The organism is Alteromonas sp. CH_MED4-4, from assembly GCF_037029575.1.
In the GTDB taxonomy this organism is placed as follows: Bacteria; Pseudomonadota; Gammaproteobacteria; order Enterobacterales; family Alteromonadaceae; genus Alteromonas; species Alteromonas macleodii.
Window position 1 is genome coordinate 115,343 of record NZ_JAYMEU010000004.1, and the last position, 87,118, is coordinate 202,460.

The 87,118-nt window shown below is 44.7% G+C and carries 66 protein-coding genes and 3 tRNA genes (1 of these 69 only partly in view); 24 read left to right on the top strand and 45 right to left on the bottom strand.

Features of this window, described 5'->3' with window-relative positions; all coding sequences use genetic code 11:
* On the bottom strand, positions 1-13 hold the beginning of the coding sequence (locus tag WA381_RS04605) for a DUF3307 domain-containing protein (protein WP_156086354.1). The gene continues 794 nt to the left of window position 1, outside the view; the window shows 13 of its 807 coding nt (coding positions 1-13); its start codon is at positions 11-13; the stop codon falls past the left edge of the window.
* A gap of 50 nt (positions 14-63) precedes the next feature.
* A complete protein-coding gene (locus WA381_RS04610) occupies positions 64-810 on the bottom strand; it encodes a hypothetical protein (RefSeq protein ID WP_156086353.1) in 747 nt (248 codons plus the stop codon).
* A gap of 278 nt (positions 811-1,088) precedes the next feature.
* Here WA381_RS04610 and WA381_RS04615 point away from each other — a divergent pair, with 278 nt between their 5' ends.
* The 3 genes from WA381_RS04615 to WA381_RS04625 all read left to right on the top strand — a co-directional run bounded on the left by WA381_RS04615 (position 1,089) and on the right by WA381_RS04625 (position 3,817).
* Entirely contained in the window at positions 1,089-1,607 is a 519-nt protein-coding gene (locus WA381_RS04615; protein WP_014949290.1) for a TetR/AcrR family transcriptional regulator, read from the top strand.
* A gap of 64 nt (positions 1,608-1,671) precedes the next feature.
* Positions 1,672-2,727 (top strand): alcohol dehydrogenase family protein, encoded by a 1,056-nt coding sequence (locus tag WA381_RS04620; RefSeq protein WP_039232619.1) that lies wholly within the window; start codon positions 1,672-1,674, stop codon positions 2,725-2,727.
* Positions 2,728-3,058: 331 nt separating this feature from the next.
* Positions 3,059-3,817, top strand: a complete 759-nt coding sequence (locus WA381_RS04625) for a DNA/RNA non-specific endonuclease (RefSeq protein WP_014949288.1) — start codon at positions 3,059-3,061, stop codon at positions 3,815-3,817.
* A 26-nt stretch (positions 3,818-3,843) separates the two neighbouring features.
* On the opposite strand, the gene WA381_RS04630 is transcribed toward WA381_RS04625, so the two are convergent.
* The 8 genes from WA381_RS04630 to WA381_RS04665 form a co-directional block, all read right to left on the bottom strand.
* Positions 3,844-4,713, bottom strand: a complete 870-nt coding sequence (locus tag WA381_RS04630) for a sterol desaturase family protein (RefSeq protein WP_156086352.1) — start codon at positions 4,711-4,713, stop codon at positions 3,844-3,846.
* Between the two features lie 72 nt (positions 4,714-4,785).
* The gene (locus WA381_RS04635; RefSeq protein ID WP_156086351.1) at positions 4,786-5,451 is read right to left on the bottom strand and encodes a CDP-alcohol phosphatidyltransferase family protein; all 666 of its coding nucleotides are present in this window, start codon (positions 5,449-5,451) and stop codon (positions 4,786-4,788) included.
* A 76-nt stretch (positions 5,452-5,527) separates the two neighbouring features.
* Positions 5,528-6,157, bottom strand: coding sequence for an ATP-binding cassette domain-containing protein (locus tag WA381_RS04640; protein WP_014949285.1), 630 nt, complete (start codon positions 6,155-6,157; stop codon positions 5,528-5,530).
* A gap of 54 nt (positions 6,158-6,211) precedes the next feature.
* Positions 6,212-8,011: an ABC transporter permease gene (locus WA381_RS04645; protein WP_156086350.1), complete on the bottom strand. Its 1,800-nt coding sequence runs from the start codon at positions 8,009-8,011 to the stop codon at positions 6,212-6,214.
* Complete coding sequence (locus tag WA381_RS04650) at positions 8,011-9,354, bottom strand: ABC transporter substrate-binding protein (RefSeq protein ID WP_156086349.1); 1,344 nt, start codon at positions 9,352-9,354, stop codon at positions 8,011-8,013. Before WA381_RS04650 ends, WA381_RS04645 begins: the two co-directional genes overlap by 1 nt.
* Complete coding sequence (locus WA381_RS04655) at positions 9,341-10,330, bottom strand: DUF547 domain-containing protein (protein WP_061485756.1); 990 nt, start codon at positions 10,328-10,330, stop codon at positions 9,341-9,343. Before WA381_RS04655 ends, WA381_RS04650 begins: the two co-directional genes overlap by 14 nt.
* A 5-nt stretch (positions 10,331-10,335) precedes the next feature.
* Positions 10,336-12,489, bottom strand: coding sequence for an FAD-dependent oxidoreductase (locus tag WA381_RS04660; RefSeq protein ID WP_156086348.1), 2,154 nt, complete (start codon positions 12,487-12,489; stop codon positions 10,336-10,338).
* Positions 12,490-12,504: 15 nt separating this feature from the next.
* The gene (locus WA381_RS04665) at positions 12,505-14,844 is read right to left on the bottom strand and encodes a TonB-dependent receptor (protein WP_156086347.1); all 2,340 of its coding nucleotides are present in this window, start codon (positions 14,842-14,844) and stop codon (positions 12,505-12,507) included.
* Positions 14,845-15,011: 167 nt separating this feature from the next.
* On the opposite strand from WA381_RS04665, the gene WA381_RS04670 reads away from it, so the two are divergent.
* Positions 15,012-15,422 (top strand): hypothetical protein, encoded by a 411-nt coding sequence (locus WA381_RS04670; RefSeq protein WP_014976366.1) that lies wholly within the window; start codon positions 15,012-15,014, stop codon positions 15,420-15,422.
* A gap of 125 nt (positions 15,423-15,547) precedes the next feature.
* On the opposite strand, the gene WA381_RS04675 is transcribed toward WA381_RS04670, so the two are convergent.
* Positions 15,548-16,012, bottom strand: coding sequence for an EVE domain-containing protein (locus tag WA381_RS04675; RefSeq protein WP_101566579.1), 465 nt, complete (start codon positions 16,010-16,012; stop codon positions 15,548-15,550).
* Between the two features lie 254 nt (positions 16,013-16,266).
* Between WA381_RS04675 and WA381_RS04680 the strand changes: the two genes are divergently transcribed.
* Positions 16,267-18,609, top strand: coding sequence for a YgiQ family radical SAM protein (locus tag WA381_RS04680; protein ID WP_156086346.1), 2,343 nt, complete (start codon positions 16,267-16,269; stop codon positions 18,607-18,609).
* A gap of 106 nt (positions 18,610-18,715) precedes the next feature.
* Here the strand turns inward: WA381_RS04680 and WA381_RS04685 are convergent, their stop codons facing one another.
* From WA381_RS04685 to WA381_RS04695, 3 genes are all read right to left on the bottom strand, one after another.
* Complete coding sequence (locus WA381_RS04685; RefSeq protein WP_069944181.1) at positions 18,716-19,135, bottom strand: hypothetical protein; 420 nt, start codon at positions 19,133-19,135, stop codon at positions 18,716-18,718.
* Complete coding sequence (locus WA381_RS04690; RefSeq protein WP_156086345.1) at positions 19,135-20,799, bottom strand: S41 family peptidase; 1,665 nt, start codon at positions 20,797-20,799, stop codon at positions 19,135-19,137. Before WA381_RS04690 ends, WA381_RS04685 begins: the two co-directional genes overlap by 1 nt.
* Before the next feature lie 253 nt (positions 20,800-21,052).
* Positions 21,053-22,123 (bottom strand): strictosidine synthase family protein, encoded by a 1,071-nt coding sequence (locus WA381_RS04695; protein WP_156086344.1) that lies wholly within the window; start codon positions 22,121-22,123, stop codon positions 21,053-21,055.
* A 204-nt stretch (positions 22,124-22,327) separates the two neighbouring features.
* Between WA381_RS04695 and WA381_RS04700 the strand changes: the two genes are divergently transcribed.
* Positions 22,328-22,906 (top strand): demethoxyubiquinone hydroxylase family protein, encoded by a 579-nt coding sequence (locus WA381_RS04700; RefSeq protein ID WP_156086343.1) that lies wholly within the window; start codon positions 22,328-22,330, stop codon positions 22,904-22,906.
* 312 nt (positions 22,907-23,218) lie between these two features.
* On the opposite strand, the gene WA381_RS04705 is transcribed toward WA381_RS04700, so the two are convergent.
* The 5 genes from WA381_RS04705 to ahpC form a co-directional block, all read right to left on the bottom strand.
* Complete coding sequence (locus WA381_RS04705; protein WP_156086342.1) at positions 23,219-24,703, bottom strand: PepSY-associated TM helix domain-containing protein; 1,485 nt, start codon at positions 24,701-24,703, stop codon at positions 23,219-23,221.
* A gap of 10 nt (positions 24,704-24,713) precedes the next feature.
* Entirely contained in the window at positions 24,714-25,250 is a 537-nt protein-coding gene (locus tag WA381_RS04710; RefSeq protein WP_156086341.1) for a hypothetical protein, read from the bottom strand.
* 9 nt (positions 25,251-25,259) lie between these two features.
* Entirely contained in the window at positions 25,260-27,422 is a 2,163-nt protein-coding gene (locus WA381_RS04715; protein WP_156086340.1) for a TonB-dependent siderophore receptor, read from the bottom strand.
* Between the two features lie 267 nt (positions 27,423-27,689).
* Positions 27,690-29,279, bottom strand: coding sequence for an alkyl hydroperoxide reductase subunit F (gene ahpF, locus WA381_RS04720; RefSeq protein ID WP_014976359.1), 1,590 nt, complete (start codon positions 29,277-29,279; stop codon positions 27,690-27,692).
* Positions 29,280-29,460: 181 nt separating this feature from the next.
* Positions 29,461-30,018 (bottom strand): alkyl hydroperoxide reductase subunit C, encoded by a 558-nt coding sequence (gene ahpC, locus WA381_RS04725; protein ID WP_425291745.1) that lies wholly within the window; start codon positions 30,016-30,018, stop codon positions 29,461-29,463.
* A 299-nt stretch (positions 30,019-30,317) separates the two neighbouring features.
* On the opposite strand from ahpC, the gene WA381_RS04730 reads away from it, so the two are divergent.
* Together WA381_RS04730 and WA381_RS04735 are read left to right on the top strand one after the other, a co-directional pair.
* Complete coding sequence (locus tag WA381_RS04730; protein WP_156086339.1) at positions 30,318-31,640, top strand: DUF2252 family protein; 1,323 nt, start codon at positions 30,318-30,320, stop codon at positions 31,638-31,640.
* Between the two features lie 329 nt (positions 31,641-31,969).
* Positions 31,970-34,555, top strand: a complete 2,586-nt coding sequence (locus WA381_RS04735; protein WP_156086338.1) for an ExeM/NucH family extracellular endonuclease — start codon at positions 31,970-31,972, stop codon at positions 34,553-34,555.
* A gap of 119 nt (positions 34,556-34,674) precedes the next feature.
* Here WA381_RS04735 and WA381_RS04740 read toward each other — a convergent pair whose 3' ends face one another.
* Both WA381_RS04740 and WA381_RS04745 read right to left on the bottom strand, forming a co-directional pair.
* Complete coding sequence (locus WA381_RS04740; protein WP_039229600.1) at positions 34,675-36,360, bottom strand: response regulator; 1,686 nt, start codon at positions 36,358-36,360, stop codon at positions 34,675-34,677.
* A gap of 208 nt (positions 36,361-36,568) precedes the next feature.
* Complete coding sequence (locus WA381_RS04745) at positions 36,569-37,240, bottom strand: 2OG-Fe(II) oxygenase (protein WP_156086337.1); 672 nt, start codon at positions 37,238-37,240, stop codon at positions 36,569-36,571.
* 426 nt (positions 37,241-37,666) lie between these two features.
* On the opposite strand from WA381_RS04745, the gene WA381_RS04750 reads away from it, so the two are divergent.
* The 4 genes from WA381_RS04750 to WA381_RS04765 all read left to right on the top strand — a co-directional run bounded on the left by WA381_RS04750 (position 37,667) and on the right by WA381_RS04765 (position 43,536).
* The gene (locus WA381_RS04750) at positions 37,667-39,223 is read left to right on the top strand and encodes a bifunctional GNAT family N-acetyltransferase/carbon-nitrogen hydrolase family protein (protein ID WP_014949262.1); all 1,557 of its coding nucleotides are present in this window, start codon (positions 37,667-37,669) and stop codon (positions 39,221-39,223) included.
* Positions 39,224-39,414: 191 nt separating this feature from the next.
* Positions 39,415-40,227 carry a hypothetical protein gene (locus WA381_RS04755; RefSeq protein ID WP_156086336.1) on the top strand — a complete coding sequence of 271 codons (813 nt, stop codon included), beginning with the start codon at positions 39,415-39,417 and terminating at the stop codon, positions 40,225-40,227.
* Positions 40,228-40,369: 142 nt separating this feature from the next.
* Positions 40,370-41,128, top strand: coding sequence for a 23S rRNA pseudouridine(2604) synthase RluF (rluF, locus tag WA381_RS04760; protein WP_014949260.1), 759 nt, complete (start codon positions 40,370-40,372; stop codon positions 41,126-41,128).
* A gap of 50 nt (positions 41,129-41,178) precedes the next feature.
* Positions 41,179-43,536: a diguanylate cyclase domain-containing protein gene (locus WA381_RS04765; protein ID WP_231506462.1), complete on the top strand. Its 2,358-nt coding sequence runs from the start codon at positions 41,179-41,181 to the stop codon at positions 43,534-43,536.
* A gap of 122 nt (positions 43,537-43,658) precedes the next feature.
* Here WA381_RS04765 and rpsO read toward each other — a convergent pair whose 3' ends face one another.
* From rpsO to WA381_RS04830, 13 genes are all read right to left on the bottom strand, one after another.
* Positions 43,659-43,928: a 30S ribosomal protein S15 gene (gene rpsO / locus WA381_RS04770; RefSeq protein WP_012518257.1), complete on the bottom strand. Its 270-nt coding sequence runs from the start codon at positions 43,926-43,928 to the stop codon at positions 43,659-43,661.
* A 120-nt stretch (positions 43,929-44,048) separates the two neighbouring features.
* Entirely contained in the window at positions 44,049-45,023 is a 975-nt protein-coding gene (gene truB, locus WA381_RS04775) for a tRNA pseudouridine(55) synthase TruB (protein ID WP_156086335.1), read from the bottom strand.
* Positions 45,024-45,425, bottom strand: a complete 402-nt coding sequence (gene rbfA, locus WA381_RS04780; RefSeq protein WP_014949257.1) for a 30S ribosome-binding factor RbfA — start codon at positions 45,423-45,425, stop codon at positions 45,024-45,026.
* A gap of 114 nt (positions 45,426-45,539) precedes the next feature.
* Positions 45,540-48,146, bottom strand: coding sequence for a translation initiation factor IF-2 (gene infB / locus WA381_RS04785; protein ID WP_014949256.1), 2,607 nt, complete (start codon positions 48,144-48,146; stop codon positions 45,540-45,542).
* A gap of 24 nt (positions 48,147-48,170) precedes the next feature.
* Positions 48,171-49,667, bottom strand: coding sequence for a transcription termination factor NusA (gene nusA / locus WA381_RS04790; protein ID WP_014949255.1), 1,497 nt, complete (start codon positions 49,665-49,667; stop codon positions 48,171-48,173).
* A gap of 45 nt (positions 49,668-49,712) precedes the next feature.
* Entirely contained in the window at positions 49,713-50,171 is a 459-nt protein-coding gene (rimP, locus tag WA381_RS04795; protein WP_014949254.1) for a ribosome maturation factor RimP, read from the bottom strand.
* A 377-nt stretch (positions 50,172-50,548) separates the two neighbouring features.
* Positions 50,549-51,550: a response regulator gene (locus WA381_RS04800; protein ID WP_156086334.1), complete on the bottom strand. Its 1,002-nt coding sequence runs from the start codon at positions 51,548-51,550 to the stop codon at positions 50,549-50,551.
* Positions 51,551-51,564: 14 nt separating this feature from the next.
* A complete protein-coding gene (locus WA381_RS04805) occupies positions 51,565-54,900 on the bottom strand; it encodes an MHYT domain-containing protein (protein ID WP_156086333.1) in 3,336 nt (1,111 codons plus the stop codon).
* A gap of 171 nt (positions 54,901-55,071) precedes the next feature.
* Positions 55,072-55,148 (bottom strand) — tRNA-Met (locus tag WA381_RS04810).
* Positions 55,149-55,200: 52 nt separating this feature from the next.
* Positions 55,201-55,277 (bottom strand) — tRNA-Met (locus WA381_RS04815).
* 53 nt (positions 55,278-55,330) lie between these two features.
* Positions 55,331-55,407 (bottom strand) — tRNA-Met (locus tag WA381_RS04820).
* 201 nt (positions 55,408-55,608) lie between these two features.
* Positions 55,609-55,911: a 4a-hydroxytetrahydrobiopterin dehydratase gene (locus WA381_RS04825; protein ID WP_156086332.1), complete on the bottom strand. Its 303-nt coding sequence runs from the start codon at positions 55,909-55,911 to the stop codon at positions 55,609-55,611.
* Between the two features lie 190 nt (positions 55,912-56,101).
* Complete coding sequence (locus WA381_RS04830) at positions 56,102-58,807, bottom strand: TonB-dependent receptor plug domain-containing protein (protein ID WP_156086331.1); 2,706 nt, start codon at positions 58,805-58,807, stop codon at positions 56,102-56,104.
* A 421-nt stretch (positions 58,808-59,228) separates the two neighbouring features.
* Here WA381_RS04830 and WA381_RS04835 point away from each other — a divergent pair, with 421 nt between their 5' ends.
* Together WA381_RS04835 and WA381_RS04840 are read left to right on the top strand one after the other, a co-directional pair.
* Positions 59,229-60,215 (top strand): mechanosensitive ion channel family protein, encoded by a 987-nt coding sequence (locus WA381_RS04835; protein WP_014976346.1) that lies wholly within the window; start codon positions 59,229-59,231, stop codon positions 60,213-60,215.
* Between the two features lie 17 nt (positions 60,216-60,232).
* Entirely contained in the window at positions 60,233-60,397 is a 165-nt protein-coding gene (locus WA381_RS04840) for an entericidin A/B family lipoprotein (RefSeq protein WP_014949248.1), read from the top strand.
* Between the two features lie 274 nt (positions 60,398-60,671).
* On the opposite strand, the gene WA381_RS04845 is transcribed toward WA381_RS04840, so the two are convergent.
* Positions 60,672-61,121: a MaoC family dehydratase gene (locus tag WA381_RS04845; RefSeq protein ID WP_156086330.1), complete on the bottom strand. Its 450-nt coding sequence runs from the start codon at positions 61,119-61,121 to the stop codon at positions 60,672-60,674.
* A 231-nt stretch (positions 61,122-61,352) separates the two neighbouring features.
* On the opposite strand from WA381_RS04845, the gene WA381_RS04850 reads away from it, so the two are divergent.
* The gene (locus WA381_RS04850; RefSeq protein WP_014949246.1) at positions 61,353-62,255 is read left to right on the top strand and encodes a LysR family transcriptional regulator; all 903 of its coding nucleotides are present in this window, start codon (positions 61,353-61,355) and stop codon (positions 62,253-62,255) included.
* A 60-nt stretch (positions 62,256-62,315) separates the two neighbouring features.
* Here WA381_RS04850 and WA381_RS04855 read toward each other — a convergent pair whose 3' ends face one another.
* A complete protein-coding gene (locus WA381_RS04855) occupies positions 62,316-64,184 on the bottom strand; it encodes a CocE/NonD family hydrolase (protein WP_156086329.1) in 1,869 nt (622 codons plus the stop codon).
* Positions 64,185-64,200: 16 nt separating this feature from the next.
* On the bottom strand, positions 64,201-67,245 hold the full coding sequence (gene ydiJ / locus WA381_RS04860) for a D-2-hydroxyglutarate dehydrogenase YdiJ (protein ID WP_156086328.1): 3,045 nt from the start codon (positions 67,243-67,245) through the stop codon (positions 64,201-64,203).
* Positions 67,246-67,449: 204 nt separating this feature from the next.
* On the opposite strand from ydiJ, the gene WA381_RS04865 reads away from it, so the two are divergent.
* Positions 67,450-68,469, top strand: coding sequence for a CobW family GTP-binding protein (locus WA381_RS04865; protein ID WP_156086327.1), 1,020 nt, complete (start codon positions 67,450-67,452; stop codon positions 68,467-68,469).
* 129 nt (positions 68,470-68,598) lie between these two features.
* On the opposite strand, the gene WA381_RS04870 is transcribed toward WA381_RS04865, so the two are convergent.
* Complete coding sequence (locus WA381_RS04870; protein WP_156086326.1) at positions 68,599-69,912, bottom strand: dihydroorotase; 1,314 nt, start codon at positions 69,910-69,912, stop codon at positions 68,599-68,601.
* 39 nt (positions 69,913-69,951) lie between these two features.
* On the bottom strand, positions 69,952-70,404 hold the full coding sequence (locus WA381_RS04875) for a Fur family transcriptional regulator (protein ID WP_075176444.1): 453 nt from the start codon (positions 70,402-70,404) through the stop codon (positions 69,952-69,954).
* A 341-nt stretch (positions 70,405-70,745) separates the two neighbouring features.
* Between WA381_RS04875 and WA381_RS04880 the strand changes: the two genes are divergently transcribed.
* Positions 70,746-71,138, top strand: coding sequence for a DUF3718 domain-containing protein (locus WA381_RS04880; RefSeq protein WP_014949240.1), 393 nt, complete (start codon positions 70,746-70,748; stop codon positions 71,136-71,138).
* Between the two features lie 170 nt (positions 71,139-71,308).
* Here WA381_RS04880 and WA381_RS04885 read toward each other — a convergent pair whose 3' ends face one another.
* Entirely contained in the window at positions 71,309-72,826 is a 1,518-nt protein-coding gene (locus WA381_RS04885) for a mannitol dehydrogenase family protein (protein ID WP_156086325.1), read from the bottom strand.
* Between the two features lie 10 nt (positions 72,827-72,836).
* Positions 72,837-74,552: a purine-cytosine permease family protein gene (locus WA381_RS04890; protein ID WP_014976338.1), complete on the bottom strand. Its 1,716-nt coding sequence runs from the start codon at positions 74,550-74,552 to the stop codon at positions 72,837-72,839.
* Positions 74,553-74,992: 440 nt separating this feature from the next.
* Between WA381_RS04890 and WA381_RS04895 the strand changes: the two genes are divergently transcribed.
* From WA381_RS04895 to WA381_RS04910, 4 genes are all read left to right on the top strand, one after another.
* Complete coding sequence (locus tag WA381_RS04895; protein WP_156086324.1) at positions 74,993-75,673, top strand: HAD family hydrolase; 681 nt, start codon at positions 74,993-74,995, stop codon at positions 75,671-75,673.
* Positions 75,670-76,626: a sugar-binding transcriptional regulator gene (locus tag WA381_RS04900; protein ID WP_014949236.1), complete on the top strand. Its 957-nt coding sequence runs from the start codon at positions 75,670-75,672 to the stop codon at positions 76,624-76,626. The genes WA381_RS04895 and WA381_RS04900 overlap by 4 nt, the downstream gene beginning before the upstream one ends.
* 332 nt (positions 76,627-76,958) lie before the next feature.
* Entirely contained in the window at positions 76,959-77,357 is a 399-nt protein-coding gene (locus WA381_RS04905) for a DUF3718 domain-containing protein (protein WP_014949235.1), read from the top strand.
* Positions 77,358-77,655: 298 nt separating this feature from the next.
* On the top strand, positions 77,656-78,054 hold the full coding sequence (locus WA381_RS04910; RefSeq protein ID WP_014949234.1) for a DUF3718 domain-containing protein: 399 nt from the start codon (positions 77,656-77,658) through the stop codon (positions 78,052-78,054).
* Positions 78,055-78,148: 94 nt separating this feature from the next.
* Here the strand turns inward: WA381_RS04910 and WA381_RS04915 are convergent, their stop codons facing one another.
* The 4 genes from WA381_RS04915 to WA381_RS04930 all read right to left on the bottom strand — a co-directional run bounded on the left by WA381_RS04915 (position 78,149) and on the right by WA381_RS04930 (position 84,462).
* Positions 78,149-79,033: an alpha/beta fold hydrolase gene (locus tag WA381_RS04915; protein ID WP_156086323.1), complete on the bottom strand. Its 885-nt coding sequence runs from the start codon at positions 79,031-79,033 to the stop codon at positions 78,149-78,151.
* 154 nt (positions 79,034-79,187) lie between these two features.
* Positions 79,188-80,987 carry an acyl-CoA dehydrogenase C-terminal domain-containing protein gene (locus WA381_RS04920; protein ID WP_156086322.1) on the bottom strand — a complete coding sequence of 600 codons (1,800 nt, stop codon included), beginning with the start codon at positions 80,985-80,987 and terminating at the stop codon, positions 79,188-79,190.
* 9 nt (positions 80,988-80,996) lie between these two features.
* Positions 80,997-82,178, bottom strand: coding sequence for an acetyl-CoA C-acyltransferase (locus WA381_RS04925; RefSeq protein ID WP_014949231.1), 1,182 nt, complete (start codon positions 82,176-82,178; stop codon positions 80,997-80,999).
* A 160-nt stretch (positions 82,179-82,338) separates the two neighbouring features.
* A complete protein-coding gene (locus tag WA381_RS04930) occupies positions 82,339-84,462 on the bottom strand; it encodes a 3-hydroxyacyl-CoA dehydrogenase NAD-binding domain-containing protein (protein WP_156086321.1) in 2,124 nt (707 codons plus the stop codon).
* A 245-nt stretch (positions 84,463-84,707) separates the two neighbouring features.
* Between WA381_RS04930 and WA381_RS04935 the strand changes: the two genes are divergently transcribed.
* The 3 genes from WA381_RS04935 (at position 84,708) to WA381_RS04945 (ending at position 86,925) form a co-directional block, all read left to right on the top strand.
* Entirely contained in the window at positions 84,708-85,622 is a 915-nt protein-coding gene (locus WA381_RS04935) for a haloalkane dehalogenase (protein WP_156086320.1), read from the top strand.
* A 44-nt stretch (positions 85,623-85,666) separates the two neighbouring features.
* Positions 85,667-86,431, top strand: coding sequence for an SDR family NAD(P)-dependent oxidoreductase (locus WA381_RS04940; RefSeq protein WP_156086319.1), 765 nt, complete (start codon positions 85,667-85,669; stop codon positions 86,429-86,431).
* A 218-nt stretch (positions 86,432-86,649) separates the two neighbouring features.
* The gene (locus WA381_RS04945) at positions 86,650-86,925 is read left to right on the top strand and encodes a hypothetical protein (RefSeq protein WP_014949227.1); all 276 of its coding nucleotides are present in this window, start codon (positions 86,650-86,652) and stop codon (positions 86,923-86,925) included.
* Positions 86,926-87,118: the final 193 nt, after the last annotated feature.

Consider the following 87,118-nt stretch of genomic DNA (forward strand, 5'->3'; position numbering starts at 1 on the left):
GTTCAGCAAGCATTTGGTTCTCCTGTCACAAGCATTATGTTTTTTGCATAACCCGTCATCACGTTAGTCTTCCTTGGTCAATTGTTCCGTTTTTAATGAGGTTCCACCTTGAACCCATAACGTGAGCGCTCTCTCCATATAGTCGAGATATTCTGCTATCAGTTTATAGTTACTGGCATTGAGAATTCGACTTACATTACTGCGATTTTTATCTAGTATGGCCGCTACACTTTCATGGCTCTTATCCGTGGCTTCAAGATACGCGAGTAAGGTTTGCGACTGGGTTTGTGTCAGTCCATTGATATGCGCGTCGGCAAAACGTGTTAAGAGCTGCGTTTTGTCGTCGAGTGTTTGTTCACCGCTACAAAAAGTAAGATGGTGCGGCTTTATGTTATCTAACCCTCGTCCTGACAACACAAATGCGTCTCCAGTGCCAGTTTTTACTTCTGAAGGGCGAAATTGCGCTTCTCCCACAGCAACACTCATTCGCACGTCCACGCCTGAAGCGTGCGCCTTAAGTGCTAGCCGCAACCCAACTGCGGCTGCAATGCTATGCTGTGGTTGTGCAACAACTAGCTGGAATGCGTCTCCTCGATAAATATCAAAGTCTCCACCGTAGTACTCGGCGTAGTATGTTAAACGCTCTCTCAGCGTAGCAATTATCTCTCTGAATTCAGCATCAGAATAAGACTGAGAGTTGGAGACGTCACCGGTAATCACACCAGCGCGCTTTTTTGTATTGCTTGTTAAAGCACTCTTTCTTGTCATTTCACTATGCGCCGCGTTGTCTTTTCTACTTTCAATAGACACTTTTTTCCCGTTCAGGGGTCCACTATGACACGCTACCATCTCAAATTCAAAAACAATCACACAGCAAAATGTGATTATTATTAATCACAAAGTCACATGTGACTAAATTGCGTAACGGAAAGCTAAATATAACAAAGAACGTATAGCGGCTGTTGATTAAGTAGAATACTTATTCTACCCTAGAGTAGAATATTCATTCTACTTAACATCTGTTTAATTGGTTAACAAGCGATGTGCCAAGCAGACGAAAATAACAAATGTTTTCGAGGAGACCCGGTATGACCGCGCCCAAACAATCTGAGTTAGCTTCGAAACTAGAGCAAGCTTTTGCCCTTTACGGATTCGCAGAGCCTAATGTGGCTAAACTCAAGGACTACACTGGCACCACACTAAAAACCTTGTACAAATACTTCCCTTCAAAAGAAGACATGATTATTGGCGCGCTCGACTATCGTCACAGCCGCTACATCGCGTTTCTGGAAGAAAACTGTCCCTCGACGCGTAACGAAGCAATTAACCACATATTTGAACGCTTGTCGGTGTGGCTAACGACATTCGCTCCCAGAGGTTGCATGTCATTGCAGGCTTTGGCGAGTTACCCCAATAATCTTCAAATTGAAACCGCTGTGAACAACCACAAACACGCGGTGCTAACGTGGCTGAATGAAAAGCTCGAAGACCCAGCCCTTTCAAACAGCGTGTTCCTGCTACATGAGGGCATGTCATCAGCATGGCCAACGATTGGTGATAAAGCGTTAACCGCAGCGAAAGGCGCACTAACAGTGCTACTTGATTAGCCCTTCTTAGCACTTGCATCAACCATTACCTTTCTCGTCTAAAGCAAAAATTCTGGAGGACAATATGAAATCATTGCCAAATGAAATGTACGGCGTGCAGTTAACCAAACATGGCGATCTCGACGCGCTTACATTTAACGAAAACATACCTTTGCCTACACTCAGCGACAACGATGTACTTATTGAAGTACGCGCTGCGGGGGTAAACAACACCGACTTAAATACGCGAAAAGGTTGGTATTCCAAAGGCGACAACAATGCAGAAGATGCTGGATGGGCCGGCAATGCGTTAAACCTACCTCTAATTCAAGGCGCCGACGTATGTGGCTATATTACCGCTGTGGGTAATAACGTGAGCAAAGAACGTATTGGTGAACGCGTCATCATTGAGCCTTGTTTGGTAGAAGTTGACAGTAAACCGCTAAGTACCCCTTGGTATTTCGGCTCGGAATGCAATGGAGGTTTCGCACAGTTTACTAAAGTCGCATCGCGCCACGCCCATGCAGTAAATTCAACGATGACAGATGTGGAACTAGCCTCGTTCCCCTGCTCTTACTCTACAGCCGAAAACATGCTGCACAGAGCAAACGTAAAAACAGGTGAGCGAGTATTTATAACCGGTGCCTCGGGCGGCGTAGGCTCAGCTGCCGTACAACTCGCTAAAGCACGTGGCGCCTATGTTGTTGCAGTAACCAGCGAACAAAAGCAATCAGCCATACAAGCATTAGGCGCCGACAAGACCGTTTTGCGTGATGAAGATTGGCAACACATGGCAGAAAGCGAGCCGTTCGACGTTGTTATCGACCTTGTTGCTGGCCCACGATGGCCTGAGCTACTTGAGATCCTAAAACCGTTTGGTCGCTACGCGACGTCGGGCGCAATTGCTGGTCACGACGTCTCTTTGGATGTACGGACTCTGTATTTGAAAGATTTAACTCTATTAGGCTGCACTATTTTAGGACATGATGTATTTGCCAACTTAGTAAAACACATCGAAGCAGGCAATATTAAACCACTTGTATCGAGCACATTCCCACTAAGTGAAATACACCAAGCGCAGCAAGAATTTGAGCAGAAAAAACACATTGGTAAGATGGTATTGACGTTACAGCCCAAATAACGTCGATATGCCCGAGAGAACGTAAACCAAAGCTCTTTAACGACGGGCGCTCCTATGAGCTTCGCCGAGTAAATGCTTGGCGAAGCTCTTAATACTAATTCTTACACAACTGAGCATAATTTTCTGCCAGCATATCTTGCGCGATAACGTGCTTCGTCGGCTCGTTCAACAAGCCAGGGCATTATAAGAAAAGCCACTGCTAATCGCGTTTTCAAACATAGGTATTTGTTTTTGTACTCTTTGTAACATTAGGTACTATTTCCTGACATTTTAGACCTGTACTTTGGTACAGCCTGTAAAACGCAGGCGTCTAAAAACAAAAGGAAATATAATGAAAAAGCTCATCGCGTTCACACTAACAATTTGCGCATTTAATGCGTTTGCTGATAACTGTGTTTACAACTGCCCCACTGGTCAATCTGGACAAACCATTACCCGTTCCATTTACACCCTAAACAATAATGCACAAACAAAGTTCGCCAACTGGGTGGCCTATCATGTAACCCCAAGCACTATTGACGGCCCATCAAGAAGTCGTAATTGGAAAGCTGACCCTTCAATTAACTCTGCGAATACTTTAGAGCCGAACGATTACAGCGGAGCATGGGCTACAATTGGCACTGACCGCGGCCATCAAGTTCCTCTTGCTTCGTTCAGCAACACAGCCGATTGGCAAATGTTAAATTATTTATCAAACATTACACCTCAAGATTCAGACCTAAACCAAGGTCCTTGGGTGGATCTAGAAAATGCGGTGCGTGATGTAGTGAGAACTGGGCAAGACGTTTATGTGGTTTCTGGGCCGTTATATGAGTGGTATTTCGCTACTCTGCCAGAGGCAGATGAGTCGCACAGCATTCCTAGTGGATATTTTAAAGTCGTCATTACCGATGTTAACGGCTGGGTGGAAGCCTCTGCTTTCATCCTAGAGCAAAACGCAGCTCGCAGTGATAACTTTTGCGCAACTGAGGTAACGGTTAATGAAGTTGAATCCAGAACAGGTCTAAACATTATGCCGTCACTACCAAGCTATAAAGAAAATGCTGTTGAAGGGGGATTAGGAGGCTTAACCGCTGCGCTCGGCTGTTAATAACGCATCTAAAAAGGCAGGGATGCCTACCTCTTTTTAAATGGCTGCTGTAAAAGCGCAATGATACTTGCGTTCTTCTTAGTGGCTGGCACGTCTTTTTGACCAATGGGCAATGTTTCGTCGCTAAACGCAGCGCGAGGCGTAAAACTATTAAACAGCCTATCCCACCACGATACGCTAAACCCGTAGTTCGAATTAGATTCATTTTTAGCCTGGCTATGGTGAATGCGATGTAAGCGCTGTGTGATTAGCACAAGCCCAATTCTATCATCCCACTTTTGTGGCAACCTAATATTGGCATGATTAAAAAGGGCAAAGCCATTTAGCGCCACTTCAAAGATAACAATAGCAATAGCAGGCACGCCCAGCATCACCACCGCCGCGGCTTTAATACCTAAACTCATAGCAATTTCAACTGGATGAAAGCGAAGACCTGTAGTGGTGTCGACATGACTATCGGCATGATGCATTTTATGAAAGCGCCACAACATAGGTACGGTATGAAAAAGTCGGTGCTGCCAATAGATAAGCATATCAAGTAGTAAAACACTTAACGTTACGATGGCTATATGAACAAGATACGTTGATGAATTATTGAGAGGCTCACCACTGTTTAGCAGTTGATTGGAGCTTGAAGCGTCAGCCGGCACGGCATCCAGTAAAACGTTGAACACACCTATGCCTTTCTGCTGCGCCCATAAAGACACACCAACGAGTGTGGCCGGAAGCAAAATACGCGATACCAGCGCCCCCATTACCACCATGGACAAGTTACCCAACCAGCGTGTTTTCCTACTAAGCACGGCTTCACGCGCTGGCAACAGTGCTTCAAGTACTGCCATAAGCACAAAAACGCCAAGAAATACGCTTAAGCGAATAACCGCGGTATTATCCAAAGCAAATTACCTTTATCACGTTAATTACTTTCAAAATTCAGATTACTTTTACTGCTACGAGAACTTTCACCATCATTCATAATCTGAAGAAGGCACTGTACGTTCTGACTTAGCAGCGTCGCGCTCTACCCTATGAAGCGTAGAAAAGCCCCCTACTATGCGAGTAATGACTGTTACGGCACAGGCTGCAGCGAACACATAGGCAAGCGTTGCAAAATACTGCGGCCAAATACAGAACGCCAAAAACACCAAAATGGTTTCAGTGCCTTCGGTTAACCCCTGCATATAATAAAAGCTTTTGTTAGCAAACTGGGGCCTATCTATTTGAAACTTCTCTGCTGCAATGGCAAAGGCTAAAAAACTGCTGCCAGTGCCAATAAAGGTAGCTAACAGCACCATTGCTGGTATACCCCACTCTTGAGGGTTAGCAATGCCAAACGCCAAAGGAATAGAAGCGTAGAATAGAAAATCTAAGCAAATATCTAAAAAACCACCCGCACTACTGCTACTTTGCTGATAGCGCGCCAATTCACCGTCAATTCCATCAAAAACACGATTCAATATGATGCAGGCTAGCGCCATATTCCACCAGTTAAGAATAATAAAGGGAAGCGCAAGAACACCGATGACAAACCCGGCAAGCGTAACCTGATTTGGGGTAACGCCCTTGCTGTCTAGCGCTTTTATCAACGGTTTTAAAAGTGGCTTTATAAAAGGGGTAACTTTGGCATCTAACATGACATGTCTCTTTACTCGCTCTGCAGTATTTTTTTACTATTTCAGTACTACCTTCGGCAGTACCTATGTAATACCGCTATAAAATTTCTATGACGTTACCGCCTGCGGCTAGCGCATCATCTTTATCGTGTGTCACTAATACTGCGGGAATATTACGTGCTTTTAGCTGCGAAAACGTCCAGCTGCGAATTTGACTTCGAAGGGCTACGTCTAGTTTGCTGAACGGCTCGTCAAGCAATACCACATCAGGCTCAGAAGCTAACGTTCTGATAAGGCTTACTCTGGCCTGCTGACCACCAGAGAGCGTATTCACAGTCCGGTCAGCGATGCCGTCAAGTTCGACGGCCACTAATAACGCGTTTATGGCGTCGTGTTTCAATTGCTTGTTTTTATATGCCTTATCAGGCATAGCGAACGCAATGTTTTCGCCCACGGTCATGTGTTCAAATAAAAGCGCATCTTGAAACATAATACCCACTTTGCGAAGGTGCGCATCGATTTCGTTTATCACCACGTGGTTAATTTTAATTTGTCCAGTAACGCTAAAGGGGGCCTGAAGCTGTCCGGCGATGGCTTGAAGTAAAGTAGACTTACCTGCGCCGCTAGGTCCCATAACGGTCAGCACTTCTCCCTTTGCTACCTCAGCACTTAACTGAAGCAGCGGCTTGTCATCGCGATAAATAACGATGTTTTCTAAACTAAGCACTATAAATTACGCCCTTGTAGTTTTTGTTCTTGTTTTTATGTTAGCCATGCGCTTTTACTGCACCGGGTCTGCAGAACGATTGCTGTGAGTATCTGATACCAGCATTTGCCTACTTCGTCTTCTCATTGCAATTGCAGGCATGCACCAAGCGATCATAAAGCCAATTAACGGCATTACCGCTTGAATAATGACATACACCGCAGTAAGTCGCGTACTGCTCCCCGATACCGACGCTACAGCCTCGGTAGTAACAGTAGGGAGCGTCCCGCCAGACGCCAGCAAGGTAGGTAAATACTGGCTAAAACTAATCGCCAGCCCCAACGCCCATGCCACCATAATGGCGCTGAACAACGAAGGCAGCTTAACATGATAAAACACCTGCCACGGCGTTTTGCCCAAGCTCTGCGCCACCATGGCGTATCGGTTGTCGAACTTCCTATACGCCACCGCCATCGATAAAAACACGTAAGGCACAACATAAACCATGTGCGCTACATAGGTGTGAAACCATACGGCGTTTTGAAAAACAAGCTGCTGGAACCAGACCAGACCGTATAGGAAAGCTACGCCAGGTACCAATAGTGGCAAAAATAGAGAGACAGAAAATGCATTCGAAGCAACAGCACGCGCTGGCTTTAACTGTTCGCTTTCCAGGGTAAATAAAACAAGTACCAATGAAGTTGTACTCACCAGCGCGCCAAGCAATAAGGTATTAATAAGCGGTGTTGTCAGCGCACTTGTTGCCGTACTCCAGTGCAACAGTGTTAGCCCCTCTGGCAATAACAGCGGGAAATGCCATTGCTTAGCAAAGGAGTACACAACAACCGTGTATACCACTGTGCAAATCAAGATAATGTAAAACGCCATGATGACAAAACCACACGCGCGTAACACTGCATCGGCAAAATATCGATTACCACCTGAAAGGCTGCGCTTACCGGTGTATGCCACTAATCGCTCTATTCCCAAAAACAATACTACCGCCACCGCTAATACTGCCACCTGAACCACAGCAGCGCTACTTGCAAGCAGTCGCATGGACAAATCAATATGATTAAACCAGTGCATAATGGCGACAGCCAAAGTGCTCGGGTTATTTGGGCCTAGAATAAGTGGAATTTCTACATTTGAAGTGGCGAAAACTAGTACTGCTAAAAGCGGTAACTTTATCTGGGAAAAAATTGTCGGCAGCACCAGTTTAAAAAAGCTCGCAGTAGGCGAATAACCTAACGCTGTCCCCACCTTTACATACCCAGTGAGTTTCTTTTTCACCAGCGGCTGAGACATAACGCTTAGCGTCATTAACAAAATAAACGGCAGCTCTTTCAGGCTAAGCGCGATAAGTATACTTAGTCCTAGACTGTCATAAAGTAGCGTTCCATCATTCGCAGCGGGCAATGCCATTTCGCTGACTTCATTAACAAAGGGGGTTGTGAAAGCATGACTAAAATACGCATTCAAGCGCGTGGTGACTGCTGCAAAGATACCAGAAGGGCTAACTACAAATACGAGGGAAATGGCTGCAGCCGCGTGGGGAAACACCAGAAACGGGCTTAACACACCCTGGATTTTGCCTAGCAGGGAAGATTGGTAAAACGTGGCGAGAATACAAAACGCTGCTATTACGGCTAAAAGGGTTGAGCCTATGCCCGTAAAAAGCGACAACCACATCATTTGCCAAATGTCTGGAAGACCGAATAGCGTAGCAAACACTTGCGTTGAAAAGGTGTTTGCGCCGATAGCTGGGAAATAACCTAACGCAGGAAATATTACCCCTACCAGCCCTGCCAATACGGGAATACAAAGTAAAAGTAGCAAGCACCAGCGTGCAACAAGTGTAATGTGAGTAAACATTAGTAGCGAGCCCCGTAACGTTCATACCAGGCTTCGCGCAATTTATCAGTCCAGCTTGCATGGGGTTCGGCTAACAGCACCGCTGACTGAGATTTGTCGAGGGCAGATTTGTGCACAGCCTCGTCTTTAAACAGCATAGCTTGTGCTTGTGTCAGCGATGCCATATCAAGAACCGTATCGTCACCCCACACTTCCAGCTTTTGCTTCTCGGCCTGTGCTTCTGGCGAAAGCAAAAAATTTACTACTGTCTTTGCTGCTGTTTTGTTTTTCGAATTGTAGGTCAGCCCCACAAAATGGACATTAGCAAGGCTACCGTCTTGCATGGCATAGGTGCGAACATCATCGGGTAAATCAAAACGATTTACCGCTGATGGAATTTCAGCGGCGGTAAATGAAAACGCGAGTGTTAGCTCACCTGTGCCAACCAAGCGTTGAAGTTGTGAGGCTTGGCGAAGCATATACTTCCCTTGCTGCCACATAGTGGGATGCAATTGGTCCAAATAAGCCCAAAGCGCGGGCAATACAGCCTGAAGAGACGATTCAGTAACGGGTTGGTAAAACAAAGACTGCTTATCGCCGTTAAGAGCAATTGCTGCGTATTTTATAAAGCTAATGCCTAAATAATCGCTCGGCACTGGATAAGTGAAGCGTCCTGGCGCTTTTTGAGAGAACCGAAGCAGTTCATTAATGGTTTGCCCAGGCGCAGTGCCTAACGCTTTCATGTGCGCGTTACGATAATAAAACACCATCGACGCCTTACCCCACGGCGCTTCCATACCAAGCGTGGGTTCGCCAAAATCGGTTACCATGGCAGAGTTCTTTTCCGGGCGGGTTAGCGCGAAATGATCAAGTTCTTTAACCCAGTCTTTAGCGAGCAAGTTATGCTTTTTCATTGCCGCAAAGTTTTCGCCATTTATCCATATTAAATCTACGCTGCCGTTATCGTGATTACCGGCCGCTTTTTCTGCTAATACGCGTGACACGGCGTCACTGGTATCAGCAAGCTTAACGTGCTGCAGTTCAATGTTAAAACGCTGGCTAACTTGCGCCGCTACCCATTGCAAATAACCATTCACTTGAGCGCTTCCCCCCCATGCATGAAAACGTACCAGAGGTTTGCTTTGTGTGTCATCTTTAGGCGATTGATGCTGGCTCTGTATTTCATTGCCAGAAACATCAACACTGGGAATATCAAACGGTAGCGCAAATGAATGAGAAGCCGTGATTAGCTGAGAACTGAAAACAGCTGACGCCAGTGCCAGCCCCTTAATGAGGCGACTAAACTTGCCAAAGCGGCGTAAACAAGCCGCTTTCGTGCTAACTAAAGCGCTATTGCGTGGCATTGAGTGCCCAGTCGTAATCTAAGAATTCTAACTCTGCGTTATCTTGCTCAAGCACTGAAATCTGCTGACTCGATAGGTTTAATGCATCCTTGTATAACAGCAAAAATTGGCTGAGATTTTCCGTGTTTACGTTTTTAATGCCTTGCCAACTTTCACTTTTCCGATTGGTGTTTTTTTCAAAATCTTCGCTGTACCAGTCGAATATTTTTGAAAGCTTCAAGGTGTTACCGTCCATTCTGTTGCGAGACGTATCGGCTAAAAAACGCTTGGTTTGTGCGTCAAGCTGGCTATCTAGCCTTGCGCCAACATACGCTTCTTCTCGCAGCGCAGGACAACCAATACTGGCACAGTTTACGGCGAAATGAATTCGAGGTTCGTTATATCCTTCCGTGGTTTTATTTTGTCCGCGAATAAGTTCGTGCTCTATTTCATCCAGCGTACGGGTTTTACCAAGTAGCGGCGCAATTTCCTTTTTCCATGGCGACGAGAAAAAGCTGCCTAAATCGCGAATAGACTCAATCTTAGGGTATTCGTTAAGAATAAGGTCAACGGTGTAGGCATTGTAAGCATTTATGAGAAATGCCAGTTGGTCAGCCTTGCTCCAGCCGTCAAAGGTACTTTTTTCTACCTTAGCTAAGCTATTTAAATACTGAGTTAAACGTTCCCTATCTTGTTTAAACCCATAGTAATCAACTTGCGTGCTGGCACCATTGTCAATGGTTTTCACATGCTCGCTTAGTAACGCACTAAACGGTTCGTGTAGCCTGTTCAATTGCTTTGGCACCGCTTCATCAGAGAGCGCAGAAAAGCTTACGCTTGCAGTAAGCAGCATGACGCTGCTTACTGCCAATCGACCAAATTTTCTAATAGTGATTCGTCTGGACATCGCGATTACTCTTGTCATTACTTGTTCTCTCGCCATCACCAATGCGTTTTTCACCGCTAAGCCTTTTGTCACCGCTAATGCTTTTTTCACATTAACTACCCTCTGCGCCACGTGTGGAATTTCTCTACATAGCTGAGCAATTTTTCAGGCGCGTTTGCGCGCTTCCAATTCCCTGCTGCATACTTTGCGCCTTCGGCCCATGTTGGGTAAGCGTGGATAGTGCCAAGGATCTTGTTTAACCCTAGATCGTGCTTCATCGCAATAACAAACTCAGCCAGTAAGTCTCCTGCGTGTTCCGAGACGATAGTAACGCCCAGTATCTTGTCTTTACCCGGTGGCGTGAGTACTTTAATAAACCCTTTTCTGGCACTTTCCGCAACAGCACGATCTAACTCTGCAAACTCGTATCGCGTTACTTCAACGTCAATGTCTTGCTCGGCAGCGTCACGCTCGTTAATGCCCACGCGCGCTACTTCCGGATCGATGAAGGTTGTCCATGGGATAACGCGATAATCAACTTTGAATTTTTTAAACGTGCCGAAAAGTGCGTTGACTGCAGCGTACCATGCCTGGTGGGCGGCCACGTGGGTAAATTGATAAGGCCCTACTACATCGCCAGCGGCAAAGATATTAGGCATCAGGGTTTGCAAGTATTCGTCTGTTTCAATTGTTCTATCAAATTGAATACCTAAGTCTTCCAGACCAAAACCATGTAAACGGGCTTTTCGTCCCACAGCCACAATGACTTCGTCGTAGGCGATAGTAGATTCAACACCCTCTTTCGCTACAACAAGTACTTTTTCACCGTCTTGTTGTTCAAAGCGAAGCGCATCATGGGACGTCAATACGTTTACGCCGCTCTCTCTAAGCACAGACTCAGCATACCCCGCCACATCCGCATCTTCTCGGCCCATTAAACGCGGGGCACGCTCAACTTGCGTTACGTCACTGCCAAGGCGTGAAAAGGCTTGGGCGAGCTCACAACCAATAGGTCCGCCACCTAATACGATTAAACGTTTTGGCGCGTCTTCAAGTTCAGCAAACTTGGTCCACAAGGTATCAGAGGTGACATAGCCGCTTTGCTCAATGCCTGGTAATTCGGGAATAAATGGTGCTGCACCTGTAGCAACCACAATATTTTTTGTGGTTAATGTTTGGGTACCGCCATCGTTCTTTTTAATTTCGACTGTCCATGGGTCGATGATCTTCGCATAGCCTTTTACAACATCAACGCCCAAGCTAGTGTAACGCTCTACACTGTCATTAGGCGCGATTGCCGCAATCACTTCGTGCACACGTGCCATCACCCTTTTAAACGACATAGCGGGTGTTACCGGCTCTAAACCATAGTTATCAGCATGACGCATTTGATTGGCCACTTTTGCCGTTTTTATAATGGCTTTGCTCGGTACGCAGCCGTAGTTAAGACAGTCGCCGCCCATTTCGCCAGCTTCTACCAGCGTGACTTTTGCTTTCACCGCAGCAGCAATATAGCTGGTAACCAAACCACCTGCACCCGCTCCAATAACCACTAAGTTGCGATCAAACTTCTTTGGCTTGCTGTAGCCTTTGTACACGCGACGGCGATTGACCACTGCTACGATAGCTTTAGCTATCCAAGGGAATATGCCTAAAAGTACAAATGAAAAGATAAGCCCAGGTGAGACAATGCCAGACAAACTGTCTATTTGGGCAAGTTGAGTACCCGCATTTACATATACCGCGGTGCCCGCAAGCATGCCCACTTGGCTTACCCAGTAGAATGTCCAGGTTTTAAGCGACGTTAGCCCCATCAACAGGTTGATAAGGAAAAACGGGAATACTGGCACTAGGCGCAGGGTAAATAAGTAAAATGCACCTTGCTTTTCCACGCCCTCATCAATCTTTTTAAGCTTTTCTTTAAACTTGTTTCGCACGGTGTCGCGCAAAATAAAGCGAGAAACTAAGAACGCCAACGTCGCCCCTACGCTAGAGGCAAACGATACAATAACTAAGCCTTGAACCAGGCCAAACAAAGCCCCTGCTGCCAGGGTCAAAATAGCTGCTCCCGGCAAAGAAAGTGCAGTTACGGCAACATAAATGGCAAAGAACACACCTATACTTAATACCGGGTTTTGAGCAATCTGCGATTGAAACGTATCGAGTGAATCCTTCATACCTTGAAGGGTTAGATAGCTATTTAAATCAAAATAAAAAAAGCTAAATATGGCGGCAACAATAACCCCTAAAAGCGCTATTTTCTTAAACATAAATATCCTTAGCGCTTAAAACGCGTATTGCATGGTAACTTGAGCGTGACGAGGTACGTTTGGCAAGACAAGTGTCGCACCGAAATACCCACCTTCAAACAGCGGCTGCCAGTTTTCTTCATCGGTCACATTAATGATATCTAAACGCAATCGAAGGTCATCTGTTACTTGATAGTCTGCATTTACATCAACCGTATATTGGTCGCGAATATGCACCGTTTGCAGAAAGTCTAGTGGGAATGACTTGGTATAGAGCGCACTTGCCCCCACTTGCAGGTCATCCGTAATTTGCCAGCCAGCGTTAATAGAAGCAATTTGTGGCGGGATCCCCTGAACGCGACTGTCTGATGCAGGGAACGCGGCAAAAGAAGGTGATCCTACTCCTGTACCTTCAATAATATCAGGACGACTATTATCAAACGCATCAATAACCTGCGCCGTACCTTGAAACGCCGCTGAATCATCAAAACGCGCGTCTAAATAGCTATACGCGGCATTGATCCAAACATCGTCTGCTTGATAGAACATTTGTAGTTCGAAACCTTGCGTTTTCACACCACTGTTACTGCCATCACGGTTACGTAGGCTTCGGGTTTGGTCAAACACAGCGGCCTCTGCATACCAGCTGCTGTTTGGCGCATATTTTACACCCACTTCGTACAGCGTATTTTCAGTAGCAAAGTTAAGCGGGTTAATCTCGTTATTACCGCCTAACACCGTACCACCCGCCATGCTGTTCGATGTTGCGTCGTTTTCTGAAAACGCCGCGTAAACATTTACATCACCCGTTAATTTGTACACTGCACTTAACTGGTAGCTGGTTAATGTATCACTGTACGAATCTGAAGCTGCTTCAACACCAATCGGCGCTAGTGGGTCACGCGCGTCTACGTCATAGTAATCAACACGTAAGCCAGCAATCGTTGAAAATTTGTCGGTCCAAATAGAGCGCTGCTGAAGCGCCAGGCCTGTTTGCCATGCGGTAGAGTCGGTGGTGTCTGACAAGTTAAAATCGCCGTTACCATCACCGTCTACGTCGTATTGCGCCCCCGGTGAAACATATACGCCAGGACGCAACTCAACTAATCGGGCTTTTTGGGCATCGGTAAGCGGAATAACGCGGTTTGAGATAGGCCCGGTTAAATCAATCGGATTATCGGCCTCAGTGGTAAACTGGCTATAGCCCAACACGTCGTTGTAGCGTAGCGCTAACCCTACAGTCGTAATTTGGCTGTCGTTCCACTTATAATCTAGCTCAGTACGGTTTTCGAACGTGTCAGCCCCGTCAATGATCTCAACAAAGCTATTTTGCGCTATTTCTTCACGTTCAAGATATTGATAATAAGTAATGTTGCGAAGCGCCACGTTATCAGTCATTTTGTATTCGACACTGCTTCGAATAACCGTAGTTTCAGCACCGTTAATGTCGTCAGGATTTGTGAATACGCGGTTGCGAGGAATAACCACTTCTCCGGTAGGAGAAATGATAGCACCTGCCCCCGGTACTGTACTGCCATTCGGCTGAGTGCCTTGCCCAGTAATATAAATACCGTTATCGATAAGGTCTTGCGTTGGGCGGTTGATACCTGCGTTGTCTGGATAGTCTGTGTCATAATACTCCGCGCTGATATCCCACGTCAGTACATCGCTTGGCGTATAGCGATAGGCTACAAACAGGTTCGTGCTATCGCGCTCGGCAAAATCGTAGAAACTGCCATGGTCTAAGTACTCTGCACTAAAGCGAATACCACTTTTACCTTCTTCTATAGCTGTGCCGTAATCCACTTGCGCTGAATACTGATCCCAGCGCCCGGCGCGAAGGGTGACTTTCCCCTTGCTTTCTGTGGTCGGCGCAACCTTTGTTTGAAGGTTTACAAAGCCACCGTTGCGCTGCGTGCTACCAAACAACACTGGCGACGGCCCTTTCACCACGTCAATTTGCTCAACGCTATTGAACGACAAAGGCAAACCAAAGCCATTGTTGCCTGCTTGACGTCTTATACCATCTTGAAAAAGCTCACCTAATTGGCCGCGTATACTGGGCAGGCTTGGCGTGCCAAAGCCGCTAGAGGCGTACGCGTTGGGCGCCGCTTTTACGATGTCGTGTAAATCGTTAATGTTAAGTGCCTCTATCGCTTGTGCCGACAGTGACGTCACCGCTCTAGGTGTCTCAGCTGCACTTAAACCGCTACCGAAAATGCCTTTAAGTGTGTTATCACCAGGATTTAGCGTATCTAAACTCTGCTGGTTTCCGGTTACCTCAACCACTTCAATATCTGCCGCTTGTTGGGCATAGAGCGATTGACTGATGGCAAGTGCGAGTGTGCTAACGGCTAGGCCGATTACTTTTTTCATTAACAGATCCGTATTTTTAATTCTTGTTCGACAAGACCGATACGCGTCACAAAAAATTTCAGTACATTTAATTTTCAAAAAAATATTAAAAAACACAAAATTAATTGAAATTTTTATTTTGAACGGTCGTTCTAGTATGCTTGCACTATTATACTTTTGGAGCATGTATGCAAAACAACACCGATATTCAAAACCGACTACAATGGTCGCTACTCTCTCTTCGCGTAACAATATTTATCGTTATGTTCGTATGGACACTCGATAAGTTTGTTAACCCAGCCCACGGCATGGCCATTTTTGAAAAGTTCTATGGTATCGGCGGCGTGCCTGAAATGGCCGTTTACGTTATGGGCGCACTGCAGCTTGCGCTGGTTTTGGCTTTCTTAGCGGGACTTGCGAAAAAATACACCTACGGTCTTATTTTTATCCTTCACGGTGGGTCTACCCTGTCTTCATTCCCGCAGTATCTAGATGCCTTTAATCACCTGCTGTTTTTTGCTGCATGGCCAATGTGGGGCGCGTGCTTTGCACTTTTCCTATTGCGCGATGCCGATACTAAATTTGCCTTTGGCAAGTAGCAGCTATTCGTTAGCTAAACACGCTAGATACACAGCACGCTAGAAAGTTAGCGCATAGCGATATCCCTTATATATATCTTTATCAAGCTAACAAGATATGACGGCTACGCTTTTTAGCATTTAACTTACTGTTTGGCAGCAGCATACAGTTGCTGCCATTCAGCCTCTTCTACAGGCATGATTGACAGTCTTCCACCTTTTTTGACCAATGGCAGTTCATTAATACCGTCCATCGTTTTAATCACTGAAAGCGGCAGAACGCTTGAAAATTTCTCTACAAATTTCACGTCAACGCGATACCAGCGGGGGTTATCCTGACTTGATTTAGGATCGTAGTATTTTGATTCAGGGTTAAACTGCGTGGTGTCTGGGTAGCCGTCTCTTACCACTTCAGCAACACCTGCAATGCCCACCAGCTTGCAACTTGAATGATAGATAAATACTTTGTCACCCCTTTTAACGCCGTCTCGTAAAAAGTTACGCGCTTGGTAATTTCTTACGCCGTCCCACGGTTCCGTTTGTTCTGGGCGGTTTGCCAAGTCATCGATTGAAAATGCATCAGGTTCTGTTTTAAATAGCCAATACGCCATAGTCGTCGTTAATTCTCTTCGTTGTAAATAGACAAGCCTGTCATTCGCTAAATGCGGGCATTTGAAGCGCTTATAAAAACCTGCGCTCATGGCTAGCTTTGCAGCTTGTTGCTTTAAGTGAGTATACAAAGCTCTTTAATTTAATGACAGTGCTATACCTTAGCTTGGCCAACACTGCTATAATTACGCACTTATTCTGAGCTAAAGCCTTATTTAAGCTCAGCAACTCTCTGATTTATCTAGATGTGATTACTATGCAAGCCACCATTAAGGCCGATCGCGGTCTGTTTTCTTACCCTAAATATTGGCCACACTGCCTGGGTACTGCGCCGTTTCTCCCCATGTCGAAGGAAGAAATGGATGCCCTTGGCTGGGACAGCTGTGACGTTATTTTGGTAACGGGCGATGCGTATGTAGATCACCCTAGTTTTGGTATGGCGGTGATTGGCCGAGTACTTGAAGCGCATGGTTTTCGCGTGGGTATTATTTCTCAGCCAGACTGGACCAGCAAAGACGATTTCATGAAGTTGGGTAAACCCAACCTGTATTTCGGCGTAACAGCCGGCAATATGGACTCTATGATCAACCGTTACACGTCTGACAAAAAGCTTCGTCACGATGACGCTTACACGCCAGGCAATGTAGGTGGCAAGCGCCCTGATCGTGCGGTTACCGTGTATTCACAGCGCTGCCGTGAAGCGTTTAAAGGTGTGCCTGTTATTGTTGGTGGCATAGAAGCCAGCTTACGTCGCATTGCGCACTACGACTATTGGAGTGAAAAAGTACGCCGCTCTGTACTGTTCGATTCCAAAGCGGACATGCTCTTTTTCGGTAACGCCGAACGTCCTCTTGTTGAAGTCACTCATCGCTTAGCGGCAGGTGAAGATATTGCCGATTTGCGAGACATTCGCGGTACTGCGATTATCGTTAAAGAAGCCTTACCAGAGTGGCAAGGTGTTGACTCGACCTCTCTAGACAGGCCGGGCAAGATAGACGCCATTCCAAGCCCCTACCAGATGGAGCCCGAGTGCGATTCGCAGGATAAAGACGCCAAAAGCAGTGAAGCGCCAGAAGCCGCCCCCATTGTGATTCAGCCTGCGCAAAAAGAGAAAGAAAAGCGTAAGCCTTGGGAAAACGTGTACGTTAAGCTACCTGCGTACGAGACGGTGAAAGACAACAAGGTGTTATACGCACATACGTCGCGTATTTTGCACCAAGAAACCAATCCTGGTTGTGCGCGTGCGCTAATGCAGCGCCACGGCGACAGACACATTTGGATTAACCCACCGGCCATGCCGCTTGAAACCGAAGAGATGGACGCGGTATTTGATTTACCCTATCAGCGTGTGCCTCACCCTGTCTATGGCGATGCTAAAATCCCCGCATACGATATGATCCGCTTCAGTATTAATATTATGCGCGGATGCTACGGCGGCTGTACCTTCTGCTCTATTACTGAACACGAAGGGCGTATTATTCAAAGCCGTTCTGAAGACTCTATTATTCGAGAAATTGAGCAAATACGCGATACGGTACCGGGCTTCACTGGTGTTATTTCAGACTTAGGCGGCCCGACGGCGAACATGTATCGCCTGCGTTGTAAGAGCCCGAAAGCGGAAGCCACCTGTCGTCGCCCTTCTTGTGTGTACCCAAGCATATGTGCACATATGGACACCGACCATAAGCCAACAATCGACTTATACCGCCGTGCTCGCGAATTGCCTGGAATTAAAAAGATTTTAATTGCTTCAGGCGTACGTTACGACCTAGCGGTAGAAGATCCAGAATACGTAAAAGAGTTAGCCCTTCATCACGTAGGCGGCTATCTGAAAATAGCGCCAGAGCACACCGAAGACGGCCCGCTGTCAAAAATGATGAAGCCTGGCATGGGAAGCTATTACCGCTTTAAAGAGCTATTCGATAAATACTCACAAGAAGCGGGTAAAAAGCAGTACCTTATTCCGTATTTTATTGCTTCACACCCGGGTACCTCCGACGAAGACATGCTAAGCCTTGCGATCTGGCTAAAAGAAAACAAATTTAAGCTCGATCAGGTACAAAACTTCTACCCGTCGCCTATGGCAACGGCTACCACCATGTACCATACCGAGGTAAATTCCCTTCGCAAAGTCACTAAAGACAGTGAAGAGGTGCCTTCTGCAAAAGGTGAAATTCACCGTCGATTACACAAGGCGATGCTGCGTTATCACGACCCGAAAAACTTTGCGCAAATTCGTGAAGCACTTAAACGTATGGGGCGCGAAGATTTGATAGGCCGTGGTCCTCAGCACCTTGTTCCGCCAGAAACAGCAGATGAAAAACGCCAAAAAGCGCAAAAAGGCCGTCGTGGTGAACGCGCACTGACCAAACATACTGGGCTTCCTCCTACCTTTCAGGGCAAGAGCAGCAAAGGCGGTAACGGCGTAAATAAGAGCCGACGTAATTCCAACGCTAACAAACAAGGTCATGGAAACACAGCACAGCAGCGCAACGACACCGGCGGGAATAAGAATAGAGGCAACGCTTCGAAAGGAAATAATAGTAGTGGCAACAGCCGCGGCCGTACGCAAAAGCAGCCAAGTATGCACAAACGATAGCAGCACAAACGATAGAAACAAAAACGCCCGGAGCTTGTAAACTCTGGGCGTTTTTTTAAGGCCTATTGTCAACGATGACATTGCGCTTTCGTCGATTTGCCTCGACTTATGCCTCGTCCACTATATAACAGGTCACATTTTCAAGCTTGGTAAGTTCCCCACTTTGGTCGTTACGCAACACGCACTGTTCACCATCACTTAGCAACGTAAAACCATAAACAGGGTTGTCGTGCCTTCCGTCAATAGGTAATCCCCTACTATCAACCTTTGCTTTACGCTCAATCGTAATGCTAGCGGTTTGACTGAATGCATCCTCGGCTATCGTTATGTTTAGACCACCAAACCAGTTGCTGATCTTACTTTCAATAGCTTGCTTTTGACTCACACTGATGGATTTGGTTACTGCCTCGTGTAACTCAGCCTCCTGCGTTGTCGCGCATCCGCTCGCCGAGAGCAAAAGTATGGCGAGAGGTGCAGCTAGCAATCTTCCTTTTAGCAATTTTCCTTTTTTATTAGGAAGCGACATTACTTGCGCTCCTGAATAACAGGCTGATTTATTTTGTTGTGTAAAATAAAGTTCTCTTTGCGTTGTTCAGGCTTGTCGATAGGAATGAGCTTTTCGCCCCCTAACGCACTTTGGTTACTGCGCAGTGCTTTGACATCCGCCACGCCGTTTGACGTGACAACTTCGGGACATGAGCCTGTAGCAGCATATTCCAATGCAGCTGACAGCATCCCTTCATTTGGATCACCCAAGCTTGCGGTAAAGTCATCTTCAACTTCACACCCCGGCAACTCAAAATCGAAATTAGGCGTGGTGGTAGGCATGAAACCATCAGCATAATCACCAAACCCTTTGTTATTCACCCCTTGGAACTGGATAGTAAAGTAGGTCTCACCGCAATTGTCTGTTGGGTAGAACCCATAAGGCTTACCACAAGTAGTAGAGCCAATTTGCACTACTTCTACATCAATACCACGAAGTGCATTCATTACCGCTTCACTTGCTGAACATGTTGCACCCGTGGCTAAAACGTAAACCTTCGTCAGCGAAAGGCTAGGCAGAAGCGTGTCGGTAAGTTGCCCTGCGTTATAGTCAATAACATTGCGGTAAAACGGTGTTGGACGAATAGTCTCTCCGGTGACAGGGTTGGTGTTTGGGTTTTTATCGTTAAAACGCAATGTTTCAAAGGTTGCGTTATTGGTTTGGTTCGGACCCGCTATCATATAGGAAAGCTGTGAAGCTAGCGCCAAACGTCCTCCGCCGTTGTAGCGAAGATCAATAACGAGCTCGGTCACATTTTCTTCAACAAACATATCGAACGCATCAATTAATCCTTCTTGCGCGGTAACGATAAAGGTATTGAATTGGAAGTAGCCCGTTTTGCCGTTTTCGGTATCGAGTACCTTTGCGTTTTGAACCGGCGTTACGCTGATATCGCCGGAGGTGATGTCTACTGAGAGAGTTGAACCATCAACCTGCACAAACTCAAAGCTTGTAACCGTACCTGCGTCTTCCGGAAACAGCGCAGCATTAATCGCGTTGACGCCCTGCTGCGTGTTGTCATAGACAAAGTCGACGCCGTTTATACGCGAAAGGGTCGCACCGCGAGGCACGCCAGCAGTAGCTGCAGGTGAACCCGGCTTAGTGAATCGCACTGTTAGTTCTCTCGGCACGGTTGTTGAACCAAATTCCCAATCAAAACCATAGCCCGATGAAATCCCCGATTGAGACAGTTCGTTATATTCGGCAGTGTCCTGTGAAAAGTGGAAGTTATCTTTTGGCGTACCGCTTGGCGTTAGTTCATTGGTTTTAAGCTGATCAAAATATCCCAACACTGAGAAATTTGCAGGGTCATTGTCATCTACTTCGTCGTACCACAAGTAAGTGTCATTAGTCCAAGTACGTAGCCACAGCTTTTCATCCATAGCGGTACCTTGTGTATCTGGGTAAGCCCTATTAGTAAAAGGATCAATACCACTTCTAGGAGTTTCACATTTCGCTAGATATTGAGATTGCGGTTCATACACCCCCGCTTCCCACTCTGGCTCTGTTGTTACAGGTGTCGTTGGCGTAGTAGGCGTTGTCACCACAGGAGGGGTATTAGACGAGCCTGAGCCGCCTCCACATCCAGCTAGAAGAGAAATCGTGACTGCAAGTGCAACAGAAGAATACGTATACGCTTTCATGATTTAGAAAATATCCTTTTAAAACGGCTAGCCCAAAACTATTAAACTTGTGCTAAAAACAACTTTTATTAGCATAGCCGATAGTGACATATCCTTCTAAGCGTAACTACATAACAAAAGTTTAAAATGTTTCGAAATGTAAGAAAACGTGTTGCAGAGTTGATGAGTAAGTTTCATTCGTGACGCGTATCGCTCTATCGCGGTAGAAAAGAAAACTACTTATTCTGCCGTAACAATATGCTTATTATCGTCTCTAGTTTAACTGCAACACACCTACTGCTCGTGCAGTTAAGCTACTCACATATACACCTTCATCGGTCTGTATTGCGCCTGTAACAAAGGGAAATGCACCGCTAGGGTCTTGGTAACTTTGTAAAACCTCTCCGCTTTCACTTATTTTAACAAGATGCCCGTATGCTTGACCTTGCGGGCGCATGAACTGTGGCAGACGCTGTACAATTTTACGAATGAAAGGCTTGTTAGATAGAGCGTCAACGGGAGCGGAGCGAGGCGAAGCAAGACCCAGAAAGTACGCGCCGCTAGTTGCCTGGCTGATGTTGTCTGGGAATCCCGGCAAATTATCAATCACGACCTCCACTTGGCCCTGTTTTGGCCCTACTAGCCAATAGCGCAACACGCGATATTTACCGGTTTCGTTGACCAACACTGAATTTTGATCATGGCTTATTGCGACACCATTCGCAAAAACCAAACCATCCATCAGTACATTACTCGTTCTACGTACTGGGTCGTACTCTATAAGCCTGCCATTGCCTCTATGTTCCAAAATTTCTAGCAGGCTCGCTTGCAGCGTTCCCCCATACTCTTTGGCAGAGAACTTGGTAGTTGCGTCAGTGAAGTAAATATTGCCGTTGTCGGCAATATCCACATCGTCCGCATATACAACGTTAGTGTTTTCTACTTGGTTAACCAATACCGTTAGCTCACCTTCAGGGTCTGCAATTAGCAATCCGCGATGAGCATCGGCGATTAATAAGTTGCCGTTGGTATCAAACTCGATACCGAGCGGACGTCCACCAGTGTTAATCCACGGAGTAAATGTTGCCTCACCTTTTTTCCTGAGTAATACCGCACCAGAATGAGTGGCGGTTGCAATAGTTCCCGCAGCGTTTATCGCAAAATCCTCCGGCCCTTTATCTTCGCCTAATTCAATAAACGAAAGGCCCGCCAAACGGTTGTTTTCAATAAACTCCCCCGAAAATCCGCTACTGCTCGGTGCTTGCCAGCTTATTGGCGCAATGGGGACTGGCCACAATAGTAAATACCCTAAGACAAGAATGACAACGCCACCGAATACCTTCATTTATGCTCTCCTGCAAGCAACGCATGTTGTGTATCTATCAAGCATAGCAAGCAACCCTCCGATACTCTGCTTTCGTTTATAAATAGAACACTATCATCCAGAGCTTTCTAAATAGCGCATGTTCAAATAAGCATTACAAATTCGTTAGGTAGCATCCATTCCCCCTTCAGATCGTTTGTTTATAAAATGCTACAGAGGTACGTCATGCCATTTTATGCAAAAACACTCGGAGATAATCACGCTAAGCAAGTAGACAAAGAACTACGTGCGAGCCACGCGGGAGAGACGGGAGCCGTTTGGATATACCGTGGTGCTCTATTCGCCGAATGTGTTTTAAAACTGGTTAATCTTTCTGGCACAAAAAGCGAGGCACAACCCTTCATACATGAGCACCTTAAAACGGAAAGACGACACCTCGCCGTCTTTGAAAACGAAATGCCGCTTTTTAGGGGAAGTTTTATTTTACCTATATGGATAGCTTCTGGGTTTATCACAGGTTTTATTCCAAGACTTTGCGGTATTAATTGCTTTTACTACACCATTTACCGAGTAGAGCAGTTCGTAGATTCGCATTACGAAGAACAATGCAAGCGCATTTCTGCGTTAGCCATCCCCCCTTCAAACGTTATAAATCGGTTTAGACAATGCCAAGCAGATGAACAACATCACAGAGATGAAGCGCTGCTCCTAATGACGAAAAGGCCGTCGTTATTAATGAAATTATGGGGCGCAGCCGTTGAAAAAGGCTCTTCTATTGCCGTTGCAATCGCAAAAGTGATTTAAGTTTTCGAGCTTATGCGCAGTGACCTGTGATAAAAAATAGGCATCAGAGAATTTATTAATTGAAAAAAAGAGACGCTTTTAGAGTGGGAAAAAAGGACAGAGTTCGGCTACCAAAACCCTGTGACAACTGCGGTATCAATGCCGACACACAGTTTCGTATTCGATGTGGTGATGAAGACACATGGCGTATAGTATGCAAAGCTTGTCAAGAACGAGCAAAGGCCAGCAATGGCTATATGTATGGCGGTACGTGGAAAAGAAAGAAGCGTAACTAAGGGGCTTCCTGTGAGCCCCTAATAGTTACGATAAGATTTACGCATTCACTCTTTTTTCTTGCGCTGATTGAGGCGCGCTGTTACTCGCGTCGGTTTCAATCTGTGTTTCTGCATTTTTAGCTCGCTTAATCAGCGTATTAGCACGATAAACACTCCACACCACGTACACAACCATAGGTATATTAAGCTGAAGTGACGCAACCGATAGCGTCGCGCTTTGGTGCACAGCCGCATAGGCTATGAGTAACACCATTACGCTTAGGCCTGATATAAGCAACCATATCGGCTTCGTGAGTGATTTAACTCCCACTGTAATACCGGTATTAAGTAGCATAAGGCACCAAAAAACGGCGATGAGCGAGCCTGTAAAAAACATATCTGCTACAGCAGTTAATGCGAGTGCACTCACACTACCCCACACCGTGCTGTACCAAAGCCTGCTTGCTAACGGCGGATGCGCCTTCTTAGACAGCCAAATCTCCATACCCGACACGCAAAGCATGGTCAGCATTACACCAAGAACAAAGTACAGCCATTTGCTGGTAAGGCCGGCGAAGTCACCGAAGTGCAAACGGTACATCGCCCATACCAACTGCTTACCCCATTCACCGAATTCATAGCCGGCCACACCGATAAAGTTACCCGCCGTATCGAATCGATAGCCTTCTGCGTAGATCATTCTATTGGGTGCCTTGGCATATATTTCGATGAACTGCTCTGGTTCACCGACTTCGTGTACCGTTAAAAATATTGGCGACTTTTCTGGCGCTAGCGTTTCCATTTGTGCAAACGCCCTACCAATAGCCGGTTTACCTTCCTGTGGCGCTAATACAGGGTCTGGCGTAAAGATTTTCTGGATAACCGCGTCGCGATCGCCTTCGTAGTTTAGTGAGGCAACAACCACCAAAATGATCCCTGCCATACCAAAATATGCGCCTGTTATACCTATAACTAAATGAAAAGGCGCTGCCCATAGTCCAAAACGGTTGTGCAAATCAATTTGTGCTTGCTGACCGTTGCCCCCCCGTCGAAGTTTAAAAGCATCTTTTGCTATTCGTTTGTGAGCAATAATTCCAGTGACGACAAGGGTACAGATGATAGCGCCCAAAGCGCTGACCAAAATCATTCCCCAACTTTGTGGCAAATTGAGATACAAGTGCAAGTTCACAAGCATTTCGGTAAAAGACACGCTTTCTTGCTCTAATAAGTTACCTTCACTGTCGGCAAAGTAAGCAGCATGATCGTTTTCTACCACCAACCGAGGGATATCTGATGTAGGGAAAACCACATAAAGATGGTGAGACTCTTGCGTATTCTGAGCCAAAAAGGTGTCCATCGCCTTTTCAACAACATCAGGAGAAACATTCTCCATTTCTTCAATATGCGGCTGTTCCCACCTTTCAAACTCTAAGTGAAAAACCGCAACGGTCCCAGATAAGCACACCAAAAAGAGAAGTACACTTAGAAAAACGCCTACCCAAGTATGTGCATTTAATGCATTTTGTTTTGTTATTTTATCCATCGATATTCACCTACATGGGGAAGAAAATAAGTATTGGTAGGCAAAGCGCAGCCAAAACTGCGTAAGCAACAACAACTTTAATTTTGTGGGCGGTAGCAAGGTAGTGATAAACAATAAGACCCCAAAAAATTGGCAACAGCACGATACCTGTAGCCAACTTCCCTGCTATTGAGAATGGAAGTAGCGCACATAGTCCTAGCGTCAATAACACGCTCACAACCAATAAAACAACCAGCACCACGATGTAGTTTGCGATGTTCCCTAGAACTGTACGTCGCGAGAAATCAAAGCTCCTCGGCTGAGGTACATTTTTTGGCTGAGGCAAATGCGTTTGGTTAAACGCAATAAAAGGCCACACTAAAATGGAAGGGATACACAGCGCATACAGCACGCCAAACTCCCACCCCTGAGCATAAGACCAGCACACTGCTGCAACTAGCCATACGACAAGACCCAAATAAAGATACGTTGACGCTTGAGAGCGCCAACTTTTATAAATAACACCTAAGGCTGCAAGTGTTAAACCACCCGCTGCAACTGAAAGCATGATAAATCCTTAAAACGAATAGGTTAGCGACGCGTTCACTGTTCTGCGTACACCAGGGAAACAGTCACCTCTGAATAAGCAAGACGTGAGATATTTTTTATCGGTCACATTTCTTACATTCAGCTGCAAATCCAAATTATCTGAAATCACATACGACACCATCAGGTCACCAAGGGTGTAGCTAGGTGTGTCGTATCTAATAACCCCGTTTTCAGAAACCGACTCTCCTACGTAGCGAATACCTGCTCCTACGGTCAGCGCTTCAAGCTCTAGTGGAGAGTAATTTATCCATAGGGATGCATTGCTATCTGGCTGTGCTGACAACGAGAAACCGTTAGGATCTTCAGCGTCCATGACAGAAGCCGCAAATTGCGCTGTAATTTGGCCAAAGTCTACGCGCCCTTCTAGCTCAAACCCTTCTATGGTCGTTACGCCTTGCTGTTGTGCCGCTTCGTCTGGTAATCCGTTGGGATTAGGAAGATTTGAAACTTCAATATCGTAATACGCCAGCGTGATAAAACCAGGAATTGACGATAATTCATACTTAATCCCTGCCTCGTATTGACGGCCTTCTTCTGGCTTAAGCTGGTTGTTATTGTTATCTAATCCCACCACCGTCTCGAATGACTCAGCGTAACTAAGGTAGGGGGAAATACCGTTGTCAAAGCGATACAAAATTCCAGCTGAGTAAGATGTTTGCGTGTCATCCTGCTCCGTTACGCCAGTATCATTGTCAACGCGGTCGTGACGTAGACCTAGCGTTACCCGCCAGTTTTCAAAGGAAATTTGGTCTGATAGATATAACCCCGTGTCCGTAACCGTCTGCTCAGGCGCGTCGTTATAAATTGCATCGAAAATGGCTTGTTCTGGTGCGCCGGTGTACTCGGGATTTGCCAAGTCCAGAATGTACCTAAAGTCACCCTGTAATACCCCGCCACCTGCGTAGTATGCAGAGTTGGCGTCAGTTTTTACATTTTGATATTGGACACCCGCTAGTAACTCGTGTTCGAAAGAACCTGTTACAAAGCCCTTGTTTACGCGAACATCAAAGGCGTGTTGGCTGAAGGTATTGTCTGCCTGATAAAACGTTCTTGGAACAAATGTGTCGGTAGGTGCAACCGGAGCGCCAACATAAGCATTTAGATATCTCGTACCGCCAGTAAACGTAGCCCATGCTTGGTGGTAGTCTGCCTCACCATCTCGCCATAAGGCAGTAAATGAAAGTGACGTTGTATCGTTAATCAAGTGCTCGCCAAGTAAGGTAACTTGGTTCGACTTAGTATCGAATTTATTAAACCCTGGCTCGCCTGCGTAAACATCCTGATCGGGTAAGTAAGTGCCGTCAGCCAAAGGCAGTAACGTACCTTCTACAGGAATAAATTGCGCAGCTGTATCGCTATCGGTATCTTGAAATAATCCAATCAGAGTTAGCGTTGTATTGTCAGAAGGCATAAAGGACAGTGACGGCATTAATACTTGGGTGTCGTCGCTAACGTAATCAACCTGAGAGTCAGCATTGCGATAAATACCAACAAGACGCCCCATCCACTTATCATTCTCAGATAGACTGCCGTTTACGTCTAATCCAACTTGCGCGCGGTCAAAGCTTCCGTAAGACAAGACGACTTCACTTCCTTTACCCAACGTAGGTGTTTTGGACACATAATTCATTATGCCGCCAGGAGAACCCTGACCATAAAGTACTGAGGCTGGCCCCTTAAGCAGCTCAACCTGTTCCATTGTGTAGATTTCAGCTCGCGTAGAATTATAGCTGCCAAACAACTCTTGAATTGAGTCGCGATAGCGCGGAATACTTAATCCTCTGGAAGAAATTGAATCGACTCTGGTGGCGTATCCGTAAGACTCCCCCGTCACACCCGCCATATAAGTGGCGGACTGAGAAAGGTTTAATACACCCTTTTGCTTTAAATCTAATGCGGTTTCAATGGAAATTGTACGGGCGAGCTCAACAATCGGTGTATTTGTTTTTGTTGCGCCAAACGGAGAGCGCATGCCCACTACTTCAATTTTTTCAACGGCATTCTTTTCTGCTTTTTCCGTTGCTGCCGCTTGATGCTCTATAGCTATGCCACCGCCACTTTCATCTTCCTGGGCCTGTGCGTGCGACATTAATATAGCCGTTACCGCCAAGCTGAGTAATTTTTTATTCATGTTGAGTGTTTTCTGTTATTTATTTTTAAAACCCATCAATTCGCCTATTACAAGAATGAAGTGAAATGAAGGCTGCATTAGTACTTTCGTCTAATTTAGCAAAAATTTACACAAATGATAACCAGTATCATTCACATTAACATCAATAAGTAACAGAAAACGCGCTAACCGAGGTTGTTAAATAACATAAAGATACGCGTATACAAAAAAGCCGAACTAACAGCGTTAGCTCGGCTTTAACTCTCATGAGAAGTGAAAGGCTAATGACTATGCCGCTTCACTTTCCTGTTCAGACTCAACCACTTCATGGCTTAACAAGTATTCAAATGCAGCAAGCGATGCTTTCGCGCCTTCACCCATCGAAATAACAATTTGCTTATACGGTACTGTTGTTACGTCACCGGCTGCAAATATACCCGGCTCAGATGTATGACACTTAGTATCAACAATAATTTCGCCATACTGTGTCATGTCTACCGTGCCCTTCATAAACTGACTGTTTGGTACTAGTCCAATTTGAACAAATACACCTGCAAGTTCACGGGTGTGCACTTCGTTAGTTGAGCGATCTTGGTATTCAATTGCGTTCACTTTGCCATTTTCAGCAGTAATTTGGCGCGTTGCCGCGTTCTTGATAATGGTAATATTATCGCGTTTTTGAGCTTGATCGATAAGTACCTTATCCGCTTTTAGTTCTGGCATAAATTCAAATACCGTCACCGATTTTACAATGCCAGCAAGGTCAAGTGCCGCTTCAATACCTGAGTTACCACCGCCAATGACCGCTACGTCTTTACCTTTGAAGAAAGGGCCGTCGCAGTGTGGGCAGTACGCAACACCATTACCGATGTTCTCTTTTTCGCCCGGAACACCAAGTTCTCTCCAGCGTGCGCCTGTCGCAACAATAACCGTGCGAGTGCGGATCTGTTCGCCAGAAGAAAGCGTAATGGTTTTAATATTGCCTTTCTCAATGCTATCAACGCGTACGTGCTCTTTGAGCGTAATGTCGTAATCGCGTACGTGCTCCATCAAGTTACCAACAAGCTCAGGGCCCGTTGTTTTAGGTACTGAGATAAGATTCTCGATACCCATGGTATCTTTAACTTGGCCGCCAAAAGTTTCAGCAACGATGGCAACTTTAAGGCCTTTACGGGCACTGTAAATCGCCGATGCAACACCTGCTGGGCCACCACCGATAACCGTTACGTCTTGAAGTGGTAACGCATCGCCTTTGTTTGCTTCTTTAAGGCTAGGGTCGCGTTCAATTAACTTGTTGATAAGTACAGAGGCATCAACTTTACCATTCGCGAATAGCTCGCCATTAAGGTATACGCTAGGAACACCTTGGATGTCGCGCTCTTGAATTAAATTTTGATACAACCCGCCGTCGATCATTTCGGTCTTGATATTAGGATTAATCAAAGCAAATTGATTAAGTGCCTGTACGACTTCAGGGCAGTTGTGACAGCTTAAGCTAATGAAAACTTCAAAATTAAGAGGTTCATTCACCGCTTTCACCATCGACTTAACGCTATCGTCTAGCTTAAGTTCAGTGCCCGCTGCGTGCAGCATGGCAAGTACAAGCGAGTTAAACTCGTGACCGCCAGGGATACCAGAAAAACGAATTCCCGTATCTTCGCCGTCAGCTTCCAGTAAAAAGCTGATTGCACTGCGCAACTCACCATTTGTGTCACGCTCTTCTACGTTTAATTTTTCGCTTACTGAAGCAATGTCGGACAGAAACGTTACAAGCTCTTCACGCTTGCTATGTTCACCGGTCTGTACGACAAAGGTTACGTTTTTCTGCATTGACTCTGCATATGATTTCAATGCTTGTAAAATTTCTTTAGTTAACACGGTTATTCTGCCTTATTTTCGACACGCCGATCCCCGCCAACCTTTTGAAGGGTCAACAACATAAGCGGAAATTGGAAATTAATATCAGGGAGTGGAGACCCACTCCCTACAAATTATTTGCTTAATACTGTGCAATGCACGAAGCGCTGAGCTTTCATATATTAAGCGCTAAGCGTGCTGCTTAGATTTTGCCTACTAGGTCAAGTGAAGGTGCTAGAGTTGCTTCGCCTTCTTTCCACTTAGCTGGGCAAACTTCACCTGGGTTGTTTGCAACGTACTGAGCGGCTTTAACTTTGCGTACTAGGTCATCTGCGTCACGGCCGATACCTTCAGAAGTGATTTCCATCGCTTGGATGATGCCTTCTGGGTCAACAACAAATGTAGCGCGGTCAGCAAGACCCATAGTTTCACGCATACAATCGAAGTTACGAGTGATTTCGCCTGTTGGGTCGCCAATCATTGCAAATTTGATCTTGTTGATCGTGTCAGAAGAATCGTGCCATGCTTTGTGAGTGAAGTGAGTGTCAGTAGATACTGAAAATACTTCTACGCCACGTGACTGAAGTTCTTCGTACTTGTCAGCGATGTCGCCAAGCTCAGTTGGACAAACAAATGTGAAGTCAGCTGGGTAAAATACGAAAACTGCCCATTTACCTTTGATGTCTTCGCTGCTTACGTCTACGAATTCGCCGTCTTTAAATGCAGTTGCTTTGAAAGGTTTGATAGCAGTATTAATCAATGCCATGTTTAATTCTCCATTTGGTTTAAATTATTTTCGCACGTTAAACACATACGAATACAAACTTTACGTTTATTGTGTCGACATGGTTTTGCAGTTTTGTGAAGATAATCACGTAACGCAAAATTCATGTCTCTCGAAACTGGTGATAAGAATAGCGCGCACAATCACAAAAAACTAATTGGTAAAAATGAATCGCTTAATCAGGTTATTGAATTGAACGATGAAAATTGAGCCAAAATAGATTGATTGTTTTGCAATACGGTTTCACCGGCTAAACTCTGCTGAATGAGAAAACTATGACCCATTCCCGACTACAGCGCATCTCCCACGAAATAATGCTAATCGATGGACACGCGCCATCTCGCACTTTGGCAAAGCATGCAAAAATGGAGGTCAGCCCCTTTGTTTTCTACAGAGGCAGTGCGCAGCTGTTTTACGCTGATATAAAAGCTGGCCTTATCAATTTTCCTAAAGAATGCGAGACAGTTCCCCTCACCAGCGTGATGGGAGACTGTCATACTTCCAATTTTGGCTTTCTCACAGAAGAAGGGTCTCACGGAGATACAGTGATCTTCTCACCCAACGACTTTGATGATGCGTGTGTCGGCAGAGCACATTGGGATGTGCTTCGTTATCTCACTTCATTGCACCTTGCCCAGATACATTGCCTAGGCACCGTTGATGGAAAGTATGCGTGCGATAACATCGACATCACTAAACCTGTTGTCAGCCACCAGCAGGTTATTAATGCGCAATACGCATTTATTGAGCGTTATGTAGAAACCTGTAGCCAAGTAGTAGAAAACGCCATGGTGATTAACGAAGCCGTAGACTACTGCCCAGATGCCGTGCCAAGCAAGCTGACCAAACTATATAAAAAAGCCAAAGCCCGCAGCGCAGGAGGAGAAGACTTCACGGTTAAAAGTGCGCTGGCTAAAGCCGTTCATTTTGATGGCAAGACCTTGGGGTTTAAGGCCAACAGTGAGAAATTTTCTACCCTAAGCCCACAAGAATACGCCACGCTACTAGAAGCTTTTGCTCCCTACATGGACGATGCGGTAGTCGATATAGTGAAACGCCTGGACGCGGGTACCGGGTCGGTAAATATGGCGCGCTACTACTTTTTAGTAGGACCAGCAAAACCACATAATTCAGCAAGCTTTGCGCATTGTCATATTGTCGAGGTTAAGCAACAACGTGTTGCGGCGCCTATTTATTACTTTCCAGATTTTAACCCGGTTAATCGCCTAAATGCTGCACACCTTACAGCTCGATGCCAACGAAGAATGCAAAGAAAACCCGACTTAGTGCTTGATGAAGTTAAGTTTGAAAATGCGCATTACCTGATTCGCTCCCGACATCACGCTAAAGTGGGAATCGACCCACAAGATATTGCAATGGGAAATAAAGCGATAAATGGTGGCTTTGAGTATTTTGCCGAATTGTGCGGGTATAGCCTTGCGCTAGCTCACTGCCGAGGCGATAGAAGAAGTACACGATTCGCGTCGTCAGCATCAACATCTTTTTCTCAAGTAAAAAGCCTGCTCGTAAAAATAGCAAATCTTTATACAGAACAAGTAGTTGATGATCATGCGCTGTTCACTCGTGCGCTGAAATAAAGATATCAATAAAAAGCGTATTTTTTACCAGGCGAACTGTTGTCATAGTCGTGTCGTTAGCATTACTTAACACCTATATTAGCTTTTGGTTAAGAGTTAAAGGTATGAGTAAACTTACCTGTAGATGATAAGAACTTGATATTTAAGCAATATTTTAAAAACAGCTTGAATAAGGTTAAGTCATTCCTATCCTTTACAAATGCCCTTAGTGTAGTTCAAGCAATAAGAAAATTGCGCTTCACATATCACTCTGTTTTTTCTATTTCGGCAAAAGCAGAAACAGTAATTATGTGAATTAAAAATAATGAAAACTACAAAGGGAAAATGACGTGAAAACATCATTAACTTTACTATCTGCAGGAATCATTTCTGCACTTTCTTCAACCGCCATCCAAGCTAACGATTTAGTCATTAGCGGTGTTATTGATGGACCGTTAAGCGGTGGTGTTCCAAAAGCAGTTGAACTTTTCGTAGTCAATGACATAGCAGATTTGTCTACCTATGCCCTTGGAACTGCAAACAACGGCGGCGGTACTGATGGCGAAGAGTTTACGTTTCCAGCTGGTGCGTCTGCAAGCGCTGGTACTTATATCTACGTAGCATCAGAAATTGATGGATTTACTGCGTTTTTCGGTTCTGCACCAGACTACGATACTTCATCAATGGGTATTAATGGTGACGACGCTATTGAGCTTTTTAAAGATGGCAGCGTTATTGACACGTTTGGCGATATCAACACCGACGGTAGTGGCACCGCGTGGGAGTACCTAGACGGTTGGGCATACCGGACGTCAGGTCAAACAGCAAATGGCGGCAGTTTCGAAGCATCTAACTGGACTTACAGTGGTGTTGACGCGCTTGATGGCTCGACCACTAACACTGACGCTGCAACGCCGTTTCCAGCGGGTACATTTACCACTGAAGGTGGCGGTGACGTTGTAGAAGTTCCAGAAGAGCCTGCTGTTGAGCTAGGTATTTGCGGTGCAGACGCGACACTTATTAGTGCTATACAGGGCAGTGAAAGCAGCTCTGCTGAAGTTGGCAATAACGTTATAATTGAAGCTATTGTAACTGGCACACGTGCTGGCGGCTTCTTTGTCCAAGAAGAAGCGTCTGATTACGACGCTGACGACGCCACGTCTGAAGGCTTATTTGTAGAAGGTTCTGTTGACGTTGAAACAGGTAACCTGGTTCGCCTTTACGGTGAAGTAGAAGAAAACTACGGTATGACCACACTTGCTATGGATAGTGATGTGGCTGCACTTGATTGTGGTACAGCGGATGCTGTAGCAGCGGTAGAACTTTCTATGCCGTACGAACTTGACCTTGAAACCGTTGAAGGTATGGTTGTTAGCGTGACTGATGCAACAGTGACAAGTACAAACAACCTGTGGCGTTTTGGTGAAATCGTTGTTAGCGACACAGTTAAACGCCAACCAAGCGACGTAGCTGCGCCTCTGTCAGAAGCTTATACTGCGGCAGAAGAAGCGAGCGAGACAAGCCTTCTTACAATCGAAGATAACAGCAGCTCGCAGTACCCAGATGCTCTTAATTACTTCCCTACTTTCAGCTACGTTAATGCCATTCGCATTGGTGATTCGGTTTCTGCTGCTGGCCCACTAAACTACAGTTTTGGCACTTACAGAATTAATCCAAGCGACGTTATCGGAGTAACGTCTTCTCGCGAAGCAAACCCAGTGGTTACAGAAGGCAACCTATCTATTGCTACGTTCAACGTGCTTAACTACTTTAATGGTGAAGTAGATGCAAATGGCGACGTAACTTTCGATTATGACGAAAACCGCGGCGCAGACGATGAAGTGGCGTTTGAATTGCAACAGGGTCGTATCGTTGAAGCTATCGTTAACCTTAACGCAGACGTTGTCGGTTTGATGGAAATCGAAAACGATGGTTTTGGTGAAAATAGCGCTATCCAATCTCTAGTTAATGCTATTAACGCCGAACTTGGTGAAACCGAGCAATACTCATTCATCGCAACCAGTGATGGCAGTGAAATTGGTACGGATGCGATTACTGTAGGCTTGTTATACAAAGCTACAGTAGTGACGCCAGAAAATGATGCCATGGTAGTTGCTATGCCAGAGCAACAAATTGATGAAGATAGCCTGGCACGCATGCGCCCAAGCCTTCTTCAATCGTTTGTACACACTGAAAGCAGCAAATCGTTCCTTGTTGCCGTGAATCACTTTAAATCAAAAGGTTCACAGTGTGCAGAAGATGTGGCAGAAGCGCCTTCTGAAATCACCTCGATTCAGGGTAGCTGTAACGCACTTCGAGTATCGGCAGCTATCACATTAGGCAACGCATTAAGTGATGAGAGCCTGCCTGAGCGCAAGGTAATCTTAGGCGACTTAAACGCTTATAGCGCTGAAGATCCAGTAGCTGTACTTACCGATTACACACCTGAGTCTCGTGGATACACTATTACGACTGCGGTCAATACAGGTATGGATGAAGGCTCGTCAGTGGACGTAGAGTCTAGCTTCGGCTATCACAACTTGGCTGAAGAGTTTGATGCAGAAGGCTTCTCATATTGGTTCTACGGAACTGAACAGGTAGGTAGTTTAGATCACGTACTAGCAAGTGATGCCATGCTTGCAGACGCCATTGACGGTGCTCACTGGAACATCAACTCAGTTGAAGCTTACCAGTTGCAGTACGATCAAGCGCTTCGTTATTACCCAGATGAAGACGGTTACGCCTTTACTGATGTTGGTCCATTTAGAAGCTCAGATCACGACCCATTCATCGCAACCTTTGACCTACAAGCAGACGTAGTTGAAGAGGAAGAAGAAGAAAGCAATGATAGCTCAGGTGGAGCAATGGGAGGAATTCTTGCCCTGCTAGCTGCAGCGGTTGGCTTTCGTCGTCGTTCGACTACTGCTAAGAAATAAAAAGTGAAAGAATGAAGTCCACGCTTAACGGGTGTGCTTCATTCACATAAAAAAAGCTGCCTCAATGGAGGCAGCTTTTTTGTTGGTACTCTTTTCAATAACAGTCTGTGCAGTAACCGTTATGCTTTAACGGCTACCACACCGACTAAGTCAGCAGCGTTACTGTCATCCACCTCAATGCCGATTCGGCTTATATACTGATCGCGCTTTTCAGCCTGGGTTGGCGACAAGTCACTACTTAAAAGAAGCTTCGCCGCTTTATGGGCCGCTTCCATCTGCTCGTCTGTTAAATTATCCCCTAAGTGGATTTGAGTAATAACTTTTAACAAGCTCAGTGCAACTTGTTTGTCTTTCGGCGACAGTGTTAGTGCCTGGCGTAAATTGTTGAAAGCTGGCGACAACCGATTCTCTTTGTAGTTAACCGCAGCCATTTGCTTAAGCTCTTTTGTGGTAAATTGAATTTCAGTACGTTCAATCGACTCTTGATTCAGGTATTCATTTACCACTTGAGAAGTAAACGTGTCCCCTTCAATTTGCTTTCTAAGCTTATCTAAAATACTCACACAGTGTTCACGCATTCCTAACTCGTGAAATGCTTTCATTTTATCGAGGCTATCTTCCATCGAGAGTCCGTCGGTAGATGCCGAACGATCCTTCATCAACTTTTCAGCCCCTTTTTTGTCGTCTCGCAAGCACAAGACACGCGCTTTTACGACGTCAATCTGCTCGCCAAGCTGAGACTGCATGCCCTTTTGTTGTTTCAATTCTTCCAGTTCAGATTCTGCGCGTTTCATATAGCGTTCGCCTTCTGTACTGCCAAGACTTGTGGCTAAATCAATGGTTGAACGAATAACATTGAGCGTTAGCTGAGGTGAGTCATGGATAGAATTTTTAGCAAATTTTGCCATATTTTGAACGGCTGAAAGTTGCCCTGCCTTATCGTGGTTCAATCGAGCAAGATCCCATAACCGTTTGTTACGCTCAATATTGCGAGGTGCTAGCCTACTCGCCTCTTTCATTTGTTCGTAGGCAATATCGAACTGCTCTTTCTCAATAAAATACTGAGCAAGCAAGTCAAAGGTTAAGAATCGCGTGTCGTGGCGCTGCAATAAGTCATCAACCAGTAGCTGGGCTTCTTCTAATTCATCTTGTCGAAGCAACGACCGGGTTAAACCAATGTGAACCCACGCATGATCCATGCTCTGCAATAAGCTTCTAAAGTAGTCTTCCGCAGTTTGATAATCGCGAAGCTGCAATAAGCAATCACCAATTAAGCGTTTAATTCTGGTGTGATACTCCGATAGCGAAGGATCTTTTAACTGGCGCTCTGCATAGTACATAGCGGTGGAATAGTCCCCCACCTGCATACAATGAAGCATTTTATGTAGCTTTAACCTTATTTGGATAAGGTATTCCAAACGCAGCTCAATTTTGTTGCGCTGAAGAGGTTTGACCCAAAAGTCATCCGGTTGCAATTCAACAATACAATTAACCAATTCAGGCGATGTCTCTGCACTGAGAAAAATGACCGTGGTGGTGTCGTTGATGTGATTGAGGTGTTTTAATTCTTCAAAAAGGTGAAAGCCATCCTTGTCGTGACTGACGTTAAACGCCAGTAAAACAAAGTCGTATTGTCTTGCAGCACACAACCTTTTCGCGTGAAAGGCATTAAAAGCACTGCTTACGTTTTTTATTCCAATTTCATGCAAAGCTGATGACACTACATCATGTACAAGCCCCTGGTTATCGATAACCAGCACATGTAATTCTTCTCTTGGGGTTGGGGCAGGTATTTTTTCCAGCATTTACCAATCACTTCTAACGTCTTTTCCCTAAGCGTCGTAATAGAATACTTGCTATTGCGACGGCACAATGTTGCGCGAGCTGTGCGCGAGAGGAGCTGGCCCATAATTCAAACCAGTTTTGTAATAATAGCGCGCATACAGCCTAAACTTATTATACATAAGTCTTAGTTTTTAGATACACGCGCGTTTCACAACGTGATTAGTGCTTTTATCGAGGCGGATCAATCGCGTCGTTAACGCTTCCGTTAACCCTAAACCAACCTGCAACCGAGTGACGGCTGCGGGCAGCAGGTAATACTTCATGAGGGAATTGTTCGCTCAAAAAAACAACGAAAGTACCTTTCGTTGGCAGCACCCTTGTTCCAATTAGATCACTATCATCAGCGTAGAGCACGAGTTCTCCCCCATCTTCTGAAGTCCAGTCGTCATTCAAATAGGCGACTAAAGACAACACGCGATTGCCCTGACCTTTAAACGCATCTACATGGCGTTTGTAAAATTTACCCGGCTCATAGCAGGCAAAATGACTTTCAAAAGAAAAAAGCCCCATAAAAAGCGAACGATTTACATACTGCTGCAAGGCTTCACACCATGAAAGCCACAAAGCGCCTTCACTAGATGAACCTGTAATCCAGCAAATCTCGTCCCCTCTAACTTTTTCAGCCTTTTGATAACTCTCTGCGCGACCAATACCTGCCGCTTGATATTCAGCTTCAGAGATTGAACGCTGGCAGGCCAAAAGTGCTTGTGTAATGAAATCAGGTAAACCATGCTCTTGAATAGAAAAGCCTTTCGTGACTAAGTCATCGACGATATTTTCAAATATGGCTTCATCGAAAACGTGAAGAGGCTGATACGACGCAAGTTGTTCTCTATTCATCAGAGCAATTCTACCTTTGAGCGGTTAACTAATCGTGTAGTTAGGAGCGGGTTGTGTACGTTAAAAAACTAGCGAACTTATACGCGGGGTTGAATCCTATAGCAATTGCATCACCACGCATTTTCCGCGCTATTTTTTTATCGATAAAAGAAAAATTATTTGTCGTTAAGAAGTCGCACGCTTCTTGCTTATTTAATATCAATTTTAAAGTGAGCAAATGACGGTAAAGGTAAACTAAATCAATAAGTAAACCGAAGTGTATATTTTAAGAGGGTTGATTGAGAGACTTTTCTTCTGCCCTTGTTTCCGTTGCCATTACGTCTGCACATACGGATTGTAATTAACAGTTGAAAAACGCATGGCAAGGCGGTTTAGTAAAGATATACGCAATGTACGTATTAAAATTTTTAGCAAAAAGAGTAACCCATGAGTCAAGATCAAACACAAATAGAAGAAACGGAACATCATCTAGACTTAAGAAATTTGAGACTGGACGACTACAACGATGTTAAAGCGTTAATGGATGAGGTATACGCCAACGTTGGAGGCGCATGGCCTTACTCTAACTATAAAGCCCAAGTTACTACATTTCCCGATGGGCAAATATGTATTGAAGATAAAGGCAAAGTGGTCGCTTTCGCCATTTCAGTGATTGTAGATTATGACCAGTTTGGGGATAAACACAGCTACGATGAAATTACGGGTGATGCTTATTTGACCACACACGATCCTAACGGTGATGTGCTTTATGGTGTTGAGGTAATTGTTTCACCCGAGTATCGAGGTCTACGCCTTGGTCGTCGTCTCTACGAAGCGCGTAAAGAGCTCTGTCGTAACTTGAATCTAAAATCCATTATGGCGGGCGGTCGAATCCCGAACTATAAAAACCATGCGCATGAGCTGTCGCCTTATGAATACATTGAGCAAGTAAAGCTCAAAGACATCTACGACCCCATTTTAACTTTTCAACTTTCAAATGGATTTGAAGTCAAGCAAGTCATGTCGGCTTACCTTCCAGAGGATGAAGCCTCACAGGGTTATGCGACGCTACTTCAGTGGCACAATATTTATTATGAACCGGGCACGCCTTCCCTCATCGCCAGCAGAAAGACCAGCGCGCGAATCGGATGTATTCAATGGCAAATGCGTTACTTCAATAATGTAGAAGAGCTTTTACAACAAGTAGAGTACTTCGTCGATGCCTTGTCTGACTATTCTTGCGACGTTGCCCTGTTCCCTGAGTTTTTCAACGCGCCATTAATGGGCCTGAGCCCGTCAGATTCATCAATTGATGCAATTTGGCATTTAGCGACCTATACCGATGAGATTTTAACTGCCGTGTCTCATTTGGCCGTATCGTACAATATTACGATTATCGCAGGTTCTATGCCTGTGGTAGAAGAGGAAGAGCTCTATAACGTCAGCTACATTTGCAAACGCGACGGCACGATTGAAAGCCAGTATAAGCTTCATCCAACACCTCACGAAAAAGAAGATTGGATAATGAAAGGCGGAAACAGCCTTAAGACATTTGATACCGACTTCGGCAAAATCGGCGTTTTGATCTGCTATGACGTGGAGTTTCCAGAGCTTGCGCGTATTCTTGCCGATCAGGAAATGCAAATTTTGTTTGTCCCCTTCTGGACAGATACCAAAAACGGTTATTTGCGCGTGCGACGCTGTGCGCAGGCCCGCGCTATTGAAAACGAATGCTACGTGGCAATTGCAGGTAGCGTAGGTAACTTACCCAAAGTGGACAACGTAGATATTCAATATGGGCAAACCGCGGTTTTCTCGCCAAGTGATTTCGCGTTCCCACATGACGCAATTGTCTCTGAGACCACGCCAAACACAGAAATGACGCTCATCGTTGATTTAGATTTGGATAAACTCACTAAGCTTCAAAATGAAGGCTCTGTGCGGAATTATCTTGATAGAAGACGAGATTTGTATCGCGTTGAATGGATCGGCGATAAGCAGTAGCGCTACGCTTTAAGGAAATTCTCGGATTTTATGGCTTATGTATAATTGACATTGAGCATAAGCCGTAGAATTTCCTTTAATTTAGCGATAACATGCTTTAGCGCGCAAATATAAATGTGCTGTCTTCTTATTGAGTTAAAGCATCTAAATGCGATGAAGTTAGTACTACATAACGAGATTATAAATTTACTATGGCAAATAATTCGAAAAACGATGAGTTTCCAACCATTAGATTGGATGAAGAAGACCGTCGTGATTACCAAACAAAACGTCAGGCGGCGCCAACAAAAGCAACGCCTCCACCTTCATCTGCCCCATCAGCAAACCGCCAACCCTCTGGTGGTGGAAACGGTAATGGAATCTGGGTTGTATTCGTTGCCGTCATCGCCTTAGCCGCCTGTGTTGGTTGCTATTACCTGTACACCATGCTTGAGCAACAAAAAGTGGTTGCTGAGCAAGCGGAGCAGCGCATATTACAGTTAGAAAACAAGTTATCTGCTACAGGTGAAGAAATTGGTGAATCTACTGTTGCCCTGCAAGTTAAAGTTACTGAGCTAACCAACAAGACAAACGAGCTTTGGGAACAAATGGATAAGTTGTGGGCGTCAGCTTGGCGTCGTAATCAACAAGAGATTGCTGATCTTGGCGACCGCGTAGGTAACGTTCAAAACGCCTTGAATAAGAACATCAACTCAGTTTCAGAAAATGTAAAATCGCAAGCAGCGGCCATTGGCTCGGTTAAGAATCAACTTGCTTCGTTAGCTGATGAACTGCTCGCTGTTAATGTTCAACTTGAGCAAGCAGCAAGCGATAAACAAAGCGCTCAGCAAAGCGTACGCAATTTAACCGACAAATTGTCTGTGTTAGAGCAACGCAATACGACCTTATCTGGCCGCATTACCAGTTTGGAAAACGAAATTCGCGATATAGCAACCAAAGTAGTATCTAGCGGTGGTTCAACGGGTGGAAGTGGTTCGGCTCCTTCAGCTGCAGGTAACCAGTAAACCAGATTAAATCTGTTGTAATAGTATACAACCGAGAATAAAAACCACGGTTTAACGCATAAAAAAGAAAGGGGCGAATCGCCCCTTTCTTTTTGCCGTGATAATATTGCCCTCTTTTGAAATATATAGGACCTAATGCGCAATGAGTGAGCAAGCGCCCAAACGTTTAAATAAATATATTAGCGACACTGGCCTGTGTTCTCGCCGTGAAGCGGATAAACTCATTGAGCAAAATCGCGTTACCGTTAATAACCAACCACCTGAACTGGGTACGAAAGTGGGGCCTGGTGACACTGTAAAGGTAGACGGTAAAGTTGTAGGTGCCGTTGCCTCAGACAAGTCAGATCGCGTATATATTGTCTATAACAAACCCATTGGTATCACCTGTACAACTGAGCGTCATGTCAAAGGCAACATTATTGACGCTATCGGTCACAAGGAACGTATTTTCCCCGTAGGAAGGTTAGACAAACCATCGGAAGGCTTAATCATTTTAACCAGCGATGGGGACATCGTGAACAAGATCCTGCGCGCTGAAAATGCTCATGACAAAGAATACGAAGTTACGGTTAACCAACCAATCAGTGAGCGCTTCGTCAACCGTATGTCTCGCGGAGTACCAATTTTAGGGACGGTGACGAAGCCTTGTGTGGTTAAACCCACGGGCAAAAATACATTTACCATTATTCTAACTCAGGGTCTTAATCGACAAATCCGCAGAATGTGTGAGTTTTTAGGGTACGAGGTCACCAAACTAAAACGAACCCGAATCATGCACCTTGAACTCGGCTCACTAAAACCTGGCCAGTGGCGTAACCTAACAAGCCGTGAACTAACTATTATGCAAAATGCAGTTCGCTCTTCTACAAAAACAGCGAGCAAAGTTGAGTTGCGTAAATAAATGAAACTACTACATTTAGTAGTAGTTTATTGATAAGACAATTTAAGACTTTGAAAAACGGACATTATCATTTTTTTTCGGTAAAGGATTTTCCCCCTAGTGCTGAAATATTGGCTAACTACGATGTGTTTTTCGTGGTGGCTTCTGTTGTTATTGCAATATCTGCTTCCCTTATCTCTTTCGTTCTTTCTGCGAAGATGTCGCAAACAGAGTTACAAAATGAGCGAACATTTTGGTCGCTGGCATCAGCGTGCTTTCTTGGTTTTGGCATTTGGGCGATGCATTTTGTTGGGATGCTTGCCTATCAGCTCCCTCTTGAGGTTTCGTACGACCCTTTCATAACCCTACTCTCTGTGTTACCCGCTATTCTTGCGAGTATTGTTGTGATGAGTAAACTGCCGCATAAAGCTAACTCGCTTTTGCTTCGAAGTTTATATATGGGGCTTGGCATTGGCAGCATGCACTACATCGGCATGATGGCAATGCAGATGAATGCCATCATGGCGTACGATGGCTGGTACTTCTCTTTGTCTATTGTGGTTGCCGTCGGTCTGGCAGGTATTGCTTTAAAAACCCATGAATATGTCACCACTTCGCAACTGCGAATACTTAAACAAATTGTTCCAGCTATTATAATGGGCAGTGCTATATCCGGTATGCATTACACCGGTATGCTGTCTATGCACGTATATGCACTGCCCTCCACGCAAATACTACAAGAGCCGGAAACCAAAAACCTCGCTTATTTGGTCATGCTAATGGTGATGCTTTTCGCGTTTACCATTCTTATTTTTATTGAGCTGCGAGCTCGTACGTTATTGCTGGAACGCTACAACGCGGTGTTAAATACAGTACAAGAAGGCGTATTGACCTTCGACAGTGTCGGAATGGTTGAATTTGCCAACCCTGTCGCGTTAAGCATGTTTGGTCTCGACAGTTTTTCTCCTCAGACCATTCACATACGCGAGCTTGTGAGCCCTTCTGAGCATGCCCATGAGCCACTCCTGATAGGATTAAAAAAAGCGGCAAAGAATAGCGCAGCGCACAACGTGCCTTTAACTTTGGACGGTATTCGGAAAAGCGGAAAGGTTTTTCCTTTAACACTTCGCATTAATTCGCTGCCAGGAAACCATATTTCATATGTGTGTACGGTAAAAGATTTGTCTGACGTCAAGAACCAAGAAGTTTTTGCACAAACGGTGTTTGACGCACTGCCCAATATGTTGATTGTAAAGCGTGCCGACAGCCTTTCGATTACCCATGTAAATGATGCGGGAAGTAAAATATTGGGCACCGACAAAGCGTCACTCGTGGGGCTATCTGACTTTGATATATTCGACGAGGCGGAGGCCAAGAAATTTATATCTGACGATAAGCAATTACTTTCAAGTTCTGAAAAGCAAATCGTGAACGAATTCAAACTCAATATAGGTGGTGTGACGCGCTTTTTTGAGACCAAAAAGATTGTCATTGATGACAACTACGGCACCCCTCAATACATATTGGCACTGTCTGAAGACGTAACAAAATGGCGGGAAGCTCAACAGACGCTTAAAACGTTAAACCGCCGCATGTCTATGGCCGCTGACGCAGCACACATAGGTGTATGGGAGTGGGACATCGCTACTAACGAGCTCATTTGGGATGAGTGGATGCATAAAATCTACAATGTCTCCAAAGCTGGTTTTAGTGGTCAATTTAGTGACTGGGAATACACAGTTCACGATGACGATATTGCCAATGTGAAGCAAAAGATAGAGCAATCAATAAAAGATAGCTCAGGATTTCACGCAATTTTCAGAGTGAAAGCCGCTGGCGACAAATACCGTCATGTTAGCGGTTATGGTCGCATTGAAGGCAACAAGATGTTTGGAATTAATGTTGATATCACCGAGCAAGTCGAAGCAGAACAGAAAATTAGAAAACTGGCAAATAGCGATACGCTAACAGGTTTAGCGAATAGGCTTGCCCTATCTACCTATATGCGAAATGAGCTTCCTCGATTAGAGAGAAACAATAAGGTGTGTACGCTACTTTATCTGGATCTCAATCGATTTAAGCCCATTAATGACGAATACGGCCATACAATCGGTGACGAAGTTCTTGTTGAGCTTGCACAAAGGCTTCAATCCATGTGTCGCGTGTACGATATTGCATCACGGGTTGGTGGTGATGAGTTTATCGTAGTAATCACCGAGCTAAGCACTGAATACAATGTAGAGACACTTAAAGCCCGACTTGCTAAAAAGCTTACACAGCCTATTACTACCACACAAGGCGCGTTCAGCGTTGGCGTCAGCATAGGTCACGCGAGCTATCCAGAAGAAGGCAAGACGCTAGAAGAGTTAATTTACATTGCAGATGAGCGGATGTTTGAAGATAAAAAGCAAAACATACCGTCGAACTAACGCGTAGTACAAACACAAGGTTAATTGGCTGGCTTCATACATGTACTAGGGCGTATTGCACTTTGCTGTACATTTTTGCAAAAAAAAAAGCGCCCATTGGGCGCTTTTCTTGAAACCTAGTCTTATCGACGTAGACCTAGACGCTTGATAAGGTCAAGGTAACGCTCTGCGTTCTTGCCTTTAAGGTAGTCTAGAAGCTTACGACGTTGGCTAACCATACGTAGAAGACCACGACGTGAGTGGTGATCTTTCTTGTGATCAGCAAAGTGACCTTGAAGCTTGTTGATGTTGTGAGTAAGCAAAGCAACTTGAACTTCTGGTGAACCAGTGTCGCCTTCTTTAACGCCGTACTCAGCAATGATTTTTGCGGTTTCTGCTTTAGTTAGTGACATATCATTCTCCTAATATTAATGCTTCGCCGATCACTAATTCAGCAAAGCGGAATGAGCGCCGTATTATAATGACGTTTACAGACTTAGCAAGCCATAAACCGTCTTTATTTACCGGCGCAGCTACGATGGATAAACAACTCGACGTTTTGGGTTAACAAACACTTCTTGTTTAGGGATACCTTGGTCTTTCGGGTCAAGAACCCCTTCCCCTACGCCTAAGAAAATACCACTGGTATCGTCGCCATGGTAAACGCGGTAAGACACGCCTTCACCCAGCGCTTCGCTACAAGTCCCTTTTACAGATTGGCCGTTATCAAAACGGTTTCTTTCAGCGTCGTTAATGGTCACAAAGGGCAAACGACTTACAGCGGAATCCATAGGAATCAATAAGTCATCCAGCGCTTTAAAGTCACCTTCTTCCAGTGATTCCTGAATTTCAATTAACTTATCCAGCGAGACCATTTTATCCGTAGGATAGTCTGCTACTTCCGTACGGTGTAAGCGAGTCACGTAGGCGCCACAGCCAAGGTTCTGACCTAAATCATCTACGATAGAGCGAATATAAGTGCCCTTGCTGCATTTAATGCGCATTTCTACAAACGGCAGTTCAATACGCAGTACATCTAATTCATACACTTCAATATCACGAGGTTCACGCTCAATCTCTATACCTTGACGTGCATAGTGATAAAGTGGCTTACCTTGATGTTTAAGCGCTGAAAACATGGACGGGATTTGTTTACTCTTACCTAGAAACGCCAAGCACGCATCACGTACTTGTTCTTCGCTTACATCAACAGGCTTTTCTTCAACCACTTCGCCATCGGCGTCAGACGTGGTGGTGCGAACACCCAGTTGAGCAGTTACCTCGTAGGTCTTTTCTGCATCCAGAAGAAACTGAGAAAACTTCGTAGCTTCACCCAAGCACAGCGGCAACATGCCACTGGCAAGTGGATCAAGTGCGCCTGTATGCCCGGCCTTCGCAGCTTTGTACAGCCAGCGCACTTTTTGAAGCAATTGGTTAGATGACCCACCAAGCGGTTTATCAAGCAATACTATGCCGTTAATCTCACGGCCTTTACGACGTCTTGCCATTTACTCCTGCTCTTGTGGATCGTCTTTATCGCGCTTTGACTCATCTTTTGCGATGGTCTGAGACACAAGATTAGAGATACGCATACCTTCAACAATCGATTTATCTTCAAAGAAGTGAAGATCAGGCACTGAGCGCATGCGAATACGTTTAGCTAGAATACTGCGAATAAACTTTTTGTATTCTGCCAGTTGTTTAATTTGCGCTTTACCTTCTTCTTCGGTGCTGTTGTAGATAGTCACAAAGATTTTTGCATGCGCTAGGTCACGCGACACATCTACGTCAGAAACCGTGATCAAGGGCATGTCGCCAACGCGGTGCTTGTATTCATTTTGCAGAATGCTCGCCACTTCTTTATGGACTTGCTGAGCGACTCTGTCGGTACGTGAAAATTCACGGGCCATTATACTCTCCTTTCCTTATTTAACGCTGGGCATGCGTGAAGCCTGTTTACTGTATACAGACAAAAACGGGAGCACTCGGCCCCCGTTTTTCACATGCCGAATTAACTAAGGCAATTAAATTTCGCGCTTAACCTCAACGATTTCGAAGACCTCGATTTGGTCGCCTACTTTCACGTCGTTGTAGTTCTTAACGCCGATACCACATTCCATACCGTTACGTACTTCTTGTACGTCATCTTTAAAGCGACGCAGTGACTCTAGTTCACCTTCGTAAATTACTACGTTGTCGCGAAGTACACGGATTGGGTTGCTACGCTTAACGTTACCTTCAGTAACCATACAGCCCGCAATTGCGCCCAGTTTCGGTGACTTAAATACGTCACGTACTTCTGCAAGACCAATGATTTCCTGCTTGAATTCTGGTGCAAGCATACCACTCATGGCCGCTTTCACTTCGTCAATTAGGTTATAGATAACGCTGTAGTAACGTAAATCAATTTCTTCAGCTTCTAGTACGCGACGCGCTGTTGCATCGGCACGAACGTTAAAGCCTAGTACGATAGCGCCTGATGCAGCCGCAAGGGTTGCGTCAGTCTCAGTGATACCACCTACACCACTACCTACAATGTTCACTTTTACTTCAGAAGTAGAAAGCTTAACAAGTGATTCAGAAATTGCTTCTACAGAACCCTGTACGTCAGCTTTAAGTACGATGTTAAGTTCGCTAACGTCACCTGATTCCATGTTCGCAAACATGTTTTCAAGTTTCGCTTTCTGCTGACGAGCAAGTTTAAGTTCACGTTTCTTCTGATGACGTTTCGCTGCTACTTCACGCGCTTTACGCTCGTCTTTAACAACGGCTGCGTCTTCACCCGCTACCGGAACACCAGACAGACCAAGTACTTCCACAGGCGTAGAAGGACCAGCAATCTTAATTTCATTACCGTTTTCGTCACGCATTGCACGAACACGGCCGTATTCTTCACCACAAAGTAGAATGTCACCAGCGCGTAATTGGCCTTCTTGAACCAATACAGATGCTACTGGACCACGGCCTTTATCAAGGCGAGATTCAATAACAATACCGCGACCTGGGCCTTCAGCTACTGCTTTAAGGTCTAGAACTTCAGCTTGTAGAACGATAGCTTCAAGCAGTTCGTCTACGCCCATACCTGTTTTCGCAGAAACGTTACAGAACTGGTGCTCACCGCCCCACTCTTCTGAGATAACTTCTAGTTGAGATAGCTCAGTTTTAACGCGATCAGGGTCAGCTGTTTCTTTATCCATTTTGTTCACTGCAACGATAAGAGGTACGCCAGCAGCGCGAGCGTGCTGTACCGCTTCTTTCGTTTGAGGCATTACGCCGTCATCTGCCGCAACTACAAGAATAACGATATCCGTCGCCGTAGCACCACGAGCACGCATTGCGGTAAATGCGGCGTGTCCAGGTGTATCTAGGAACGTGATTTCGCCATTTTCTGTTTCTACTTTATATGCACCAATGTGCTGGGTAATACCACCGGCTTCACCGTCTGCAACTTTCGCGCGACGAATGTAGTCAAGCAATGACGTTTTACCGTGGTCAACGTGACCCATGATAGTTACAACAGGTGCACGTGTGGTTTTTTCACCGCCAGTGCCATCTGCCAACAACTCATCTTCAAGTGCGTTGTCGTTAACAAGCTCGTACTTATGACCCATTTCTTCAATTACTAGTACCGCTGTATCTTGGTCTAGTACTTGGTTAATGGTTGCCATTTCGCCCATCTTCATCATCGTTTTGATAACTTCGTTAGACTTAATTGCAAGTTTACTTGCAAGTTCGCCAACTGTGATGGTTGCGCCAAGCTTAACTACACGCTCTACAGGTGCAGCTGGCTTGTTAAAGCCTTGCTTAAGATGCTCACCCGCATTTTTCTTCGACTTACGACGACGGCGCGATGAACGCTCAACCTGCATGTCTTCTTCGTCTTCAGCTTCTTGAGCATAACGGTTAGAGTGCAAGTGAACTTCTTCAGCTTCTTCTTTCTTACGACGCTCTTCTTCTTCCTTCCAGCGACGCTCGTTCTCTTCAGCAAGTTTGCGCGCTTCATCAGCCGCTTTCTTCGCGTCTTCTTCAAGCTTCTTCTGCGCTTCTTCTTCTTGCGCTTTGCGCAGACGTTCTTCTTCCTGACGAGCCGCTTCAGCTTCCGCTTTTTCAGCTTCAGTTAGCTCAGGTTCGTCGGCCTTACGTGCTTCAGCTTCTTTTTTCGCTTGTTCTGCGCGACGAGCACGCTCTTCTTCAGCAGCTTTCTTAGCTTCTTCAGCTTTACGTGCTTTCTCTTCAGCGGCTTTTTTCGCTTCAGCTGCTGCTTTTTCTTCCGCTTCGCGCTTCAGACGTGCTTCTTCTTCAAGACGCTTCGCCTCTTCTTCCGCTTGACGCTGCTGTTCTTCAACATCGCTACGCTTAACGTAAGTGCGCTTTTTACGTACTTCTACTTTCACTTCTTTAGACTTACCAACACTTAGCGTGCTGGTTGTCTTACGCTTAAGTGTCATACGTGTCGGTTCAGCTGCGCTGCCGTGTTGCTTACTTAAATGATCCAATAGTTTTTGTTTCTCGTCTTCGTTTACCTGATCGCCGGCATTCTTAGTGATACCCGCGTCTTTAAACTGGCCAACCAATCGGTCAACGGTCGTACCAATGTCGCTGGCGAGCTTTTCAATAGATACATCTGCCATTACGTAATTTTCCCCCTGTTGACCTTACTCTTCTTCACTGAACCATACGATATTACGAGCCGCCATGATTAACGCACCGGCTTTCTCTTCGTCTAGTTCATCGATATCACTGATATCATCGGTACCTTGTTCTGCTAATTCTTCCAGGTCAGTAACACCGCGGCTGGCCAACACATAGGCCACGTGTTTACTCATACCTTCAAGATTTAATAAGGCTTCTGTAGGCTCTGCACCTTCAAGCGATTCTTCGTTCGCCAGTGCACGCGTGGTTAGGAAAGCGCGCGCTCTGTTGCGCAACTCTTCAACCATTTCTTCATCTAACCCTTCAACCGCTAGAAGCTCACTTGCAGGCACGTATGCCACTTCTTCTAACGTTGTAAAGCCTTCATCTACCAAGACAGACGCGAATTCTTCGTCAATGTCCAAACCAGCAGTAAATAGATCAAGTACCTTCGCGTTTTCTTCTTCGTGCTTCTTGTTGAGATCTTCAACCGTCATCACGTTAAGTTCCCAGCCTGTAAGCTGGCTAGCTAGGCGAACGTTTTGACCACTACGGCCAATTGCCTGTGCTAGGTTGTCTGCTTCAACCGCTACGTCCATGCTGTTGCTGTCTTCATCAACAACGATTGACGCCACTTCGGCGGGAGCCATAGCATTGATAACGAATTGCGCTGGGTTTTCGTCCCATAACACGATATCAACACGTTCACCGCCAAGTTCCCCTGATACGGCTTGTACACGTGAACCACGCATACCAACACACGCACCAACCGGGTCTAAGCGTTTGTCATTAGTTTTAACCGCAATCTTTGCACGAGAACCTGGGTCACGCGCTGCAGATTTAATTTCTAGTGTCTCTTCCGCAATTTCTGGTACTTCCAGACGGAAAAGCTCAACTAGCATGTCTGGGTGCGTACGGCTAATAAATAGCTGTGCGCCACGTGCTTCTGGACGAATAACGTAAAGAAGGCCACGTACACGGTCGCCCGGACGGAAAGTTTCACGAGGAAGCATGTCATCGCGGTAGATAACACCTTCAGCGTTGTTACCTAAGTCGATGATGATGTTGTCGCGGTTTACTTTCTTAACCGTACCTGTAACCAGCTCACCTACTTTGTCTTCATACTCAGCAATCATCTGCTGACGCTCAGCTTCACGTACTTTTTGTACAATCACTTGCTTTGCGGTCTGCGTAGTTATGCGGTCGAATTTAATAGATTCAATCTGTTCTTCCACATAATCGCCGAGTTGTATCTCTGGTTCGTCGATTTGTGCAGCAGAAATCGTAATTTCAGCAAATGGGTTTTCCTGTTCTTGATCATCAGGGATAACCAACCAGCGACGGAATGTATCAAAGTCACCAGACGTTCTGTCGATGCTTACACGAACTTCAATTTCGCCTTCGTTTTTCTTTTTTGTTGCACTAGCGATCGCAAACTCTAGCGCTTCAAAAATTTTCTCTCTAGGCACTTGTTTTTCATTTGAAACGGCTTCCGCCACTAACAAAATTTCTTTATTCATTTTCGCCTCTCTTTTGCTTTCGTCGATGAAAGCAGAGCTGTTCCGTTAATCGAACGTGGGAACAACGTTACCTTTTTCGATATTCGCCACAGCTAACTGGAACTGCTGGCCATCCACTTCAATACTTACGATGCCATTTTCGCACGCGAGTACTTTGCCTTTAAAATTACGTCTGTCATCCATTGGCATAGACAAACGAATTTGAACCACTTCACCCACAGACTCGATATAGTGCTTCTCTTTGAAAAGCGGTCTGTCCATACCCGGTGATGACACTTCCAAGTTGTATTCAGTGCTAATTGGATCTTCAACGTCCAAAATTGCGCTAACCTGATGACTTACATCTGCACAATCATCAACGGTAATACCGTTTTCATGATCAATAAAAACGCGAAGAATAGAATGCTTCCCCGCTCGTACAAACTCGATCCCAACCAACTCAAAACCCAGTGCTTCAACACCTGGCTCTAGCATTTCGGTTAGTTTCTCTTCAAGTTTTGCCAATGCAAACCTCCAAAAACGAAAAAAGGGCCTAAAGCCCACCTGTCATCACCCGGCTCAGCGAGGCTGACTCCAGGTTTTAATACAACAAAAAGCCCCGGACTAGCGGGGCTTTTATTAAAATTCTGAACCCATACCTGCCAACAAGGGCAGTTGCAAACCTATGGGTAAAACCACCGTTAGGTGATAGCTTGCTAATGATAAGTGCGTTACTTTCCTGTACTGAGGGAGCCCGCTCTCATCACTTAATGAGCACATTATACGTATAGCCGTCGCATTAAGCAACAGCCAATAGGCGCAGACACTGGAGGGTGTCGATTTTTTCTGTGTAAAATTCGGCCTGCATGAAAGTATTTTAATTGCGGTTTAGTCCAGCAGACTTAGTCTTCGTCTTTAAATGTCGCTTTAATATCAAGAATTTTAGGCATAATTTCTATCATCAAATCGACAAGTCTGGGTTCGAAATGCTTTCCCTTTTGGCTTTGAAGAAAATCGACCGTTTTTTCAATGCTCCAGGCGTCTTTATAAGGACGTTTGCTGGTTAAGGCATCAAACACGTCTGCAATGGCGCAAATTCGCCCCTCAATGGGAATATCTTCACCCGCAAGCCCTTTAGGATAGCCTGACCCGTCCCATTTTTCATGGTGGGTAAGCGAAACAGACTTTGCAACTTTCAACAACAAAGAATCGCCGCAATCACCAATGATTTCCGCACCAATCTCAGGGTGTTTTTTCATGGTGGCAAACTCTTCGTCTGTCAGCTTCCCTGGTTTCAACATTATACTATCAGCAATACCAATTTTGCCGATGTCGTGCATCGGTGCAGCATGAAGCAGAATTTCAGCCTGTTTATCTGTAAGTCCATAGGCAAGCGCAAGCTCTTTCGAATAATGGCTCATGCGCATGACATGCATGCCCGTCTCATTGTCTTTATATTCCGCCGCTCTACCTAAACGCTGTACAACTTGTAAACGGCTATCAAGTAGCTCGTCAGCTTGCACCAAACTGAGGTGGGTTTTAACCCGCGCTTTTACGATGGCCGGAGATATAGGCTTAGTAATGTAGTCCACAGCGCCCGCTTCGAAGCCTTCCGTTTCTTCGTGTTCATCATTTAAGGCGGTGACGAATATAACGGGAATGTGCCTTGTATCTGCTTGCTGTTTAAGCTGGCGGCATACTTCAAAACCCGTCAGTCCTGGCATCATAACGTCAAGCAATATCAAATTTGGCTGTCTAGTCTCAGTGAGCTTTAACGCTTCTTCGCCATTTCTCGCAAAAATAAGCTGATAATCATTAGCGAGAAGTTGCTTTAAAACCCTTAGGTTTACTGGCTCATCGTCAACGAGTAATAAAGTAGGTTTTGTGATTTCAATGTTTAACATGCCGCGTCTCTTGGCTACTTTAATTCTTGTATCAATGTAGAGATGCGCTCATGCGCCAACTCGAACTCGAAATCATCGATATCTAAGAGAATTTGAGTTATCTGTTCTTTGTGACTAGAACACCCAACCTCGCGTAAAAATGACAATTCATCTTCATCTACCATGTTTTGCTCTACACTATCGAGCATAGCCTCCAAATGACTCAGGAGCAATGCATTATCGATACTTTCATTAATGGCATTTTCGGCATACAGTGGTGATTTGCCAAGCATCAACTCGATTTTATCTAAGGCATCACGAAGACGGTTAACGTCTTCAATATTCACCTCTGACTTTAGAGCCTGAGCTTCAATCTCCCTGGTCGTATGATAGAAGGTGGTTAAGCAAAGATTACCCGATGTACCCTTTAAACCATGTGATAGTGCAGCAACCGCTTTATAGTCTTCGCGAATTGCAGCCCCCATTAAGTCGTCGACTTTATCCCTGCAGGTAGTAGAAAATTTATCCACCTCTTGTAGGACGGCCTCTTCACTCCCCCATAAATCGACGGCCTTCTTCAAATCCAACACGTTTTTATCAACTTTAAGCGCAGATGCTGGGGCATTTACTTCTAATGTGTCTGGTACCGAGTCGACCTGAAGCGTATCTATGTTAAGCACGCGAGCAATCTCGTCCATCAATTGAGGGAAATCGACGGGCTTGTTGGCGAACCCTTCCATTCCCGCCTGCTGCGCGGCATGTTTGTCCTGTACTAACACGCTAGCAGTCAGCGCAATAATGGGCGTAGGTGGTAAGCTATTTTCTTTTTCAAACTCTCGACGCTTTTTGGCTGCTTCTAGGCCATCTAACTTAGGCATCTGTAAATCCATCAGCACCACGTCAAACGACTTAGCGCGCATTTTATCTAATGCAATCTGTCCATCTGTTGCCGTTTCTACACTGTGGCCAGCGCGTTTTAGCAGCAACGAAAGCAACTCAAGGTTTTGCTGCACATCGTCAACAATCAGTACGGTTAACGAGGTTTCAATGCGTACTGCTTTAGAGGAGAGCTCACTAGATACGTAATCATCAATTTCTACAACTTCTAGAGGAAGCCTGAAAGTAAAGGTCGTTCCTTTACCTTTTTCACTAGTTGCACAAATATTTCCGCCCATCAGTTCAACTAACTGCTTGGAAATAGTTGTTCCCAGCCCCGTGCCGCCGTACTTTCGACTCATCGATGCATCTGCTTGAGAGAACGGGTCGAATACTCTTTCTACTTGCTCTTGCGTCATACCAATGCCGGTATCTGTCACGTCAAAATACACAAACTTTTCATCACTTTTGACATTGATAGTCACTTCACCCTCGTGAGTGAATTTAACGGCGTTGCCTATCAGATTGTTAAGTACCTGTCGCATTCGCTCCGGTACACCTCTATATCCGTTAGCTACCGAATCATCGACATTAAGTACAAGTCCAACTTTTTTGCGTTTGGCTTCTAACCAAAATGTTGAAATAACCAAATCCAACTCTTCGCGAATAAGGAAATCGCGATAATCTAAATCAAGCTTACCTTTATCTAACTTCGCGCTATCAAGTATGTCGTTAAGAAGATGCAGCAATGAACGTGCGGAACGGTTTATCGTGGTTAAGTGAGATTTTTGCTCTTCGCGTAAGGCTTCTCCTAACATGAGGTCGCTAAAACCTATTATTGCATTCATAGGCGTACGGATTTCATGACTCATATTAGCAAGAAATGCGGTACGCGCAGCGGCAGCTTGCTCTGCTTTTTCCTTTGCCGCTTTTAATTCATTTTCCATCACTTTCCGATGTGTTATGTCAGATATGAAGCCGTCTACATAGAGCACCATGCCATCATCGTCCTTAACCTGCACTCCATGCTCGATAACCCACTTCACCTCGCCAGATTTCGCGACAATTCTATATTCATATGAGAATTCGCCCAACTCAGGACTAATAGACGAAAGGCGTTCAACATCATCAGGATGGTAAAGATCGGTGAAAGAGCGCTTCGGGTTGGGCAAGGTAAAATCTTCAGGCGGGTATCCGGTTACTTCTATTACAGCATCACTAATAAATACCATGGGCCACCCTGGCATATTTAAACAGCGATAAGCCATACCAGGAATGTTAGAGATAAGGCTTCTAAACTTAGCTTCGCTCTCACGCAGTGCATCTTCCATTTCCTTGCGTTTGCGTAAATCAGAAGCGAAAGAGACAAAAACGGGTTTCCCATCAATTTTTGTGTAGCCGACACCTAGGCGCACTGGTATACGCTCACCATCTTTGCGAAGCACTTCTACTTCTCTTCCTGTGCCAATAATTTGCACAGTTGGCACTACTCGCTGACTGAAGAAGTCATCACCGAATAAATGGCGTTTTTCAGGAGTTATTATCTCAGATGCGTGCATACCGATTATTTCTTGCTGGGTATAGCCATAGATACGCTCAACAGAGGGGTTAGCGGTTTTGATAATGCCTTTATCATCTACCGTCAGAATGGCGTCGACGGCGGTATCGGTAATAGCACTTTGAATTCGCTCACTTTCAATGGCGCGTACCATTACATCGCGATATTTAAACAGAAGGCTAATGCCCAATACCATGGTAATTAATATTAACGTAACGATAGCAATCGAAATTGCTAGAAAAACAGCAATATCTGAAGACTGACCCGATGTTTCCATTCCTGGTGGCAATACGAATCTTGCTGCCGCCATCCCCGTATAGTGCATACCAGAAATAGCCAGTCCCATGACGATACTTGCAAGTAATACATGTTTTCCTAACAGCTTTTTACTTTTCGTAGCAGCTGTAATGCCGAATTTAATCCACAGCGACAGCATGGCTAAACACACAGCTACCACAATAGAAAGGGCAAACATACCAAGGTCGTAACGAAGAAGCGGTGCCATTTCCATAGCGGCCATACCACTGTAGTGCATAGTGCCAATACCAGCACCTACCAGTACACCACCTAATATTATTTCAGCGAGGCTAATACGGGACTTAGTTAAAAGGTGAAGCGCCACCCAAGCAGCGGCAATCCCGGGAACGGCAGAGAGCCCGGTAAGCAGAGGATCATAGTCAACGGGCAGACATAAATCAAAAGCGGTCATCCCCAAGAAATGCATAGACCAAATACCACCGCCTAAAGCAACGCTGCCGGTGCCTAATAAGGTATTTCGTCGAAGTTTGTCTTCGGTGATCGCGGCTTGCCCTGCCACATTAAACGCCATAAATGAGGCAAATACGGCCACCATAAGCGATAGAATAACCAAAGGAAAATGATAAGCACCTTCTATTAAGGTGGCGTGTTCTTCAAAAGTAAAAAAACGGGATATCATAACGCGGCCATACTACCTATTAGTTTAATTTTCAATGGTGGCGTGAGGTTAACTTAGCACACTCATTTACACAGTGTAGTAATTAATTCAAAATTATCGTGTGAATCAAGGAACGCTATTATGTTTTGCCGTATAAAAAGAAAAAACCCAGCAAAAGCTGGGTTTTAAATGTGGTTGCGGGAGCAGGATTTGAACCTACGACCTTCGGGTTATGAGCCCGACGAGCTACCAGACTGCTCCATCCCGCGACTGTACGGTAAAGCTTGCGATTGCAATGCTTTGTAATTCTGGTTTTCAAATTGGTTGCGGGAGCAGGATTTGAACCTACGACCTTCGGGTTATGAGCCCGACGAGCTACCAGACTGCTCCATCCCGCGCTTGTTCGGTAAAGCTTGCCTTTGCAATGCTTTTGAATTCTGGTTGTTTTCTGTGGTTGCGGGAGCAGGATTTGAACCTACGACCTTCGGGTTATGAGCCCGACGAGCTACCAGACTGCTCCATCCCGCGCCAGAAAATTATTGTTGTAAGCGCTTCATTTAATGCCTCGCTTCAACGTGGTGCGTATTATACATAGGGACTTTCGCAACACAAGTACCAGCATGCGAAATATTTCATTTTTCTGACTGTTAGCGGTTTAATTGACCAACATGAACAAAGTTAATACGAATTAACCGATTTTTAGCTCCTATTTACACACGTTGATTCAAGCTATTTAAATTTTTCCATTTTTTCAGCCAACGAGAAATCTAATTCTGTTAGCCCACCAGCGTCGTGCGTAGTCAATGTTACTTCTACTTTATTATAAACATTGAACCACTCCGGATGATGCTTTAGCTTTTCCGCCCAAATCGCAATTTGAGACATCCATCCAAAAGCTCGGATAAAACTCTTAAACATAAACGTCTTTTTGATTGAGTTTCCACTTTGCTCCCATGGTGTGTCATCGGAAACCAGTTCATTGAGCGCTTTCAATTTTTCGTTAATTTCATTATCAGACAGCTTCGTCGCCATTCTTCTCTCCTTCAATCAATTATTATTGCGTAAAAACCTTACCTACTACGGGATACTTTAATCGATTGGTTTAACATTAGAAGAGAGTGGAGACAAAATCACAAAGAGGAGTGGAGGCTAAGGTTTACAAAAAAGCCCCCCTTTAACTTCTATAGTCAAAGGGTGGCTATACTTCTACCTTATAAACAGATTAGAACTCGATAGCTAAGCGCGCATAGATTTGACGACCTCGTGGATCGTGAACCTTAGAGTCAAACCCGCTGTTAGTGAATAGCTGTGGAGGCTCTTCGTCGAACATGTTAATTGCGCCTAACGTCAACACATAACTTTGTTCTGTATCATATAAGCCACCTAAGTCGATGTTGTATTGAGCATCTACCGTCAAGTGACTATCCACTTCGTAATAGCCACCTGAACAACCACCCACGTTTGCAGTTCCGTCCGCGCAATTTTGATCATCGTCATACGATGAGATGTAGCGAAGGAAGATATTGGCTGCATGAATATCGTTTTGCCAAGCCAGCCCCAAGTTCGCACGAAATTCAGGTGAAGACACACCAATGTTATTGAAGTTACGGCGTCCTGCACCATCAATGTTCCCTGCCTGTGGGTCCATCAAGTCATACTTAGTGATGTAGGTCGCATTCAACGTAGGTGTAAAGTTACCGAAGTCTGTCTCTATTTTATAACTGGTTACAAAATCAATACCCGATGTTTCCATAGAACTCGCGTTAACATACGTGTTATTTACTTGAAGAACAGGCCCAGTCAGCGGGTCTCCAGCACGGATGACGCGGTCTGGGTTAGTCGGATCATCATTTAGTACCGCCTGCGCGTTCTCTTGAATGATCAAGTCTTCAAACTCGAAATTCCAATAATCAACTTCAACAGAAAAGTCTCTGAAAGGCTCGTATGAGAAGCCAATATTATAGGCTGTCGACTCTTCAGGTTTTAGCTCTTCATTACCCGATGTTCTAACAGCCACAAATGCCGTAGCACCTTGAACGGGGTCAATAAGCTGTTGCAACGACGTTGCACCACCTTGTGCTAAGAACACTGTTGGCGCTCTAAACGACGTAGATATCGAGCCCCGAAGTGAAAACTCATCAGTCGCACGCCACGAAATCGCTAACTTTGGATCCACCGTACTTCCAATGGTACCGCCGTAATCTTCATAACGAACCGCTAGCTGAACATCTAATTCGTCATTTATTGGTAATGCAAGTTCACCGAACGCTGCCCATACATCCTGGCTACCATCAATATCAGGGTTGCCGATAACGAATGTGAAACTGTCTTGGTTAGCAAGGTCATCGTAATCTTGGCTAAGCTGGTTTTCACGATATTGAATACCCAATGCTAACGCAGCAAAGCCACCGCCCATTTCGAACACATCAAACGATGTAAACGCTTCGAAAACTTCAAGGTCAGCTTTAGAGTCAATCACTTCGGTTCCCGTAAAGGAGCTAACCACGTAATCAGAGTTAGGTGCCGTTGTGTAAGACGTTGCAAATGGGTTGAAGAATTCGCAATCCCCTACCCCTGGCGTTCCAGCGATAGGGTCACAATTAGAGCCACCTAGACCGTATAGCGCAAGCTGAAACTCGGTATTTAGTACGTCAGGAACCCTAAATACAAAATCGTTAACCGCACGTGTATAGCTTACTTCCCAGAACCCAGTGTCTGTCACACCTTGTAAACTGGTGCTAAAGCGAAAGGTGTCTGATTCGGTATTAGCTGGGTCACCAGGGAAGCCGTTACCTTCAGCGCGGCCGAAGAAAGCGACAGGCTGACCAAATGGATTCTGCGGATGATAATCAGGAACAATTGGAGAGGTTAAAATTGGGAAGCTCGGTGCTCCACCACGTTCAGCACGGTTTCTCGCTAAACTGAATTCAGCCGACCATGTAATATCGTTATCGAACTCGTAGTCTGCACGTACATAAGCATTTGTTCGGCTCTCATCGGCAACATATGAATAGAATTTACCGAAATCAAAGCCACAAAAACCAATTTCTAAACCTGGCACTGTACCACTTGGCGCAAGTAAATTGGGTGCACCACCAAACTCCTCACATCCGTACGGGTCGATAATGGGCAGTGCCCCTGCACCTGGAATATTTAAGAAGAAAGAGCCTGGGTTACCCAGAGCACTTGTATCGTCTTGGGGACGACTTAGTCGTCTATCGCTGAGAAAAAGCGGCGAACGGTTGGTATAGCTTATCGCCGCTAGTACGCTTCCGTTATCACCGGTTGCGCCCCATAAACCTTGTAAAATGTATTCTTTGTTGTCGCCATGCGCACCATCTTGATAGTCAAGGCTTACCATTGCTCCGTCATAATTGCGTTTGGTGATAAAGTTAACGACACCTGCAACGGCATCAGAACCATACAGAGCCGACGCACCATCTTTAACCACTTCCATACGATCAATGGCAATCATTGGCACAAGTGAACTGGTATCGACGAAGTTCAGGCCTTCGTTCGTTGGTTGCGCTGTAACGACCTGACGCTTGTTGTTAAGTAAAACCAGAGTAGACGCTACGCCTAAACCACGAAGGTTAATATTCGACGTACCCGCTGTTGCGTTTTGCGTAAAAGCATCTGGGTTGTTTTCAGCACCCGTGTTAATAGTGAGTGTTTGTGTAATATCCGCAATATTTTTTGCGCCAATCGCGTCGATAGCCACGCTATCTACCACCGCTAGTGGAGAAGGAGATTCGAAGTTTTCGCTACGGCGAACAAAACTACCGGTAACCAAAATGAGTTCTACGTCTTTCTTAGCTTCTTGCTCACTTTCAACGTCTGCTTCTTGGGCTGATGCGATATAAGGAGAGCAAAATAAAGCAGTACCGACCATTGCCGCCACTGCTGTCTTACGCGTTTTAAATTTCATAGTGTGATTCCAAATCTGGGCTTATCACTACCGGCATTACTACCCACACTTTCCGCTAGCGACAGGCTGTTCGATTTCGTGTTGTTATTGTCTGAGGCCATGAACAAATATTGACCTACGCAATTGATACTATGCTTGAATTTCACCTTTGTAAATTTATTGTGAATAATATGTTTACATTAATTTTACACATGGTCTGACCAGATATCCTTTAGGATAAATTGAAGCCTTTCCACCGAATTTAGCCATATCCCAATTGAGAATATGTTTCCCAATATGGGAAATTTATTCATTACACTTGATTGATCGCGCACCTCAAAAATCAGGCATACCCTCTAACTTTCAATACGTTACAAGATTATTTTGAAAGGAATGATTCTTGAAACATCAGGAACACTTTATATGAAGGTGCACGAGGTCTATGGAGTTTCCAAAAATAGATGAGGTTTATAAATTACTCAGCGAAAAGCTAGAGTCTTGGGTAGAGGGCGGCATTACGCTTCTTCCTAACATTGTTGTCGCATTTTTTATTGCAATAGCCTTTGGCATTATCGCCAAAGTGATCGGCAACGTTGCTGGCAAGATTATGCGCAGAACGTTTGAGTCTCGACAAATTGCAAGCCTCCTCACCTCCATAATCAAATCTATCGTTTTAATAGCGGGAATTTTCATTGCGCTAGACTTTGTTGGCCTCAAAGGTACTGTCACCTCTTTACTTGCAGGCGCAGGTATCGTCGGGTTGGCCATTGGTTTTGCGTTTCAGGACATGACGGAAAACTTCATTGCCGGTGTGGCCATGGGAATTCGAAAACCCTTTGAAATTGGTGACGTCATTGAGGCAGAAGGTGTATTTGGTAACGTAAAGGAAATAAACCTTAGAAACACTTTAGTTGAAACCTTTTATGGTCAACTTGAAGTTATACCCAACAAGATTCTTTTCCGAAATATATTGACCAATTATTCATATCTTGGTTATCGAAGAATAGAGATCCCTGTCGGCATTTCTTATGCTGATGATATAGAAGAAGCCGCTAAAGTTATTACGGATGCTATGAATGAAAAAGATTATGTCATCAAAAAAGAAGAAACCGCGGTATACGCAGAGTCTTTTGGCGATTCAAGTATCAACCTATTACTGTGGTTTTGGATTCGATATCCAGGAGAGCCTGGATTTATGGTCGTACGCCACGACGCGATCAGTACAGTAAAAACGGTATTAGAAGAAAACGATATTCTTATTCCTTTCCCTATCAGAACATTGGATTTCAATGCTAAAGGGGGAGATAAGCTTAATAGCATGCTTAAAAAGCAGGATGAGAGAAGTTCAAGTAAAGGTAATACAAATTCATCAACTGAGCAGTCTGATGTGAAAGCGGGTGATAACCCTGAGCAACCCGCAGAAGAATGAAACTAACGGAGATGCAAATGGAAATGTTAAATTCAAAAACACTTAAACACGCTTTTTTAGTACTTATACTCGCAGCCAGTTTTGGGAGTTTAGGCGGTTGTGCAACGGTTGAAGGGGCCGGTAAAGATATTCAAAGTGCTGGAGAAGCCATTGAAGAAGGTGCCGAGGAAGCGTCTAACTAACTCGTTTCTGTCGACATAGGTCTTGCCGATAAAGTAGGACTGTGTAGGTAAAAGCCTGACGATTGCTAAACTAGGCCCTGTTGAACTTTGCTATATATCAAAGGTCAACAAACGCCAGCATCTCAGGCTTTTTTATTTTGTGGCACCATGTTTTTGCAATACACGGTGCGACGTATCAACTAGACAACGACATAGTACACGCACCATAGAACGCATTCGGCAATATGCCGTACTAGTCTGTACGGCCACTTTTACTGCGTAAAACAACAACCTATCAAGGCTTAAGCACCGCGAGCATGAGAAATCCACCTATTAGCGCAGGATTCCCATTCGATTTAAGCAGGCAACTTGCCTCTACTTTATAAAGCTTCCCTTGTGGCTTTTCAGTGATTTCGACAAGTTTGAATTGGTATTTAACGGCGTCATTACTTTTTACTGGTTCAAGAAAACGTAACTTATCAATGCCATAATTAATCATAGAAGCAATACGTTCGCTTGGCGCAATCACTTCAGCAAATGCTTTAGGCATGAGACTGGCAGTCAAGAAGCCGTGAGCAATTGTTGTTTTAAAGGGACTTTCTTTTTCACAGCGCGCAGCATCTAAATGTATCCACTGGTGATCGCCCGTGGCGTCTGCAAACTGATTGATCATGTCCTGCGTAACCGTCAGCCATTCAGGTTGTTCAAGGGTATCTCCCACTGCTAAGTCTAAAAGTGTTTTCATTTTTCAGTCCAATCTCCATTTATTGACGATAAAACTACTATTATTACCTTGAATGTTTCAATTAACTTTTAATAATAGGTATTTATAAATATTCTTGTTACACTAACGTAAATTATTCGTAGATGCTATGTAGCATTGGATCACAGTTTTCTATTAAACGCACCGTGATACAAACTAGCGCCTCTTCATCTATTGGCTTTTTTCAGGGCACTCGCTCTTAAAGGATTAGTTATGAATCTCAATAGAATCGATTTGAACCTTTTTGCAGTATTCGACGCCATTTACACGGCAGGAAGCTTAACCAAGGCAGCAGATGTCTTATGCATTACTCAACCAGCGGTAAGTAATTCTTTAGCAAGGCTAAGAGAAATGCTCAACGACCCGCTTTTCGTTCGTACTGGCCACAGTATGACGCCTACCCCCGTGGCGCAAAATATTATTGTTCCAGCTCGACAAGCCTTAGCCTTACTACGCAGAAGTGTGCAAGAAAGTCATACATTCGACCCTCTCACAGCCGAGAAGTCCTTTAACTTTGCCAGCCGTGATTTGCTTGAAGTAAGCATTATGCCTCGACTCATTTCACGTTTGCAGAATTTGGCGCCAAATATTGGGTTAACCAATTACGAGATTCCTAGAAGCCAAGTTGTTTCGGCGATGGCATCGGGCACGTTGGACTTTTACTCAGATGCATCGACATTTACAGACCCTCATTTGTGTAAAGAAAAAATCGCCCAAGACAGACTTGTTGTGTTAGCGCGTAAAAATCACCCCGCGCTCAAAAACGGGCTTAACTTAGATACCTTTCTACGATTAGGCCATATTAATGTGTCACAGCGTAAATCTGGTGTGGGTCCAATAGATATTGCGTTAGATAAAATGGGCAAAAGACGCAAGGAAGTTATGCGAGGTCAACATTTTTTAACCGTACCAAGTACGATAGTAAAGACAGACCTAATCGCGTGCCTGCCGTATCACCTTGCTAAACATTACGATCTTGCGTTGTACGAGGTTCCTTTTGATTTACCGCCTGTAGAGTATTTCCTTTATTGGCATGTAAGCGCCGACCATGATCACGCTCATATGTGGATGCGTGAACAAATAATGGAAGTAGCGAGCAACTATAAACCTCACTAACATAGACAAAGCAAAAGCCCTGTTTAAACAGGGCTTTTTTTACTTTTGAGTAAATTAAACTTACAGCACGTTGAAGCTTATCGAACTCTGATGCTCATCATTGTGATAAATCGTGTGGAATGCTCTGGTGAAATCGCTCTCTTTGGCGTTAAAAATGTTTTCAACATAATTCTGCGGGTTTAAATCAAGGAACGGAAACATGCTACTTTGTATTTGAATTTGTAGCTTATGTCCTCGTTTAAATGTATGTAATACATCGTAAAGTTCAAAGCCAATTTCCGTGGGCTGATTAGGAACAAACGCTTTGGGTTTACTCATACTTTCTCTAAAACGACCGCGTAACACGCCCCAACGCACCAACTCATGGCGATTACCTTTCTCCATATCCGCCTTATTGACATTGTCATCTACAGACGGAAAAACATCGACCAGTTTTACGACTACATCGGCAGCAGATTTGTTTGTTGAAAACCACAAATTTAGGTCTATGGCGCCAGCGATAGTGAGGTCGTTTTCTAGTATTTCTGTTTCGAATACCAGCACATCAGGTCTTCTCGCTGCAAACCTCTGATCTTCGACCATATAGGGTCTATCCCACCCGCGGCTAATTTTTGCAGAGTGTGGAACGGGTTTGTTCGGATCGCTCACATATTCGCTGCTTCCGGTATTATTTGCATTTTCAACCAGCTTTTCCTTTCCTGCTAAGAACAACGTTTTTTGAGATGTATCTTTGGGTGGCCAGACATCAAAGTGACGCCAACGATTACTCCCCGTTTCAAACATAGTTGCAGTGGCAATGTTTGCATCATTGGCCCCTTTCAAGTGTTGCTTGAAGAACGGCAATAACACGTCTTTTTGAAACCAAGCGCTGGTGTCAAATCCGAAATGCGCTTCGCCGAGTTCCGTTCCACCTTTTTCACTCTGCCATTGACCGTGATACCAAGGACCCATCACCAGCTTTACATGATCCTTTTTGTTGTTATGTGACATGGTTTGGTAGGTGTAAAGCGGACCATATAAGTCTTCGGTGTCGTACCAACCGCCGACAACCAGCGTCGCAGGCTTTGTCTTAGATAAATGTTGCAATACATCTCGTGACTTCCAATAGTCGTCATAATTAGGGTGTTGAATAACTTCATTCCAAAATGGTCGTTCACCGTGAAAGTACTTGTCGTTGACATTGGAAAGCGGGCCTAAATTTTTAAAAAATTGATAGCCATCTGGTGTTTCTGACTTCATTCCTTCAGGCCAATACGCAAACGTACCATCACGCTGCTTATCAAACGTGTCGAAAAATATAAACGCCATAGGGGTCACAAACGCCCCATTTCGATGGAAGTCATCAAAAAAACAATCTGCAATTGGAGCTTGTGGAGAAATAGCCTTTAGCGCGGGGTGGCTATTTATAGAGGCGACTGACGTGTAATAGCCAGGATACGATGTGCCCCACATCCCCACTTTACCGTTATTGCCTTCAACATTTTTTACGAGCCACTCGATAGTGTCATAGGTATCAGTAGCATCATCCGTGGCATCTTTACCGCGCTTATAAGCGTCTTGAGGACGCATATTGACAAACTCTCCTTCAGACATGAATTTGCCACGCACATCTTGGAACACAAAAATAAAGCCTTCCTTTTCGAAAGCTTCGCTCGGCCCCAATCGCCTTTTATACTTACTTACACCATAAGGAGCAACGCGATAAGGCGTACGCTGCATCATAAAAGGGTAAGCGTCTGTTCTATCGTTTGGCACATAGACTGACGTAAACAGTTTTACGCCATCACGCATTGGAATTTGGTATTCGTATTTCGTGTAGTTTGCCCTTATATAGGCTTCCCTAGCATCGGTTACACTTTGTTCACTGAATGCATACGTTGTTGTTAACAAAAGTACCACCAGCATAATGCTGCGCATTACCACCTTCATTTTCTGTCCTTTTTTGTTATTGGATTAATTCATTTACCACCGCGATAGGGTGACGTGGCTTTTTACCTTCAAACCTTGCAACTTGGCTTCGACATGAAAAGCCGCTTACAAGCACTTCATGCTGTGTGCTACATTGCTTGAACACACCTGACCAACTTAATTCGTAAAGCGCTTTTGAATTTTTATAATGTGAAGCTTCGTGACCATAGGTTCCAGCCATACCGCAACATCCTGAGGGCTGCACTGTTAAATTAGCACCAAGTTTCTCAAAAATGCTTTGCCAGCGGGTTGTCAGCGCCGGCATAGCCGTTTTTTCACTACAGTGTGCAAGCAAACTGAATCGCTTTTTAATCATCGCCTTTACTATGTGCTTTTCAGTTAAAACCAAATCCAGCCATTCATCGATAGTATGCACAAAGAAGTTACCTCTTTTATCACGCAAATACTTCTTGTATTCATCTCTGTAACACAACACTAGCGACGCATCAGTGCCTACCATAGTTATGTCTAGTGCATGGAGTTGATTGAGTAAGTTAGCGGTCTTTATCGCTTGTTTTTCGAACTTATCCAGAAAGCCTTTTACGTGAGCAGGTTTTCCATTGGGCGTATACGGCACTACGATGGGTTTAAAGCCAAGCTTATAGATCACACTTATCAGCTTCTCGACGCTAGTGGCATCGTAATAACTGGTAAAGGGATCTTGGACGACAGCGATATAATGTTTTCGCTCTTCTGTATTCATTTGGGAAAGGCGTTGTAAGTCAAACGGCACTGTTAGTGCTTTTACTCGGCTTGTTAACGTTGGATAAGAAAGCTGAGGAGTATCTTTATAACCTACTTGCTTCTCCAAGAAGTGCTTCACCCATTTTAGTTCTATGATGGCATTATGAAGTTTGGGCGCTCGCGCGCTCAGTGGAGCAATCGTTTCTATATTGGCAACCAGCATATCTTTTAAAGGTCGCAAATACCGCCGATAGTAAATAGACAAAAATATTGACCTGAAGTGCGGCACATCAATATTCACCGGGCATTGATGTGTACATGATTTGCACGCCAAACACCCATCCATGACCTCTTTGACTTCGTGTGAAAAGTCTGGCTTGTTACTTAAAATGGAGTTCTTAAACCGAGATAGAAAGTTGCTTTTGAACTGCTTATACGACAACCCTTCACTTTCTAATGTAGTGCCGAATTTGGTACTAAGCGATAGTAGCCGCGTCCATTCCCTTAGCATACTTGCGCGCCCTTTCGGTGTGTGCCGCCTATCTTGGGTAACCTTGCTAGACGGGCACATAGGTGATGTAGGCTCGTAGTTGAAACACAGTCCATTGCCGTTACATTCAAAAGCAGGAAACATATCTTGTTTTATGCTGACGGGAATAACCCGCTCAACCCCTGCTCTTTTGATATCTCTCACCGAGACTAATTTATCATCACTCTCTATAGGTGTGCAGATTTTGCCGGGGTTCATCTGATTATGGGGGTCAAATACGGCTTTGATCTTGCGCATCTCATTAAACAATGTTTTGCCGAAAAATGCGGGGCCGTATTCACTTCGAAATCCCTTGCCATGCTCTCCCCACATCAATCCACCGTACTTAGCAACAAGTGCCACTACCTCATCTGAAAGCGTATGCATCAGTGCTTCTTGCTGTGGATCTGATAAATCAAGTGCCGGTCTTACATGTAAAACACCAGCATCAACGTGACCAAACATGCCATACTTCAAATTATGACTGTCTAATAATGCTCGAAACTCACCAATGAAGTCGGCCAGGTTTTCTGGCGGCACAGCGGTATCTTCAGCAAATGCAATGGGCTTTTGATAGCCCTTTACCTTACCAAGCAGCCCAACGGCTTTTTTCCGCATGGCATAAATGCGCTGGATATCGGGCTTATCATAGGTGACGCTATAGCCTGTTATACTGCTGCCATCTCGTCCTATCTCTTGTGTAATTGCCGCTTCTAGCTGTTCAATATGAACTTTCATTTCTTCTGCAGAATCGGCGTTGTACTCTACAAGATTTAAACCCAACAACTCGTTATCTGGAACATCTGCTATTAAATGATGAATGGAATGCCAGACAATGTCGGTTTTTGCAAAGTTAAGCACTGTGCTATCGATAGTTTCAACACTGGTTGCTTTGGCTTTTACCAACACTGGCGCATGTCGAAGCGCCGCGTCAAATGAACGGTAGGATATGTTAACAAGCGCTTTCAGTGGCGCTATTTTATCAAGTGTTAACGTCGCTTCCGTAACAAACCCAAGTGAGCCCTCTGCACCTGTGATTAGCCTACCAATGTCAATGTTATCACCGTCAACTACGTGTTCTAAATCGTACCCCGTCAAAAAGCGGTTTAAGCGGGGAAATGTTTTTAAAATGCTCTCTCGATGTTGAATACAGGTACGCATTGCTTGTTGATAAATTGCGGCTTCTGACGTACAGCCACTTGCTTTAAGTAAAGCTTCATCCCGCGAAATTTTTGCGGTTTCAATTATCTCGCCATTCGCAAGCACTGCTTTGAGTCCGATGACGTGGTCGCTGGTTTTACCATACACTAATGACCCCTGCCCCGACGCATCAGTGCTTATCATACCGCCAAGCGTAGCGCGATTGCTGGTTGATAGATCAGGGGAAAAGAACAGGCCGTGCGGGCGCAATGCGTCGTTGAGTGAATCTTTGACTATACCCGCTTGAACCCTAACCCACCCTTCTTCCAGGTTCAGTTCAATGATCTCATTTAGATAACGACGGATATCGACAACGATACCATCGGTTAAACTCTGCCCATTAGTACCAGTGCCACCACCACGGGCAGAGAATGCGACATCTGGGAAGTGGCTGGCTAATTTACCTATACACTGACAATCTTCAGTAGATTTTGGGTAGATAATGGCCTGCGGGACTTTGTAATAGACTGAGTTGTCAGTAGCATGCGCGATGCGAGCACTATAGGCCGTTTCGATATCACCGGTGAAGGCACTCATCTTTAGGCGCTCTACAAATGCTTTATATTGTGCGGCTAGATTGGATTCGACCGTCAACGCGGGAAGAGTCACTTGTTGATTTTCCTATGTTAAAAATGAGGGAGATTTTGTTACTGCGAAATTTTCTTACCTTAAGCGTATGTCGCGGTGAACACCTCCACCTAAATGTTATAATATAACATATCATGATTAATTCATAGGGATGTACTCCCTGCTATGATAGCCTTGTGTGAGAGTTTTGATATTTTCATATGACTTTCAACGAAGACATTCACAATGATAAAAGCTGTACCTACTAACATCATTACTGGCTTTTTGGGTGTGGGTAAAACATCCTCGCTATTACATTTATTGAAACAAAAACCTGCAAATGAACGCTGGGCAATACTAATCAATGAGTTTGGTGAGATTGGTATCGATGGCTCATTGGTAAACGGCTCGCGAAATAAAGCACCTAACAATAATGCTAGCAATGAAAAGCGAGTATTTATTAGAGAAGTGCCGGGTGGGTGTATGTGCTGTGCCGCGGGGCTGCCAATGCAGATTGCTCTTAATCAGCTGTTGGCCGAATCTAAACCAGACCGTTTGCTTATTGAGCCGACTGGTTTGGGGCATCCTATAGAAGTACTACAAACACTAGCTGCCGAGCATTATCAAGACGTTCTCGACATACAAAAAACGCTAACTTTGGTTGACGCAAGAAAGCTCGCTGATCCTCGCTATACCTCTCATGATACCTTCAATCAGCAAATCGCCATTGCTGACGTTATTGTGGGGAACAAACAAGACCTTTACACTCATTCAGATGCCGAAGCATTGGAGACCTATGTCGTCCAACGTACCAAGCCAAACACGCCCGTCTTACTGTGCGAAAAGGGAGAGTTCCCAATTAGCGTATTAAAGGGAAGCTCAAGTGCACTTACCCATATCAAAGCACAAAAACTGCACGACCACAAAACTACCACTACGCCCTCAATAAATGAACAGCCTTTTCCTGACTCAGGTGTATTGAGAGTAGAGAATAAAGGCGAAGGTTTTAAAGCTGTCGGGTGGCGTTTCTCACCTTCCAAGGAGTTTGACCGCATTGCACTACTAAAATGGATGCACAACCTTAACGTTGAAAGGCTTAAAGCAGTTGTCATAACAAGTGACGGTGTCTTCAGCTATAACGTTGTTGACAACGAGGTTACCGAAGCCGAATTAAGTGAGTGTAGTGAAACTAAAATTGAAATTATCGCTATTGAACTTAACCCTATATGGGATGAAGAGCTCACAAAGTGTCTTTCGGTTTACTAGTGCAATAATGTTTAGCATCAAGGTAGTCTTTTTATAACATTTGACGCAGCAACAGCGCGAGGCTATCACGCGGCACCAAAGAGAGAAGCGCCGCCGTAGTATTATTGAAATTAGAGGTGGTGTATTTGTCTAAATATTACCCCGTGAATACACAATGTTGCCTGCAACTATGGTTGTATGCGTTTCTCCATACAGCGTTTTTCCTATAAATGGCGAGTTCTGAGACTTAGAGGCGAAAAAGGATGGCGTTACCGTAAACGCGTTATTTAAGTCGAACAGCACAAGATCTGCCACTTCGCCTTGTTCAATTCTTCCACAGCGTATGCCGAAAATGTCACCTGCATTTTTACTCATTAAATCGATGGCACGACCAAGCGTTAGCTTTTCGGTTTTTACGAAATGGGTGAAGATCAGAGGAAACGCAGTTTCAAGACCAATAATCCCAAACGGTGCCTGTTCAATAGGTTGCTTTTTTTCCTCAGGTGAGTGAGGTGCATGATCCGTTGCTATAGCGTCTATTACACCCTCAACAAGGGCATTTTGACACGCCAGCATATCTTCTCTAGAACGAAGTGGTGGATTCATTTTCCAATTCGCATCTAAAGTCCCATCAGATTTTATGGCGATATCTTCGTCACATAACAACAAGTGATGAGGAGAAACTTCTACAGTAACGTTGGCGCCACGTTCTTTTGCTTGCTTTACCGCTTCAATAGAAGCCGATGTAGAAACATGCAATACGTGATAATGACCACCGGTTTCCAAACTATAGCCACAACCACGTTCGACGTGCACAGATTCAGAGGCTGACTTTATACCCTTCACATTGAATTTTTTTGAAATTTCGCCTTCATGTATTGCTCCCCCATTTGATAAAGTCTCGTCTTCACTGTGATCGAGAACTGGAACCCCTAGGTGCTTAGCACTAACGAGAGCTTGCTTAAATAACGCATTGTTTTGAACGCCTTTACCGTCGTCGGTAATTGCCACTGCACCGGCGCTTGTTAAGGCGCTGAAGTCAGTCATGGATTTTCCTTCTAATCCCTTTGAAAGCGCGCCCGTTGGGTAGACTTTACACAAGCCTTTTTTAGCTGCTGTTTCTACCATAAAACGTACAGTATCTGCATTATCAGCTGTAGGCGTTGTATTAGGCATTGAAACTACTGCAGTAAAGCCACCCTTAACCGCGGCTTTACTACCCGATTCTATGTCTTCTTTGTATTCCATTCCCGGTTCCCTGAAATGTACTTGGGGATCAAGAAGGCCAGGCGATAAAAACAAGCCTTTCGCATCTATGGTCTTTACCGACTTTATAGTGATGGGGGTTTCCGAAAGAGCAGCTATTTTTCCGCCATCAATTAATAGTGAAACAGACGTTATTTCATCTTCATTCTTGCCTAATAACCGTGACGAGGTAGAGGCATTATTTATAATTAGTTTCATGACACTAAGATTTGAGTAGATTAAAAAAGTAGCGCTGCATTACTTGCAGTGCTTGCAGATACACGCCACTTCAAGGTGTGGCGTTACAATATCGCACCCTAGATTTTTAGCTTGCTTAACAAGATTTTCAGATATGGTTGGGTCTATCGCAACTTCTTCAACAGAGCCACATTGAACACAAATTAAAAACTGTGAGTACCCGTGATGCTCGCAACATTTTGCTTGAGAACACGCGACAAACTTGTTGTTCAAATTCAATTTGTGTACTAAATCAGTCTCAGTGAGAAACTCTAGTGCGCGATATATCGTCATAGGCTTTACATCTTCAGAATACCTCGTAGTGAACATATCCTTTATCTCGTAAGCGGAAAGCGGAGCTTGGGCATCTATTAATAAGTTCAATACTCTTTTGCGTTTTTCTGTTAAGCGCAAACCGTCCGAGTCGCATTTATCCTTTGCTACCGCAAGTAAATTTACAAACCGTCGATTCATATAACCCTAGCGTCAAAATGACGATTTCCTGTGACATTAAATGGCATGGCGTTCACAACCCAAAGCGATTAATCTCGCACCTTAAGTGTTACATTATAACATCTCACTTTCAAGTAATTATTGTCAGCCCTGCACCACAAAAAGGCACTAAAGAATTGTTTTTGTAAAGGAGTGGTTCAAGCCTCGATGCGAACGACAGAGGCTTAATTCAATTACCTTACTATACTTATGAAACCACATACCTAAGTATCGCTTAGAACGTTTTCAAGATTTCATTTTTGTCGTTTAATCCTCCCGAACAAACAAACAAACAATCTATAGAAGTACTTGAGGAATTAACCATGTTGAAAATTGTTAAAACTTCTCTTGTTATCGCAGCGACATTAGGTGTGTCGGGCGTAGCACAGGCTGATGTTAACGAAGCACTAGCGAATATTTGCACTATCGTTCAAGCGGACGATAAAGGCGAACTACGTAAGAAAATGCGTTCAGTCGAATCAGACTATCGCATGAAACTTAAAGACTACTACTCAGCAATTAGCTGTGGCGGTAACAGCCTAATTCGTACAGCACTACTAAACAATGCTTTAGAAGCTGGCGAGTTACTTGTCAAGAAAATGCCAAAAAGTGATTTAGAAGCACCTGAAGCTGACGGAAAAACACTTCAAGCTTGGGTTGCGGAAAACGGTCTGCAAGACAACCCAATTGCTGCGGTTATCAACGACCGCCTATAAAACAGTTTCACACCATGTGAACCAGTTCAACATGGTTGCAGAGAAATCTGCACTTTAGAAAGCGACCCTCGGGTCGCTTTTTTCTTTTGTATCAGTCGATAAAATTCAATGCATAAACAAGGAGAGTATCCCCTACTCCCCTTCGTACTAATGCAGATTACCAATACAATCTAACAAGCTCTGGCAAGCTCGAGTTTATTGTTTACTACCTTTTCGCTAATCAGCAACACCGGCTCTTGTTGATACAAGCGCTCTACAAAGTCCTGGAAACTAGCGGTAAAACGCGCTTCACCAACCAGCTTGCCAAATACTTCTTCTAGCATTAAAAAACTAAGGCTGTCTATTTGGTTATTACTAGCCGCGTTGTGTAACTTATCAGCTAACACATCGTTGATTTCAAGTGACTTACCGTCTTGAGAGGCATGCCTGTCTGAATAGAAGGCCCAGCAAGCAATAACTAAAGCACTTATATCGGTGTCTCTGTTGGCCGCCAAATTATCTCGCACGGTGGGCAATAAAAACACCGGAAGCTTAGCCGAACTTTCAAGGCAAATTCGCGCTAGCGTATCTTTAATGAAAGGATTGGAGAAACGAGATAGCAGCGTATCTCTGTATTCATACACGTCAATCCCCTCTACTGGGTCGAGTGTTGGCATAACCTCTTGTTCCATAAAGATTGATAGAAGACGCTTTAACTGTTTCGCTTCAACGCTTTCATGGATAGTTTCAAGCCCTGCTACAGAACCAACTAACCCAAGTACTGAATGGCCCGCATTAAGCATACGAAGCTTAAGCTTTTCGTACGGTGCCACATCGCTTACAAACTGCGCGCCCACTAAATCTAAACACGGCTTGGTATTGCAAAAGTCATCTTCAATAACCCACTGGTCAAAAGGCTCACACACTACAGGCCAAGCATCTTCTACGCCCTGAGCCCTTAACGTTACGATATCTTCATTTGTGGTTGCAGGCGTTATTCTGTCTACCATTGAATTAGGGAAACTCACGTTTTCGTCAACCCAAGTAGCAAACGCTTGGTCAAACAGTTCAATATACGCAAGCAGCATTTTCTTTAACACATGGCCATTGTGCTGAATATTGTCACATGACATAACGGTAAAAGGCCTAACGTTGTTTTCTTTGCGTTTTTTAAGCGCTGCAACTAAATAGCCGAAAACCAGTTTAGGCGTTTTGGGGTTTTCGATATCGTGAATGACATCAGGGTTAGTGGTAATAAATTCCCCTGAGGAAGCATCAAAATTATAGCCACCTTCGGTAATGGTTAACGATACGATGCGTACTTGGGGCTCAGCCATTTTATCAATGACTGCTTGAGGATCGTCCGGCGCCATCAAAAACCCCGTCATTGCACCGATAACTGATGCACTGCGAGAACCGTCATTGTGCTTTTCAACCAAGGTATATAAGTTATCTTGTTCGTCGAACACTTTTTTCATTGCACGGTCGTTCTCGCGAAGACCCACACCACAAATGCCCCACGATAGATCGCCGGTTTTTGCCATTAATCTGTCTACATACATGGCTTCATGTGCCCGATGAAAACTACCTACACCAATGTGAACAATACCCGTTTGAACGTTCTCCACATCATAAGCTGGACGCCTTATGTCATTTGGCAACGACGATAAGTTCGCTCTGTTCAATAAAATAGACGTTTGAGATTGCATAAGAACCTTATTAGCTTTGTAACGCTTTGTGGCGACGCATCGCCCAATACGCAGTAACGAAATAGATAACGGTGCACGCGAACCCAACATTAAAGAATAGGTCTCGGTTCAATTCATAAGCGGCAACCGTGTCACTAAGAGAAAAAGTTTTGATTGCCAATGCTATGGACACCAACAAACTCGCTAGCGAAGTAAGACGCAGTAATTTAGATACGGCAGTAACGTCTTCAACGTGTTCGTTTTCTAACGCCGCTTCTTGCTGCTGATGAGCTTCAACACGTGCATTGAAAGCATCTACTTGTGCTTCTTGCTCAGGATAAGCTTGTTTCGCGCCATACTTGGCGGCCAGTGCTGTATAGACAGCTATAGTGAAGAACCACGTGGGTATGAATAGATAGTAAAAAGACATGACGTCTAATACATTTAAACCAAAGCCAAACACAAGCCCTAAACCCCAACTCGCTACCGCTGGCGTGCTGTGAGTAAGGCTTTGATAATGTGCCCAATAACGTGTGAATCCAATACGCGGAAAAATCATGTGCTCTGCGAACACAATTGCTCCCACAGGAACAACAAGTAATCCAGCATACGTTAACAGTGGCAGTAATTTAGTAAACACGAACGGAAAACACGCAATTGCAACGGTGACCATACCGACGACCGCGGTCGTTGTAGTACGTGATTTATCTTTAAAAATAGCTTGCGCGGCAAGTCCAGCGCGATAGAGATTCGCGTTTGCTGTAGTCCAGCCTGCAACGATAACAATAACGAGCCCAGAAAGACCTAATGCATGGAAAGCCACATCGCCCGGGTCTAATTCACCAATGGACTTTTGAACAATAACCGCTGTTCCTGCGCCCATAATACCGGCTGAAATCCATGCTATATAATGACCAAATAACATACCCGCCGACGTACATAAACCGTAACGTTTACGCTTGGCAAAACGCAGTAACGCCATATCAATAAGGCCGAAATGCGTTATCGTGTTCGCTGCCCACGAAAAGCCAATCACTTCTAATAAACCAATACCAGGCTCACCACTTTGGGTGAAGCCCGTCCACACCGATGTACTACCGATATGAATAAAGTCATTCCACGATGTAAGAAACGTTTGCCCAATTACAGATTCAGCGAGTGCAGGCATTAGAATAAGTGGACCGCAAATGAACATGGTGAACAACCAAGGCGCACAAATACGAGAAAAATTGGAAACGGCGTTAAAGCCATACATAGCGACAAAGACAACTATCACGCCGACTGCAAGCACGACGGCAACAAAAGCTAAATTAGTCGGATACCAATTTAACTGCGCCGGAATATTCAATGCAAAACGCACGGCGGTTGCCGACACCGTAATCATAGCGGCCGATATCACTGTAAATATGATGACATTCGCCCAGTTATAGAGCTTGGTCATAGAGTCGCCAGCTATTTTCTGAAGATACGAGTACAAGCTCAAACGGGTATCTACAGCGATAGGCGTAGTGATAAGTGTCCAGCTTAGGACAGCAAGTAGATTACCAATTAATAAACCCAACAGAATGTCGGTCATGGTGGCGCCTAGCGCAACAAAGGTTGCACCAAATACGAATTCAGTTGCCGCCACATGTTCACCGGCGTACAAGCCCATGAAATGCTTCCAGCCTTTTAGTTTGTGTTTAGCGACGGGGAGTTGCTCGTCACTAACTTGTGAAATATCAATATCACTAGACGTCGACTTCATCTTCAAATCTCGTGTTGTAGGTGTATTTCCCACGGGTTTCAAAACACATTAAGAGCATTTGCCCAGCCAGTGGGATATATCTCAATTTTTGTAGATATTTGCATATACCCTCTACTTTGTAAACAGCCATTAACAAAATAAACGGAGGCTTGTTTATTTAATTAACACAATAAAAATGCACAATTAACCAATCAAAATAAACGCGATATAATCTATCCACTTGATACTATGAAGAAATTTTAGAGTCGAAATTTGAGGCCGAAAACCGCGTATGTAGTCGTAGGACTTAAGAACTGCTTGTTAAGGTAGAACAAACGCCATCAATTACCTTACACTTAGGCAAATGTTCATATAATTAGGGCCTGTTGACCTTTGGTGTACGAATACGGAATTAGCAAGGGGACGTTGGTTAAATGTTAATAGTTGAAGGAAGGTGACTCTTGCAGGCACACAACGTGGAACTGGTGATTTTTGATTGTGATGGCGTACTGATCGACAGTGAAGTGCTGTCGATGCAGGCGTGGCAAGCACTTCTGTCTAGTTTCGATATTGCATTATCGAAACAATATTTTATAGAGCATTTTCTTGGCAAGAGCATGGAGCACGTTCAGGGTAAGTTAAAAGATGACTTTGCGCTCACACTTACCACGTCCATGAAAAACAAATTCCATGGATTATTGTTCGACAGCTTCGAGTGCCATTTACAAAAGACTACCGGTATCACCTCTGTACTTTCTGCACTTAACTCATTAGGTATTCCATTTTGTGTCGCCACAAGCAGTTCACCTGAAAGAACAACAAAGGCGTTAACCAGTACAGGGCTTCTTTCCTATTTTGAAGGCCGCATTTACACGCGAGCACTCGTAAATAAAGGCAAGCCAGCACCAGATTTATTTTTATATGCGGCAAATGCTCTCAACGTAGCTCCTAAAAACTGCCTAGTTATTGAAGACTCTCAGCCGGGGATCGCTGCCGCTAAAGCCGCAGACATGCGCTACTTCCACTATACAGGTGGCGCACATCTACAGAATTGTATTGTGACATCGGACAACACCATTAATTCATGGGACGAGTTTTACTCTCAAATCCCTGACATTTTTGACATGAGAAAAATTAAATGAGTAAGAAAGCACAAAACGAACTCAATAAACTCGACGAGGCCGCCAGAGCAGGATGGATGTACTATGTTGGTGGTAAGACACAAGATGAGATCGCTAAAACGCTCAAAACATCACGCCAAAGCGCACAACGCTTAGTGGCGTTATCCATGTCGGAAGGTCTTGTGAAAGTGCGCTTAGAACACCCGATTGCTAGATGTATGGAATTAGCGCAAGGCATAAAGAAAAAATTCGGATTAACTTTCTGTGAAGTCGTGCCCAGTGTTGATGACGATCCCAATTCAACGCTTGGCCTTGGTCAAGCGGGTGCAGCAGCAATAGAAAGAGCTTTAAAATTCGACGCTCCACAAACCATCGCGTTTGGCACTGGCCGTGTACTGCGTGCCTGTGCTGATGAATTGTCAATACTTCACTGCCCTCAGCATAAAATTGTTTCCCTTGTTGGTAATATTGCTGATAACGGAGAGGCGACGCGTTATGACGTGGCTGTTCACGTAGCCGACAGAGTTAAAGCACAGCATTATCCTATGCCAATCCCTGTAATAGCATCTAGTAAACTAGAACGGGAAATTTGGCAACAGCAACAACACATATCTAGAATTCACACGCTTGCCGAACAAGCGGATATTAGCTTCGTAGGCATTGGTAACTTAGGCAGCGTGTCTCCATTGTATAAAGACGGATTTATCGACGATGATCAATTAGCAACCCTCGCTGAATCTGGTGCAAGTGGCGAAATCATAAGCTGGATCTTTAATGAAGAAGGCGCGCTGATTAGTTGCGATATTAATGAAAGAGTAACGAGCTTTAAGTTGAAAGCAACGCCAGAAAAGCCTGTAGTGGGTGTTGCAGCGGGCGACAACAAACTGCACGCTATAAGAGGCGCTCTGCGATCGAAATTGCTCAATGGGCTCATTACGACAGAACGTACTGCCTCAGCACTGCTTACTTCTTAATTTCGTTCTTTTCTTATTAATACAATGCCTATTGCGTACATTTTTAATACGCATTAACTTCAACAAAAAGCAAAAAAACAGCATTAACGTTGTTTTTTTGCACTTTATTTGGCTATTTATTGATCTTTGATTGCAATTCAACTTAGTTTGCCTGCGCCCTTTAATACTAAAGGCTACAGCGCATTTCATACCTCTTACATCTTTAGTCTAACGTATTATTCGATATACCTTGTTATTTGAATGAATGTTTTTCATTCGACCTGATTGTTTTTTAATTAATCCCGAACAGACAAACCGATTAATTAAACAAATATAACGAAGGAAATTTAACCATGTTGAAAATCGTTAAAACTTCTCTAGTCATCGCAGCATCAACATTAGCTTTTTCAAACGCAGCACAAGCAAATGACGTAAACGAGGCACTAGCAAACATCTGTACTATTGTTCAGGCTGACGACAAAGGCGAATTGCGTAAGAAGATGCGTCGCGTACAGTCTGACTTCAAATTAAAGTTACGTGATTATTACTCAGGTGTTTCATGCGGTGGTCAAAGCCTTATCCGCACGGCCTTAACGAACAACGCAGTTGAGGTAGGTACACTGCTTGTTAAGAAAATGCCAAGCAAAGACCTTTCTGAGCCCGAATCAGACGGCAAAACACTTCAAGCGTGGATAGCAGAGCAAGGCTTACAAAGCTCGCCAATTTCTGCTGAGCTTAACGATAGAATCTAAGCACTAATTCACATAGCCATGTGAGTCGATTCAACATGGTTGCAGCGTCAGCTGCAATGAAAGGCCCCGCTACGGGGCCTTTTTACTTTCTGTCTCTTTAAATTTTCACGTTCTTCAACCCAGTGACTTAGGTAATCAAGCTACGGTATGCGTGAGCTCGTATCACAAGCTCACGCTTTAGGTATGGTTTGACATACCATGTTATTTTACAACATGTTTTTCAAATAGTTAGATTCGGGTTTAATGCATCTCAACGAACGAACACAATCTTAATAACAACAACCGAAGGAATTTAACCATGTTGAAAATCGTTAAAACTTCTCTAGTAATTGCAGCATCAACTTTAGCTTTTTCTAACGCAGCTCAGGCTAATGACATTAACGAAGCACTTGCAAACATTTGCACAATTGTTCAAGCAGATGACAAGGGCGAATTACGTAAGAAAATGCGTAGCGTTCAATCGGACTACAAACTTAAGCTTCGCGATTACTACTCTGGCATTTCTTGTAACGGCCAAAGCCTAATTCGCACTGCTCTTACTAGCAACGCGGTTGAAGTAGGTACTCTACTGGTTAAGAAAATGCCAAGCAAAGACTTAGCAGAGCCTGAGTCAGACGGTAAGACACTTCAAGCGTGGATTGCTGAACAAGGTCTTCAAAGCTCTCCTATTTCAACAGAGCTTAACGGCAGAATCTAATATAACTAATTAATCACACCATGTGATGTAACGATTCAACATGGTAGCGGCAGGACGCCGCACTGGAGGCCCCTTTTAGGGGCCTCACCCCTTTCTAGAACCCTATAAAATTTATCACTTCTTTTTGTACCCATTCAGGTTTTTCCCTGTGTAACCAGTGCGACGCGTGCGGATTAAACCGCTTAATTATCAATGGAACATAGTGTTCGATTTTATCCAGTACACTTAGATCAAACGCATCATCCTGCTCTCCCCACAATAACAGGGTTGGGCAGTGAATGAATATTTCAGGTATACGAATATCATCCAACACTTTCTCAGATACATTCTTTTGTGGCACTTGTTGAGGCATTTGCCGATAGTAATTGAGCATCGCACTGAGGGTTTCAGGTTTACCCCAGTCGTTAAGTAGAGTCCTTGAATAGCTGGTTTCTTTCTCAAAAAAGCCGTTGCCTAACATATTTTTCAATAACGTAAAGCTTGTATTTGTAAGGGTCCGCTCTGCCCCCTTATCAATAAGCGCAGAGATATACTGGCTTTTTGCTCTTTGCGTAGAAGAGGTCTTTATTGCCCGTGTAAAACAAGAAGGATGAGCGGCATTAACAATAATAAGTTTGCTAATTAATGTTTGGTGAAAGGCTGCTAGGGGCCACGCTATTGCCCCACCCCAATCGTGTCCCAACAAGATAACCTTTCGGCCTTTTTGAACTTTCTCGATGAAGGCGGCCATTCGACTTATCAATGATGGAACTTGGTAGTCCGTTTCATTGGGTAGTGGACTCGATAAATGATAACCGGGCAAATCTGGGGCAATGATGTCAAGTGATGTGGGGAGTATCGCCATTAACGCTTCCCATGTGTGCGCATTTTCTGGAAAGCCATGAAACATAATAAGCAGAGGGTTCTCTGCGCTCTCTTCTTCTCGGGATAAATAATGAAGGCTGGCTCCCTCAACATTCACGTACTTTGAAACAACCACTGTGCTCACTTCCTCTATGTTGTTTTTAAGAAACAAAAAGGCCGAGCAAAATAACGTATCCAATGATGACTAGGTTAAATCATTTTCTCGGCTACATTATTTTCTCGGCCTTTCGTACGTCTTTTAGTAGCGCACGTGTATTACTTTTATGTCGTTACTCGATAGCGAACATACTCTCTGGCATAGACATCAAGTTGTCTGCGCCTGATTGCATTGCCGAAACCAGTGAGCGAGTACGGGTTAACAAACGGTCAAAGTAGAAGCCCGTTGTTAAGATTTTACTCTTATAAAACTCGGTTTCGGTGCTACCTGCATCAAGCTGTTCTTGTGCTTTCACTGCCATTTTTAGCCAGAAGTAAGCAACGGTAACGTAACCTGAATACATTAAGTAATCGACAGACGCTGCACCAATTTCATCTGGGTTCGATGCTGCTGCCTTACCGATGTCCATAGTAATCTGCTGCCACTCGTCAAGGTGAGAGTTTAGCGCGTTAGTCCAAGCACTAAACTGAGCGTTGTCACGCAATGAATTACAGTAGTCGCGCACTTCTTGAACAAATACATTAAGCAATTCGCCATTAGAGCCCATTACTTTACGCCCTAATAGGTCAACGGCTTGAATACCTGTAGTACCTTCATACATGGTGCAGATACGAGTATCACGAGCTAGCTGCTCCATGCCCCATTCTTTGATAAAGCCGTGGCCGCCATAAACCTGCATACCGTAACTCGTGGCTTCTTGCGCGGTTTCAGTTAAAAAGGCTTTTACGATAGGCGTTAAGAATGCAAGTTTTGCATCCGCAAGTTGCTTCTCAGCCTCGTCGCTACCATACAAAGTAACGTCAACTAACTGCATACAGTAAGCGGCAAGCGCTCGGTTGCCTTCCGCGAACGCTTTCTGCGTTAACAGCATACGACGTACATCAGGGTGCACAATAATAGGATCAGCTGGGCCATCAGGATTTTTACGCCCTGTTAATGAACGGAACTGAATGCGGTCTTTTGCATAGCGAAGCGCGCCTTGGAATGCTGCTTCAGATGATGCCAAGCCTTCAAGACCAGTGCCAATACGTGCGGTATTCATGAACGTAAACATGCAGTTTAGGCCGCGGTTTGGTGGCCCAATCAAATAACCTTTTGCGCCATCAAAGTTGATCACACAGGTTGCGCTGGCTTTGATCCCCATTTTATGTTCAATGCTTCCGCAGCCTACTGCGTTTCTATCTTGCTTTTCGCCATCTTCAGACACGTTAAACTTAGGCACAACAAATAGTGAAATACCTTTGGTACCCTCTGGCGCATCTGGCAATCGAGCTAACACAATGTGTATGATATTTTCAGACAAGTCGTGTTCACCTGCGGAAATAAAAATCTTCGTTCCTGTTAAGCTGTAGGTACCATCTTCTTGTGGTTCCGCGCGACATTTCAACATGCCAAGGTCTGAACCGCAGTGTGCTTCGGTTAAACACATCGTACCTGTCCACTCACCGCTAATTAGCTTTTCAAGGAACATTTTTTGTAGCAATTCAGAGCCATGGGCTTTTATTGTTGCCATACAGCCTTGGCTTAGCCCTGGGTACATCGCCCAAGAATGGTTTGCGCCTGAAAACCACTCAGCAATGATAGATGACAACGAATATGGTAATGCCTGACCGCCAAATTCTTCAGGGTGAGACATTCCTGGCCATCCGCCCTCAACATATGTTTGATAAGCTTCTTTAAAACCTTTAGGCGTTGTTACTTCACCATCAACCCACTTACACCCTTCTTCATCGCCTGATGCATTGATGGGTGCCAGTACGTTCTCTGAAAACTTTGCAGCTTCAGCGAAAATCGCCGACACCAGATCTTCAGATGCTTCGTCGAAACCTAGCTTTTGATAGTGATTTTGATAATTTAGTAGCTCATGTGTTACAAACATGGCGTCACGTTGTGGAGCTTTATAACCTTCCATACCCAATACCTATATTACTTCAAATAGACCAGCAGCGCCCATGCCGCCACCGATACACATGGTGCAAACAACATATTTCGCACCGCGTCGTTTACCTTCGATGAGTGCATGACCCACCATGCGAGCACCGCTCATGCCGTATGGGTGACCAATAGAAATGGCACCGCCGTTTACGTTTAATAATTCGTCTGGAATGCCTAACTTATCGCGGCAATACAGTACCTGTACTGCAAACGCTTCATTAAGCTCCCATAGACCGATATCGTCCATGGTTAATCCATGCTGCTTTAATAGCTTAGGAATGGCGAACACTGGGCCAATTCCCATTTCATCTGGCTCACAGCCTGCCACTGCAATACCGCGATAAATACCAAGAGGTTGAGCATTGCCTTTTGCCGCTGAGTGCTCATCCATAATCACTGTCGCGCTGGCTCCATCAGAAAGCTGGCTTGCGTTACCTGCGGTAATACAACCACCTTCTATCACTGGGTTAAGCGCTTTAAGCCCTTCTAGTGTTGTTTCTGGGCGATTTCCTTCGTCTTTCGACAAGGTCACTTCACGCTCAGAGGTTTCACCTGTTTCTTTATTAAATAGGGCTTGCGTTGCTGTGATAGGTACAATCTCATCATCAAACTTGCCCGCTTCTTGAGCCGCTGCTGTGCGCATTTGGCTTTGGTAACCGTATTCGTCTTGTACGTCACGGCTAATGTTGTAGCGCTTACCCACCACTTCCGCAGTTTGAAGCATTGGCATATAAATATCTTTGTGCTTAGCAACCAGTGCTGGGTCTACTGCACGAAACATATTCATATTCTTGTTTTGCACTAAAGAGATAGAATCTAAGCCTCCCGCAACCATAATGTTGGTATCGCCTGTACGAATTGAATTCGCTGCGGTAGCAATGGCATACATGCCAGAACTACATTGGCGGTCGAGTGTCATACCCGCTACGGTGACCGGTAAACCACCAGCCAAGCCAGCCAAGCGGCCAATATTCATGCCGCCACTGCCTTGGGTTAGCGCTGCGCCCATTACCACGTCGTCGACACTGGCAGGGTCGATCCCTGCGCGTGCTACTGCGTTTTGAATAGCATGGCCACCTAATGAAGGGGCTGGTAAATTGTTCAGTGCACCTTTATAAGCGCGCCCGATTGGCGTACGTGCTGTACTTACGATAACTGCATCGCGCATTTTCATGTTCCTTTCAGTTGGGCTGAAAGTTCAGCCAAAGTTTATCTAGGCCTATGTGCTTCTTCTCGAAGTTACCTAGCTTTACCAAATTCGGATGTCGGGTAACGAGAGCTATCGCTAGCTCTCACCGTCGATTAATTCTCGCTAACAAGAGCTATGTCTACTTCGCTTTATAGCTTTTAAACGTGCCGCCGCTTTGGGCCAATTTCACCAACAAATCACTTGGTTCAAGCCACATTTTTCCGTAATCACCCAATTGATCACGATAGGTAGTCAGCTTATCTAAAATAGTGCCTAGCCCTACTTCGTCGGCATATTGCATAGGGCCGCCGCGATACACAGGGAAGCCATAACCGTAAACATAAATCACATCGATATCGCTAGATTTAGCTGCAATGCCTTCTTCTAAGATGGCAGCACCTTCGTTAATCAATGAGTACATGACGCGAACTAGAATTTCCTCATCGCTAATGTCTGAACGCTGAACCACGCCTAAACGTTCTGCTTCTTGCTTGGCAATTTCTAGTACTTCTGGATCTGGGACAGGAACTCGACTGCCAGGTTCGTAGTTGTAAGCTCCGCGTCCGGTTTTGAGTCCGTTCCGCCCCTTTTCTACCAAGCGATCTGCCACTGCACCGTAAGCGGGGTCGTGTGCAATGTGCTCTTGTCGAGACTGTCGTACATAGTAACCAATATCTAATCCAGCCATATCACCCATAGTGAACGGCCCCATTGGCATGCCAAACTCGGTTAAAACACGATCAACTTGCTCAGGTGTTGCTCCTTCTAGCAGTAAGCGGTTAGCTTCACGGCCGTAAGGCTCAATCATGCGGTTACCCACGAATCCGAAGCAAACGCCTACCAACACCGCTACTTTCTTGATGCGTTTAGCCATCTTCATGCAGGTTTTAATGACTTCAGCAGATGTCTTCTCTGCTTTAACCACTTCTAGCAGTCTCATCACATTCGCTGGCGAGAAGAAGTGAAGACCAATCACATCTTCAGGACGGGATGTGGCTGTCGCTATTTCGTCTATATCCAGTGTTGACGTATTTGAAGCCAAAATGGCGCCTGGCTTACACACTTTATCTAGCGTCGAGAAAACGGTTTTCTTTACTTCCATCTTCTCGAAAACGGCCTCGATGACGAGATCAACATCAGCTAAGTCGTCATACGACGTAGTACCTGAAAGCAGTGCCATGCGGCTCTCTACCTGCTCTTGGGTTAACTTGCCTTTTTTCGCTGAGTTTTCGTAGTTCTTTCTAATAAGCGCTAATCCCTTCTCTAGCGCTTCTTCTTTGAGCTCAAGCATTGTGACTGGAATGCCGGCATTGGCGAAGTTCATAGCGATACCACCGCCCATTGTTCCGGCGCCGATAATCGCAACTTTATCAATGTTGCGCTCAGGAGTATTTTTGTCGAAATCGCTCACATGACCTGCTGCGCGTTCAGCAAAAAAGAAATGCTGCTGGGCACGCGCCTGTGGCGTATTCATACACTCCATGAAAAGCTTGCCTTCATTTTTAAGGCCATCTTCAAAAGCGAGCGTGTAAGCGCCGCGTACCGCTTCGATACATTTTAGTGGAGCAAAGAAACCACGAGTCGCTTTTTTAGTTTGTGCAGTTACTGCATCAAACACCGCCTGCGTTTCGTCAGACATGGACAGCGTGATATCACTGGTGCGTTTAATCGCTTTATCTGGCGTTAATGCTTGTAAATACGCTTTTGTATCTTCAAATAAATGCTCAGGCTTATCAGAAATTTTGTCGAAGACACCTGGAAGTTTGACCACCGACGTAGGCTTGCCTGTTACGATCATTTCTAACGATGTTTGTGCGTCGGCTAAACGAGGAAGGCGCTGAGTACCGCCTGCGCCCGGTAATATGCCTAGATTTACCTCTGGAAGACCCACTTTATTGTCGGCAAAGGTGATGCGATGATGGCAAGCTAACGCCACTTCTAAGCCACCGCCGAATGCTGGTCCAGGGAGAACAGCAACAACCGGCTTAGACGCATTTTCAATCTTGTCTAGTACCTCAGGCAGCATGGGAGACAAATCGCCACCAGAGAATTCGCTGATGTCAGCTCCACCTGAAAAAATAGGTAGTGAAGAAGTAATAACAATGGCACTTACGCTATCGTCATCTAGTGCATTGTTTATGCCTTCTATCAACCCTACTCTGATAGCCCGTGACAGCGCATTAACGGGCGCACTTTGCATTGTCAGCGTGGCAACACCCTGTTGTACTGCATATTCTACGGCTTTATTATCCATCTCAGTCATAACCATGTCCTGTTTATCACGTTAATTGGATGTTATTGCAGTGTTGTCAATCATCCAAGTTTATTGGTGTTATAGACATTTATCATAATATTTAATATTGACCGCCAGCCCCTTTGTGAATTCATTTCTCTGCGCAGAGCTTGTCATACCTTGCCTAAGGTTTATTTGACAGAAAATAAAACCGGTGTTTTTGTTAATCGGGCAACACTTGTAATTACATTTTATTTACAAAAGGATGATTGGCTATGCAAGTGCTTAAAACACCGGAAAGCGCCTTCGACACGATCACTGACTTTCCCTACTCCCCCTGTTTCACTGAAGTAACAGACACAGTAAGCAGTGAAATAACAATGGCCCATTATCAATGTGGACCGAAAGATGGACATACCGTGCTTTTAATACACGGCGAACCGACGTGGGCTTATTTGTACCGCAAGATGATGCCCATATTGGCTGATGCGGGATTCAATGTCATCGCGCCGGATCTCATTGGTTTTGGGCGCTCAGATAAACCAGTAAGAAAGGAGGACTACTCCTACGCTCGTCATGTGATATGGCTAAAAGACTGGTTTTCACAGGCTACTAAGGGCCCTGTTACACTCTTTTGCCAAGACTGGGGAGGTTTACTAGGCCTGCGACTTGTCGCCGATATGCCTGAGCGTTTTTTGGGTGTAATGGTGTCTAATACCGGTTTGCCCACTGGCGACCACCCGCCAAGTGATGCTTTCATCAAATGGCGCCGATTCTCACAGGATGTCGCCGTATTTCCCACATCTACGATCATTCAAAACGCCACAACCACTGTTCTAGATGAGGCGACGCTTGCTGCTTACGACGCCCCTTTTCCAGACGAAAGCTTTAAAGCAGGTGCACGTATGTTCCCTATTCTTGTTCCTACAAGCCCAGACAATGCTGAGGCACAGGCGAATAGACAGGCATGGGAAAAGCTAAAGCAATATAACAAACCTTTTGTTACGGCTTTCGGTGATAGCGACCCTGTCACTAAAGGTGGCGATAAGGTATTTCAAAAGCTCGTTCCTGGTAGCAGCGGTATGGCTCATACCCTTGTAGAAAACGGTGGTCACTTTATCCAGGAAGATCAAGGGGAAATGCTAGCCAAATTACTCATTCAATTTATAAACCAAACGCAGCTGAAATAGCCACGTTTCAAAAAACATTAAACAGCTACTAATAGGAGATTACCATGGATGCTCTACTCGACTTTTCAGGGCAAGTTGTATTAATTACCGGCGCAGGCAGTGGTTTTGGCCGCTTGTTATCGCTAGGTCTTGCTAACCGAGGAGCAAAACTCGTTCTTTCAGACATTAACGAAACCGCCCTTGAGGAAACGAAAAAGGATGTAAAAGCACTCACTGATGTCGTGGTGCTAGCGGGTAATATTGCTAGCGAGTCGCTAAATAAGGCACTGGTTGAAACAGCCATTGAAACCTTTAGCAAACTGGATATAGCCGTAAATAATGCAGGCATAGCGCATAACCCTGCACCAATTCATCAAATGACAGAGGAAATCATGGACTCGCAGTTCGCTGTGAATGTAAAAGGCGTTATGTTTGGAATGAAGTACCAAATACCCGTTATGCTTGCACAAAAACAAGGGCACGTTTTAAATGTAAGCTCACTTGCAGGACTAGGTGGAGCCCCTAAAGGCGGTGCTTATGCTGCAGCAAAACACGCGGTTTCGGGGATAACCCGCACAGCCGCGGTGGAATACGGCCGAAAAAATGTTCGCGTTAATGCAATTTGCCCATTCTATAGTCCTACCAATATTTTGAACGTAGACGGGTACAACACCCCTGAAGCGCGCGAGCAACTAGGCATGGGAAGTCCTATGAAACGTCTAGGCGAACCGCAAGAAATCGTTAACACCATGATGCTGATGCTTTCCCCTGGCAACTCTTACATGAACGGGCAAACCATAGCAGTAGATGGTGGTGTTACAGCGTGGTAATTTTTATCTCGCAGTTTCGAAATACATGCAAAGGTATTTTTTGACATACCTTTGTATGACTCATCATGTTTCTCTTTCGTTCTACTTTAGGTGTAATGAAGAGGAACAAACAAAATCGATGAATGAGGCGAGTGCAACCGCCTCTGCAATCGACCCCCATCAAGTAAAACCCAATAATTTTATTTAGCGATTAAGTTGAACAAAAAGAGAAAAATGTGATGAAAAAGCCAAGTAAAAACATTTTTTTAGCTACTACACTTTGTATAACCTATTCGTTGATTAACGTTAGTATTGCGCAAGAAGCCCAATCTACGCTTGTAAATATGAAGGAAGTGCCTTCTTCCCAACTATTAAAGAAGCAACGTCAAAATAAACCGCTAGCACTAAGCACAGTAAAGCGCGGTACTGATGTTTCGCTTCAAACCACCAAACAATCAAAAAGCCAATACCTTATTCATAGCGCACTGCCAAGTCACCGCTTCAGCGCTAAGTAATTTGTAGGCGAGTACTCGTCTATCAGGTTAATCCTTTATTTAACGCCATTCTTTTCGTTTATTATTCTTTTTTACTCTATCGCACACTTAGAAATAGTATTCTACGAATCAAATATTTATACCATATATGGACCCTCTCCGATTGCAAGACACCGTGTTGATTTAATAACGTGATTCATTGCTGCCATATATT

What these genes read in the sequence shown, in the direction of transcription:
- WA381_RS04910 (WP_014949234.1), top strand. Translation starts at nt 77,656, where the DNA reads ATGTTGAAAATCGTTAAAACTTCTCTAGTAATTGCAGCATCAACTTTA.
- WA381_RS04825 (WP_156086332.1), bottom strand. Translation starts at nt 55,911, where the DNA reads ATGGCGACGAAGCTGTCTGATAATGAAATTAACGAAAAATTGAAAGCG.
- WA381_RS04615 (WP_014949290.1), top strand. Translation starts at nt 1,089, where the DNA reads ATGACCGCGCCCAAACAATCTGAGTTAGCTTCGAAACTAGAGCAAGCT.
- nusA (WP_014949255.1), bottom strand. Translation starts at nt 49,667, where the DNA reads ATGAATAAAGAAATTTTGTTAGTGGCGGAAGCCGTTTCAAATGAAAAA.
- WA381_RS04750 (WP_014949262.1), top strand. Translation starts at nt 37,667, where the DNA reads ATGAGTCAAGATCAAACACAAATAGAAGAAACGGAACATCATCTAGAC.
- WA381_RS04730 (WP_156086339.1), top strand. Translation starts at nt 30,318, where the DNA reads ATGACCCATTCCCGACTACAGCGCATCTCCCACGAAATAATGCTAATC.
- WA381_RS04925 (WP_014949231.1), bottom strand. Translation starts at nt 82,178, where the DNA reads ATGCGCGATGCAGTTATCGTAAGTACAGCACGTACGCCAATCGGGCGC.
- WA381_RS04920 (WP_156086322.1), bottom strand. Translation starts at nt 80,987, where the DNA reads ATGGAAGGTTATAAAGCTCCACAACGTGACGCCATGTTTGTAACACAT.
- WA381_RS04855 (WP_156086329.1), bottom strand. Translation starts at nt 64,184, where the DNA reads ATGAAGGTGGTAATGCGCAGCATTATGCTGGTGGTACTTTTGTTAACA.
- WA381_RS04840 (WP_014949248.1), top strand. Translation starts at nt 60,233, where the DNA reads ATGGAAATGTTAAATTCAAAAACACTTAAACACGCTTTTTTAGTACTT.
- WA381_RS04705 (WP_156086342.1), bottom strand. Translation starts at nt 24,703, where the DNA reads ATGGATAAAATAACAAAACAAAATGCATTAAATGCACATACTTGGGTA.
- WA381_RS04905 (WP_014949235.1), top strand. Translation starts at nt 76,959, where the DNA reads ATGTTGAAAATCGTTAAAACTTCTCTAGTCATCGCAGCATCAACATTA.
- rluF (WP_014949260.1), top strand. Translation starts at nt 40,370, where the DNA reads ATGAGTGAGCAAGCGCCCAAACGTTTAAATAAATATATTAGCGACACT.
- WA381_RS04805 (WP_156086333.1), bottom strand. Translation starts at nt 54,900, where the DNA reads ATGATATCCCGTTTTTTTACTTTTGAAGAACACGCCACCTTAATAGAA.
- WA381_RS04620 (WP_039232619.1), top strand. Translation starts at nt 1,672, where the DNA reads ATGAAATCATTGCCAAATGAAATGTACGGCGTGCAGTTAACCAAACAT.
- WA381_RS04940 (WP_156086319.1), top strand. Translation starts at nt 85,667, where the DNA reads ATGGATGCTCTACTCGACTTTTCAGGGCAAGTTGTATTAATTACCGGC.
- WA381_RS04635 (WP_156086351.1), bottom strand. Translation starts at nt 5,451, where the DNA reads ATGTTAGATGCCAAAGTTACCCCTTTTATAAAGCCACTTTTAAAACCG.
- rpsO (WP_012518257.1), bottom strand. Translation starts at nt 43,928, where the DNA reads ATGTCACTAACTAAAGCAGAAACCGCAAAAATCATTGCTGAGTACGGC.
- WA381_RS04900 (WP_014949236.1), top strand. Translation starts at nt 75,670, where the DNA reads ATGAGTAAGAAAGCACAAAACGAACTCAATAAACTCGACGAGGCCGCC.
- WA381_RS04880 (WP_014949240.1), top strand. Translation starts at nt 70,746, where the DNA reads ATGTTGAAAATTGTTAAAACTTCTCTTGTTATCGCAGCGACATTAGGT.
- WA381_RS04865 (WP_156086327.1), top strand. Translation starts at nt 67,450, where the DNA reads ATGATAAAAGCTGTACCTACTAACATCATTACTGGCTTTTTGGGTGTG.
- infB (WP_014949256.1), bottom strand. Translation starts at nt 48,146, where the DNA reads ATGGCAGATGTATCTATTGAAAAGCTCGCCAGCGACATTGGTACGACC.
- WA381_RS04870 (WP_156086326.1), bottom strand. Translation starts at nt 69,912, where the DNA reads ATGAAACTAATTATAAATAATGCCTCTACCTCGTCACGGTTATTAGGC.
- WA381_RS04625 (WP_014949288.1), top strand. Translation starts at nt 3,059, where the DNA reads ATGAAAAAGCTCATCGCGTTCACACTAACAATTTGCGCATTTAATGCG.
- truB (WP_156086335.1), bottom strand. Translation starts at nt 45,023, where the DNA reads ATGGCAAGACGTCGTAAAGGCCGTGAGATTAACGGCATAGTATTGCTT.
- WA381_RS04845 (WP_156086330.1), bottom strand. Translation starts at nt 61,121, where the DNA reads ATGAAAACACTTTTAGACTTAGCAGTGGGAGATACCCTTGAACAACCT.
- WA381_RS04740 (WP_039229600.1), bottom strand. Translation starts at nt 36,360, where the DNA reads ATGCTGGAAAAAATACCTGCCCCAACCCCAAGAGAAGAATTACATGTG.
- rbfA (WP_014949257.1), bottom strand. Translation starts at nt 45,425, where the DNA reads ATGGCCCGTGAATTTTCACGTACCGACAGAGTCGCTCAGCAAGTCCAT.
- WA381_RS04670 (WP_014976366.1), top strand. Translation starts at nt 15,012, where the DNA reads ATGCAAAACAACACCGATATTCAAAACCGACTACAATGGTCGCTACTC.
- WA381_RS04680 (WP_156086346.1), top strand. Translation starts at nt 16,267, where the DNA reads ATGCAAGCCACCATTAAGGCCGATCGCGGTCTGTTTTCTTACCCTAAA.
- WA381_RS04665 (WP_156086347.1), bottom strand. Translation starts at nt 14,844, where the DNA reads ATGAAAAAAGTAATCGGCCTAGCCGTTAGCACACTCGCACTTGCCATC.
- WA381_RS04945 (WP_014949227.1), top strand. Translation starts at nt 86,650, where the DNA reads ATGAAAAAGCCAAGTAAAAACATTTTTTTAGCTACTACACTTTGTATA.
- WA381_RS04935 (WP_156086320.1), top strand. Translation starts at nt 84,708, where the DNA reads ATGCAAGTGCTTAAAACACCGGAAAGCGCCTTCGACACGATCACTGAC.
- WA381_RS04850 (WP_014949246.1), top strand. Translation starts at nt 61,353, where the DNA reads ATGAATCTCAATAGAATCGATTTGAACCTTTTTGCAGTATTCGACGCC.
- WA381_RS04755 (WP_156086336.1), top strand. Translation starts at nt 39,415, where the DNA reads ATGGCAAATAATTCGAAAAACGATGAGTTTCCAACCATTAGATTGGAT.
- WA381_RS04690 (WP_156086345.1), bottom strand. Translation starts at nt 20,799, where the DNA reads ATGAAAGCGTATACGTATTCTTCTGTTGCACTTGCAGTCACGATTTCT.
- WA381_RS04890 (WP_014976338.1), bottom strand. Translation starts at nt 74,552, where the DNA reads ATGAAGTCGACGTCTAGTGATATTGATATTTCACAAGTTAGTGACGAG.
- WA381_RS04700 (WP_156086343.1), top strand. Translation starts at nt 22,328, where the DNA reads ATGCCATTTTATGCAAAAACACTCGGAGATAATCACGCTAAGCAAGTA.
- WA381_RS04875 (WP_075176444.1), bottom strand. Translation starts at nt 70,404, where the DNA reads ATGAATCGACGGTTTGTAAATTTACTTGCGGTAGCAAAGGATAAATGC.
- WA381_RS04800 (WP_156086334.1), bottom strand. Translation starts at nt 51,550, where the DNA reads ATGTTAAACATTGAAATCACAAAACCTACTTTATTACTCGTTGACGAT.
- WA381_RS04745 (WP_156086337.1), bottom strand. Translation starts at nt 37,240, where the DNA reads ATGAATAGAGAACAACTTGCGTCGTATCAGCCTCTTCACGTTTTCGAT.
- WA381_RS04675 (WP_101566579.1), bottom strand. Translation starts at nt 16,012, where the DNA reads ATGGCGTATTGGCTATTTAAAACAGAACCTGATGCATTTTCAATCGAT.
- WA381_RS04830 (WP_156086331.1), bottom strand. Translation starts at nt 58,807, where the DNA reads ATGAAATTTAAAACGCGTAAGACAGCAGTGGCGGCAATGGTCGGTACT.
- WA381_RS04930 (WP_156086321.1), bottom strand. Translation starts at nt 84,462, where the DNA reads ATGACTGAGATGGATAATAAAGCCGTAGAATATGCAGTACAACAGGGT.
- WA381_RS04885 (WP_156086325.1), bottom strand. Translation starts at nt 72,826, where the DNA reads ATGCAATCTCAAACGTCTATTTTATTGAACAGAGCGAACTTATCGTCG.
- WA381_RS04660 (WP_156086348.1), bottom strand. Translation starts at nt 12,489, where the DNA reads ATGTTTAAGAAAATAGCGCTTTTAGGGGTTATTGTTGCCGCCATATTT.
- WA381_RS04685 (WP_069944181.1), bottom strand. Translation starts at nt 19,135, where the DNA reads ATGTCGCTTCCTAATAAAAAAGGAAAATTGCTAAAAGGAAGATTGCTA.
- WA381_RS04835 (WP_014976346.1), top strand. Translation starts at nt 59,229, where the DNA reads ATGGAGTTTCCAAAAATAGATGAGGTTTATAAATTACTCAGCGAAAAG.
- WA381_RS04695 (WP_156086344.1), bottom strand. Translation starts at nt 22,123, where the DNA reads ATGAAGGTATTCGGTGGCGTTGTCATTCTTGTCTTAGGGTATTTACTA.
- WA381_RS04710 (WP_156086341.1), bottom strand. Translation starts at nt 25,250, where the DNA reads ATGCTTTCAGTTGCAGCGGGTGGTTTAACACTTGCAGCCTTAGGTGTT.
- WA381_RS04715 (WP_156086340.1), bottom strand. Translation starts at nt 27,422, where the DNA reads ATGAATAAAAAATTACTCAGCTTGGCGGTAACGGCTATATTAATGTCG.
- WA381_RS04650 (WP_156086349.1), bottom strand. Translation starts at nt 9,354, where the DNA reads ATGCCACGCAATAGCGCTTTAGTTAGCACGAAAGCGGCTTGTTTACGC.
- WA381_RS04645 (WP_156086350.1), bottom strand. Translation starts at nt 8,011, where the DNA reads ATGTTTACTCACATTACACTTGTTGCACGCTGGTGCTTGCTACTTTTA.